The following is a 110,836-nucleotide window of genomic DNA, read 5'->3' on the forward strand; positions in this document are numbered from 1 at the left end:
TTTTTCAACCGGTTCAGGCTGTTACAACCCCACTCATTCCTTGTGCGGTGCCGGTTGTTGTTGGGTAAGGCAGTGGATGTTACCGCCCCCCAGTAACAGTTCGCGGCCCGGCACCATCACCACTTCGTGCTGCGGGAACAGTGCCTGCAAAATCTCTTTCGCCGGACCGTCCAGCGGGTCGTCAAAACTCGGCGCGATAATGCCGCCGTTGACGATCAGGAAGTTCACGTAGGAACCGGCCAGACGGACAGTCGGATTACGCTCCTGAGTCCCGTCTACCGGATCCACCCCGGCGCACTCTTCCTCGGTCGCATACAGCGGCCCCGGAATCGGCATCTTGTGCACCGTGAATGGGCGACCTTTGCCATCGGTGCTGCTTTCCAGCACCTTCATCGCCGCCTGGCAGCGCGGGTAGTTCGGGTCCTGCGGGTCATCGGTCCAGGCCAGCAACACTTCACCCGGACGGACGTAGCAGCAGAAGTTATCCACATGGCCATCGGTTTCGTCGTTAAACAGACCGTCCGGCAGCCAGATGATTTTATCCACAGCCAGATGGGCGCTGAGCACTGCTTCAATTTCTGCACGGTTCATGTGCGGGTTGCGATTGCGGTTGAGCAGGCATTCTTCGGTGGTGATCAGGGTGCCTTCGCCATCGACGTGGATCGAACCGCCTTCGAGCACGAAGCCCTCGGTGCGATAGCGCTGGCTGCGCTCGATCTCAAGGATCTTGCCGCCGACCTGCGAGTCGCGATTCCACGGCGAATACAGACCGCCGTCGAAACCGCCCCATGAGTTGAAGTCCCAATTCACACCACGGACTTCGCCACTGTTATTGATGACGAACGTGGGGCCGGTGTCGCGAACCCAGGCGTCATCGCTGGACATCTCGACCACACGAATATTGGGTACGTCGAGACGGGCGCGGGCGTTCTCGTACTGGCCGGCGGAGACCGCCACGGTCACCGGTTCGAAACGGGCGATGGCCTTGGCCACGGCCACGTGCGCGGCTTGCGCGGGTTTGCCGCCCAGGCGCCAGTTGTCCGGGCGCTCGGGCCAGATCATCCAGGTCTGGGTTTGTGGCGCCCACTCGGCGGGCATGTAGAAGCCATCGGCGCGCGGGGTGCTGTTTAAAGTGGTCATGCGATCAGGACTCCAGGGAACCGTCGAGGGTTTTGATCGCATTGTATAGGTTCGGGCGACGATCACGGAATGAACCCCACGCGCTGCGAATGTGCTCCAGTTCGTCGAGGTCGAAGCTGTGAACCAGCACGCCTTCTTCGGTCTTGTCGAGTTCCTGGACTTTCTCGCCGAACTGGTTGGCGATGAACGACGAGCCGTAGAACGTGATGTCGTAGCCGTCCTGTTCTTCGTTGCCGATACGGTTGCTGGCGATCAGCGGCATCAGGTTGGCACCGGCATGGCCTTGTTGCACGCGTTGCCAGTGGTCACGGGAGGAAATGGTCTTGTCGTGCGGCTCGCTGCCGATGGCGGTCGGGTAGAACAATATTTCCGCGCCCAACAACGCCATGCTGCGGGCGCATTCCGGGAACCACTGGTCCCAGCAGATGCCCACGCCGATTTTTGCGTAACGGGTGTTCCAGACTTTGAAGCCGGTATCGCCCGGGTTGAAGTAATACTTTTCGTGGTAGCCAGGGCCGTCGGGGATGTGGCTTTTACGATAAATCCCGAGGTTGCTGCCGTCGGCATCGATGATCGCAATGCTGTTGAAACGCGCGCGGCCAGCCAGCTCATAGAAGCTGATCGGCAGCACCACTTGCAGTTCCTTGGCGACTTTCTGGAAATGCTTGATGGCGACGTTGTCTTCGACCGTCGTGGCCAGTTGCAGGTAATCCGCGTTCGGCTTCTGGCAGAAGTACGGCGCCTCGAACAGTTCCTGGATGAGGATGATCTGCGCGCCTTTGGCCGCGGCCTCACGGACCAGCCTTTCAGCGGTCTCGAGGTTGGCTTCAAGGTCCCAGGAACAGGCCATCTGGGTGGCGGCGACGGTAACAATGCGGCTCATGAATCATCTCCGGGGAAAGTGCTTAACGTTGGCAGTGACGACTTTATAGCCGATAAATATCGGCTTTAAAAGCAATCAATCTTCCATCCGTCTAATTTTACGCACTTAAACCCGATAACAATCGAACTAACACATCACCCCTGTAGGAGCGAGCCGGCTCCCACAGGGGATAGGTGTTTACAGGCCTTCGGCGAGCACCTTCGAGAGCATATCCACGAAGAAATCCACACTCCGGCGCGAGGTGACCATCGGCGGCTTGATCTTGAGCACGTTCAGGTAATCCCCCGTCGGCTGCATGAAAATCCCCAACTCCCGCAACCGATCACACAGCGCCGCCGTTTCTTCAGTCGCCGGTTCCAGGGTTTGGCGATTTCGGACCAACTCCACACCCAGATAGAAACCGGAACCATGCACCGCGCCCACCAGCGGATGAATATCAATCAGCGCTTCAAGCCGCTCCTTGAAATACCCGCCCACCACCTGAGCGTTTTCCCAGAGCTTTTCTTCTTCCATCACATCCAGCACCGCCATACCGATCTGGCAACTGACCGGGCTGCCACCCGCCGACGAGAAGAAGTAACCCTCGGCCTCCAGTGCTTCGGCGATTTCCCGGCGGGTGATCACCGCGCCCAGCGGCTGGCCGTTGCCCATGCCTTTGGCCATGGTGATGATGTCCGGCACCACGCCCTGCTCTTCGAAACCCCAGAAAAAATGGCCCATGCGCCCGTAACCGACCTGCACTTCATCGGCGATACACACGCCACCCTGCGCACGAACCAGCGCGTAAACCTGTTTCAGATAACCCGGCGGCAGCGAAATCCCGCCGGCATTGCCGTACACCGGCTCGCAGATGAAACCGGCCAACTGGCGTTTCTGTTCAGCGATTTTCGCCAAGTTGTGTTCAACGCTGCGCACGTAGTCCGGTGCGCTGTCGAGGCCACGGAATTCGCCGCGATAGATATTCGGCGCAGTTACTGGATGCACCCAATCGGGACGGCTGCTCAAGGCTTTCGGGTTGTCAGCAATCGAGGTCGAAACCGCGTCCGCGCCCACCGTCCAGCCGTGATAAGCCTCCAGCACGCTGACCATGTCCCGACCGCCGCTGTAGGCCCATGCCAGACGAATCGCCAGGTCATTGGCCTCGCTGCCGCTGTTGACCAGGAACACCCGATCCATGCCTTCCGGCGACAACTTCAGCAAGCGCTCGGAAAACTCGGCGACCGCCGCATAGTTGAAACGCGAGTTGGTGTTGAGCAATGACCACTGACGACTGGCCACCGCGGCCATGCGCGGATGACCGTGACCCAGCACCGCAACGTTGTTGAGCATGTCGAGGTAGGAGCGGCCCTGCATGTCGATCAGGTGATTGCGCCAGCCGCGCTCGATGCGCGGCGGGTCAACGTAATAGTGCTTCTGGGTGCGCGCGAAACTGGCGTCGCGGCGCGCCAGCAATGTCTGCGAATCGAGTTCCGCTTCAGCATCGCAGGCCAGCCCCAGCAATGCCGCCGGTGACGGGCACAACGCTTGCCAAGCCAATGCGCGAGACGGTGTGCAAAACAACGGCACATCAAACGAAGCGCCTCGGCACAATTGCACAATCAACGGCCCGCTGACCGCACCCAGCACCTGGCCTTTGACCAGCGCCGCACCGATATGCAACGACGGCGTCACGCCCCAAAGCCGCACGCTCAGTTGTGGACCGTCCAGTTGCAGCACACCCGCCGCCGGCTGATGAAGCACACCGGCAAAAGGCGACTCGACCGCCGTGCCGTCTGGCACGCGCAACTCCACGTGCAACGGGCACGTTTCGGGCTCAGCGGCGCTGTCCGGCCGGGTACGGGATAACCGATATTGACCATAACGGCTGGCCGCCAGCCCATGCGCCGCCGCAGCCTCGCTCAGCAAACGCTGATCGACGCCGTCCTGCTCCCAGTTACCCGCCTCGAAATGCGGGCTCAGCACGCCCAGGTCAATCAAGGCAAATTCACGCCCCACAAGGCTCGGCAGCAACGGCGCAAAACCTTCGCTGCCAATGCTCGGCAGCGTCTGGCCGACCGACGTCAGGATCGCCGCTTCCATCAATTCCAGCGGCACCGACGTGGCAACGCGGAAGATCTCCCACTCATGGGTCAGGTTATCGCGGCTGTATTCATTTCCGGGATCAATGCTGACCTGCTGCTCGCCACTGAGCACCAGCACCGCCGCCCGCGCGACGATCAACGGCCAGAGTGCCAGCAGTTCTTCGTGGGTTAGCGGATTGACCGCGTGATAAGCCTGGACCGCCGGCAAGATATAGAACGGATCGCCATCGGCGTGGTGCAGCAACGCCGCGCAGGTGACCGACAGATCGGTAATACGCCAGGTACGGATCAAGTCGCCGAAATCGATCACGCCCTGCAACTGCCACTCGCGTTGCGAGTCCCGCTGCCAGACCACGTTGTCGTCGGTAATGTCCATGTGAATCGCCTGCACCGGCAGTTTATCCACCAGCGGCTGCAAATGACGCTCGGCTCGTTCGGCCGCTTCAGCAATCAACCGGCGTTGCGCGTCATCCTTGATCACCGGCAGCAAATGACTGATCAACGCATTGGCGTGGCGGGCGTCCCACTGCAGCGTGCGTTCAAGGCCCGGATGCTCGAAGGCGGCCAGCGCCAGGTCCATCTCGCCGCAGAGCCGACCGAAACCGGCCACCACGGCACCGGGCAGATGATCTAAGTGCGTCAGTGACTGGCCTTCGATGTAATCGAGCAGGCGCACGTGCACGGCCTGACCACCGACTTCCAGCGTGAGCAGATCAGCGCCGTTTTTTGCAGGGATCACTCGCGGCACGTGCACGCCGGAGTGTTCACCCAACTGCTTGAGCCCGGCATGCTGGGCTTGCAGTTCCAGCGCCGAATAGTCGCCACGGCAGATTTTCAGGACGAAACGCCCCCGATCGCTGTCGACCCGGAAGTTGAGGTCCTGCTGGCTGCCCAGAGCGTGCAACCTGCCACTCAGCCCGTAATGCCCCTCGAGCAGCTCTAGCGCTTGCTCCGCAGACACTTGCGGGCTGGGCAAACTGGCGCGGTGAATCAACGTGGCGAGCGGCATACAACGACCCCTGAAATTTTATTAGGCGCTTATATCGCCACTGCTTGAGGCGATACGCAACCCCTCTCCAGACCAGCCGATCAATACCTCGCTGTCACATGAGAGTCGTCACCCCTCGCACCGGCCGGCACTTTGCGCAAGAATGTCGGCCATCAACGCCCATTGCTGGAGAAAGGACATGAATGTAGTCACCACCGACCTGCCCGGTGTTCTGATCATCGAACCCAAGGTATTTGGTGACGAGCGTGGCTTTTTCTATGAAAGCTTCAACGCCCGTGCTTTCGAAGAAGCGACTGGCCGGGCCACACAGTTTGTTCAGGACAACCATTCCCGCTCGCGTAAAGGTGTACTGCGCGGCCTGCATTACCAACTGGAAAACGCCCAGGGTAAATTGGTGCGCGTCACCACCGGTGAAGTGCTTGATGTGGCGGTGGACATACGTCGCAGCTCGCCGCATTTCGGCAAATGGGTCGCCGTGCGCCTTTCCGCCGACAACCATCGCCAACTCTGGATCCCGGAAGGTTTCGCTCACGGGTTTGTGGTGCTGAGTGATGTTGCCGAGTTTCTTTACAAAACAACCGACTATTACACCCCGTCGGCGGAGCGCAGCATTCGTTGGGATGACCCGGACCTGGCCATTGACTGGCAGCTGGAGGAAGCTCCGCAACTGTCCGGCAAGGATCAGGCCGCTGCATTCTTCAAGGACGCTGACGTCTTTTCCTGAATGCCTGTCTGAAACTTCGTTTGCAGGAACGACTTGACCCAAGGTGCGCAGACTGCGCCTTCAAGCCTAGGCATAATGCGCCTGTACCCACAGGCGCCCGATGCTCATGACTCCGACCCTCCCCCGCAGACCCCGCTGGCGCAGCCTCGCACTGCTTGCGCTGTGCCTGGCGCCGTTGCTGTGGCCGCTGGAGCATCTGGCCGAGCGTTATTACCGCAGCGAGCTGGCCGGGCAGAACCGCCAGACCCTCGACCTTTACGTCGCCAACTTGCTGGGCACACTGCATCGTTATGAAGTGTTGCCACAGATTCTCGGCGATCTTCCAGCCCTGCGCGCGGTACTCGGGGCGCCGGACGACAGCGTCACCCAAGGCAATGCCAATCGCCTGCTGAAGAACATCAGCGCCCAGACCGGCGCCGAAGTCATGTACCTGATGGACACCACCGGCAAGACTCTCGCAGCGTCGAACTGGGACAAGCACGACAGTTTTGTCGGGCGCAATTTTTCCTTCCGGCCGTATTTCAGCGAAGCCATGGCCGGACGGCTCGGGCGCTTTTTCGGTTTGGGGACAACCTCGGCCAAACGCGGCTATTTCTTCGCCGCCGCCGTGCGCAATGGCGAGAAAGTCATTGGCGTGCTGGTGGTCAAGGTCGACCTGGACCACACCGAAAGCCTCTGGGGTAAAACCCCGGAACAGCTGCTGCTGACCGACCATAACGGCGTGGTCATCCTCACGTCGCGGCCCGAGTGGCGATTCCGCTCGACCCGGCCTTTGAGCGAAGAAGAACGCAAAGCGATCACCGCGATTCAACCGTACCCGACCCGCGACCCGAAACCGTTGAGGCTCAACCCCAACGCCTGGCTGACCCAAACCCAGCAGATCGCCGAAACCGGCTGGAACGTCAGCATTCTCGCCCCGCGCACCCTGATCGATCGCCCGGTGCGTACGGTCGTCGCCATCGGCGGTGCGACGTTACTGGTGTTGATGCTGCTGCTCGGCCTGATGATGCAGCGTCGCCGCCATTACCTCGACCGCATCGCCTTCGAGGCCAAGGCCCGACGCGAACTGGAAGGCCGGGTCGCCGAACGGACCAGCGACCTCGAAGGCCTCAACCGTCGATTGAAACAGGAAGTGCTGGAGCGCGAACACGCCCAGCAGGAACTGGTGCGCGCCCAGGACGACCTGGTGCAGGCCGGCAAGTTGTCGGCGCTGGGGACCATGTCGGCGAGCATCAGCCACGAATTGAATCAACCGCTCGCGGCCATTCGCAGCTACGCGGAAAACGCCGAAGTGCTGCTCGATCATCAGCGCACCGACGACGCTCGCGGCAACCTTAAATTGATCAGCGAACTGACTGGACGCATGGCGTCGATCATCGCTCATCTGCGCGCCTTCGCCCGGCGCGATCGGCATGCGCCGGAAAGTGTCGCCCTGCAACCGGCGCTGGACGACGCGCTGGCATTGCTGGCCAAACGTCGGCGCAGCATGGAGGTCGAACTGATTCGCGATTTGCCGGCGGCCACGCTCTGGGTCGAGGCCGGGGAAACCCGTCTGCGCCAGGTGCTCGGCAACCTGCTGGCCAACGCACTCGACGCGCTGACCGAAAAAGGCCCGCCGCGTAAACTTTGGTTGAGTGCCCAATCCACTGCGGACGGCGTCACCCTGTACATTCGCGACAACGGCCCCGGCTTTTGCATGGAAGCCCTTGGTCGCGCCAGCGAGCCCTTCTACACCACCAAGACCCGCACCCAGGGGCTTGGCCTGGGGCTGGCGATCTGCGAAACCCTGATGCGCGCCTTCGGGGGTGAACTGTCGTTCGCCAACCACAAGGAAGGCGGCGCCCTGATTACCCTGAAGCTGCGCGCAGGCGCACCGGGTGTGAGCCTGCAACCGTCCGAGGACCGAAGTGCATGACCATCGATAACCGTGTCCAGGTCGTGCTGATCGACGACGATCCCCATCTGCGTCAGGCCTTGAGCCAGACGCTGGACCTGGCGGGCCTGAAAATCCTGCCACTGGCCGAAGCCAAGGGCCTGGCCGGGCAACTGGAGCGCGACTGGCCGGGCGTGGTGGTCAGCGACATCCGCATGCCGGGCATGGACGGTCTCGAACTGCTGACCGAACTGCATGCCCAGGACCCGGAGCTGCCGGTGCTGCTGATCACCGGCCACGGCGATGTGCCGCTGGCCGTCCAGGCGATGCGTGCCGGGGCGTATGACTTCCTGGAAAAACCTTTCGCCAGCGACGCGCTGCTCGACAGCGTGCGCCGCGCGCTGGCTTTGCGCCGGTTGGTGCTGGACAACCGCAGCCTGCGTCTGGCCTTGAGCGATCGTAATGAACTGAGCACAAGACTGGTCGGGCAATCGGCGCCTATGCTGCGCTTGCGCGAGCAGATTGGCGCGTTGGCGGCGACCAAGGCCGACGTGCTGATCCTCGGCGAAACCGGTGCCGGCAAAGAAGTCGTGGCCCGGGCGCTGCACGATTTGTCGAGCCGCCGTAACGGCCCGTTCGTGGCGATCAACGCCGGGGCATTGGCCGAATCGGTGGTGGAAAGCGAGCTGTTCGGTCACGAGCCCGGCGCGTTCACCGGCGCGCAAAAGCGCCGCATCGGCAAGTTTGAATTCGCCAACGGCGGCACCTTGTTCCTCGATGAAATCGAAAGCATGAGCCTGGACGTGCAGGTGAAACTGCTGCGCTTGCTGCAAGAGCGCGTGGTCGAGCGCCTGGGCGGCAATCAGTTGATCCCGCTGGACATCCGCATCATCGCCGCGACCAAGGAAGACCTGCGCCAGTCCGCCGATCAGGGGCGCTTCCGTGCCGACTTGTATTACCGCCTGAACGTTGCGCCGCTGCGCATTCCGCCGCTGCGTGAACGCGGCGAAGATGCGCTGATGCTGTTCCAGCATTTCGCCGACGAAGCCAGCGCCCGCCACGGTTTACCGCCCCATGAACTGCAACCGGGGCAACGCGCCCTGTTGCTGCGCCACACCTGGCCGGGCAACGTGCGGGAACTGCAAAATGCCGCCGAACGCTTTGCCTTGGGCCTGGAACTGGCCCTGGACAACAACACGCCGCAAGGCGCCGCCGGCATGACGGTCGAAGTGGTCAGCGGCGGTCTCAGCGAGCAGGTGGAAAACTTCGAGAAATCGTTGATTGCCGCCGAGCTTGCGCGCTCTCACAGCTCGGTACGCAGCCTCGCCGAAGCCCTCGGCATTCCGCGCAAGACTCTGCACGACAAGCTGCGCAAGCACGGCCTGAACTTCGCCGACGGTGGCGCCAGCAGTAACGCCGACGAACTCGATTGAGCTACCGTCCAATCATCATCTTCAAACAAGAGACCCGTGAATGAGCCGCGAAAGTCGTCAACTGGAATCAGTCCTCCATCACGATATTCCGCTGACGCGGGACATGGGCCTCAAAGTGCTCGACTGGCACGACCAGCAACTGCGCCTGCACTTGCCGCTGGACGCCAACGTCAATCACAAAAGCACCATGTTCGGCGGCAGCCTGTATTGCGGCGCAGTGCTGGCCGGTTGGGGCTGGCTGCATTTGCGGTTGCGTGAAGAAGGGGTTGAAGGCGGGCACATCGTGATTCACGAGGGGCACATCACTTATCCGCTGCCGGTGACCATGGACGCGATCGCGATTTGTCAGGCACCGAGTGCGGTGGTGTGGAAGAAGTTTCTGGCGACGTATCAGCGATACGGACGGGCGCGGCTGGCGTTGCATTCGCGGATCGTCAATGCCGATAACGATGACGATGCAGTGAGGTTTACCGGGCAGTACGTCCTGCACCGCTAAATCTCAGGGCCGATGCAAAACCTGTGGCGAGGGAGCTTGCTCCCGCTCGGCTGCGCAGCAGTCGTATTCCGGCAACAAGGATTGACTGATGTTTCGCGGTGGCTGGTGTTGGGGCCGCTTCGCAGCCCCGCGGGAGCAAGCTCCCTCGCCACAAATTCAAGTAAAACTCAGGAACGGGCCAGTTCCAGCAGTTTTTCGCGCCACGCAGCCTTCGCCGGCAGCGCCAAAAAGAACTCATTCAACAACGATTCCCGCGCCGGATAACAAAACGGCGCACCGCTCAAATCCAGCACTTCACCGCCCGCCCCTTCCAGCACACCTTGCGCCGCTGCGGTGTCCCACTGCGAAGTCGGTGCCAGGCGCGGGTAACAATCTGCTGCGCCTTCCGCCAACAAACAAAATTTCAGCGAACTGCCGATATTCGCCAGTTGCAGCTCGCCCAGACTGGCGCTCAACCCGGCCAGCAAGCGTTCCTGTTCGGGACTTGAATGCCGACGGCTGGCGACCACGGTGAACGCCTCGCCCGGAGCCGGGACATTGCGAACTTCAATCGGCAGCACCTCGGCACCTTTATCACCCCGCCACGCGCCCAAACCGGCACCACCGACATAAAATCGCCCGTTGGTCGGCATCGACACCACGCCAAACACCACTCGGCCTTGCTCGATCAGCGCGATGTTGACGGTGAATTCTTCGCTGCCTGAGATGAACTCCTTGGTCCCGTCCAATGGATCGACCAGCCACCAACGCTGCCAGCCCGCACGCACGCTCTGGGGAATGTTGGCGTCCTCTTCGGACAACACCGGAATGCTCGGGTCCAGCGCGGTCAGACCGTCCAGAATCAGATGATGAGCAGCCAGGTCTGCGGCGGTTACCGGAGAATCGTCAGCCTTGGCGGTCACCGCCGTGCCGATGCGCCAGAACGGCAGAATCGCTTCGCCAGCCTTCAACGCCAGTTCAACCACCGGCGCCATCAACGGATGCGGGAAATTCATGGCAGGAACACCCCACGCTGAGTCAGCAGGTCACGGGCCAGATACAGCGCCGCCAAGGCACGGCCCTCAGTGAATCGCGGGTTCTGCGCCAGGGCCGACAACTCGCGCAGGTTGATCTTCTCTACGCCCATCGGCTCGGGCTCGTCGCCCTCAAGGCGCTCTTCGTACAGATCGGTGGCCAGCACCACCTGGATCTTTTGGCTCATGTAGCCGGGGGACAACGACAACTCGGTCAGGTGCTCCAGCTGCCGCGCGCCAAACCCGGCCTCTTCCTTGAGCTCGCGCTCGGCCGCCGCCAGCACGTCCTCGCCCGGCTCGATCAAGCCCTTGGGCAACGACAACTCATAGGCATCGGTGCCGCCACAATACTCTTCGACCAGCACGGCGTGATCCGAGTCGAGCATCGCCACGATCATCACCGCGCCATACCCGGCGCCTTTGCCGACCAAACGCTCGTAGGTGCGCTCCACGCCATTGGAAAAGCGCAGCTTCAGCTCCTCGACGCAGAACAAACGGCTGGTGGCGACGATCTCGCGGGCGAGTACGGTGGGTTTCTGGCGCATGAAAGGCTCCTTGGCGTAAGCGGGTTACTATACCCGGCCTATCCTGATTGTTGACCTCGGATATCTTTATTACCGCTGGAGAAGTTTTTTATGTCCCTGCTGCCCTGGCGCGACATCGACACCGTTCTGCTGGATATGGACGGCACGCTGCTGGACCTGCACTACGACAACCATTTCTGGATGGAACACCTGCCTCAGCGTTACGCCGAGTTGCACGGGGTAAGCCGGGCCATGGCCGAGATGGAATTGCAGCCGCTGTTCGAACGCAACGCCGGCCAGTTGCAGTGGTATTGCCTGGATTTCTGGAGCGCCGAGCTGAAGCTGTCGGTGCGTGAACTGAAGTTGGAAACCGCCCACCTGATCGCCCTGCGGCCCGATGCGGATACGTTTCTCGCGGCGATCAAACAGGCGGGCAAGCGCGTGGTGATGATCACCAATGCGCACCGTGATTCGCTGTCATTGAAGCTGGAAAGGATTGAACTGGCGCCGTACTTCGAGCGGTTGATCAGCTCGCATGACTACGGTTTTCCCAAGGAAAATCCGCAATTCTGGGAAGCGTTGCAGGCGGACATCGGTTTCGATCCGGCGCGCAGTCTGTTTATCGACGATACGTTACCGATCCTGCGCAGTGCACGCAGTTTTGGCGTGGCGCATCTGTTGGCGGTGAGTGAGCCGGACAGTCGCAAGGGGCCAAAGGACACGGCGGAGTTTGCGGCGGTCGGGGATTATCGGGAGCTTATTGCCGGGCTTTAGACCGAGGCGCCTGCATCGCGAGCAGGCTCGCTCCCACACTAGATCTTCGGTGAACCGACACGTTGTGCGCGACGAAGATCAAATGTGGGAGCGAGCCTGCTCGCGATTGCGGTCTTAAGGCTTACTCAGGAATCCGCAACGACTGCCCCGGATAGATCTTGTTCGGATCCTTGAGCATCGGTTTGTTGGCTTCGAAGATCTTCTGATACTTGTTCGGATCGCCATACACACGTTTGGAGATGGCACTCAGCGTGTCGCCCTTCTCAACCGTGACAAACTTCGCCGGTGTGGCCACCGGTCCGGTCACGGTGATCTGGTCATCCACGCCGCTGATACCCGCCACGTTACCCAGAGCAAGAAGGATCTTTTCCTTCTCTTCCTGGCTGGCGGCTTCGCCAGTGGCGATGATTTTTTCGCCCTCGACTTTCACCTGAATCTTGGAAGTGTCTATCCCGGTCAGGGCGTCCTTGACGTGCTTGGTCAACGCCTCGCTGTTGGCTTCGGCCTTGTCCGGCGTCAGCGCATCGAGAATTTTTTCACCCGCTTCTTTTAGAAAACTGAAAAGGCTCATCGTTTGCTCTCCTTGGGTTTTAGGTTCCAGACGCAAAAGCCTAGACCAAGCTGGTAACCCCCGGTTCCAACCCGACCAATGACGTTGATCCGGCACAAGCGCTAGAATCCCGACCTTCCCGCGCCCTGGAGCGAAGATGGACATCAAGCAGCTGAAATTCCTCATCGCCCTCGACGAAACCCGGCACTTCGGCCAGGCCGCAGCGCGCTGTCATATCACCCAGCCGACCCTGTCCATGCGCCTGCGCAGCCTCGAAGAAGAGCTCGACCTGCCGCTGGTCAATCGCGGCCAGCGCTTCGAAGGCTTTACCGCGCCGGGCGAGCGCGTATTGGCGTGGGCGCGCACGGTGCTGGCGGCCTACGACGGCTTGCAGGCCGAGGCTGCCGCCTGTCGCGGCAATCTGGTCGGCACACTCAGGCTGGGCGTCGTACCGCTGTCGAGCTTCGATCCGCTGCCATTGATGCAACGTCTGCATGCCGAGCACCCGAATCTGCGCTTTGAACTCTCGGCGCTGAGTTCCGAGCAAATCCTCGAACAACTGGCGAACAATCGCCTGGACCTCGGCGTTTCGTATCTCGAACGCCTGGACGGTGAGCGCTTTGACTCCCTGGCCTTCAGCGAAACCCACATGGGCCTGCTCTACGATCAGCGCTTCTTCAGCTTCGGCGAGGCGCCGTTGAGTTGGGAGTCCTTGATCGAACTGCCCTTGGGCATGCTCACCAGCGGCATGCACTTTCGCCAGTCCATCGACCACAACTTCCACAGCCGCGGCCTGACGCCACAACCGCTGTTGCAAACCGATGCCGTGCACCAATTGTTACAAGCGGTGCACGGTGGCCTCTGCTGCGCGGTGATGCCATTGGACGGCGGCCTGGAAAATCTGACCGATCACTTGCGCCTGCAACCCATCGAAAACGCCAGGACCCTTGCCCGGCTTGGGCTGATCATGCGCCGCAGCGCCCCGCGATCGGCATTGGCAGAAGCGTGCTTTGCGATTTATCAGCAATCGCTGACGGCCTCTTGATCGACGTCATCTATCAGCGCATCAGTAATAGCGATTAGACGTGACAACTTGACGCGCATAGGCTTAAAGCTGACTAAACCGTCGGTGATGCCTCATGAACACCAAGCGCCCTGTCTGCGCGGCGCCAGCCCTCGAAACGCCCGCGCCCGCTGCGAGTCAGACGTACAGTTACAGCGACCTTCAATACACCGAATCGGCCAGCACAGCGCTGGCCGAAGAAGTCGCGTTGGCGATCGCTTATAACGGCATCAGCCAGGCAGTGATGTTGGTAACGCCGACGGATCTGGAAGACTTCATCGTCGGTTTCAGCCTCGGTAGCGGCATCATCGAAGACGCGTCCGACATCTATGACTTGCAACTCAGCGGCTCTGGCTCGGAGCAATACGCGCAAGTGACCATCGCCAACCGCGCGTTCTGGAACCTCAAGCAACAGCGTCGGCAAATGGCCGGCACCAGCGGCTGCGGGCTCTGCGGAGTGGAAGCGGTCGAGCAGGCATTGCCGGACCTTAAGGTGCTGCCCGGCGCGCCGTTGCCGCCCTCAGAATGGCTCGAAGGCTTGCGCCAGCGCATCGGTGCGTTTCAGCCGCTTGGCCAGTACTCCGGCGCGGTGCATGCGGCGGTGTTCATGAACGGTCAGGGCGAATTGCTCCTGGGCCGCGAAGACATCGGCCGGCATAACGCACTCGACAAGCTGATTGGCGGGTTGATCCGCCAGAAGATCCCGACTGAAGGCGGCCTGGCGATTGTCACCAGCCGTTGCAGCCTCGAATTGATCCAGAAAGTGTTGCGCGCAGGCATCCAGACCCTCGTCAGCCTGTCGTCGCCTACGGGCCTTGCCGTGCAATGGGCCCGTCGCCACAACCTCAATCTCATCCATCTGCCCCAGAAGAATGCGCCCCGGGTCTACAGCCCGGCATTGGAGAATCAAGCGTGAGTCAACATCGTCAAGCCGACCAGAAACCCGTCCCTCGCTACAAGCCCTACAAAGGCCCGGCCGGTGGCTGGGGCGCGCTGGCCAGCGTTGCCCGGGCCTGGTTGACCAGTGACAACGCGCTGAAAAACCTGCGCATGATGCTCAAGACCAACAAGAATGGCGGGTTCGACTGCCCAGGTTGCGCCTGGGGGGATTCCAACGAAGCCGGCATGGTGGCGTTCTGCGAGAACGGCGCCAAAGCGGTGAACTGGGAGGCAACCAAACGGCGTGTCGACGGTGCGTTCTTTGCCAAACACAGCGTCAGTTCGTTGCTGGAACAAAGTGACTACTGGCTGGAATATCAAGGTCGCCTGACCGAGCCTCTCAGCTATGACGCCGAAACCGATCGCTACAAGCCGATCAGCTGGGAAGCTGCGTTCGCCTTGATCGCCAAACATTTGCAGGGCCTGTCGAGCCCGAATCAGGCCGAGTTCTACACCTCGGGCCGCGCCAGCAACGAAGCGGCTTACCTCTATCAATTGTTCGTGCGTACCTTCGGCACCAATAATTTCCCTGACTGCTCGAACATGTGCCACGAGGCCAGCGGTGTGGCATTGGCGCAAAGTGTCGGCGTCGGCAAAGGCACCGTGACCTTCGACGACTTCGAACACGCCGATGCGATTTTTGTCTGGGGACAGAACCCGGGCACCAACCATCCGCGGATGCTCGAACCGTTGCGCGAAGCGGTGAAACGCGGCGCGCAGGTTGTGTGCGTCAACCCGCTGAAAGAGCGTGGCCTGGAACGCTTCCAGCATCCGCAGCACCCGATCGAAATGCTCACCAACGGCGACAAGCCGACCAACACCGCTTACTTCCGCCCGGCCTTGGGTGGCGACATGGCCCTGCTGCGCGGCATGGCGAAATTCCTGCTGCACTGGGAGCGCGAAGCGCAGCAGACCGGCCAGCCTTCGGTGTTCGATCACGACTTCCTCAATGAACACAGCGTCAACGTGCTGGAATACCTGGGCGCCATCGACGACACGCCGTGGGCGCAGATCGTCGAGCAGTCCGGCCTGACACTCGTGGAAATCGAGCAAGCGGCGCGCATGTATGTCAGAGGCAAAAACGTGATCATGTGCTGGGCGATGGGGATCACCCAACATCGCCATTCGGTAGCGACCATTCAGGAAATCGCCAACCTGATGCTGCTGCGCGGCAACATTGGCCGACCCGGCGCCGGCCTGTGCCCGGTGCGTGGCCACAGCAATGTGCAGGGCGACCGGACGATGGGCATCAACGAGCGTCCGCCGGTGGCGTTTCTCGATTCCCTCGAGCGGCGCTTCCAGTTCAAGGTGCCGCGTGAAAACGGGCATAACGTGGTCGAGGCGATTCACGCGATGGCCGACGGTCGCGCGAAAGTCTTCATCGGTCTGGGTGGTAACTTCGCCCAGGCCACCCCGGACAGCTCGCGCACCTTCCAGGCCCTGAGCAATTGCGACCTGACCGTGCAGATCAGCACCAAGCTCAACCGCAGCCATCTGGCACACGGTAAAGACGCGCTGATCCTGCCGTGCCTGGGCCGTACCGACATCGACATCCAGACTGAAGGTCCGCAAGCGGTCACCGTCGAAGATTCGTTCAGCATGGTCCACGCTTCCAACGGCCAGTTGCAGGCTCTGTCGAATCAGATGCGCTCGGAGCCTTGGATTATCGCTGGCATCGCTGCCGCCACCCTGGGCAGCAAACCGGTGGACTGGAACTGGCTGGTGGCCGATTACAGCCGCATCCGCGATCTGATCGCCGATACCATTCCGGGCTTTCGCGACTTCAACGAGAAGATCAAGAATCCGGGCGGTTTCTACCTCGGCAACAGCGCCGGTGCGCGCAAGTGGAACACCCCGTCCGGCCGCGCCAATTTCCGGGCAAACGTCCTGCCAAAAGACCTGGTACACGAACGCACCCGTGCCACGGGGGTGTTGCCGGATCTGATCATGCAGTCGATGCGTTCTCACGATCAGTACAACACCACAATTTACGGGTTGGATGACCGTTATCGTGGCGTGAAGGGTCAGCGGGATGTGTTGTTCGTCAATGAAGCCGACATCATTCGCCTGGGCTTCAAGCCTGGGCAAAAGGCTGACATCGTTTCGATCTGGGATGATGGGCGTGAGCGACGGGTGAAGGGCTTTACGCTGCTGGCGTTTGATATTCCTGCGGGGCAGGCGGCGGCTTACTATCCGGAAGTAAACCCGCTGGTGCCGCTGGAAAGCACTGGCGATGGCAGCCATACGCCGACGTCGAAGTTTGTGGCGATCCGGCTGGAAATGGCGAGTGAGACCGGGTTGATTTTGGCCAAGTCGGCTTGATGCATACAACCACCATTGTGGCGAGGGAGCTTGCTCCCGCTCGGGCGCAGCAGCCGCAAATCTGGCAACCCAATCTGGCCGATAGATTGGGTTCGCTGTTTTTTGGGGCCGCTCCGCGCCCCAGCGGGAGCAAGCTCCCTCGCCACAGGACAATCTCGCCTGCCAATTGAGCTGAAGGCAACTTTCCAATCGCCCACAAAAAAGGCCGTTTTTTCACAAAAACGGCCTGTCCGAAGTAGCTAAAGACCGGCGAAAAACACTTAAGTTCCGCCCAAAAAACAGCAACTTATAGAAATGTGCTCAAGTCGTGTTACTCGTCGGATTTCGATTGTCACGACCATGACACAGCCTCAGGATCGCGCCGTCATCCCCTTGAGGTTCCTCTATGAAGTTCTCCTCGATTCTCTTGTTGTCCCTTGGCCTGGTCAGTGGCTTCGCTTCTGCCGGAGGCACCACCGAAGCAGGTGTGGGCGGCGCATTGGGCGGGGTTCTTGGCTCGGTCGTCGGTCAGTCGCTAGGCGGCAACACAGGTTCCACCATTGGCGCGGCCCTGGGCGGCGCGGGTGGTAGCGCAGTCGGTGCAGACAAACGCAGCCGTGGCGAAGCCGCCATTGGCGGTGCGTTGGGCGCAGCAGGCGGTAACGTGGTCGGCCGCAGCATGGGCGGCACCACCGGCAGTCTGATCGGCTCCGCAGCAGGCGGCGGCGCCGGTGGCGCGCTGGGTAACTACATGGGCAACAAGAGCGATGAGGACGACGATGATCGTCGTGGCGATCGTCGCTACCGTGGCGACCACCATGATCGTGGTCACCACTATGGGCATCGCAAGCATCATCACAAGAAGCATTATCGCCGTCACTGAAGCCAGCAAGGCTTCGCAGACAGCAGATCAAAAAATCGCAGCCCGAGGGCTGCGATTTTTTTTGTCCGTCAAACCACCAGGCGTTCCATTGCACCGCGCAACCGGGCAGGAATCGCCACCGGTTGATTCGACGCCCGATCTACAAACACATGCACGAAGCGCCCCGCCGCGCAGGCCTCGTCCTCCCCGTCCTTGAACACCGCCAGCTCGTACTGCACCGAACTGTTGCCCAACTTACCTACCCGCAGACCGATCTCGATCCGGTCCGGAAAGGCGATGGATGCAAAGTAATCACATGACGAACTCACCACAAAACCCACCACCTCGCCGTCATGGATATCCAGGCCACCGACCTCGATCAGGTAAGTGTTCACCGCCGTGTCGAAAAAGCTGTAGTAAGTGACGTTGTTGACATGACCGTAAGCGTCGTTGTCGTGCCAGCGAGTGGTGATGGGCTGGAAGTGGGGGTAGTCGGTGCGTTGGGGCATCGGGTTGGACATCAGTGTCGATTCCTGGAGTTGGTTTGCCAGTCTAAGGCGAATACCGCGTTGTATTCATCGCGAACAGGCTCACTCCCACATTTGAACTTCTGTGAACACAGCATTTGTGGACGATCCGAGCTCCCTTGTGGAAGCGAGCCTGCTCGCGAAAGCGCCGGCACAGGCGCCGCATCAATCACCTGTCAGAAAAGCCCTTACCCGCCGCCTCCAGCTCGCCAATCAAGCGCGCCGGTTTCCAGTGATCGCCCTGACGGGTCTCCAGCGCCATCAATCGCTGATGAATATCCGCCAGTCCTTGCTGATCCGCCCACGCCATCGGCCCGCCCTTGTCCGCCGGGAAACCATAACCGTTGAGGTACACCAGATCGATGTCGTGCGCCGACCCCGCAATCCCTTCCTGAAGGATCTTCGCCCCTTCGTTGACCAATGCCAACAGACAGCGCTCGAGGATTTCCTCAGGGCTGATCTCGCGACGCTGGAACCCAAGCCCTTCGCTGACGTTTAGCACCAGTGCATCAACTTCCGGATCATGCTCAGCCTGGCGACTTCCCGGCTCGTAGTGGTAATAGCCGTTGCCGCTCTTTTGACCAAAACGACCCCGTTCGCACAGACGGTTATCCACCTGAACCTCGGGCGCATCCTGCCCTGTGCCCGCCAGTTCCCGAGCCCGCCATCCCAGGTCGACGCCAACCACGTCGTACATGCGGAACGGCCCCATGGCAAAACCGAATCCTTGCAGCGCCGCATCCACCTGATAGGGGTAGGCGCCCTCCAGCAACATCTTGCGCGCTTCCAGTACGTAGGTATTGAGCATGCGGTTGCCGATGAAACCCTCGCAGTTGCCCGCCACCACGCTGACCTTGCCCATGCGCTTGCCCAGTTCCAGCGCCGCATCGAGCACAGCGGGCGACGTCTGCGCGCCACGAACGATTTCCAGCAGTTTCATGATGTGAGCCGGGCTGAAGAAATGCAGACCCAATACTTGAGTCGGACGGTGAGTTGCCGCCGCAATTGCGTCGATATCCAGCGCTGAAGTGTTGCTGGCCAGGATGGCGTCAGGTTTAAGCAATCCGTCCAGTTCGCGGAAAATCTTTTGCTTGAGCTCAAGGTTTTCGTAGACCGCTTCGATCACCAGATCAACCTCGCGGATCGCCGCATAATCAGCCGCCGCCGTGACCCGCGCGATGCGCGCGTCCGCCTCGGCCTGATCGATCCGGCCCTGTCGCACATTGTGCGCGTAGGTGTCCGCCACGGTGGCCAGGGCCTGTTCCAGCATCTGCGGGTTGTTATCGACCCACTGCACCGGAACGCCGGCATTGGCCAGGCACATGACAATGCCACGGCCCATGGTGCCCGCGCCGATCACGGCGGCGCGCTGAATGTTGAACGGTGTCTGGCTCATGGTTGTTCTCTTGTTGGCGATCCAAAGACAGCCTTCACCATAGTCAGCCGCCGGGCATTTTTGAAATTTATTCCTGTGATGAGCAACATTCAGCGGATGGATCTACCCCAGCCAGACACTGGAAATCCCTGTAGGAGCGAGCCTGCTCGCGATGGCGGATTGTCAGCCAACGTCGTTTTGAATGTACTCACGCTGTCGCCAGCAGGCTAGCTCCCACAGGGGGCACAGTTCAGTCTGCGAGATGTTGTTCAGCCCACGCCCGCACCTCGGCGTACGGATAATTCTCCAGCGCCGCAAATCCCGGAATTGAACGCGCCTTCAGCTTGGTAAACAGCGGCACGCTGATCCCGCACAGAAACAGGGTCACCCGCTCAGCCGACGGGACATTGCCGGTGTGCTGTTCATGCCTGTGGATAAAATCACCGCACAGCGCTTCAAAGCTTTTATCCATAAGCGCCGGTAATTCCGGCGGTGTTGGCAGCCGCGCCACGTGTCCATGACACACCGAACAATGCCCGCATCGGCGCGGCGCGTTTTCGTCGCCGAAGTACTCGGCCAGGCGATAACCCAGGCAACGATCGGTGGCAAACAGGTCGAGCATGGCGTGAATCCGCCCGATCTCGGTGCGCTCATGTTGGGTGAAGTAAGCATGCAGTTCGGCGCTCAGTGCCTGGCTGTCGACATTCGTCTGCAGCAGACTGTAGACCTCGGTCATCTGCTTGCTTTCCAGTTCGACCCAGCCTTTCTCCTGGAAATAATCCAGCGCCTTGACGACCCGGTTGCGCTCGGCCTGATGCTGTTCATAGAGCGCGTCGAAATTCACCGTGGCCCAGGTCCGCGCTCGACTGGAGGTCTGGATGATTGCCGCGACAAAGTCTTTACGCTCTCCCTCGAAACGGGACAGCAAGGCTTCCGGCTCTTGCAAATACTTGAAGCGGTACTCGGCGTAATAGGCGTAACGCGGAGCGATCAAACCACGTAGCTCGAGTTGCACCAGCAAGGTCTTGAGTGGCAGCTGGCGAATGTTGCTCTGGTCCGACAAGGGCCCCAACAGAAACTCCCACTGCCCCTCCGGCGCAGCAGCTTGCATCTCATCGAGCACACAGCGAATGCCATCCAGCTCGGGCGTGTCGCCGTAGACGAAGTTTTCCAGCACGTTAAGGCTGTCGCGATTCGCCAGCACCAGGCAATCCGATGACTGCCCGTCACGCCCGGCACGGCCGATTTCCTGGCTATAGTTTTCGATGGACTTGGGCAGGTCGAAATGCACGACGTTACGAATATCGCTCTTGTCGATACCCATCCCGAAAGCAATGGTGGCAACGATGCAATTGGACTGCCCGCCCATGAAACGTTTTTGAATGGCTTCCCGTTGTTCGTGGGGTAAACCGGCGTGATAGGCCTCGGCCTGAATGCCATTGCGCCCCAGATGTTCGGCGATGTGCTCAGCGGTTTTTTGCAGCGTGACGTAGACGATGCTCGGCTGACCGGGACGTTCGCTCATCCACTCGACCAGACGTCGGCGCTTGTCCTGACCGCGTACCGGCTCGACCAGCAGATTCAGGTTCGGCCTGTAAAAACCCGTGGTCACCACGTCTTCCGGCGCAATGCCGAATTTGGCCTCCATGTCCGCGATCACTTTGGGCGTTGCAGTGGCCGTCAGCAGCAGCGCCTGCGGAATGTTGAACTGGCGTTGGTAGTCGGGAAGCTTGAGGTAGTCGGGGCGGAAATTGTGGCCCCACTCCGAGATGCAGTGCGCCTCGTCCACCGCCAGCAGCGAGATCGGCACCTGCTGCAGGAAATTGCGGAAGCGCTCGTTCTTCAGTCGCTCCACAGAGATCATCAAAATCTTCAGTTCGCCGGACTTGGCCCGGGCCATCACATCGCTTGCGTCATCGCGGCTCTGGGCCGAATCAATACTGCCCGCCGCAATGCCGTGGCGTTGCAGGAAGGCCAACTGATCCTGCATCAACGCCAGCAGCGGCGAGACCACCAGCGTCAGGTGCGGCAGCAACAAAGCCGGTAATTGATAGCAAAGAGACTTGCCTGAGCCGGTGGGAAAAATCGCCGCCGCCGAGCGCCCGGCCAACACCGCGCTGACCGCCGCCTCCTGTCCGGGCCGAAACTGTGGATAACCGAAAACCTGTTCCAGGGTGTTGTGCATAAGCTGTCACTCCGTTGACCGCTGCGAAGCCCAAAGCCTAGCCGGCAAACGCAGCGAGTCGAGAAAAGGTCGGGAACCAAAACGATACGGGATGATACAGCCTCGCTCCAGGGTCCTTCGCCACAGGATGAAACAAACGAAACACTTTGTTCCTCGCGCAGCCCTTGGATCTGACGCTAAGGTCTTCTCGCACACTCCACGTCCGCGCACTTCACATCACGGCAGGACGCCTGATGAGCGCGGCATTTGAATAAGGAACGACCATGCCTCAAAAATCGGTTTTCGCGATCGCCCTGATCCTGACTTCCCTGCTGCTGAACGGCTGCGACAGGATTCCCGAAGAACCACCATTGCTCGCTACGTGTGACACCCTGGAATGCGCAGCCCATCAAGCCTGGCGAACATCCTGACGACTATGTCGTGAGTGGCTACGGCGCCATCACCGCCACTCGCAGTTGCTCGTTCAATATCTGCTCCTGAAACACCCGGCTCTTGCTCGCCCAAACCGCATGAGCCGGGCTGATTTCGCCCGTGAACGCGGCCGCCAACTGACGCAAATCGGCGACGCTTCGCACGCGGGGGCAGAAGGGTTCGCCGTCGCAGTTCTGACTGGCGCTGCGGTAGGTGGTCAGTAACCGATCCCACAGACCGTCACGCACTTGCCTGACCGACTTGAGCTTCACATCCTGCACGCCCAGTCGCTGTTTCAGACTTTGTTCGTCGAGCCTTTCGCTCGCCAGCAGCGCTTTGCCGAACATCAACACTTCGGCGCGGGAGGCGGTGTCCACGCCCGCCTGGCTTGTCAGCGCATCCGGCCAACCGGTGCGATCCGTATTGGCGAGGATCATCGAGTTACCCGTATCAGCTGCGCCCGTCAAACGACAAACACCCGCCCACAGCAACAAAATCGAGGCCATACGTAGCCATTGCATACTTAATTCCCTTTAAGCGATAAGCAGACGTTTTTTAACGTCCTACAGATTCTGGCGCGCACCATACAGAGGATTGGTGCGTTGCGCCTGACAAAGCCGTAGGAAATTCGAACACTAGGGGAATTGCTGAAAAAAGCCTCGGGGTATACGTAGGCAAAAAGCCACAACACAGGTAAATCCCCTACAAACACTGTCCATTTGCGCTGTATTGCGACGCCTGTATCAGCGCCTCTATAGTTTGCCGCGCCGCTGAATACAGGAGTGACCTCATGCAAGACCGCTATCGCCCGCTCAAAACCAGCTACAGCGAAACGCCCGTGTTGGTCATTGATACCGCCGCCAGCACCCGCGCCGTCCTCGACGCCGCTCACCAACGCCTGAGCGCTGCCAGCGACCTGCTCGAAACACTTTACTGCCTGTGCTTCAAGCAGGCTGATGTGAAAGATATTCCTCATATAGTGAATGCACTTTATTTATTAACGCAGGATGGCTGCGAACTTCTCGCTGTTGCGAGACAGCGAATATAACGTCGAACGCAACAATATATAACTCAAAAAGTATCGATACAACTAATCACTTCATTACTCAAATAACAAGCACTAGTCTGCAGGCTCTTACACAAACTCAAGAGCACTACAATGACTACATTAACTATTTTCTTCTGCGGCACCGGTTCGACGAAGTACGACAATCAGAACCTGACTTACTGGAACGGTGAACTGGTCTCGACACTGGCTTCCCATCATGTTGGTCGCGAATTTGTCGACTGGATCGTTATTGACGGCCCTGGCACCAGCAATCTGCAAGCTGACGAACTGTTCACCCAATCCAAGGACTACGGCCTGAGCGGCACACTGTTCGGCAAGGGCTGGGAAGAGAACGTCAAACACGCAATCAACATCATTAAAGGCAAGTGTGACTGGGAGCGTGAAAAGCTGACGGAGTCCGAATACAACCGCCTCAAGGCTGCCGGAATCCCCATTGAAGATGTAATCGTCGAAGGTTCCTGGATGTGGCGCAAATACAACTACGGCGATCGTACCGTGACCCAACAGAAGTTGCAGGAGCAACTCATAAAGATATTCCGCAAGGACGGCATTATCCCAACCAACGTCAACCTGGTCGGCTGGAGCCGCGGCGGTATTAGTTGCCATATGTTGGCAAATGCCATGTTCAGGGACGGCGCACTGAAGAACATTCCGGTCAATATCTTTGCCATCGACCCGGTACCGGGCATCGGCAACTTTCAAGAAGACAAAGTCAAACTGAATGCCAACGTAAAAGAATACGTTGGCTTCTACGCCCGGGACGAGCGCTCCAAAGGCTTCAGCTGCGTCATCCCGCAAACCGCCACCGGCACCCGAACCCACATCTACCCGATGCCCGGCCGCCACGGAACGTTGGTCGGCAACGCCGCAGTCGATGGTGTCAGCGGCCCTAAAACGCTGGTCGAACCCGGCCTGATCGTCCGCCACTTTGCCGAAGTGTGCCTGAAACGCTGGGGCGTTCCGCTGGAAAAAACTTCCCACCTGACCCCGACCGACCTGCAAAACCACCACAACGCCATGGCCAGCGCCGCCGCTAAATACAAAGCGATGGAAAAATTCTCCTACACCTATTTCACCGAACTGGACCAAGGCGAGCGCTACGTTTCGCTCGGCAGCAACGGGGTCAAGTTCTCGGCAGTGAAAGGCACGATCTATGCGCCGGCGACTGGGTTGACCACTGGCCTGCAGGATGTGGCGGCTTATCGGCATATTGGTTAAGTGACGGGGGTGGGGTCGTCAGCTCAATTGCAAATAATCAGAGGTGAAACCGATGAAGGAAAAAGCGACATGCAAATGCTGTGAGGCTCCCATCGACGATGCTGCCTACGAGGCGTGGTTCATCCGGCAGGTTCAGGCCAGCATCGATGATCCACGACCGAGCATTTCTGATGAGGACGCAAGGAAGCTGATGGCGGAAAAGCGCGAGAAAATACGTCGCGGAATAATCCTATAGAAAGGGCCTATCCGAGGTTCGGCCCGTTCCTACAAGCGGGGACTCTTTGTCTTCTATCGCTGCCTTGTGGCTCGTATCTATAGTCGTGACTGTCGCTGCTAACTCAGCGAATCGGGCTTGGTCACCCGAATTAGATCTACGCACGCACCCGTTGTATGCTGCCGGCGCTTTTGCGTCAGCACGCTTTATGGCGGCTGTGTTTGGGACGTCTTCGGACGTGCCGGGTTTGCGTGTGATCTCACCGGTTGACCAACCCGAACACAGTCCGCCTCCCATCGCTTGGTCACGATGGCGGCGGTTCCTACTGATGCATTTGAGATCAAACGAAATGAATAAATTTAATACGTCCACAAACGATCGTTACCTACCGCTGCAAACCAACCTAACCGATTCCCCGCCCCTGATCATCGACACAGAGGCCAACCCCTAGGACATCCTCGAAGCCGCCCTCCAGCGCATCCGAGCATCCAGTGACCTTCTCAAAACTCTGCACTGTGTTTGCTTCAAACACGGCGACGTCGAAGATATCCCCCACATCACCCACGCGCTCTTCCTCTTAGCCCAAGACGGCTGCGACCTGCTCCAAGTCGCCCAACAACGAATGATGCACTGGAAAGCACCTGCCTGACGCCGAGTGAAGATCTTTCCCACGCTCTGCGTGGGAATACCTCTACGGACGCTCCGCGTTCGGCTCTTGGAACATCGAAAGCAATCATCGAACTCCGGAGATAACCATGAGCAAATTTTTCGATGAGCTAATGGAAAGCGTGCAGCAGATGAACGAAATCATAAGCGGAGAGCGTGAGCCTTCCCGCGAATTCCATGCTGATGCGTTGCCAGTCAAAGAATCCCGGGATCAATCGGATACCTGTGTGGAAGCGATCAACAGATCCTCCCTTCCACCCAAGCCAGACGCCCAATAAGATCCGCGCAAGCCCAACTGGACACCTCCACCATGAACCTCGCCCCCAACTTCCCCGATGACCACACCATGCACCTGCTCATGCAGTTGCTGCACGAAGAACTCGGCCTGCCCGAACGCAAAACCATCAGCCTCACCACCTCGATCAACTTCGACCTGGGCTGCAATGGCGCTGATGCGCGGCATTTGATGGAAGCGCTGGAAGAACAGTTCGGGATCAACCTCGTGGACTACGACGCCTATCGCTACTTCCACCCACAAGGCTACGATGTGTTCCTCAAACGCAGAGCCAAGGGACGCGCCGAAAAACTGCCGCTGACCATTCAAATGCTCTACCAGGCCATCAAGGCCCAACGCTGGGACACTCAGACGCTGGAAAGCCTCTAACGTCCGCAGCGCACACCTATAAGGACATAGCGTGGACGTATTGATGGGTTTGCTCGCCGCCTTGCTTTGGGGCGGCACTGATTTTCTGGTGGGATTGAACGCCCGCGCGGTCGGCGTTAAACGGGCTGTCTATTTCGGTCAGGCATTGGGCTTCAGCATCATGAGCCTGTTACTGATCGCCTTTCCTGCCTTCATTCTCAAATCAATGTCGGCATCGCTCGATGTCTGGCTGATCGGCATTGTCGCCGCAGTGTTGACCGTGTCCGGAGCCCTGGCCTTGTCCAAGGCGTTCGCCCTCGGAAAGGCTTCGATCGTCGCGCCGTTGGTGACTTCCTATGGCGTGGTCACCACGTTGCTGTCCTGGGCGGGCGGCGAGCAGATCAGCCTGGTCCAACTGCTGTGCATCGCGCTGTGCGTGATCGGGGTCATCCTGTCCAGCATCCACTCTGACTCGAAACTTCCACACACCACTCAGGCCAGCAGTTCGATTGCCTATGCATGATTGGCAGCTGTTTTTTATGGCACCAGTTTTTGGCTGCAAGGCCGCTTCGTTCTTCCGGTGCTGGGTCCGGTGACGATGCTTTGGCTTGCGTATCTGATCGGGCTGATCGTGTTGGTTGTCATGGTGTTGAAGATCAAGGATGGCTTGAAAATCCCACCGTTGAAAAACTGCATGACGTTAACAGGCGCCAGCCTGATGAACCTCGGTGGGTTCTCTTCATTTGCCTGGGGCGCGGTGGCGGGTTCGGTTTCCGTGGTGACAGTGATCAGCACACTGTCCGGCGGCATTGCGGCGATCCTGGGGTACGTATTCTTCAAGGAGAGGTTGGCAAAAATACAGGTGCTTGGCGTGGTTTTGGTGTTAGTCGGAGCGTTCGTTTTACACCTGAAAACCTGAAGCGAACGCCCACAAAAAAGCCGCCCTCAAAGGGCGGCTTTTTCATTCGCTGAATCCAAGCCTTACAGCTTAGGACCCGCAGCCTTGATCGCGTCGCTCACTTCAAACTTCTTGAAGTTCTCAACAAACAACCCGGCCAATGCCTTGGCCGCTTCATCATAAGCAGCCTTGTCAGCCCAGGTGTTACGTGGGTTCAACAGGCCAGTTTCTACGCCCGGCACAGCCAATGGCACGTCGAGGTTGATGGTGTCGAGGTGCTCGGTTTCAGCACCGATCAACGCGCCGCTCTGGATCGCTGCAATCACGCCACGGGTGGTCGGGATGTTGAAGCGCTTGCCAACACCGTAGCCGCCGCCGGTCCAGCCGGTGTTGACCAGGTAAACCTTGGAGCCGAAGCCGCGGATGCGTTTGATCAGCAGTTCTGCGTATTCGCCAGCCGGACGCGGGAAGAACGGTGCGCCGAAGCAGGTGGAGAAGGTCGACTTGATGCCGCTGCCGGAACCCATTTCGGTCGAGCCCACCAGAGCGGTGTAGCCGGACAGGAAGTGGTAGGCCGCTTGTTCTTCGCTGAGGATCGAGACTGGCGGCAGTACGCCGGTCAGGTCGCAGGTCAGGAAGATCACCGCGTTTGGCTCGCCACCGAGGTTCTTCTCGGAACGCTTGGCAACGTGTTCCAGCGGGTAGGCCGCGCGGCTGTTCTGGGTCAGGCTGACATCAGCGTAGTCGGCGTGCTTGGCGTCGTCGATGACAACGTTTTCCAGCACAGCGCCGTGCTTGATGGCTTTCCAGATGACCGGCTCGTTCTTCTCGGACAAGTCGATGCACTTGGCGTAGCAGCCGCCTTCGATGTTGAAGACAACGCCTTCGCCCCAGCCGTGTTCGTCGTCACCGATCAGGTAACGGCTTTCGTCGGCGGACAGGGTGGTTTTACCAGTACCGGACAGACCGAAGAACAGGGTCACATCGCCCGCTTCGCCGATGTTGGCGGCGCAGTGCATTGGAAGCACGTCAGAGGCCGGCAGCAGGTAGTTCTGCACCGAGAACATGGCTTTCTTCATTTCACCGGCGTAGCGCATGCCGGCGATCAGCACTTTCTTCTGTGCGAAGTTGAGGATCACGCAACCATCGGAGTTGGTGCCGTCACGCTCTGGAACGCATTCGAAGTTGGCGACGTTGAGCACTTGCCACTCATCACGGCCAGCCGGGTTGTACTGGGCCGGGTTGATGAACAGGCAACGACCGAACAGGTTCTGCCAGGCAGTCTGGGTGGTCATTTTCACGGCCAGGTAGTGATCGGCAGATGCACCTACATGAACGTGGGAAACGAAATGCTCTTGCGCATTGTTGAACGCTTCAACGCGGTCCCACAGGGCATCGAACTTGTCGGCCGGGAACTTGCGGTTGATCGGGCCCCAGGCGATGGAAGCCGAAGTGGATGGCTCGTCAACGATGAAACGATCGACTGGCGAGCGGCCGGTGCGGTGACCGGTGCGAACAACCAGCGCGCCGGTATCGGCAAGCTCGCCCTCACCGCGACTCAGAGCTTCTTTTACCAGATCATCAACACTCAGATCGGTGTACACGGCGTTATTGGCTTGCGTCATGAGATTCCCCGTCGGCCAGTGGCCGAGTGTGCTCCAAACGTTTTGTAGTAGAAAGTCGTGCACTACTACCGCGACAAAAAGTGGGCCGGATTATGCCAGAAAAGCCCAAAAAGAGTAGGGCCCTCCCGTCAGAACGGCGTTATTCCGGCGCTATCCAGTGAATTTACCTGCGCTGAACCGTTTTAGTGTCGGGTATCTGACGGCGTATCCACACCCGCGCCCGCGAACAATTGGGAGATATCAGCCGCATCAAACAGGTAACGCTGGTTGCAGAATTGGCAATCGATCTCGATATTGCCACCGTGCTCGATGACCAGCGCTTGCGCGTCTTCCATACCCAAACTGACCAGAGCATTGCCCGAACGTTCTCGGGAGCAGCTGCAACGGAAACGTAATTTTTGCACGTCGAACAAACGCACCTGCTCTTCATGGTAGAGGCGATGAAGCACGGTTTCGTTGTCCAGGCTCAGCAATTCGTCGGCGGTCAGCGTACTGCCCAGCGCGGTGATGTGCTGCCAACTGGCGTCGCGTTCTTCTTCGTCTTTCAAGCGGTCGGCAGGCAGTTGCTGCAACAACATGCCACGGGCGCGACGGCCATCGGCGTACAGCCAGAAACGGGTGCCAACCTGCTGCGACATCACGAAGTAATTAGTGAAGCACTCCGACAGGGTTTCGCCATCCAGATCGACAATGCCTTGGTAACGCTGACCTTGCGTGGGGTCGATGGTCAGTGCCAGCACGCCATTGGGCATCAGGTCGGCGAGTGTCGCGTCGGGGGCAATCTGGTCGGCTTCGTAACGAGCCAGGCCACGGATTTCACGCTCACTGGAGCATTCGATCATCAGCAGCGGAATCGGGCCCTCGGAACGGGCCTGAAGAATCAGCAAGCCATCGAACTTCAAGGTGCCGACCAGCAACGACGCGGCCGCCATCAGCTCGCCGAGCAATTGCGCGACCGGTTCCGGGTATGAATGTTTGGCGAGGACTTCGGCGTAACTCCGTTCCAACGAAACCAGCTCGCCGCGGGTGTCGCTGTCATCAAAGATGAAGCGTTGGGTGTAGTCGGTATCCGGTAGATCGGTCATAGGTCTGGGTTCTGAAGTAAATGACAAATGGTTACAAAACGTGAAAATTGCGCCATTGCAAACACCATTTGGTGTGCGGGATGTTCAGCCATGGCTGGCATTTTATGAACAATCCGGGTTTGTTCCAAGCCAGGTGGAACCTGTGTCGGTTGGCTCTGTACGATTTTGTGCCTTTGACGCGGCTGGCCTTCTGGTTATGGCCTACGGGTCAGATGCTGTGTGTGATTTTCGACGAGTGGCTACTTCACCTGCTGAATGCGCCGCTGGCCGACAACACGATATGGCTACGCATTTGGGCGATTGCAAGTCTGCGCCGTTCGATGTGGAGGTTTCGCGGATGAGAGAGGTGCGCAGCGGCTGATTCTGTGGTGCTGCCGGCGAGTGCTGCGCACTCGATCGCGAGCGGGGGCTCACTCCCACAAAGGTGCGCAATACCTGTGGGAGCGTGGCTTGCCCGCGAAAGCGTCAGCCCGAACGACACAGAAGCAACAGCCTCACTCGTCGTTGCTACTGCCGCGAAACTTGAACAAATCCCGCCGCTGTTTCTTGCTCGGCTTGCCATCGGTGCTCACACCCAGCGCGCCGGCCTTGCGCATGGCCGCGGCCGCTTCGCGCTTGGCGACGCTGGCATCGGTTTCCGCATACAACGTCTGAGCTTCTGGCGCACCACGGCGCACAATCGATAGCGCCTGAACCACCACCGTGCGCTCCTCGAACCCGGTACGAATCTGAAACTCGTCGCCGACCCTCGGCTCCTTGCCCGGTTTGCAGCGCTCACCCCGGCAATGCACCTTGCCGCTTTCAATCGCCGCCTTGGCCAAGGCACGTGTTTTATAAAAACGCGCGGCCCACAACCACTTATCGAGACGGACCTTGTCGTCCTCTTCCTGTTTTTGTGCCATATGAATTCCTCTTTCCGCCTGTAGTCGGAACTGTACTACCGTTTCTGTCGGGCGCAAGAACCCGGCCCTCCGGATAGACTGTGATCTTGGCCGGCTCACCGGCATGGAGTGATCGAGTGACTATATTCCCGTCTTCATTAACCTCGCCGAAGGGCGGTTGCCAGGGCTGTCAGCAAAGCGAGCCGCTGGGCTTCGATTTTTCTTTTGCCTACCAACCGATCGTGGATCTGCGCGATCGGTCAATTTTTGCTCATGAAGCGTTGGTACGCGGTGTTGCCGGGGAAGGTGCGCTGTCCGTGCTTGACCAGGTCACCGAGGAGAATCGCTACCGTTTCGACCAGCTCTGCCGGACGCGAGCCATTGAGGGTGCGGCCAATCTAAACATGCAGACACACTTGTCCATCAACTTCATGCCCAACGCCGTGTACCGCCCGGAGCTGTGCATCCGCAGTACCCTGGAGGCCGCGAAAAAACATAACTTTCCGATCAATCGTCTGATTTTTGAAACCCTGGAAAGCCAGCACGTAGATAACTATCGCCATTTGACTAATATTCTGCGTGAATACCGCGAATTCGGCTTCAAGACCGCCATCGATGATTTCGGCGCGGGCTACTCGGGGCTCAATCTGCTGGCTGATTTCCAACCGGACCTGATCAAACTCGACATGGCACTGATCCGCGATGTCGATCGCGACCGTGTTCGTCAGGCTATCGTGCGAGGGGTTGTCACAATGTGTGCGGAGTTGGACGTTACAGTCATTGCCGAAGGCATCGAAAGCGCCGGAGAACGGGATTTCCTGGCGGACTGTGGAATATTTCTGATGCAGGGTTACTGGTTCGCCAAGCCCGCATTCAAAGCGTTGGCCCAGGTAACGCCTGAGGCCTGGACGCGTTAATCGCCGGTTTTTTCCTATTGAAGACATTTGACCATTTGACCGTTATCGGTCTGCGCGAGTGGGTGGCGCTCCCGGATCTGGGAGTCGCGGGCCTGCGCGCAAAAATCGACACCGGCGCCAGCACCTCAAGCTTGCATGCCACCGACATCGAGCCGTTCGAGCGAGACGGTGAAAGCTGGGTGCGCTTCACCGCGCACCTGGGCACGGTGGTGCAGCTGCGTCATCGACGTTGCGAGGCGCCATTGGTAACGCGCAAAACCATTAAAAGCTCCAACGGTCATGCGCAGATGCGCTATGTGGTCAGCACTACACTGGCCCTGGGTGATCGGGTATGGCGGGTCGAATTCACCCTCGCCTGCCGCAAGTCCATGCGTTATCGCCTGTTACTCGGTTCCAAAGCCCTGATTGACGGCCAGCTGGTGGTCAATCCGGGCATCAAGTACGTACAAGACAAGCCGGTGTTCCCGGTATCTACCTCCTCCACAGGTGTTGCATGAAGATCGCTGTGCTGTCGCGGAACCCGCGTCTGTATTCCACTCGTCGTCTGGTCGAAGCCGGTACCGAGCGTGGCCATGAAATGGTGGTGATCGACACCCTGCGCGCCTATATGAACATTGCCAGCCACAAGCCGCAGATCCACTACCGCGGCAAGCCGCTGGAAGGTTTCGATGCGGTGATCCCGCGGATCGGTGCGTCTGTGACGTTTTATGGCTGCGCGGTGTTGCGCCAGTTCGAAATGATGGGGGTTTTTCCCCTCAATGAATCGGTGGCCATTGCCCGTTCGCGGGACAAGCTGCGCTCGCTGCAATTGCTCTCGCGCCGGGGAATCGGCTTGCCGGTGACCGGGTTTGCGCACTCCCCGGATGACATTCCCGACCTGATCGACATGGTCAACGGCGCACCGCTGGTGATCAAGGTGCTGGAAGGCACTCAGGGCATCGGTGTGGTGTTGTGCGAAACGGCGACGGCGGCAGAATCGGTGATTGAAGCCTTCATGGGCCTGAAGCAGAACATCATGGTTCAGGAATACATCAAGGAAGCCGGTGGCGCGGACATTCGCTGCTTCGTGGTCGGCGACAAGGTGATCGCGGCGATGAAGCGCCAGGCCAAGCCCGGGGAATTCCGCTCCAACCTGCATCGCGGCGGCAGCGCCAGCCTGATCAAGATCACCCCGGAAGAACGCATGACGGCGTTGCGTGCGGCGAAGGTCATGGGTCTGGCGGTGGCGGGCGTGGATATCCTGCGCTCCAATCACGGGCCGCTGGTGATGGAAGTGAACTCGTCGCCGGGGCTGGAAGGGATCGAGACCACCACCGGGAAGAACGTGGCGGGGATCATCATTGAGCATCTTGAGAAGAATGGCGGGCCGAATATGACTCGGACCAAGGGGAAAGGTTGAGGCCTTGAGGGTGAGGGGTGTCAGCTAAATCCACCCCTCACCCTAACCCTCCCGAAACGTCGGACCGCCCCACAGGGTAGAGGGGACTGACCGAGGTGGCTTTCGCTATACATCGACCTGAAATTCCGAGTCGAACTCAGGTTTGAAAAGCATGGAGATCTGCTCCCTTTCCCCCTCTCCCCTGTGGGGCGGTCCGACGTTTCGGGAGGGTTGGGGTGAGGGGTGGATTTTGGCTACACCGCGTCTCTAGGCAACATCAACCCAAGCGGCAACCGCACCCTCGCTTCCAGCCCGCCACCGGACCGGTTACGCAGCTCAACATTGCCGCCATGCATCGAAGCAATCCGCTTCACGATGGCCAATCCAAGTCCTGTCCCCTTCCCGCCCCGGGCACGATCACCTCGAGTGAACGGGTTAAAGATCGCTTCCAGTTCAGAGGGATCAATCCCCGCCCCACGGTCCATGACGCTCAACACCACATACGGCGCGCTGGTATCGCCAGACACATAAGCCGCCACCTCGACCCCGCTACCGGCATGATGCAAGGCGTTGCCGATCAAATTGTTCAGCAACCGCTTCATCGACACCCGACGCAGGGGAAACGGCTGGATCGGTTCCAGGCGCAGCCGCACTTTTTCTTCGTTCTGGTTGTACGGCGCAGCGACCTCACGCACCAGGTCGCTCAGGTCCACTTCCTCGACAGACTCGTCACGACCATCACGGATAAACGCCAGGAACTGGTCAAGAATCGCGTCCATGTCTTCGATGTCGCGCACCATGTCGTCCGTCAGGTCGCTGTGGTCGCCCATCAATTCCAGGGACAACCGCAACCGGGTCAACGGCGTACGCAAGTCGTGTGACACCCCGGCCAGCATCAGCTCGCGCTCGCGACCGGCCTGCTCGACGTCTTCAGCCATCTGGTTGAAGGCGCGGTATACCTCGGTCATCTCGCTCGGCGTGTCGCTGATCGGCAGGCGCACGCTCCGCCCCTGGCCGAGTTGCCTTGCGGCGTAGACCAGACGTTTCAACGGTTGATTGAGCTGGCTTACGAAGATCCATGCCGAGGCAGTAGACAGCAGGCCGATCGCGAGGAACCAGCCGAGTACGTTCCAGATTTTCTGGCCGCGCAATGGATGGGGATAGAGCGGAACTTTCAACCAGCCATCGCCCAGGCTAGGCGCACGAACCCACAGGGCCGGCGGTGAGTGCATGCGTAATCGCACTTCGGTGTCGGCACCCAATTCAGCCTGCATCTGCCGCTGATAGATCTCGCTGTAGGGCCAGTGTTGCTCGCCCTCCGGCACACCCGCGCCCACGACCCGGATCAGGGTCGCGGCATCAGCGATTTTTTCACGGTTTTCTTCATCGGCAGCCCAATAGGCACGCAGCGTCAGGGCGACGCCGTGGCTGTATTGGCGATCCACCAGTACGTCTTCGTTCATCAACAGATAAACCAGGGTCAGCGCCTTGGAGAACAGGACAACGATCAGCACCAGCCACAGGGTGCGGGAGAAGAAACTCTGGGGGAACCAAACGGGGGTTTTCATGGATAACCGCTACACACTTGCAGGAGCGAGCGATGCTCGCATATTGCGGATCGCGAGTCTGCGGACAATCGTCCGCCAGACCCGCTCCTACAAATCGCCGATCACTTGGTGGCGGCGCCATCCGGAACGAACACGTAACCCACGCCCCAGACTGTCTGGATGTAGCGCGGCTTGGATGGATCAGGTTCGATCATCCGGCGCAAACGGGAGATCTGCACGTCGATGGAACGCTCCAGGGCATCCCATTCGCGGCCACGGGCCAGGTTCATCAGCTTGTCGCGGGTCAGTGGCTGACGCGCGTTCATGACCAAGGCCTTGAGCACCGCGAACTCACCGGTGGTGAGCATGTGCACCTCGTCCCCGCGCTTGAGTTCGCGGGTGGCCAGGGACAGTTCGTAGTCACCGAAGGTCACGCTTTCGTCTTCGCTGCCCGGTGCGCCCGGCACAGGTGTCGACTGACGGCGCAGGACCGCTTTGACACGGGCCATCAACTCATCGGGGTTGAACGGCTTGGCCAGGTAATCATCGGCGCCCAGCTCCAGGCCCTTGATGCGGCTCAGCTCATCGCCCTTGGCGGTCAGCATGATGATCGGGATCTGATTGTTCGCCGTGCGCAGTCGGCGGCAGGCGGTCAGACCGTCTTCGCCGGGCAGCATCAGGTCGAGGACGACCAGGTTGAACACTTCACGCGCCAGCAGGCGATCCATTTGTTCAGTGTTCGGTACGGCGCGGGCGCGGTAGCCCTTGCTGACGAAAAAACGCTCCAGCAGGCTGCTCAGCCCTGGATCGTCGTCAACAATAAGAATTTTTTCGCCTTCAGCATTGTTTGCAGTGCTGCTCATTAGATGCTCCTTTGATCTCGGCGCGCATTATGGCGTAGCTGCCGTTATACGCACCGTGTGCATTGTTAGCAGATTTTTCCTTCACCGCCAGAAATCCGGCCCTCGCGCTACCGCCTGCGATGCCCCTGAATGATAGAACGCTGGTTATAATGCGCGGCCTTTTGTGTCAGGCAACGTCTGATCATGGCTGCAGGTGGCCGCTTTTTATTTTCATGGTGCCGGCAGTCATTGTTCGATTTCACGGGTCAACGGGATACCTGTTGATCCAGGTAGCGGCGCACGCCAGGCCGCTCAACCAGACTCGCCGAGCCTTTATCCCTGCGCCCGCGAGCCTGCTTTCACAATTTGTCAGGTGGTTTTATGGACAGCATCAACAGCCGCATCGCCGAGGAACTCGGTGTACGCCCACAACAGGTCGAAGCGGCCGTCGCGCTACTCGATGAAGGCTCTACCGTTCCCTTCATCGCCCGTTACCGGAAAGAAGTGACCGGCAGCCTCGATGACATCCAGTTGCGTCATCTGGAAGAGCGTCTGCGCTACCTGCGAGAACTCGACGAACGGCGCATCAGCATCCTTGCCAGCATTGAAGAGCAAGGCAAGCTGACCCCTCAACTCGAACGCGACATCAAGCTCGCCGACACCAAGACCCGTCTCGAAGACTTGTACTTGCCGTACAAACAGAAGCGCCGCACCAAGGGCCAGATCGCCCTGGAAGCCGGCCTCGGCGAGCTGGCCGACGGCCTGTTCAACGACCCGAGCCTGACGCCGGACGCCGAAGCCGCACGCTTCATCAACGCCGAAAAAGGCGTGGCCGATGTGAAGGCCGCCCTCGAAGGCGCCAAGTACATCCTGATGGAACGCTTCGCCGAAGACGCCGGTTTGCTGGATAAACTGCGTAGCTACCTCAAGCAGGAAGCGACCCTCAGTGCCCGCGTCATTGCCGGCAAGGAAGAAGAAGGCGCCAAGTTCCGCGACTACTTCGAACACGACGAACCGCTGAAAAGCATGCCGTCGCACCGCGCGCTGGCGATTTTCCGTGGCCGCAACGAAGGCATTCTGAGTTCAGCGCTGAAAGTCGGCGACGAACTGCCGGGCACCATGCACCCGTGCGAAGGCATGATCGGCCAGCAATTCGGCATCCAGAACCAGAACCGCGCCGCCGACAAATGGCTGGGCGAAGTGGTGCGCTGGACCTGGAAGGTCAAGCTCTACACCCACCTCGAAACTGACCTGCTGGGCGAATTGCGCGATGGCGCAGAGACCGAAGCGATCAACGTATTCGCGCACAACCTGCACGACTTGCTCCTGTCGGCTCCGGCCGGCCCGCGCGCCACGCTGGGTCTTGACCCGGGCCTGCGCACAGGTTGCAAGGTCGCCGTGGTCGATTCCACCGGCAAGCTGTTGGATCACGCCACGGTTTACCCGCACGTGCCGCACAACAAGTGGGACCAGACCATCGCGATTCTCGCCGCCCTGTGCGCTAAGCATTCGGTGGACCTGATCGCCATCGGCAACGGCACTGCCAGCCGTGAAACCGACAAGCTCGCTGCTGAGCTGATCAAAAAATATCCAGCGATGAAAATGACCAAGGTCATGGTCTCCGAGGCCGGCGCATCGGTTTATTCCGCCTCGGAACTGGCTTCCAAGGAATTCCCGGACCTTGACGTGTCGATCCGTGGCGCGGTGTCGATTGCCCGTCGCCTGCAGGATCCATTGGCCGAGCTGGTGAAGATCGATCCGAAATCCATCGGTGTCGGTCAGTACCAGCACGACGTGTCGCAGCTGAAACTGGCGCGCGGTCTGGACGCTGTGGTCGAGGACTGCGTGAACGCCGTGGGCGTGGACGTGAACACTGCCTCCGTGGCGCTGCTGGCCCGCATCTCCGGCCTCAACGCGACCTTGGCGCAGAACATCGTCAGCCACCGCGATGAGCACGGCGCGTTCAAAACCCGCGCGGCACTGAAGAAAGTCGCGCGTCTGGGCGAAAAAACCTTCGAACAGGCCGCCGGTTTCCTGCGCGTCATGAACGGCGACAACCCGCTGGATTCGTCGGCGGTTCACCCGGAAGCCTATCCGCTGGTCCAGCGCATTGCCGCTGAAACGGACCGCGACATTCGTTCGCTGATCGGCGACGCCAGCTTCCTCAAGCGTCTTGATCCGAAGAAGTACACCGACGAGACGTTCGGTCTGCCAACGGTCACCGACATTCTGCAAGAACTGGAAAAACCTGGCCGCGACCCGCGTCCGGAGTTCAAGACTGCCGAATTCCAGGAAGGCGTCGAAGACCTCAAGGACCTGCAACTGGGCATGATCCTCGAAGGCGTCGTCACCAACGTAACCAACTTCGGTGCGTTCGTTGATATCGGCGTGCATCAGGACGGTTTGGTGCATATCTCCGCGCTTTCGGAGAAGTTCATCAAGGATCCGCGTGAAGCGGTGAAGGCCGGGGACGTGGTGAAAGTGAAGGTCATGGAAGTCGACATCCCGCGCAAACGCGTGGGCCTGTCGATGCGCATGAGCGACACGCCTGGCGAGAAAATCGACGGTGCACGTGGCGCACGCCCTGGGTCGGCTCCACGCCAGTCGCAGAACACCGCACCGCGTAAAGAAACCACGGCGGCGGCCCCGGCCAACAACGCCATGGCTTCGCTGTTCGCCAACGCCAAGCAGTTGAAGAAACGCTGATGGACATCCCCGCCGGCCTGACCGAAAGCGCTTTTTTCAAGTTGCTGGGCTGTCGCTTGCACAGCCTGGAAACCGGGGTGGCGCAAGTCGCCCTGGCGCTTGAGCCAGAACTGCGCAATCGCGGCGGCAAGCTGCACGGCGGGGCCTTGTTCAGTCTGGTGGACATTGCCATGGGGCTGGCCTGTTCGAGCACCCACGGCTTTGACCAGCAGAGCGCGACCATCGAATGCAAGATCAACTACATTCGCGCCGTTTCAGACGGTGAAGTGATGTGCACGGCACGGGTGATTCACCCGGGCCGGCGCACGTTGGTGGTCGAAGCTGACGTGATGCAAGGCGACAAACTCGTCGTAAAAGCACAAGGCACGTTCGCTGTCCTGTAGCTAGCCGTCATCGATTTGAGTTAATTTCAGCGCAGCGAAACCTGTGGGAGCGAGCCTGCTCGCGATTGCGGGGTGCCAGACGACTTAAACGTTGACTGACACTCCCTAATCGCGAGCAGGCTCGCTCCCACAGGGATTGTGCAGTTCATTACTGACCGGCATGGCTTGCGCGGTTGCAAAAACCAGGCGAAAACGCCAGTTTTAACTTCACCCTTGTAGACCGTCTTGCCCACCCCCATATTGGGGCGACTGACGCGTGAAGGAATCCAACTTGAGCGAACTTCTCAACCGCCGCCTGGCTCTGCTCGGCGAGCGCGCTAACCTCTCTCTGCTCGAACAGTGCCTTCACGGCATCGAACGTGAATGCCTGCGCGTGACCGGCGAAGGTCGCCTGGCGCAAACGCCGCACCCGGAAGAATTGGGTTCCGCGCTGACCAATGAACAAATCACCACCGACTATTCCGAGTCGCTGCTGGAATTCATTACCCCGGCCCTGCCAGACCCGGCCGATACGCTGGCGAGCCTGGACAAGATTCACCGTTTTGCCTACAGCAAGCTCGGCAACGAGTTTCTGTGGAGTCCATCGATGCCGTGCCCGTTGCCGGCCGAGGAAGACATCCCGATCGCCTATTACGGCACGTCCAACATCGGTCAGCTCAAGTACGTCTACCGCAAGGGCCTGGCCCTGCGTTACGGCAAGACCATGCAGTGCATCGCCGGGATTCACTACAACTTTTCCCTGCCGGAAAAGCTCTGGCCGCTGCTCAGAGAGACTGAAGGCTTTGTCGGCACCGACCGCGACTATCAGTCGTCGGCCTACATCGCGCTGATCCGCAACTTCCGTCGCTACAGTTGGCTGCTGATGTACCTGTTCGGCGCCTCGCCAGCGCTGGACGCCGGTTTCCTGCGCGGTCGTTCGCACCAGTTGGAACAACTGGACCCGGACACCTTGTACCTGCCGTACGCCACCAGCCTGCGCATGAGCGACCTGGGTTACCAGAGCAACGCCCAGGCCGGCCTGACCCCGTGCTACAACGATCTGGCCAGCTACACCGACAGCCTGCGCAAAGCGGTCGCCACGCCGTATGCGCCGTACGTCGAAATCGGCACGCATCAGGACGGTGAGTGGGTTCAGCTCAACACCAACATCCTGCAGATCGAAAACGAGTACTACTCCAACATCCGCCCGAAACGCGTGACCTATACCGGCGAACGGCCGATCCAGGCGCTGGTGGCTCGCGGCATTCAGTACGTCGAAGTGCGCTGCCTGGACATCAACCCCTTCCTGCCGATGGGCATCGACCTGCCGGAGTCGCGCTTCCTCGACGCGTTCCTCCTGTATTGCGCGCTGAATGACAGCCCGCTGCTGACCAATACCTCGTGCAGCAATGCGACGTCGAACTTCCTCAGCGTGGTCAAGGAAGGTCGTCGTCCAGGCCTGCAATTGCAGCGCGACGGTCAGCCGGTCGACCTGAAGGAATGGGCCGCCGAGCTGCTGGAAAAAATAGCTCCGATCGCCGCGCTCCTTGATCAAAGCCACGGCGACGATGCCCACAGCAAGGCATTGGACGCGCAGCTGGCCAAGGTCAGGGACCCGTCCCTGACGCCATCAGCCCAAGTGCTGGCGGCGATGGCTGAGCACAAGGAGAGCTTTGCCCAGTTCTCCCTGCGTCAGAGCCAGGCGCATGCGGAGTTTTTCCGCAGTGAGCCGTTGAGCGGTGAAGACCAGGCGAAGTTTGAAGCACGCGCGCGGTCTTCGCTGGCTGAGCAAGTGGAGCTGGAGCAGAACGAAGTCGGCGATTTCGACGTGTTTGTCGGGTCGTATCAGGCGAGCATTCTGGCGATCAGCAACTAACCTCAAATCCACCCCTCCCTAACCCTCTCCCCAGGGGGAGAGGGGACTGACCGAGGTGTCTCACGTCATACATCGACCTGAAAGCCCGAGTCGAACTCGGGGTTTGAAAAGCATGAAGATCGGCCCCCTTTCCCCTCTCCCCTGTGGGGAGAGGGCTGGGGTGAGGAGGCGATCCACCTGACTGCACACAATCGCAAAATCTCCCTACCCTCTCACCCATCCCTTAGAATTTTCCGCTCATAAGCTCATTCGAAAAAGTTATTTATTTTCGGATTCTTAGATCATTTAGTCTCCTTTTCACGCCGACTCTCGATCGCCTGACAAGGAGCTTCACAATGAAACTGAATTTCCCTCTTCGCCTCCTGGCGGCCGCGTCTCTGGCTGCGGCGAGTTTCCTGGCCCAAGCGGCTGACGTCACCGTCGCCTACCAGACCACCGTTGACCCGGCGAAAGTCGCCCAGGCCGACGGCGCCTACGAAAAAGCCACCAACGCCAAGATCGACTGGCGAAAATTTGACAACGGCGCCGACATCATCGCCGCCATTGCGTCCGGCGACGTGCAGATTGGCTACCTCGGTTCCAGCCCTCTGACAGCAGCGATCACCCGCAAAGTCCCGGTCGAAACCTTCCTGATTGCCACGCAGATCGGTGCCGCCGAAGCCTTGGTCGCCCGCGACGGCTCCGGGATCAAAACCCCACAAGACCTGATCGGCAAGAAAATCGCCGTGCCGTTCGTTTCCACCGGCCACTACAGCCTGCTGGCCGCGCTGAAACACTGGAACATCGATCCATCGAAAGTCACCGTGCTCAACCTCGCGCCACCCGCCATCATCGCTGCGTGGAAACGCGGTGACATCGACGCCACTTACGTGTGGGACCCAGCCCTCGGTGTTGCCAAGGAAAATGGCAAAGTGCTGATCACCTCCGGCGAACTGGCCAAGTTCGGTGCGCCGACCTTCGATGCCTGGATCGTGCGTAAAGACTTCGCCGAGAAGCACCCGGAAATCGTCACCGCGTTCGCCAAAGTGACCCTCGATGCCTACGCCGATTACCGCAAAGACCCGAAAGCCTGGCTCGCCAACCAGTCCAACGTCGACAAGCTGGTGAAACTCTCCGGCGCCAAGGCCAGCGACATTCCATTGCTGCTGCAAGGCAACGTCTTCCCACTGGCGGCTGATCAGGTGATCACCCTCGGCGCACCGACGACCAAGGCCATTACCGACACCGCCGCGTTCCTCAAGGAACAAGGCAAGGTCGAGGCCGTACTGCCGGATTACGCACCGTACGTCAGCGCCAAGTACATCACCAACTGATCGGGAGTTAACCGCAATGGCTTTGCTACAGCTGGAGCGCATCAGCGCACAGTACCCCGGCAGCCCGGAACCGGTACTGGCGGATATTTCCCTGAGCCTTGGGGCCCAGCAATTGCTGGTCGCCCTCGGCCCGTCCGGCAGTGGCAAGACTTCGCTGTTGAACCTGATTGCCGGTTTCGTCGAGCCCAGCGCCGGGCGCATTACCCTTGATGGCGTGCCGGTCAAAGGCCCCAGCGCCGAACGCGGCGTGGTGTTTCAGGACGACGCCCTGCTGCCTTGGCAGGACGTATTGGCCAACGTCGGTTTCGGCCTGGAACTGGCCGGTGTTTCCCGGGAAAAACGCGAAATCCGTGCTCGGGAAATGCTCGCGCTGGTAGACCTTTCAGGTTTTGAAAATCGCCGCATCTGGCAGCTCTCGGGCGGCCAGAAACAGCGTGTCGGACTGGCCCGGGCCCTCGCCGCCGACCCTCGCGTGTTGCTGATGGATGAACCTTTCGGCGCCCTCGACGCCTTCACCCGCGAACAGATGCAGGAGCTGCTGCTGCAAGTCTGGCAGCGCACCGCCAAACCGGTTTTCCTGATTACCCACGACATCGAAGAAGCGGTGTTCCTCGCCACGGATCTGATTCTGCTGGCGCCGAACCCCGGGCAGATCGTCGAGCGCCTGAGCCTGGAATTCGGCCAGCGATACGCGGCCGGCGAGTCGGCACGCTCGATCAAGTCCGACCCGCGCTTCATCGAAACCCGCGAACACGTGCTCGCCAAAGTATTTTCCCAACGCAGCACCGCCCAGCGGCAGGAGCGCGCATGAGCAGCTATGAAATTCCCGCCGTTGCGGTGAAACCCGGTTCGACAGTCATTCCGGTCCGTCGCAGTTTGAGCACTCGGTGGATCAGCGTGCTGACGCTGCTCGCGCTGGTATTCATTTGGTGGGGCGTTACGGCCACTGGAATGATCGAACCGCTGTTCCTGCCGCCACCGTCTGCCGTGCTGCAAAAAGGCTGGTTGCTGGTGACCACTGGCTACATGGATTCAACGTTGTGGCAGCACTTGGGCGCCAGCCTCAGCCGTATCGGTCTGGGCCTCGGTTTCGCGGTGCTGACCGCCGTGCCCGTCGGCATCGCCATCGGCCACAACCGCATCGCGCGCGGCATTCTCGATCCGCTGATCGAGTTCTACCGGCCGATTCCACCGCTGGCTTACCTGCCGCTGATCGTGATCTGGTGCGGCATCGGTGAGTTGTCGAAAGTCTTGCTGATCTACCTCGCGATTTTCGCCCCGATTGCCATCGCCACCGCGACCGGCGTGCGCACGGTCGACCCGGCCAAGTTGCGTGCCGCCCAATCGCTGGGCGCGACTCGGGCGCAGCTGATTCGCCATGTGATTCTGCCGAGTGCGTTGCCGGACATTTTGACCGGTGTGCGCATCGGCCTCGGCGTGGGGTGGTCGACGCTGGTTGCTGCCGAACTGATTGCCGCCACCAGTGGCTTGGGTTTCATGGTGCAGTCGGCCGCGCAGTTCCTGGTCACCGATGTGGTGGTGCTGGGGATTCTGGTCATTGCACTGATCGCCTTCGCCATGGAAATGGGCCTGCGCGCTCTGCAACGCAAACTGGTGCCGTGGCACGGCCAGGCTCACTAAAGATTTGTCATTGACCATGCCGACAGCTCGGCACCCCGGATTGAAGAGAAAGTCCATGAGTAACCTGACCATCGTCCCCCTCAGCTCGGCCCTCGGCGCGCAAATCAGCGGCATCGACGTGAGCCAGCCGCTGAACCTGGAACAACGTGACACCATCGAGCAGGCGTTGCTCAAGCATCAAGTGCTGTTCTTCCGCGACCAGCCGATCACGCCACAGCAGCAGGCACGCTTCGCCGCGAATTTTGGCGATCTGCACATCCATCCGATCTACCCGAATGTGCCGGAACAACCGGAAGTGCTGATCCTCGACACCGCCGTCACCGACGTGCGCGACAACGCGATCTGGCACACCGACGTAACCTTCCTGCCGACCCCAGCCATGGGCGCGGTGCTGAGTGCCAAGCTGTTGCCGGAATTTGGCGGCGATACGCTGTGGGCCAGCGGCATTGCGGCGTATGAAGCGCTTTCGGCGCCGATGAAAAATTTGCTCGAAGGGCTGACGGCGACTCACGATTTCACCCGCTCCTTTCCGCTGGAACGTTATGGCAACACGCCTGAAGCCCTGGCCCAGTGGGAAGAAGCGCGCCGGAAGAATCCGCCGTTGTCGCATCCGGTGATCCGCACGCATCCGGTGAGCGGGCGTCGGTCGTTGTTCGTCAATGAAGGCTTCACGTCGAAGATCAATGAGCTGTCGGAGACCGAGAGTGAAGCGATTCTCAAATTTCTGTTTGCTCACGCAACGCGGCCGGAATTCACCATTCGCTGGCGTTGGCAGAAGGATGACGTGGCGTTCTGGGATAACCGCGTGACACAGCATTACGCCGTGGATGACTATCGGCCGGCGCGGCGGGTGATGCAGCGGGCTACGGTGTTGGGGGATGTGCCGTTTTTCCGGTGAGACCTTGAGCCCAAGGTGATATCCGGATTGACGCCACCACTCGTCTGGATAGCTGTATAAAAAACCAGCTCACCCTTCCATAACGAATAAAAATGAAGTAAAAATCCGCTTACCGAATAGTGAGTGGTGAAACGCATGGTCACAAAAGAAGAAATTCAAGGCTTCATTCGTGCGCAGGTAGATAAAGAGTTTTTTGAGGAACTTGGCGTCCTGATTCCTCAAACCTTCCAAAAAGCTTCGAAAGTGGCGCAGGACCTCCTGATTAATACTCCTCAGGAAGATCTACGGGGGCATTTACGCCACTCACTCGCTCAGGAAGCCTTGGCAGGTATGATTCGCTGGAATCCGCTCATCAAATCAACCGACCCCAAAGGGCACAATTACGTCCTATTGGAACTGGGAAAGCTGCGCATTACATCTGTCGTTCTGCCTTGGCAAAAAGAGGTTCGCGCTGCAAAACACCGCAGCGAACTGAAAACGCTGAACGAATCATTAGCGTCCACTCAAATGGATTGGATCGATGGACTATCCCACACTGTTTCCGAACAGTTGATCCATGCACTTGTCGTAGTCCATGCACCACCGCCACGTTCCGCAGATCAATCAGAGCCTGTAGCGATTGTTATGGCCGTACCTTATTTCAACGGTAAGGGTTTCCATATGGATTGCACGTTCGATGAGCTTCTTCAGAGCTACTCTGATAACCAAGCTATTGATCAGAAACCGATTGAATTGGTGAAATTGCGAGATAAGATGCGCCGCGCGGAAGAAATCGAAGACCAAACTGATGATGAGCAAAATTCCAAGAGGTGAACCATGAGAACTGGAGTCGCGGGCTTTCAGTCCGAGCGTCTCAAACAGTTACGGCTCACGTGTGGTATCACCCAGACCGCCTTGGCCGAAATGGTGGGACGCGCCTCTGGAAATATTTCTAAATGGGAGAACGGGCTTCAGGTTCCTGAAGCCGATGCTTTCCAGCGGTTATGCGAGGTCTTTGGCGTCAGTGAAAACTGGCTGCTCGAGGAGCAAATCGTAACAAGTGAAAACACGCCGTTTTTCTTCCGCTCGCAGGTGAGTGCTACCGCTAATGCAAGAGAAATAGCGGAGGTACGCTTGGAGTGGCTTCAAGACATCTCCTACAAGCTTCAGGAAAGCCTTGAATTCGTCGCTGTTAATGTTCCTCATCTTGAAGAAAGCAATTGCCTTCTGATTTCTGACGAAGAAATCGAAAGAATGGCTAGCGAATGTCGTCAAGCATGGGGGCTAGGAATTGCTCCCATACCCAATGTCGTTCATGTTCTGGAGAATGCCGGTATCGTCTGCACTCGAACCACGCTCGGCCATCTGAAAATGGATGGTGTATCAAATTGGTATGAGTTGGATCAGCGACCTTATGTACTCCTTGTCGCAGACAAGGCGAACGGCATACGGAATCGATTCGATGCGGCCCATGAGCTTGGACATATTGTTCTCCATCGGCATATTTCCAAGGAACAATACGAATCGAATTACGCACTGCTTGAATCACAGGCACATCGATTTGCAAGCGCATTCCTGATGCCAGCAGAAAGCTTCCTGAGGGAGATTCGGTGGCCTACGCTGGATACCTTGCTAGCACTGAAACCACGCTGGAAGGTCTCCGTGGCAGCGATGGTTCGTAGATGTCTAGACCTAGAGATAATCAACGACACTACGACAACAAGATTGTGGAAAGCCAGGTCAGCAAGAGGCTGGGTCAAGGGTGAGCCCATGGATGGGGATTTCGACTTTGAAAGACCACAGTTAATTGCTCGAGGCGTGAAAATGCTCGTGGAAAACAAGGTACTTTCCCGATCTCAAGTCAGGCAGCTACTGGGACTACCTCTGCCGATTCTTGAAAGCCTATGTAGCCTGGACAAGGGTTACTTTACCCTCCCAGATCAATCACAGGTGATCGACATGCAGCTAAGAAAGAGATCTGCGAAGGATACGTTTTTTAACGAAACTGCAGAGATACTCGGCTTCCCAAGCAAAAAATAACGACCGCGTCTCCCCCTCAATGTAAATCATGCATCCCTTCCCCTACGAGGGGATGCTTGATTCAGTCTAAACACTCGATCGAATTTACTCAGCGGTCGAAGGCTTCTCCCAAAGATTGATCCCGCCCTCCTGGGCAAACCGGTCAATCTCCGCCAGTTCCTCCGCGCTAAAGCTCAAGTTCTTCAACGCCCCGACGTTCTCGATAATCTGCTCCGGCCGGCTCGCACCGATCAACGCCGAGGTCACGCGAGGGTCGCGCAGCGTCCACGCCAACGCCAGTTGCGCCAGGCTCTGACCGCGACGCTTGGCGATTTCGTTGAGCCCACGCACATGGGCGATGTTGGCTTCGGACAGATGAGATTCCTGCAACGAACCACCGCCCGGACGATTGACCCGCGCATCTTTCGGAATGCCATTGAGGTATTTGTCGGTCAACAAACCTTGCGCCAACGGCGTGAACGCAATGACGCCGGTGCCTAGTTCGTCGGTGACATCCAGCAGATCCTTTTCAACCCAGCGATTGAGCAGGTTGTACGCCGGTTGGTGAATCAGCAACGGCACTTTCCACTCTTTCAACAGCGCCGCCATCTCACGGGTTTTCACCCCGGAATACGACGAGATACCGATGTACAACGCCTTGCCCTGCTGCACGGCGGTGGCCAGCGCACTGGCGGTTTCTTCCAGCGGCGTGTCCGGGTCGAAGCGATGGGAATAAAAGATGTCCACGTAGTCCAGGCCCAAACGCTGCAGGCTCTGGTCGAGGCTGGCCAACACGTATTTACGCGAACCACCACCCTGACCGTAAGGCCCGGGCCACATGTCCCAACCAGCCTTGCTCGAGATAATCAACTCGTCGCGGTACTGCTTGAAGTCCTCACGCAGCAAACGACCGAAGTTGATTTCGGCGCTTCCGTAGGGCGGGCCATAGTTGTTGGCCAGGTCAAAGTGGTTGATGCCCAGGTCGAACGCGGTACGCAACAGCGAGCGCTGAGTGTCGATCGGCGTGCTGTCGCCGAAGTTGTGCCACAGCCCCAGGGACAGCGCCGGCAACACCAGACCGCTGCGGCCTACGCGGCGGTAAGGGATAGAGTCGTAGCGGTTTTCGGCAGCGGTGTAAGTCATCGAATCCTCTCTTGTCTGTCTTGAAGTTGGCATCGACTGCTTCGCGAGTTGCCCAGCATACGCCCAGACAAACGCCGATAAACCTCCGACTCGAGAAAATGCTGAAACGTTTCACAGATTTTTAATCCTTCAACGTTTAAGCCGACAACTCACGTAGCGCGGCAGCGGCCAAAAAGCCTGACCTTGAACTGTAGCGCTGGTCCCGCCTGACCGTTTGATCGATACGCTCAAGCAACTGCTCCGGCAATGTGGCATTGAAACGCACTGACTTGCCAAAGTACGGCGTTATATCGAACTCGACCACACCCCACACGCCACCAGCGTAATCGGGGTTATCAAGGTGAGCATCGATCTCGCGTATTTGCGGCAGTGGATCGCCATCGGCGACCAGGCCTTCGTAGTGCAGTGACAACGCCTCTTTTACGTTTTCAAATGCCTGCGCCACAGTTGCGCCTGCGGAGAAGCAACCCGGTACGTCCGGGATAATCACTCCGTAGTCTGAGTCGGCATCCTTGTGCAGAACGACCGGGAATTTCATTTCGGTGAGTCCTTCCTGTGATGTAGCCCCTTCAAGGCTCTCGTTTCCGATCTCGGGCCTCATTTCAGACCCGCCTGTTTCAATATGCTGTTGATCGTTCCTTTTGGAAGATCCGAGTCAGGGTGTTTTATCGTCACCCTTCCAGGCTTGCCCGGATGTTTGTACTGATGGTGGCTGCCTTTCACGGCCACCAGATACCAACCATCCTCCTCGATCATCCTGATCATTTCTCGACTTCGCATCACCTTCGTCCTTGTGGGCAGCTTCTGCTGTGCACATTACGCGACGAACGTCTTTTTTATACACACCATACACACTCTGATAAATACTAGCGGTTCTGGCGCAATCGGATTTTGCTCCCGGACCAGCGGCTACTGTGCCCCCGCAAACACTTCCCCCAACCAATCCACAAACACCCGAACCCGTGGCGACATGTGTCGGTTGTGGGGATACAGCACCGAAACCGGCATCGGCGGGGGTGGCGTGTCGATCAGGACTTCCTGCACCAGGCCTTGGGAAATCTGCGTTTCCATCCGGTAATGCGGACACTGGATCAGGCCGAGCCCGGCTATCGCCGATGCCGCGTAAATTTCCGCACCGAACACTGAAACCGCGCCATCAATGGCGACTTCTTTGAGCTCGCCATCGACCACGAATTCGAAGGGGAACAACTTCGCGGTGGTGCGCGAGACGTAGTTCACCGCCCGGTGGTGTTTGAGGTCTTCAAGGTTTTTCGGTTCGCCGTATTTGCGCAGGTACGCGGGGCTGGCGCAGGTGATCTGGCGCAGGTTGGCGATGCGTTTTCCGATCAGTGCCGAATCGCTCAAGGTGCCGGCGCGCAGTACGCAGTCGACGCCTTCTGCGATCAAGTCGACAAAACGGTCGGACTCGCTGATGGACAGTTCGATGTCCGGGTAACGCGCCATCAATTGTGGCAATGCCGGGATTACAAAGTGCTTCGCCAGGGTGCCATGCAAATCGACGCGCAACCGGCCTTTGGGTGCGCAGCCGCGAAACGCCAGTTCGGCTTCTTCCAGTTCTGCCAGCAAGTGCACACAACGCTGGTAATAGGCCTCGCCGTCCAGCGTCGGGCGTACTTTTCGTGTGCTGCGTTCCAGTAGTCGCGTACCGAGCCATGCTTCGAATTGATTCAGGGTATGGGTCAGCGTCGCGCGCGGCAGATTCAGGTCTTCGGCGGCCAGCGTGAAACTGCTGCGCTCGTAGATTCGCACGAAGACCTTCATCGCTTTGACTTGATCCACGACGTTGCTCCTGAAACTCGATTGTTGGCGATTATTGAACAGTCAAGGCAACTCTCGTGCATTTATTGACCTTAGTAAACATGTGAATCTGCCTTCAACCCCAGCAAACACCCTCAAAGGAATCACCGCCATGACTGCTCAAACTTCCAAAGTTGCCATCGTGACCGGCGCCTCCCGCGGCATCGGCGCGGTGATCGCCAGACAACTGGCCAGCGAAGGTTTCGCCGTAGCCATCAACTACGCCAGCAGCGCCACCGAAGCCTCGAAACTGGTTGTTGAACTGCGTCAGGCTGGCCATCAAGCCATAGCGGTCAAAGCCGACGTGGCCAACGCTGACGACGTGCGCCGGATGTTCGACGAGACTGAAACGCAACTGGGCAAGGTCGATGTGCTGATCAACAACGCCGGCATTCTTAAAGTGATGCCGCTGGCGCAACACACCGATGAGCTGTTCGAACAGACCTTCAACATCCATGCGCGCGGCACTTTCAACACCTTGCGTGAAGCAGCAACGCGCTTGAATAACGGCGGGCGAATCGTCAACTTCTCGAGCAGCACCGTCGGCCTCAACCTGCCGGGCTACGCGGTGTACATCGCCAGCAAAGCGGCAGTGGAGTCGCTGACTCAGGTGTTTGCCAGGGAAATGCGCGGTCGCAACATCACCGTCAACGCTGTGGCACCGGGGCCGGTGGCAACCGAGTTGTTTTTGCACGGCAAGAGCGAAGAACAGATCCAGAACTTCGCCAAGATGCCTCCGCTGGAACGTCTGGGTCAGCCGGAGGATATTGCTCGTGTGGTGTCGTTTTTGGTTGGGCCGGATTCGGCTTGGGTCAATGGACAGATTCTGCGGGCTAATGGTGGGCTGGTTTAACTATGCTCAACTTGAGACCGCAGTGACCCCAAATCGCGAGCAGGCTCGCTCCCACAGGGGAACATCTTTGAACACAAATTTTGTGAGCAGCCGGGATCAATGTGGGAGCGGGCTTGCCCGCGAAGGCGGTCTTGAGGGCAGCACACATCTAAAGGGCGGAACGCACCATGCACACCACGATCATCATCACCTTCGGCCTGATCCTGCTGGCGCTGATGCTGTTCATCGGCGAGAAAATCGGCTTCAGCCGCCAGACCCTGGCCTACAGTTTTGTGGTTCTGTGGCTGGCCCTGACGCTGATCAACGGCGCGGTCGGCATGGTGCATGCCGGTCAGCCGTTGAGCACGGAACTGGTGGTTGGCAGCGCCGTGTTCGGTGTACCGGTAGCGGCGATGGTGCTGTTCATGGTCCTGAGCACCGAAACGTGAACAGCACAGCCGCGGCGATCAACGCACCAAGTGCAAGAACTGCAAATGCCGTTCGTACTGATCAAGGATGTCGTTGATGATCTGCTCCTTGGTGTAACCCACCAGATCGTAGTCCTGACTGCCCTCGCTCAAATGCACTTCCGCCCGGTAATAACGACGGTTGTTGAGTTCCTTGGAACCCATGCCGCCACGGGCAAATGACGGCGTGAAGTAGCCACGCATCTGCACCTGATAGATAAACGGATGCTCCTCACCGTGACCGATCTCCAGGCTGACGTTGTCGTTGGCCGGGTCCGGCTGCGTGACCACGTTCAAACCCTTCTCGACGAACACCGCCGAGACTTCTTCGATCGCCGGGCGCACCGTCGTATCGAGGAAGCGGTACACCTCATCGCGAGACGGGAAATGCACGGCCTGGGTCAAGCGTTGACGCCAGCCACCTCGTCGAGAGCCGGACACCGGCGCCAGGGAATGCAGCTGCGCGATCTGCTTCTGCGATTCCAGATAGAACGCCTTGTGCAGCCCCCACATCATCAGCAGCAAGATCATGGAGAACGGCAACGAGGTCAGCACCACCGCTGATTTCAGCGCATCGATGCTGCCGGAGAACAGCAGCGCACTGGTCACCAGCGCGGTCATCGCGCCCCAGAACACCCGCAGCCATTTCGGCCCGTCTTCATCCGGGTTGCCGCCCTTGGCGGACAGCGTCGACAGCACCACGGTGCCGGAGTCGGCAGACGTCACGAAGAACACGAAGCTGATGAACACCGTCACCGCAATGACGGTTTTGCTCCACGGGTAAGTTTCCAGCAGCAGGTAAAGGGTCATCGACGGGTTGTCGATGGCCGACATACCGAGTGCGGTCATGCCGTGGTTGAGCACCTGGTCGATGGCGCTGTTGCCGAAGATCGACATCCACGCAAGGGTGAAACCGAGCGGAATCAGCAACACGCCGAAGACGAATTCGCGGATGGTCCGGCCACGGGAAATCCGCGCGATGAACAAGCCCACGAACGGCGACCATGCGATCCACCACGCCCAATAGAACACCGTCCAGCCGCCCAGCCAGTCGCTAGGCTTGTCATAGGCGTAGAGGTCGAAACTCTTCATCGGCAACGCGCCGAGGTAGTCGCCGATGTTCTGGATCAGGGTGTTGAGCAGGTGCTGCGTGGGACCGGCAAACAACACGAACAGCAGCAGCGCACAGGCCAGCAGCATGTTGATGTCGGACATCACGCGCACGCCCTTGTCGACGCCGGACACTGCAACGAGGATCGCCGCGCCCATCATCAGCGTGATCAGGCCGACCTGAATCCACTGGGTGTGAGCGATGCCGAACAGGTAGTCCAGACCCGAGTTGAGGTGCAACACCCCGAAGCCCATGTCGGCGCCGAGGCCGAACACGGTGGCGATGATGCCGAAGCCGTCCACCGCGTAACCGATCGGGCCGTTGATGCGCTTGCCGATCAGCGGGTAGAGCGCCGAGCGCAAGGCCAGCGGCAGGTTATGTCGATAAGCAAAGTAAGCCAGCGCCATACCGACAAAGGCGAATACGCCCCAGCCGTGCAGGCCCCAGTGCAGAAACAGAATCTGCATCGCCTGACGCGCCGCATCCGCCGTGCCGGCCTCGCCTTGGGGCGGTTGCGCCAAATGGGTCAGCGGTTCGGACACGCAAAAGAAGAACAGCGTAATGCTGATCCCGGCGGCGAACAGCATGCCGGCCCAGGACAGGTAGCTGAATTCGGGCTCGTCGTGGTCGGCACCGAGCTTGATCTTGCCGTAGCCGGACAAGGCGGTGACCACCACGAAGACCAGATACAGCGTCATCGCGAGCATGTAATACCAGCCGACCGTATTGGCCGCCCAGTTTTGCGCTTCCAGCAGCCAGGCGCCGGCCTGTTCAGGCATGGCGATGACGACGATGCCGAACAGCAGAATGAACGTCGCGGCGAAGTAAAACACCGGCGGATTCATGCGGACCTGGCCGCTTGGAGGGAGGGACGATGCACTCATGAAAGGTGCACCTCGAAGGGGTGAAACAGGTCAATCGGTAACGGACTCGGCAAGGCAAGCCTCCTGTTGTGAACGGGCAGCAAACCGGCGGTTTAACTTGAATGAGCGTTCAAGTTAAACATGAATAGGGTGCTAAGGACTAATCGCAGGGCTCGGCGGTACCCTGTGGCGAGGGAGCTTGCTCCCGTTGTGCCGCGCAGCGGCACCCGGTTGTTTGCAAAGATACGGCTGCTTCGCACCCGAGCGGGAGCAAGTTCCCTCGCCACAAAATCTGGTGCCTTTACGCTAGCTCAAGGATGGGTATGACGGGGGATTTGGAGAATTCGTTCAGAGGGAAATTAGCTGGATGCCAGTATTTGGTTCGGCTTGAAACCAATCGCGAGCAGGCTCGCTCCCACAGGGATAAGTGTCGTCCACAAAACAGTGGTCCAACACCCATCCACTGTGGGAGCGAGCCTGCTCGCGATGAGGCCAGTTCAGTCAGCCGAGATTTCGGGATTTATTTTTGCGTCCCATCATCATGCTGCAAATTAGCCTGCGTCAGGTTGCACCCAGCCGGCACACTGCGGGTCAGCCAGACATTGCCGCCAATGGTCGAACCCTTGCCGATGGTGATCCGTCCCAAAATCGTCGCGCCGGCATAGATCACCACATCATCCTCAACAATCGGATGCCGTGGATGGCCCTTCTGCAACTGCCCGTCCTCATCCGACGGGAAGCGCTTGGCGCCCAGCGTCACGGCCTGATAAATCCGCACACGCTCACCAATGATCGCCGTCTCGCCGATCACCACACCCGTCCCGTGATCGATGAAGAAGCTGCGACCGATCTGCGCCCCTGGATGAATGTCGATACCGGTGGCCGAGTGGGCGATTTCCGCGCTGATCCGTGCCAGCAGCGGCAGACCCGCGCGGTACAAATGGTGTGCCAGGCGATGGTGAATCACCGCCAGAATGCCGGGATAGCACAGCAACACTTCATCGACGCTACGGGCCGCCGGGTCGCCGTGGTAGGCCGCCAGCACATCGGTGTCCAGCAAGCTGCGCAGCCCCGGCAGGGCGAGGGCGAAGTCCTGAATGATCGCAATGGTCTTGGCCTCGACTTCGGTGTCGGCCTCGGCGCTGTGGCGAGCGGCGTAACGCAGTTCGAGTCGCGCCTGCGCCAGCAACGCGTTCAGCGCGACATCCAGCGTGTGGCCGACGTAGAAGTCTTCACTCTCCTCACGCAAATCCACCGGCCCCAGACGCATCGGAAACAGGGCACCGCACAGCGCCTCAAGAATCTCCGCCATGGCCGCTCGGGAAGGCAACTCTCGACCGCCCTGCTCGCCGCTGGCGCGGCCGTTCTGTGCACGCCACTGATCGCGTGCCGTACGCAGTTGGCTGACGATGGTCTGCAATTGCCAATGGCTGGAACGCTCGCTCACGGTAAAAACTCCTCACGGGCGGCCGGACTGTCTGGCCGCGCTATCGGCGATTACTTTACGGCAAGGTCCGGAAGCCGAATTAAGAACCAATTGTGCTGTGTTCAGCACTTTTGGATATATGCGATTGGCGGTTGCCCACGCATATTGGCGTGCCTATAGTCCTGACATCTCCCTTGGCCAGTACGGACCCATGATCAAACAACAGCTTGCCCGCTTTAACCGCCTCGACCTCCTCGGCCACCCTACTGCACTTGAAAAACTCGAACGCCTGTCGACCTGGCTCGGCCGCGATGTGTACGTCAAACGCGATGACCTGACACCGCTGGCCATGGGCGGCAACAAGCTGCGCAAACTTGAATACCTGGCGGCCGATGCCTTGGCCCAGGGCGCCGACACACTGATTACCGCTGGCGCGCTTCAGTCCAACCACGTGCGTCAGACCGCGGCCATTGCCGCCAAACTTGGCCTGAGCTGCGTCGCACTGCTGGAAAACCCCTTGGGCACCGACGACGCCAACTATCTCGGCAACGGCAATCGGCTGCTGCTGGATCTGTTCGATGCCAAAGTCGAGCTGGTGGAGAACCTCGACAACGCCGACGAGCAACTGCAAGCCCTGGCCGATCGTCTACGCAACAACGGAAAGAAGCCGTATCTGGTGCCGATTGGCGGCTCTAATGCACTGGGCGCCTTGGGTTATGTGCGCGCCGGGCTGGAACTGGCGGAACAGATCAAGGACACCGGCCTGGAATTTGCCGCTGTGGTCCTCGCCTCGGGCAGCGCCGGGACCCACAGTGGCCTGGCGCTGGCACTGAGTGAAGTACTGCCGGATTTGCCAGTGATCGGTGTCACGGTTTCCCGTAGCGATGAAGATCAGCGCCCGAAAGTCCAGGGCCTGGCCGAGCGCACGGCCGAGTTGCTGGGCGTGAACCTGCCGGTGAGTTTCAAAGTCGAGTTGTGGGACGAGTATTTTGGCCCACGCTATGGCGAGCCGAATGCCGGGACGCTGGCGGCGGTGAAGCTGGTGGCGAGTCAGGAAGGGTTGTTGCTGGATCCGGTTTACACCGGTAAAGCCATGGCCGGGTTGCTTGATGGCATTGGGCGTCAGCGCTTCAACGACGGCCCGATCATCTTCCTGCACACCGGTGGGGCGCCGGCGTTGTTTGCCTACAAAGACTTTCTGTAGTGATCGTTCTGTGGCGAGGGAGCTTGCTCCCGCTGGGGTGCGCAGCGCCCCCAGGATCTGCACGAACGGTTTCTCAGTTGTTCCGCGGAGACTGCGATTGCGACTGCTGCGCAGCCGAGCGGGAGCAAGCTCCCTCGCCAAAGGGTATTGCATCAGCCTGATATTCTATAAAAGAATAAAAAACACAATATTTATTATTTTCCTATCTAAAAGCACCATCATATAGTCACGCCGCAGGCGAATTTGCAGCGAGACGCATACGCTGCTTTAGGGCAGGATATTGCAGTCGTCCAAATCCCGATTTTGCCAACATTCCTAAAAGCGTCTTCATAAGAAAACACAGGGGCTTGTCATGAATTTTTCCGCACTACGTCGAAATCTGCTGGTCGGTTCGCTTGGCCTGGCGCTGAGCGCCGGTCTGCTGGGGCAAGCGGTTGCCGGTGAGCAGCTGCAAAAAATCAAGAACGCGGGCGTGATCAACGTCGGTCTGGAAGGCACTTACCCACCGTTCAGCTTCGTCGACGCCGACGGCAAACTGGCCGGCTTCGAAGTCGAGTTCTCCGAAGCCCTGGCCAAAGAGCTGGGCGTGAAGGTCAAACTGCAACCGACCAAATGGGACGGCATCCTCGCGGCGCTGGAATCCAAGCGTCTGGACGCAGTGATCAACCAGGTGACCATCTCCGAAGAGCGCAAGAAGAAGTATGACTTCTCCGAGCCGTACACCGTTTCCGGGATTCAGGCGCTGGTTCTGACCAAGAACAAAGACACCATCAAGACCGCCGCCGATCTGGACGGCAAGAAAGTCGGCGTAGGCCTGGGCACCAACTACGAACAATGGCTCAAGGACAATCAGCCTAAAGCCATTATCAAAACCTATGACGATGATCCGACCAAGTTCCAGGATCTGCGTGTCGGCCGCATCGACGCCATTCTGATCGATCGCCTCGCCGCACTGGAATACGCCAAGAAGGCCAAGGACACTGTCGCCGCCGGCGAAGCGTTCTCCCGTCAGGAAGCCGGTATTGCCCTGCGCAAAGGCGAGCCTGAGTTGCTGGCTGCGGTGAACAAAGCCATCGACAAGCTGCGTGCCGACGGTACGCTGAAAAAGCTTTCGGAAAAATACTTCAGCGCTGACGTCACCCAATAATGGAAGAAGCTTTCCAACTCGCACTGGACTCCCTGCCTTTCCTGCTCAAGGGGGCCTACTACACGGTCATCTTGAGCCTGGGCGGGATGTTCTTCGGCCTCATGCTGGGCTTCGGCCTGGCACTGATGCGCCTGTCGCGCTTCAAGCTGGTGAGCTGGATCGCCCGCATCTACGTGTCGTTCTTTCGCGGCACGCCGTTGCTGGTGCAACTGTTCGTGATCTATTACGGCTTGCCGCAATTGGGCATGGAACTCGATCCGCTGCCGGCGGCCCTGATCGGCTTCTCGCTGAACATGGCCGCTTACGCGTGTGAAATCCTGCGTTCCGCGATCAGCTCCATCGAGCGCGGTCAGTGGGAAGCTGCCGCCAGCATCGGCATGACCCGTGCGCAGACCCTGCGTCGGGCCATCATCCCGCAAGCGATGCGCACCGCATTGCCGCCGCTGGGTAACAGCTTCATTTCGCTGGTCAAGGACACCGCGCTGGCCGCCACCATCCAGGTGCCGGAGCTGTTCCGCCAGGCGCAGCTGATCACAGCACGCACCTTCGAAGTGTTCACCATGTACCTTGCCGCCGCGCTGATCTACTGGATTCTGGCCACGGTGCTCTCGCACCTGCAGAACAAGTTGGAAGAGCGGGTCAATCGGCACGACCAGGAGTCCTGACCCAATGATTGTCGTGGAAAAACTGACAAAGCAGTTCAAGGGTCAAGTGGTGCTCAACGGCATCGATCTGGAAGTGAAGGAAGGCGAGGTGGTGGCGATTATCGGGCCTAGCGGCTCGGGTAAAACCACCTTCCTGCGATGCCTGAATTTTCTCGAAGAACCCACGAGCGGCCGGATCAAGGTCGGTGACATCGAGATCGATGGCAGCCGCCCGTTGAACCAGCAGCAGAGCCTGGTGCGGCGCTTGCGTCAGCACGTCGGCTTCGTGTTCCAGAACTTCAACCTGTTCCCTCATCGCACCGCCCTGGAAAACGTCATCGAAGGCCCGATCATCGTGAAGAAGATCCCGCACGCCGACGCCGTTGCCCTGGGTAAAAAGCTCTTGGCCAGGGTTGGCCTGGCGGGCAAGGAAGACGCGTATCCGCGACGCCTTTCCGGTGGTCAGCAACAGCGAGTGGCGATTGCCCGTGCGCTGGCGATGGAACCGGAAGTGATCCTGTTCGATGAACCTACCTCAGCGCTCGATCCGGAGCTGGTGGGTGAAGTGCTGGCGACCATCCGCAGCCTGGCCGAGGAGAAGCGCACCATGGTCATCGTCACCCACGAAATGGGCTTTGCCCGGGACGTGGCCAACCGTGTGGTGTTTTTCGACAAAGGTGTGATCGTCGAGCAAGGCGAAGCCAAGGCGCTGTTTGCCAATCCGAAAGAAGAGCGCACGAAGCAGTTTCTCAGCAAGTTTCTGAATAACGCCAACCACTGATACTGCATCATTACTTGTCAACTTCCATGGATGGAAGTGACAACTAACCCCGCCGTCTGACTCTCTCATTGTCGCTTCGAACAATAGATTAGTTTCTTTAACCGCATGCGGTACATATATATGTCCTGCAACAGATTCGACTCGCCTGAAATTCGCCGAATCCAACGCCATCCCCCAGCACACGGTCGCCGCCGCACATGCCTGAAAATCGACAAATACGTGGCCAAATTCGACAGAGCGGTGCGGCTTCTTAACTTCAAGATGTAGGATCTTTCTGAATAACACTGAATACACTACTTAACTAACCATCCCTATTGACACCTATTCAAGCGCACTCTTATCTAGTCGCCAGCAGGCGCCAGCCATCGTTCCAGGTCATTATTTAAACTTGCAAATAGTGAACAACTTTGTTGCTCGGTAATACACGCCTTTCGATCTTTCAGAAACGGACTTCGCTGCAAGGCTTCAAGGAGAAACCCATGAAAAGCATCTCGAATAAATCCGGACTTGCGGCCCCTACCCTGGCGCAGTCTCACAAGAGCAGCATCAATGTCACTTCGGCGGCCCATCTGCTGGTCGACGTGGCTCCCTACCCCGGCATGGACGAAGGCGACCTGATCGAACTGTTCTGGGACAACTGCTACGTCGCCTCGCGCGTCCTCGCGGCCGATGATGTCGGCGAAGTCGCCAGCCTGCGTGTGCCGCAAAGCTTTATCGCCAATGGCTCTTCCTGCATTCACTACCGCGTCATGCAGGTCGGACAAGGACCGGCGCTGTCACTCGCCACTCGGGTGCAGATCAAGCTCGATTGCCCGGGCGGCCAGCCGCTCACGCTGTGTGGTCACGAAAACGAGCACCTGGCAGCGGTCGGCATCCCGGAAACCATTCGCCGTCAGGGTGTCAATCCGAACCAGATCAAGCGGGGTGTGCCGTTGACCATCGAGCCATACCTGAACATGGCCGTCGACGATGAAATTACCCTGCGCTGGGGTGATGTGCGCATGGACTTGCCACCACTCAAGGCTGATGAGGTGGGCCAGCCGATTCAAGTCTGGGTGCCACCGGCGATCATTCTCGAAGCCGGCGAAGACCTTCGGTTGGAAGTGACCTACTGCATCCTCGACCGCGTGGGCAACAACTCCGGCTGGGCACCACCGCGCAGGTTGAAGATCGGTTGCGCCAATCCCTACCTGAAAGTGCCGTTCAAAGAGGAATTGAAAGCCGCCGAACCGCGCAAGAAGTGAAAGCACCGCCGCCCACTGTGGGAGCGAGCCGGCTCCGGGCGGCGTTCCGACGATAGCTGACTGTCAGCCAACAATGAAGTCGACTGAAGCACCGCAATCGCGAGCAGGCTCGCTCCCACAGGGCTTCGCCAGCGGCGACAAGCGCAAGTGTTGCTGCATAAACAACTGTTGCACCACGAACAGACGCCCTTCTATGCATATTCCCAAAAGTTAGTTTATTAATTTTTTACACGCGATTAGGGTATATAGACCGGACCACCGGACATTCTTGTTTTTATCGCGCCGCAACCATCGCGGCGACCCATGAGATGTGAGGTAGGTATGGTCCGGAACACAATCACCCCAGTGCAGATCGCCAGGGCATTGCGTGCAGCCAAGGAGCGGCACTGATGTCCAGTCTGGCAGATGCAATCGTCCAGAGTGATCTGGACATCGCCCCGTTGTTGTTGCCCGCGCAGGTCTTGCGCAACGACGCACAAGCCATCAAGGCGGCCCATGAGCTGGCGCAAGTCGCCCGCCTGCAAGCCGCCAAACGTGACCGCCAGCGCAAGCTGCCGTGGTCGGAAATCGAACAGTTCACCCGCAGCGGATTGGGCAGCATTTCCATCCCGCGCGAGTACGGCGGCCCGCAGGTTTCGTTCGTCACCCTCGCCGAGGTCTTCGCGATCATTTCCGCGGCGGACCCGGCACTGGGACAGATCCCGCAGAACCAGTTCGGCATCCTCAACCTGGTGCTCGGCAGCGCCACCGAGGCGCAGAAAAAACAGCTGTTCAAAAGCGTGCTCGAAGGCTGGCGCATCGGCAATGCCGGGCCGGAACGCGGCACCAAAAACACCCTCGAACTCAAGGCACGCATCACCGCTGACGGTGACGGTTTTGTCATCAGCGGGCAGAAGTTTTACTCCACTGGCGCGCTGTTTGCCCATTGGGTGGCGGTCAAGGCGCTGAACGACGACGGCAAGCAAGTGTTGGCCTTCGTCCGTCGCGGCACGCCGGGCCTGCGCATCGTTGATGACTGGTCCGGCTTCGGTCAGCGCACCACCGCCAGCGGCACGATTTTGCTCAACAATGTGCGCGTCGACGCCGAGCTGGTGGTAGACAACTGGAAGATCAACGACAGCCCAAACATCCAGGGCGCCGTGTCGCAACTGATTCAAGCGGCCATCGACGCCGGCATCGCCCGAGGCGCCATCGATGACGCCATCGAGTTCGTGAAAACCCGTGCCCGGCCGTGGATCGACGCCAAGGTCGAACGGGCTAGCGATGACCTTTACGTCATCGCCGATATCGGCAAGTTGAAAATCGAACTGCACGCCGCCGAAGCGCTGCTGCGCAAGGCCGGGCAAGTGCTCGATCAGGTCAACGCCGCGCCACTCACGGCCGAGTCCGCCGCACGCGCCTCGATTGCCGTGGCCGAAGCGAAAGTGCTGACCACCGAAATCTCGCTGCTCGCCAGCGAAAAGCTCTTCGAACTGGCCGGCAGCCGCGCCACCCTCGCCGAATTCAACCTCGACCGCCACTGGCGCAACGCCCGTGTGCACACGCTGCACGATCCGGTGCGCTGGAAGTATCACGCGGTCGGCACCTATCACTTGAACGGCACGCTGCCCGCTCGCCACTCCTGGATCTAACGACCAGAACACTTTTGACCAGATCTCTGGAGAAACACATGACTCTTTCTCACCACGTCGCGGTCATAACCAGCGATGAGCAAGCCCTGATCGTCGCCAGTGACCTGGCCGACGACTTCAAACGCGACAGCGCCCTGCGCGACCGCGAACGTCGCCTGCCGCACCCGGAGCTGGAAGTGTTTTCCCGCTCGGGGCTCTGGGGCATCAGCGTGCCCAAGGAATACGGCGGCGCCGGTGTTTCCAACGTGACCCTGGCCAAGGTGATCGCACTGATTGCCCAGGCTGACGGCTCGCTCGGACAGATCCCGCAAAACCATTTCTACGCCCTCGAAGTGCTGCGCGTGAACGGCAGCGAAGAGCAGAAAAAACGCCTGTACGCCGAAGTGCTGGCCGGCCAACGCTTCGGCAATGCCTTGGCGGAACTGGGCACCAAAACCGCCCACGACCGTGCCACCAGCCTGACACGCGACGTTGACGGCTATCGCATCAACGGTCGCAAGTTCTACGCGACCGGCGCGATCTACGCGCAACGCATTCCGACCTCGGTCGTGGATGAAAACGGCGTGCAGCAATTGGCGTTCGTCCCCCACAACAGCAAAGGCCTGACCGTCATCGACGACTGGAGCGGCTTCGGCCAGCGCACCACCGGCAGCGGTTCGGTGGTGTTCGAAGACGTCTACGTCGCCGCCGAAGACGTGATCCCGTTTCAAAGTGCCTTCGAACGCCCGACCACGGTCGGCCCGCTGGCGCAGATTCTTCACGCCGCCATCGACACCGGCATCGCCCGCGCCGCTTACGAAGATGCACTGCACTTCGTGCGCACCAAAACCCGGCCGTGGATCGACGCCACCCATGAAAAAGCCACTGACGACCCGCTGACCCTCAAGAGCTTCGGCCACCTGAGCATTCGCCTGCACGCCGCCGAAGCCTTGCTGGAGCGCTCCGGCGAATTCCTCGACAAGGCCCAGGCCAACCCCAACGCCGAGACGGTCGCCGCGGCCTCGATTGCCGTCGCCGAAGCCCGCGCCATCAGCACCGACATTTCCCTCGCTGCCGGCAGCACGCTGTTTGAACTGGCCGGCAGCCAGGCGACGCTGATCGAACACGGCCTCGATCGCCACTGGCGCAACGCACGGGTTCACACGCTGCATGACCCGGTGCGCTGGAAATATCACGCCGTCGGCAATTACTACCTCAACGATGAAAACCCTCCGTTGCGAGGGACCATCTAATGACCGAGGCGAAAAAGAAGATCCTGCTCAACGCGTTCAACATGAACTGCATCGGGCACATCAACCATGGCCTGTGGACGCATCCACGGGACACCTCCACCCAGTACAAAACCCTCGAATACTGGACCGAACTGGCGCAGTTACTGGAACGCGGGTTGTTCGACGGCTTGTTCATCGCGGACATCGTCGGGGTGTACGACGTTTACCAAAACTCGGTCGACGTACCGCTGAAAGAGTCGATCCAGCTGCCGGTCAACGATCCGCTGTTGCTGGTTTCGGCCATGGCGGCGGTGACGAAAAACCTCGGCTTCGGCCTGACCGCCAACCTGACGTACGAACCGCCGTATCTGTTCGCTCGACGCATGTCGACGCTCGATCACTTGAGTCGCGGCCGGGTTGGCTGGAACATCGTCACCGGCTACCTCGACAGCGCCGCCAAAGCCATGGGCCTGAGCGAACAGGTGGAACACGACCGTCGATACGACCAGGCCGATGAGTATCTGGAAGTGCTCTACAAACTCTGGGAAGGCAGTTGGGAAGACGGCGCGGTGCTGAATGACCCGCAGCAACGGATCTACGCCTTACCTGCGAAAGTGCACAAGGTCGAGCACAAGGGCGAGTTCTATCAGGTCGAGGGTTATCACCTCTGCGAGCCGTCACCGCAGCGCACGCCGGTGCTGTTCCAGGCCGGCAGTTCCGATCGCGGCTTGCTGTTCGCCGGACGTCACGCCGAGTGCGTGTTCATCAGCGGGCAGAACAAACCGTCGACAAAGGTTCAGGTGGACAAGGTCCGCGCCAGCGCTGTTGAAGCCGGGCGCAATCCCGAAGACATCAAGGTGTTCATGGGGCTGAACGTGATTGTCGGCGCCACCGAAGAGCTTGCCTGGAAGAAGCACGCCGAGTACCTCAGTTACGCCAGCGCTGAAGCAGGCGTGGCACATTTCTCGGCGTCGACCGGGATCGATTTCTCCGAATACGAGATCGACGAACCGATCCAGTACGTGAAGAGCAACGCGATCCAGTCGGCCACCAAGAACCTGCAGAACAACGACTGGACCCGACGCAAATTGCTCGAGCAGCACGCCCTCGGTGGCCGCTACATCACGGTGGTCGGTTCACCTGAACAAGTGGCGGATGAACTGGAATCGTGGATCGCCGAGACCGGGCTGGATGGCTTCAACCTGACGCGCATTGTCACGCCGGAAAGCTATGTGGACTTCATCGACTTGGTGATTCCGGAGTTGCAGCGGCGTGGGTCGTACAAGACGGCTTATGACGACGGCAGCCTGCGGGAAAAGCTGTTTCACGGTGAGGCGCATTTGCCTGAGCAACACACGGGCTCCGCGTTTCGCCGCTAAAAGCATCGCCAGCAAGCCGGCTCCTACAAGGACAACGCATTCCCCTGTAGGAGCTGGCTTGCTGGCGATGAGGCCCTGACAAACACTCCAAATTTATGCCCTGACTGGAAAAAACCTCATGAAAAAGAACTCCCTCTCCCACCCAGTCAAAGCACTGGCCCTGGCCCTCGGCCTCTTCAGCTCCATCACCTTCGCCGCCGACGCGCCGTTGAAAGTCGGCACCACCGCCGCCTTCGCCATCCCGCTGGAAGCCGCCGTCGAAGAAGCCAAAAAACAAGGCCTGCAAGTCGACCTGGTGGAGTTCAGCGACTGGATCGCCCCCAACGTCAGCCTCGCGGCCGGCGACATCGACGTGAACTACTTCCAGCACGTCCCGTTCCTGGAAAACGCCAAGGCCGCCGCCGGTTTTGACCTGGTGCCGTTCGCGCCGGGGATCATCAACAATGTCGGCCTCTACTCGAAGAAATACAAAAGCTTCGACGAACTGCCCGAAGGCGCCAGCGTCGCCATCGCCAACGACCCGATCAACAGCGGTCGCGGCCTGCAACTGCTGGCCAAGGCCGGTTTGATCACGCTCAAACCGGGTGTCGGCTACAAGGCCACCGAAGAAGACATCATCGCCAACCCGAAGAAAATCAAAATCCTCCAGGTTGAAGCCGTGCAACTGGTGCGCGCTTATGACGACGCCGATCTGGTCCAGGGCTACCCGGCCTACATTCGTCTGTCGAAGACTTTCGATGCCGGTTCGGCATTGCTGTTTGATGGCCTCGATCACAAGGAATACGTGATCCAGTTCGTGATCCAGCCAAAAAGCAAAACCGACCCGCGCCTGATCAAGTTCGTCGATATCTACCAGCACTCGCCGGCCGTTCGTGCAGCGCTGGATAAAGCCCACGGCAAGCTCTATCAAGCCGGCTGGGAAAGCTGAGGATGACGGCCGCGATCCAACGGCGACTGGAAATTCCAGAGCCACATAAAGCCGAACAAAAGGAGCTGCACCCGGAGCTCAGCCGTGCCCACGTGCGCTTCGTCGGTCTGGGTAAAACCTACACCGGCCAGCAAGGTCCGGTGGCGGCGTTGCACGGCATCGACCTGGCGATCCAGCGCGGTGAAGTGTTCGGCATCATCGGTCGCAGCGGTGCCGGCAAGTCGTCGCTGATCCGCACCATCAACCGTCTCGAACAACCGAGCACCGGCCGGGTGCTGATCGATCAAGTGGACATCGGCGAGTTCGATGAAGATCGCCTGGTCGCGCTGCGCCGACGGATCGGCATGATCTTCCAGCACTTCAACCTGATGTCGGCCAAGACCGTTTGGCAAAACGTCGAGTTGCCGCTGAAAGTCGCCGGTGTACCCAAGGAAAAACGCGAACAGAAAGTCCGCGAACTGCTGGAGCTGGTGGGCCTGCAAGGCAAGCACAAGGCTTATCCGGCGCAGTTGTCCGGCGGGCAGAAACAACGCGTCGGCATCGCCCGCGCACTGGTGCACGACCCGGAAATCCTGCTGTGCGACGAAGCTACTTCGGCGCTGGACCCGGAGACCACGCAATCGATCCTCGGCCTGCTGCGCGAGATCAATCAGCGCCTGGGTTTGACCATTGTGCTGATCACCCACGAGATGGCGGTGATTCGCGATATCTGTGATCGGGTCGTGGTGCTGGAACACGGGCAAATCGTCGAACAAGGGCCGGTGTGGGAAGTATTCGGCAACCCGCAGCATGAGGTCAGCAAGACCTTGCTCGCGCCGCTGCAACACGCGCTACCGGAGGAACTGCAAAGCCGTTTGCGCCCGCAACCACAGTCCTCGGACGCGGCGGTGGTGTTGCGTTTGCAATTCACCGGCAGCGCCACGGACGAACCGGATCTGGCTGCACTTTTCAGCGCCCTCGGTGGCCGCGTGCGGTTGCTGCAAGGTGGCGTGGAACGGATTCAGGGCCATGCGCTGGGACAACTGCTGCTGGCAGTGACCGGCTCGGCGCTCGACGCTGAAGAATTGCGTCAACGGGCCGGTAACTGGGCGCAACAGGCGGAGGTAGTGGGTTATGTGGTTTGATCGCTTGCTGCAAGGTTTCATCGACACGTTCTTGATGGTCGGCGTGTCGTCGCTGATTGCGCTGCTGGCGGGCATTCCGTTGGCGGTGATTCTGGTCACCAGTTCCAAGGGCGGCATCTACGAGGCACCGGCGCTGAACCGCGCACTGGGCGCCTTCGTCAACCTGTTCCGCTCGATCCCGTTTCTGATTCTGATGGTGGCGCTGATTCCGTTTACCCGGTTGATCGTCGGCACCACGTACGGTGTCTGGGCCGCCGTGGTGCCGCTGACGATTGCGGCCACGCCGTTTTTTGCGCGCATTGCCGAAGTCAGCTTGCGCGAGGTGGATCATGGATTGATCGAAGCCGCGCAAGCGATGGGGTGCCGGCGCTGGCACATCGTCTGGCATGTGCTGTTGCCTGAGGCGCTGCCGGGGATTGTCGGTGGTTTCACGATTACGTTGGTGACCATGATCAACTCGTCTGCCATGGCCGGGGCGATTGGCGCGGGCGGATTGGGGGACATTGCGTATCGGTATGGGTATCAGCGGTTTGATAGCCAGATTATGTTGACGGTGATTGTGTTGCTGGTGGTGTTGGTGGCGGTGATTCAGTTGGGCGGGGATCGGTTGGCTCGCGCACTCAACAAGCGCTGAATGCGGTGCGGCTGAAGGGCTTTTGTGGCGAGGGGGTTTACCCCCGTTGGGCTGCGAAGCAGCCCCCAAAGCCATTCAAAGAGGTGTGTCAGGCAAATCAGGTCGGCAGGTTTTGGGGCTGCTGCGCAGCCCAACGGGGGTAAACCCCCTCGCCACAAAGGCGTCATCGGCACAGGCAATTTCCCTCGCTGTGGAGGGAACATTTCCCACAGGAAAATCAGTGTGCTTACAGCCCTGTTCCCTTTCATTTGCAGGACATTTCCTAGATCATTCCGCTCGCTTGCGCCGGTGGATTCTCGTGGCTAGTCTCCGTCCGTCACTGCTCATCAGTGATCGGGTTTAGTCGCCCGGACCGGACGCATAGCGCCACCCACTCTCAGGCATTTCCTTTGCCTGAAATCTATGGTGGCTGTGCGTAGGGCACCTTCGGGTGCGCCGGTTCCCGGTGTCCGGTCGACTAACCTGCGTGCAGCCGCCACCCCTAATTCGTTTAGTCGCGAGATCGGTTGGCTCCAACTAATCACCGGAGTTTTACCAATGAAAAGATCTGTCCCCGATCCACCTCCCGAGACAACCACCGAAGGCAAACCCGCCGACGATCCGCCAAGAGAGCGTTCCGCGCTTTACCGCGCCATCGATTTCTACCTCACCGGAGAACAGCCTTCAGCACCCGATGAACTGCGGTTCTACAACGTCAGCGAAGACGTGAGTTTCGAAGACACCCAACTCTATGTCGCGGACCTGCTGCGTTGCGCTTCGGTCACGGCGTATCAATGCGGCGATCACCTGAAAGGGGCGGACAGAGCCATGGTGTTTTCTGTCTGGCATTTGCTGGAGATTGCCAAAGCCATGGTTGATCGTTCCATTGATTGTTTGGGGATGAAGCAGGGCTGAGTCATCGGTGGTCAGTGATACCGCCATCGCGAGCAGGCTCGCTCCCACAGTTGATCTTCAGTGAACACAATTTGTGTGTACGCCGGAGATCCAATGTGGGAGCGAGCCTGCTCGCGATTGGCTGCGCAGCAGCCACCGGCCTCATGGCGTATATTCGGCAAATCCCCATTGCCTGTGCAGCCGACCATGAAACAAACCCCCGACGACCTCGAGCAGATCACCTCCACCACCCTGGGCCATTACAACTCGGTGGCCGAAGGTTTTCGCGAGGGCACTCGCGATCACGATGTCAGCCAGAACATCGACGCCCTGCTGCGGCATATTCAGGGCGAAGCGCCGTTCGATATTCTCGATTTTGGTTGTGGGCCGGGGCGTGACTTGCAGACGTTCACGCGCATGGGCCACACCGCTGTCGGGCTGGATGGGTCAGAGAAGTTTGCGCAGATGGCGCGTGAAGACAGTGGTTGCGAGGTGTGGCAGCAGGACTTTCTGAAGCTGGATCTGCCGAATGAACGCTTCGACGGGATTTTTGCCAATGCGGTGCTGTTTCATATCCCGCGTCAGGAATTGCCTCGGGTGTTGAAGGAGTTGCGCGGGGCGTTGAAGCCGGGTGGTGTGTTGTTCAGCTCTAATCCGCGTGGTGAGAATCAGGAAGGCTGGAATGGGCCGCGGTATGGGGCTTATCACGATCTGGCGGCGTGGCAGCAATTGCTGACTGGGGCGGGGTTTGTGGAGTTGGAGCATTACTACCGGCCGGCGGGGCTGCCGCGGGAGCAGCAGCCTTGGTTGGCGAGTGTGTGGCGTCGGGCGTGATTGTGGGGGTGTGTCAATGAGATCCACCCCTCACCCCAACCCTCCCGAAACGTCGGACCGCCCCAAAGGGGCGAGGGGGAAAGGGAGCAGATCTTCAAGCTTTTCAAAACCTGAGTTCAACTCAATTTCCCCGGGCGCAAAATTTCTCAGGAACACCTCGGTCAGTCCCCTCTACCCCCTGGGGAGAGGGTTAGGGTGGGTCTCAAGCCGATCACCTTTCTTCGGCTCGCGGATTTTGTACCAGGCGACGTAAAGCGCCGGCAAAAACAGCAGCGTCAGCAACGTCGCAATAATGATCCCGCCAATCATCGCGTACGCCATCGGCCCCCAGAACACTTCTCGGGCAATCGGGATCATCCCCAGACTGGCCGCCGCAGCCGTCAGCAGAATTGGCCGGCGCCGATGCTCCGTGGCCTGCGCCACGGCATCCCACGGTGCAAGGCCCTCTTTCTCCAGGGCATCAATCTGCGTCACCAGAATCACCGAGTTGCGGATGATGATGCCGATCAGCGCCAGAATCCCCAGGATCGCCACAAAGCCCATCGGCGTACCTGTCGGGATCAGCGCCAGCACCACACCAATCAGCCCGAGCGGCGCGACGCTGGCCACCAGGAACAGCTTCTGCACGCTGTGCAGCTGGATCATGAGGAAGGTCGCCATGAGGAACAGCATCAACGGCACCACCTTGGCAATCGGCCCCTGGGCCTTGCCGCTTTCCTCCACCGTGCCGCCCGTGGCGACCGAGTAACCCACCGGCAAACCGGCAGCGAATTTATCGATGTCAGGCTTGAGCTGTTTCACCAGATCGGTCGGCTGAATCTCGTCGCGCACCGCCGCCTTGATCGTGATGGTCGGCTTGCGGTCACGGCGCCAGACCAGCGGCTGCTCGAGTTCGTAGCGCACCGTGGCGAACGCCAGCAGCGGAATCGACGTGCCGCCCGGCGTCACGATCTGCAAGTTCTGCAGGGTTTCCGGCGTGCCGCGCTCCGCGTCCACCGCGCGGCCCACCACGTTGATCAGGTAGATATCGTCATCGACCTGAGTCACCGGCGAGCCGACGACGATGCTGTTCATCAGGTTGGCCACGTCTTCCGACGACAGCCCCAGTTGGCGCGCCTTGTCCTGTGCAATGTCGATGCGCAGGACCTTGCCCGGTTCGTTCCAGTCGTAAATGATCTCGCCGATGTGCGAGTTCTTGTCCAGTTCGGTGGCCAGCGCAATGGCGTGCTTGCGCACCTGATCGATGTCCTTGCCGCTGACCCGGTACTGAATCGGGCGACCTACCGGCGGGCCCATTTCCAGCGCCTGGACGTAGCTGCCGATACCGACGAAATCTTTGCGCAGCCGCTCGCGCAAGCGCTGGCTGAGGACGTTACGCGACTCAAGGCCTTTGCTGACGATCACCAATTGCGCGTAGTACGGGTTCTGCAATTGCTGGTCGAGAGGCAGGTAGAAACGGATCGCACCCTCGCCGATGTAAGTGCTCCAGCGCACGATGTCCGGATCGTCTTTGAGCGTCGCTTCAAGCTTGTCCACCGCCTTGCGGGTTTCGGCAATCGAGGCGTTTTGCGGCAGGTTGAGGTCGACGAGGATTTCCGGGCGGTCCGAAGACGGGAAGAACTGGTTCTGCACGAACTGCATGGAAAACACCGACGCCACGAACAGCGCAATTGTGATGCCGATGGCCCACCAACGATTGCGCATCGCCCAGAACATGCCGTAATTGAACGCCCGGCCGATACGGCCCGGCTCGGCGTCATGGGGCTTCACCTTGGCACTGAGGATGTGCACACCGATCACCGGAGCGAACAACACGGCGACAATCCACGACACCAGCATCGCCACGGCGATCACCGCAAACAACGTAAAGGTGTACTCGCCTGCCGAACTGGCGTTCAACCCGATGGGCACGAAACCAGCCACCGTCACCAACGTACCGGTAAGCATCGGGAAGGCGGTCGAGGTGTAGGCAAACGTCGCCGCCTGCTCCTTGGTCTCGCCCATTTCCAGGCGCGTGACCATCATCTCGACGGTAATCATTGCGTCGTCCACCAGCAGGCCGAGGGCGATGATCAGCGCGCCGAGGGAAATCCGCTGCATGGTGATGCCGCTGTATTCCATGAAGATGAAAACCATCGCCAGCACCAGCGGGATCGAGCACGCGACCACCAACCCGGCGCGCACACCGAGGCTGACGAAGCTGACGATGAGCACGATCACCACCGCTTCGAACAAGGCACTGGTGAAGCCGCCGACGGCTTTTTCCACCACTTGGGCCTGGTCGGACACCGTGTACACACCGACGCCCACCGGCAAGTCTGCGGTCAGGTCGGTCATGCGCTGATGCAACGCCTTGCCGAACTCCTGGATGTTGCCGCCCTTCTTCATGGCGATGGCGAGGCCGATGCCCGGATGGCCGTTGTAGCGGAATTCCGGTGTCGCCGGGTCAACATAGCCACGGCTGATCTCGGCGATGTCGGCCAAACGGTAAAAGCGATCATTGAGCCGCAGGTTGACGTTGGCCAGGTCTTTCTCGGAAGCGAACTGCCCCGAAGTGCGCACCGAGATGCGCTCCGGTCCGGCCTCGATCACCCCGGCCGGGGTCACCGCGTTCTGGGTTTGCAGGCTTTGCACCACCTGGCGCTGATCAATGCCCAGCGCCGCCAGTTTGCGGGTGGAGAAATTCAGGTAGAGGACCTCGTCCTGCTCACCGACCATCTCGACCTTGCCCAGCCCCGGCACCTCACGGATTTGGGCGCGGACTTGTTCCACGTAGTCGCGCAACTGGCGCATCGACAAACCGTCGGCGGTAAAGGCGTAGACCGAACCGAACACATCACCGAATTCGTCGTTGAACCCCGGCCCTTGCAGGCCTTGGGGGAAGTCGCCGCGAATGTCGTTGATCTTCTTGCGCACCTGGTACCAGATTTCCGGGATGTCCTTGGCACTGGTGGTGTCGCGCAGGTTGACGAACACTGTCGATTCACCGGGCCGCGTATAGCTTTTCACGTAGTCGAGGGAGTCGAGTTCCTCGAGCTTTTTCTCGATGCGGTCAGTGACCTGCTTGAGGGTTTCTTCCTGGGTCGCGCCCGGCCAGCGGGTCTGGATGACCATGGTCTTGATGGTGAACGACGGGTCTTCCTCGCGGCCCAGGTTCATGTACGAGAACACGCCCATCAGCAGCGCGACGAACATCAAATACCAGACAAACGACTGATGCTTGAGGGCCCATTCGGATAAGTTGAAACTCCCTTTCATTGTGGACTGTCCTCATCGATTTTCACTTTTTGCCCGGGTTTCAGGCTGTGCACACCGGCGCTGACCACCCGCTCACCGGACTTCACGCCACTGGCCAGGATCATCGTTGAATCCGTGCGGCTGACCAGGCTGACGTCTCGTGGCGCAACGGTCTGGGTCTGCGCATCAATGACCCAGATGCGGGTTTTGCCATCAACCTCCTGTAGCGCACTCAAGGGCAGTTCAATGCGCGGTTTGATCGCAGAGCTGAGGGTGACGCTGATCGCGGTGCCCAGGCGAAAACCGGGCGGTGTGTCGGTCAGGGTCAAGCGGGCTCGACGGGTGCGGGTCGCACTTTGGGCCTGAGGTTCGATTTCACGAACGGTGGCGGTGGTGGTTATTCTCGGGTCCAGTTGGGCCGCGACTTGAAACACGACGTCGGTTGGCAGCTGGTCGACCAAAGTGTCCGGCAAGTCGATCACGGCTTCCTTGATGTCTGGCTGCGCCAGGGTCACCACCTGCTGGCCGGCGGTGACAACTTGCCCGGCTTCGGCATTCCACGCAGTCACCACGGCTTTATGGTCGGCGCGCAGTTCGACGTAATTGAGTTGGTCCTTGGCTTGATCGACCGCCGCCTGCGCTTGATCGAGGGACGCCTGGGTGGTTTTAAGGTCAGTCTGCGCGATGTCGAGTTGCGCCTGGGCGCCGACGCCGCGATCGAACAACTCCTTTTGGCGTCGGGCATTGGCCTGGGCGTTGATCAGTTGCGCCTGGACGCTGGCCAGATTGCCCTGGGCGGAACGTAACTGGTTCTGCTGATCGGTGGGGTCGAGCGTGGCGAGTAAGGCGCCCTTTTCGACTTCGGCACCGACATCGACGCTACGGCTGGCGATGCGCCCCGGCACACGGAATCCGGTATTGCTTTCATAGCGGGCCTGGATGCTGCCGGCGAAGCGGCCGAGATTTTCCTCATCCAGCGCCTGGACCTTGACCGACAGCACCGGGCGCACCGGCTCTGGCGGTGGTTCTTTTTCCGAGCAGGCCACCAGCATTACCGCGGTGCACACCAGTAACAGACGCTTCATGGCTGGGCTTCCACTGCTAAATCCTTGTAGGTGTTTTCGGCGATTTCGACTTTCACACCGGGGTGCAGCAACTGGCCACCCGCGATGACGACTTTTTCGCCACCCTGCAGACCGGCGCTGATGATCACTTTGCCGATCAGGTAGCGACCAACCGTGATGGTGTGCAGTTGCGCCTTGCCTTCACCGTCCACCAGCCATACCGCCGGATCGCTGAGGTTTTTGGTCAGCGCCGACCACGGCAATTCCACGGCGGATTTGCCCGGCGTCTTCGCCGTGGCGCTCACCACCGAGCCCAATTGCATGCCTTCCGGCAGACCGTCAAGGGTGACTTTGACTTGCACGGTGCCGGTCTGCGCGGACACGGCCGGGGTGACTTCCCGCACGGTGCCGGTGGTTTTGATCGCCGGGTTGTCGAGCAGGCTGACCACGACGGTTTTATCCTCCGGCGCCTCGGTCAGCAGCGCTTCGTAGACGTTGAACACCGCGTCACGCTCACCGTCACGGGCCAGGCTGAAAATCGGCACCGTCGCCTGCACCACCTGGCCGACCTCGGCCTGTCGTGCAGTAATCACCCCCGGAGCATCGGCAATCAGCGCGGTGTAGCGCAGTTGATCGCGGGCGTTGGCCAGTTGCGCCTGAGCGGCGGTCAACGCGCTCTGACTGCTGCGCAAGGCAGCTTGGGCGGAATCGTATTCACTTTGGCTGGTGTAGCCCTTGGGCAGGAGTTTTTGCTGGCGAACGAACGCGGCGGCGGTCTGTTTGACCCGGGCCTGCTCGGCGACAACCTGGGCCTGGGCCGAGTCGACGTTGGTCTGCAAGTCCTTGGGATCGAGCCTGGCCAGCACTTGCTTGGCCGACACCCGGTCACCGACATCGACCATGCGCTGAATGATCTTGCCGCCCACGCGGAACGACAATTCAGTCTGGACCCGGGCCTGAACGTCGCCGGTGAGCGTCACCGACGCGGCGTAATCCGCGGGTTTGACCTCCTGCACGAACACCCGGGGACGGTCCTTCTCGACCTGGGGTTTATCGCCACAGGCACTCAGCAGGGCAACGAGGCTCAGGCCAACCACTGTTTTCAATCCGGGACCAGCCATGCAGACTCCTTTGCGTTGTACGGACGTGCCAATGGCGATACGACTGTGAGCTTAGAACAGGGTTCCGCGGGTGCACAGGTTTACTACACCCCCTTCGCCAATAGGCTTACCTGTGGCGAGGGAGCTTGCTCCCGCTCGGCTGCGCAGCAGACGCAAAATCTTCTTTCCGTTTTGCCTGATACACCTTTGGATGGCTTTGGGGCCGCTTCGCAGCCCAACGTCGGAACGCCGCCCGGAACAAGCTCGCTCGCCACAAAAGCTCGCTAGTGAGATCACGGTGTTTGCGACAATAAGGCAAACTTGCCAACTACGCAGCAGGAAGCGCTTATGCTCAAAACCCTCGCGGTGGCCAATTACCGCTCGATCAATAAATTGGTGATTCCGCTGGGCCGGCTGAACCTGATCACCGGCCCCAACGGCAGCGGCAAATCCAACCTCTACCGCGCGTTGCGGCTGCTGGCGGAAACCGCTCAGGGCGGCGTCGTCAATGCGTTGGCCCGCGAGGGAGGGCTGGATTCGACATTCTGGGCCGGGCCGGAAACCATCACCCGGCGCATGCGCAATGGCGAAGTCCCGATTGAGGCGACCGTGCGCCACGGCGTCAAACGCCTGCGCCTGGGGTTTGCCGGTGAGGATTTCAGTTATTCGATCGCACTGGGCTTGCCGGAGCCGAGCCTGTCCGAGTTCTCTCTAGACCCGGAGATCAAAAAGGAATGCATCTGGAACGGTCCGTTGTATCGCCCGGCCAGTCTCATGGTGGAACGCAACGGCCCGATGATCCGCGCCCGGGTCGACCGCGACTGGGACGTGCTGGCCCAGCACACGCCGAGTTTCGACAGCCTGTTCGATCAGGTCGGCAATTTCCGCACCTCGCCGGAAGTCATGCAATTGCGTGAGTTCATCCGTCGCTGGCGCTTCTACGATCACTTTCGCAGCGATGCCGATGCCCCGGTGCGCCAACCGCAACTGGGCACCCGCACACCGGTGTTGCATCACGATGGTCGCGACCTCGCCGCCGCGTTGCAGACGATTCGTGAAATCGGCGATCCCGAGGCGCTGCAGTCTGCGATCAGCGACGCGTTCCCCGGTGCGCGATTGAACATCGCGCCGTTACAGGGCGGGCGGTTTGCAATTGAGTTTTTCCAGGAAGGATTGCTGCGGCCGTTGTCGGCAGCCGAGTTGTCGGACGGGACATTGCGTTATTTGCTGCTGGTGGCGGCACTGCTGACGCCTCGGCCGCCGACGCTGATGGTGTTGAACGAGCCGGAAACCAGTCTGCACCCGGACCTGCTGCCGGCGTTGGCGCGGCTGATTATCCGGGCGTCGGAGCAATGTCAGGTGTGGGTGGTGTCCCATGCGCGGCGGTTGATCTCGGCGTTGCAGAAAGATCCGGAATGCAATTGCATTGTGCTGGAGAAGAACCTGGGCCAGACCGGGATTGTCGGGCAGCGGTCGCTGGATGAGCCGGCGTGGCATTGGCCGGATTAAGCGGCGCTTGAACCACCGCTATCGCGAGCAGGCTCGCTCCCACAGTTGACCGAGTTGTCCCGACGGACACGGTCTAATGTGGGAGCGAGCCTGCTCGCGATGAGGGCCCAAAGATCACCGCAAAGGTTGAAGACTCAACCCTGCCACTTCCCACCCTCGACAATCACGCTCTCAGGCTTGGCGTCATCACTCAGCTCTTTACGCACATATTGGTCATACAGCTTGAGCAAATACTTCTCCTCGCCCAGCTTCGCCAATTCAGCATTCACCCAATCGCGCAGTTCGATATTGCCCTTCTTCACCGCCGGCGCAATCGGTGCTTCGGCGCCCAGCGTCTGGCTCAGCACACGGTAGCCAGGGTTCTGCTTGGCCCAGCTGAACAGCACCAGATTGTCCTGTGCATACGCATCGCCACGCCCGTTGGCCAGGGCTTGCAGCGATTCGGAGTTTTTCTCGAACTTCAGCAGTTTCCAGTCCGGGTGATTCTTGGTCAGCCAGATGTCGGCTGTTGTGCCCGTGGTCACGATGGTGGTGCGAGTCGCCAGGTCATCGAGGTTTTTCACCGTGCTGGCTTGCGGGACCAGTGCCTGTACCGCGACCTTGAGGTTCGGGTTGGTGAATTCCACCGCTTCCTTGCGCTCCGGGGTCACCGTCATGTTGGCCAGGATCAGGTCGACCTTGTCGCTTTGCAGGAACGGAATCCGGCTGGCCGGTTCCACCGCGACGAACTCGACCTTGTTCTCATCGCCCAATAAGTCCTTGGCAAATTGACGGCCGATGTCGGTATCGAAACCCACATAACGCCCGGCCTCATTGACGAAACCAAACGGCGGTTTGTCAGTGAAGACGCCAACGATCAGCTTGTCCCGCGCCTTGATCTTTTCCAGGTAGCTGGCGGTGGCCGCAGGCTTGGCGGGTTCTTCGGTTTTGTTGCAACCGGCCAGCAACGCGAGGCCGAGCAGCGGGAGTAGCAGCAGTGAAGTCTTGGCAGTTTTCATAGCGGTTCCAGTTCCTTTGTTTGAGTCGTTTTGGGTAAAGCGGCAACGTAGGAGAACTTCTCCAGGAACTGCTGCGCTCGTGCGGTTTGCGGGTTCGTAAAGAAAATCTCGGGAGGGTTTTGTTCGAGGATTCGCCCGGCATCCATGAACACAATTCGGTCCGCCACGGCGCGGGCAAAGGCCATTTCGTGGGTGACGATCAGCAGGGTCATGCCCTCGCGGGCCAGGCCCTGGATGACTTCCAGCACCTCCTTGACCATTTCCGGATCAAGGGCGGCGGTGACTTCGTCGAAGAGCATGACTTTGGGGTTCATGCACAGCGAACGGACGATGGCGATGCGTTGCTGCTGGCCGCCGGAGAGCTGACGCGGGAAGGCGTCGCGCTTGTCCAGCAAGCCCACGCGCGCCAGCAGGGTTTCAGCCTGGTCGCGGGCTTCCCGGGGGTCGCGTTTCTGCACTTTGACCGGGCCGAGCAGCAGGTTGTCGAGCACGCTCATGTGCGGGAACAGGTGATAACTCTGGAACACCATGCCGATCTGCTGGCGCACTTCACGCCAGTCGGTGCCCTTGCTCAGCAGCTCGCGGCCGGCAAAGTTCAGGCTGCCGCTGTGCGCGACTTCCAGGCCGTTGAGGCAGCGCAGCAAGGTGCTTTTGCCACAGCCGCTGGGGCCGAGGATGACGATCACTTCGCCTGACTTCACGTGCAGGTCGATGCCGTCCAGCACTTGTTGCTCGCCGAAAAACTTGTTGAAACCCTTGAACTCGATCAATGCGCTCATGCTTGCGTCCAGCGCCGCTCCAGCACGCGCGAGGCGGCCGACAGCGGGTAGCAAATGAAAAAGAAAAACAGGAACAGCGCGCCGTAGATCAGCACGGATTCGTAGGTGCGCTCGATGATTTGCTGGCCGACCTTGATCACGTCCACCACACCGATCAGCACCGCCAGGGAGCTGGTCTTGATGATGCGCGTGTAGACGTTGATGGTCGGCGGCGTCATGCGTTTCAGCGCCTGGGGCAGCAGCACGTAGCCGTAGAGTTGCGGGCCGTCCAGGCCAATCGACAACCCGGCTTCACGCTGCCCGCTGGGTAACGAATGCAACGCGCCACGCACCACTTCGCCGACTTCGCTGGCGCCCCACAGCGACAGCACCAGCACCGCGCACCAGAAGCTCGGAATGCTCAGGCCGAAAAAAATCGGCAGGCCAAAAAACAGCAGGTACAACCAGACCAGTACCGGGATCGCCCGGAACAATTCCAGGTAGACCCGCAGGATCGCGTTCAACCATTTCGAATTCAGCGTGCGCAACACGCCGTAGAACACGCCGCCAACGGTGCTGATGGCGATGCTCAGAAAGGAGATCGACAAGGTTTGCGCCGCGCCCTTGCCCAATTGCGGCAACGACACCCAGAGCAATTCAAGACCCGAACTGGCCATGCTGGAGCCTCCTTTCCAGACGGCTGAGCAGCAGCGACAGCGGCAAGAACAACAGCACGCAAATCAGCGTCAGCACGGCGAGCATTTCGTAGGTTTTGTAGTAGAGCGCGATGTAGCTTTTGGTGGTGTAGAGGATCTCCGGCACCGCCACCGCCGAGACCACGGTGGTTTCCTTGAGCAGGAAGATGAAATTGGCGAACAGCGACGGCAGGCTGAGAATCCCGGCTTGCGGCAGGATCACGTAGCGCAGTAATTGCCCGTGGGACAAACCGATGGAGCGGCCGGATTCGAGTTGCGCCTGAGGCACCGCATCGACGCCGGCGCGCAGCACTTCGGTCAGGTAAGCGCCGCCGAGAAAGGTCATGGTGATGATCGCTGCGGCGAACCCCGAGACCTTGATACCCAGTGCCGGTAAGGCGAAATACACGAAGAACAGCTGAATGAGCAGCGGGGTGTTGCGCGCCAGCTCGACGTAGAGCCCGACCAGCCGTTGCAGGTAGGGCGTGCGAAACACCAGAATCGTCGCGTTGATCAGCGCCACCAGCAGCGAGGTGCCGATGGCGATAAAGCCGACCTGCAGCGTCACGCCCACGGCTTTGAGAAACGCCGGGAGGGTGCTGAGGATAAAAGCGTAATCGAAGTTCATTGAACATCCTGGACGTCGCAGGGGTAAGCGACGGTGGTGCAGTCCATGGGCAGTGGCTAACTGCCCTGCAAGCACAGACTTTAAAGGTATAAAAAGAAGAATTTAAATACCGTTAAAGCATATTGATATCACGCAAAAAACTATCCTGCGGATTTGCCGCGGCGAAGGAAGACGACTATTTTCCTTGCAGCTGTAGGAGGGATCTTTTTTTCAAAAAGACCCTCCAAGGACGCACAGCTTTTGGCCAGACTCCCCCGGCCGAATCATCACAAGGAAGAGAAAAATGGCTGACGTGAAAGTGCCAAAGCGGTTGGACCCGCAGGAAATCTTGAAATTGTTGGTCGCGTTGCGCCGGGCGCTGGAGGCCAGGGTGGCCTGAGTACGCTGCTGCTTTTGTGGCGAGGGAGCTTGCTCCCGTTCGACTGTGCAGCAGTCGCAAAACCAGTCAAAGCGCTGTACCTGAAGAAACGTATGTTCAGGTTTTCAGGGTCGCTTCGCAACCCAGCGGGACGGTGCGGCGATCCGACAAGCTCCCTCGCCACAGGTTTTCGAACGCAAAAAAACGCCGACGCTTTACTAGCCGTCGGCGTTCGAAACCTTGAAGGGGTTTACCTCGCGAATCAGAACGCCGGCAGTACCGCGCCGCTGTACTTCTTCTCGATGAATGCTTTCACTTCCGGGCTGGTCAAGGCTTTGGCCAGCTTCTGGATTGCGTCGCTGTTCTTGTTGTCCTCACGGGCCACCAGGAAGTTGACGTAAGGCGAATCCGCGCCTTCGATCACCAAGGCATCCTTGGTCGGGTTCAACTTGGCTTCCAGCGCGTAGTTGGTGTTGATCATGTCCAGGTCAACTTCTTTCAGAACGCGTGGCAGCATGGCCGATTCCAGTTCCTTGAACTTGAAGTTGTGCGGGTTCTTGGCGATGTCTTTCGGCGTGGCCAAGGCGTTTTTCGGGTCTTTCAGCTCGATCAGACCTGCCTTCTGCAACAGGATCAACGCACGGCCGCTGTTGCTGCCTTCGTTCGGAATGGCGATGGTCGCGCCGTCAGGCAGTTCTGCCAGCGACTTGTACTTGCTCGAGTAGCCGCCGAACGGTTCAACGTGAACACCTTGAACGGTCACCAGGTATTTGGCTTTGTCGTCCTTGTATTTGCCTGCGTTGAAGCTGTCCAGGTAAGGCTTGGTCTGGAAGTAGTTGGCGTCCAGACGCTTTTCGCCCACCTGAACGTTGGGCTGAACGTAATCGGTGAACACTTTGATTTCCAGGTCCACGCCTTCTTTGGCGAGGGTTGGCTTGATCAGTTCGAGAATCTCGGCGTGTGGAACAGGGGTCGCCGCCACCACCAGTTTCTCGCCAGCCTGGGCCAGGCCCGCAGTCAGGGCAGCCGCCAGTGCGGTGAACAACAGAACCTTTTTCATGCAGTGTCCTTATCGAAAATCACAGTCGTCATTGACGACGGCTAATTAGTACGTGTGCCAGTGAAGTGCTATCGCTGGCGTGAAGCGGACAATACCGGGATTTTTTATTCCCGAACAATATCTTTTATTCACTTTCATATTCCATTTTGTTCATACAGCTCTAGTCCGAAGGGTTACAGCGTTCGGCTCAAGCTATCGAGCAAATCCTTGAGCGCTGAACGCTCGTCAGCCGTGCCATTTTTGCTCACTTGCGCGACCTGCTGCTCAATCTGCACCAACGACACAGGCACTTCAGGCAGATTCAAATGCTCCGGCAAAATCTCGTCACCGGTGCTGACCAGCAACGCGAAGTGAATGACGTTTTCCAGCTCCCGGGTGTTGCCCGGCCAAGTGTGCCGCTCCAGCACCAGCTGCGCAGCCTCGCTGATCAGCGGCACCGGCAGGTCGAGGCGTTGGCTGTAGATGCCGAGGAAATATTCGGACAGCGAAAGAATATCGCCGACCCGCTCGCGCAACGCCGGCAGTTCGAGCTGGCCTTCGCTGAGGTAGTGATAAAGCCGTTCATGGAATTTCCCCGCTGCCACCGCTTGCGCCAGATCGATGCTGGTGGCGGCGACGAGGCGCACGTCCACCGGGCTCGGCTGAGGCGCGCCAACGCGGGTGACTTCGTGGTTTTCCAGGGCAGCGAGCAATTTGATCTGGATCGGCAGCGGCAAGTCGCCGATCTCATCCAGATAGAGCGTTCCACCGTTGGCCGAACCGAACCAGCCCGCGCGGCTGCTGGCCGCACCGCTGTAACTGCCGGCGGCATAGCCGAACAGTTCGGCGTCGGCATAGGTCGGGCTGATAGCGCCGCAATTGACCGAGACGAATAAACCGCCGCGATCACTCGCGCGATGGATGTGCCGCGCGAGCAATTCCTTGCCGCTGCCGGTCTCACCGCGGATCAATACCGAGATCGAACGCGGTGCCAGTTGCTCCAATTCCTGACGCAACTGCCGGGAGCGTGGATCGACAAACACCAGCGCCTTGGCGCGAATGCTGAGGGGGCTTTTTTCGGCGTCGGGGAAGGTCAGCAGTGGCTGACCGAAGGCTTCAAAACTCATGGCAGACTCCCGCCCAAAACCGCCGGGAGACGGGTAGGCGTTTTTAAAAAAGAAAAGGGTTCAAGCGCGTCGCAGGGCGTGGTGTTCCATTCGGTTTTGCAGGCGGTAGAGATAGGCAAAACCCTGCTCCCAGCGCTGGTGTCCGGACTTCACGTTGATATGCCCGGCACCCGACAGAATCCCCGCCTCGGCGCCCCAGTTGCGGGCCAGTTCAAGGGCTCGCGGCGCACTCACGGCGCTGTCGTTGTCGGAGCTGACGACCTGGCTCGGGAAGGGCAACAAATGGCTCGGGATCGGTGCGAAGTTACGCAGCGCCGGCGAGCACGCCGGGCGCTCGACGTCCGCGGGTGCGACCAGCAAGGCACCGCGAACCTGACGCAAAAAATGCAGCGGCGCTGTGGCGGCCCAATGGGCAACGGTAATGCAACCCAGACTGTGCGCAATCAAGATCACCGGCGTACTGTCGGCTGCAATCGCCTCGGCTAACGCCGCAACCCAGTCTTCACGACGCGGCGTCAGCCAGTCGGCCTGCTCCACGCGCGCGCTGTTCGGCAGACTGTTCTGCCAGTGGCTTTGCCAATGATCTTCCGGCGATCCTTGCCAGCCCGGCACAATCAGGTAGCGAATTGATTCGTTGCGCATGGGGGGAACTCTCCTGCTGCGTGTCTGTTCCTGAACGAGTATAGGGAGGAGAGTTATATTCGTTAAGGAATAAGAAGCTATTTATTAAGACCCATATCGAATAATAAACAAATCCCCTGTGGGAGCGAGTCTGCTCGCGATAGCGGTGTGTCAGTCACCATCAATTTCGGACGTGACGACGCCATCGCGAGCAGGCTCGCTCCTACAAGGGGTCTTGTGTTTGGCCCGGAATAAAAAAAGGGCCGCACCCTGCCAAGGAGACGGCCCCGGAAATCGTAAATCTGTTAACGCGCGGTAATCACCGACAATTTGGTAATCCCTGCCCGCTCAATCGAAGCCATCGCCCGCGCCACTTCGCCGTAATTCACCCCATCATCAGCCTGCAATTGCACGCGTACTTGCGGGTCCTTGGCCTTCGCCGACTTCAGGTTGAACTCAAGTAAATCCGGCTGAATTTCATCCTTGTTGATAAACAGTTTTCCGGCGCCATCGATGCTCACCACCAGCGGGTCTTTCTGCTCCACCGGCGCCACGGCCTCGGTCTTGGGCAGGTTGATCGGAATCGCGTTAGTCAGCAGCGGCGCGGTGACGATAAACACCACCAGCAACACCAGCATCACATCCACCAGTGGCGTCACGTTGATCTCGCTCAGTACCTCGTCACTATCTTGCGTGGAGAAGGCCATGTCAGGACGCCTCCTTCACTTTTTGCGTGGTGCCCTGAGCGGCGACTTTGTGTGCCGTCGGGTGGATCAACACGCGGAACGAACTCTTTTGCGCCAGGCTGTAGAAGTCATGGGCGAAGTCATCCAGGTCCGCTGCCGTCAGTTTCAAGCGACGCAAAAAGTAGTTGTAAACCAGCACCGCCGGCACCGCGACGGCAATCCCTACACCGGTAGCCACCAGCGCCGCACCAATTGGCCCGGCGACGGTTTCAAGACTGGCCGAGCCCGCTGCGCTGATGCCTTTCAACGCTTCCATGATTCCCCACACCGTGCCGAACAAACCAATGAACGGCGAGGTGCTGCCAATGCTCGCAACGACCGCCAACCCGGTTTCCAGTGAGCGCCGTTCGCGAACAATCTGTTGGCGCAACGCCCGCTCAAGGCGGTCCTGATGATTGATCGCCTGACTCAAATCGGTTGCCTGAGGCGCCTCACCCACCTGAATCGCTGCATAACCGGCCTGTGCCACCCGGGCCGCTGCACCGGGCTGGGTCTCGCTCAACTCCGCCGCCGACTCGAGACTCGAAGCGGCCCAGAACTGTTTGTGAAACTTGCGATCCTGCGCTTTGAGGCGACCAAACTGCACGCCCTTGAGCAAGGCCAAACCCCAGGTGGCGACGGAAAAAACCACCAGCAGCCAGATCACCGCGCTTTCGATGGACTCAAGTGGAGATGCCAATAACGTCATGGTGAATTCCTCGTGTAAACATTTCGCGCAATAAAGGTTTCGGTTTAATGAATCTTGAAATCGATGGGCACGCTGACCCAGCCGTCCTGGGCGACATCACCCTGCTTGGCCGGCACAAAACTCCAACGTTTCACGGCGCTTAAGGCCGCGTCGTCCAGCGCTTCGCGGCCGCTGCTTTTCTGGATCTGGATTTCTCCGGGCTTGCCGTTGGCGAGTACGTGCACCCGTAGCAACACCGTGCCTTCCCAACCGCGACGCTGGGCCAGGGACGGGTATTCCGGCGCCGGGTTCTTCAAGTACGCGGCGTTGGCCGAAGCCGGGGTCACCGGTGCGGGCGCGGGTAGCGCCGGGGCCGCGACCGGCGCTGCAGGTTGCGGCGGTGCCGGCGGTTGCTCGACAGCTTTGGGGGCCGGTTTCGGTATCGGTTTGGCTACTGGCCTGGGTTTGGGAATCGGTTTCGGTGGCGGCGGTTTCACGGCCAGCTCGTCTTGCACCGGAGGCGGCGGTTCGACAACCGGTTGAACCGGCCGCGGTGGTGGCGGCTCGACCACGGGCGGTGCCGGGCGCGAAAACTCGATAGTCATCGGAGGAATTTCCGGTGGCACGATCGGCAACACCTTGGTCGGCTGCTGATTGACCCAATAGATCACCGCGCCGTGCACCAGCAGCGCCAGCACACCCAGCAGGATCGCCTCGCGCCGGCTCAAGATGCCCTTGGGCGCACGCTGCAAACGCAACTGGCCCAAGGGCACACGGTGCGGTCGGCCGAGGTCGACCAACTCACCGCTCGGTGCCTGGCGCCAAAGCACCTCATACGCACTGGCGACGGTGTGGACATTGCCCATTGTTTAACTCCCTGCGGTCTCTTTGCGAATAACCCGAAACGCCGTGCCTGACATCCCCCGCAAAACGTGTCGATGGATGAATCATTGGTGCAGACGCTTATCTCTGAAAGTAATCTTTAAAGTTAGGGTTAGATCAAAAACGAATATTTAAAAAGACCAGTCCGCTGCACGCCCTGTCCTGTAAGGGCTCCAGGACCAAGCCAGAAAATGCATGCTTTCCAGGCATTGAAAATATTCGCCGCAAGCATGCTTTTCGGGATCGCCACTAGAAGTCATAACGACCGGTCACGCCCAGCGTCCTCGGGGTCCCAAGCAAGCCTTCATAGCCGCCATTCCCACCGGTCCACAGCGTCGTGTAATAGGTCTTGTCGAAGGCGTTTTTCAGCCACAGCGAGACGTCCCACTGCCCCTGATTGAAGTCACCACGCAGACCTGTGGATAAGTTGACCACCGCATAACTCGGAATCTGGCCGTAGTCGGAATCCTCCACCGTACCCACCGCTTTGGAACGGAAGGCGTAGCTGGCGGTGACGTATTCTTCGAAGCCGTTACTCAGGTTCCACTTGTATTCACCGTTGGCGTTGCCGATCCATTTCGAGGCGCCGACCACTTGGTGGCCGCTCAGATCGCAAGACGCCGGAGCCCCTGGCGCGAGACTGACTTCGGGCGGGCATGGCGCATCTTTGTACGAGAGGTAGCTGACGTCGTTGTAGGAGCCGTTGATGTTCAACGTCAGGCCGCGCAACGGGATCAGCGTGCTTTCGAATTCCACGCCCCGTGAGCGCACGGAGCCGGCGTTGGTCAGGTATTGCACGCGGTTGACGTCATCGTAGGCGTTGGTCTGGTAAGCGTTGACCTGGGTCCAGAAGACGTTGGCGTTGAGTTGCAGGCGACGGTCCCACAGCGTGCTTTTGAAACCGAGTTCGGCATTGTTGGCGCGCTCGGTACCGATCAGCAGCGAGTCGGCGCCCGCAGTCGGAGCCGAGCCGACACTGAGATTGACCCCGCCGGATTTCTCGCCGTGGGACAACGTGGCATAACCGAGCAAGTCATCGGTGAAGCGGTAGCTGAGGTTCAACAGTCCGGAAGGGCTTGAGCTGTACTGATTCAAATCGCCGGAGTCATACGCCCCGGTGCGCCCGCGTCGTGCCGTGGCCGCCGCGCCCGTCACCGCCGCACCACCCTGCGGCGCATCACGGGTGACCCAGGCATTTTTCTCTTCGTAGGTGCCGCGCACGCCGGCGGTGAAATCCAGACGTTCGGTGAGGTGCCAGGTGCCTTGGGCGAACAGCGCGAAGCTGTTGGTTTCGATATGGCCGTGACCGACGCTGTCGACATTGGCCAGCGCGCCGCGCGGGGTGCCGTTCCAGATGTCCGCTTGCGGGCCGTAATAGGCGAAGGATTTGTTGTCCAGGTCGGAGCCGAAGTAGTAAGCGCCGAGCACATAGTCGAAGAATTCGCCCTTGGGCGATGCGAGACGGAATTCCTGCGAATACTGCTTATCTTCTACCGAAACGCCAGCGTTAAAAGTCGCCGGGACGTTCAAGCCATCGTCGTTGCGCGGGGTGAAATTCCACCAGCGGTAGGAACTGACAGACGTCAGGGTAAAGTCGTTCGGCAACGTCCAGTTGGCCTCCACCGACGTGCCGCCCTGATGCACGGTGACGTGCTGGTCATTGTCCAGATTCACCTTGCGATGCGTGCCGTTGACCAGCGTCGCACCGGCCGCATTGGCCCGTGACTGATAAAGGTTGACGCCATTGATGGTCGGCCCGGTGTTGTACAACACGCGGGTGCCGGCGCTGGAATCCTCTTCGTTATAGTCGCCGATCCAGCGCAGGCTGAATGACTCGTTCGGCTTGAACAACAACTGCCCACGGAAGCCTTCGCGCGAGCCGCCATTCAACTCATGGCCGTTGAATTCGTTTTTGATGTCGCCGTCGCTGCGGGTGCGGTAGGCGGAAAAACGTCCGGCGAGCTCATCGTTCAACGGGCCGGAAATCGTGCCCTTGGTCTGGAAGTAACCGTCCTCGCCCACCGAGGTTTCGATGCTGCGCTCAGGCGTAAACGTTGGTGCGCGGGTGCTGATGTTGATCACGCCGGCGGTGGTGTTTTTGCCGAACAACGTGCCTTGCGGACCGCGCAGCACTTCGAGCTGCTCGATGTCCATCAGGTCGAACACCGCCATGCCCGGGCGGCCGAGGTAAACGTTGTCGATGTATAACCCGACGCTGCCTTCCAGGCCATCGCTCGCCGGGTTGTTGCCGAGGCCGCGGATCGACACGCTCGACTGGCGCGCATGCATGTAGGCGACGTTGACGCTGGGCACCAGTTGCTGCAGATCCTGGATGCGGTAGACCTTTTGCGTTTCCAGCACCTGGCCGCTGATCACGCTCATCGGCGTCGGCACATCCTGTGAACTTTCTTCACGGCGGCGGGTGGTGACGGTCACGGTTTCCAGCTGCGAACTGTCGGCCGCGGTTTTGCCTGTGGGAGCCGCTTCGGGGGTCGCAGTATCCGCTGCATAAGCCTGGGCGCTGCCCGCCAGCAACAGGGCCAGGGGCAGGTGTTTGAGCCGTCTAGGCGATAGGGGTGAAGCAAGGGTCAACGGGCTCATTAAGCGGCTCCTGGTCAAAAAACGCACAGCGACTTTTCAGCCCTGCATATTCTTTAAAGTTATTTATTTATGTTTTTACAAAGATTTACTGCATAAGAGATTGCCTTTATAAGGAGTCGACCTAATGCATATCCAATGCATTTCCCCGATATTTTTTATGTGAAAAATGCATATCGATTTGCGTCAACTCCGTCACTTCATCGCCCTCGCCGAACAGCGCAGCTTTGTCGCGGGCGCCATGGCCGTGAACCTGTCGCAATCGGCGTTCAGCCGCAGCATCCAGGCGCTGGAACACAGCGTCGGGTGCCAGTTGGTGGATCGCGGACGCAAGGACCTGGCGCCGACCAAACAAGGCCAGGTGTTGCTCGAACATGCGCGGCGGCTGGTCAGCGGCGCGCAGCAGATGGCCAACGAGATCAGCCAGTTCAACGGTCTGGAAGCGGGCGAGTTGCGCTTCGGGTGCGGGCCGGCGCCGGCGGCGGGATTGATTCCGCGAGCCATCGGTAGCTTCATCGGGCGCTACCCGAAAGCGCGGGTGCAGTTTCAGGTGGATGACTGGCAGAGCCTGAGCAAACGACTACTCAGCGAAGAGTTCGAATTCTTCGTCGCCGACACCCGCCAGTTCGAGGCGGATCCGGATTACCTGACCCAGCGTTTGCGCCCGCGCAAATGGCACTTCTGCTGCCGTGCGGGGCATCCGTTGGCTGGTCGCGAGAGCGTCAGCGCGCAAGAGTTGATGAGCTATCCGATGGCGGTGACCATCCGCCCGCCGAACCTGCGCAAAGTCATCGTCGACTTGAGCGGCCGGCCGGATTTCACACCCAATGTGGAATGTGAAAACAGCTACAGCTTGCTGAGTGTGGTGATGCGTTCGGATGCGATTGGCATCGTTGGCGCCTATTCAGATGCGTTGCACAACGCCAAGGGTGAGTTGGTGTGTTTGAAGATCGATGGGCTGGCGGATGATCTGGAGGAGATGTACACCCGCTATGGCATTGTCAGCCGCGCGGGGTATCGGTTATCGCCGTTGGCCGAGGCGATGATTGCGCAGATCAAGGAGGTGGATGCGCAGGATGAGGAGGTGTGTTCGCTGGAGAATCTGGCTGTCTGAGCTACCGCTATCGCGAGCAGGCTCGCTCCCACATTTGATCTCCGGTGTTCACAGGCCCCCTGTGGGAGCGAGCCTGCTCGCGATAGCGGTTTCCCGGTCACCGATGCAACTACTGCATAAAAACCATTCCCCAAATGCACTTGCCCCAACCCCACCCCACCAGCGAAAACCCTCGCCTGTCTTCCGATCGGTGAACCCCATGCCCAACACTCCAAAACCTGTGCGCAACGTGCTGTACATCATGTGCGATCAACTGCGCCGCGATTACCTGTCCTGCTACGGCCACCCCCATCTGCACACGCCGAACATTGATCGCCTGGCCGCTGCCGGCGTGCGCTTCAATCGCGCCTACACCCAAGGCACGATCTGCGGGCCGTCGCGCATGTCGGCCTACACCGGGCGTTACGTCAGCAGCCATCAAGTGGCGTGGAACGCCGTGCCGTTGCCACTGGAAGAATTGACCCTCGGCGATTACCTTCGGCCTCACGGTATTCGCACCGCGCTGGTCGGCAAGACCCACGCCACGCCCAATCTGGATGCCTTGCAACGACTGGCGATCGACCCGCTCGGCGAGCAGGCCGAAATGCTCAACGAAGTCGGATTCGAAGCGTACTTTCGCCACGACGGAATCTTTCCCGATGACCCGCTGTTCGACGACAAACGCGAGTCAGCGCCCTACACCCATTACCTGCGCGACCTCGGTTTCGAAGGCCGCAACCCGTGGCACGACTGGGCCAACGCCGCCGAAGGTGAACAGGGCGAAATACTCAGTGGCTGGCACATGCGCAATGCTCATTTGCCGGCCCGCGTCCCGGAGCAGCATTCAGAAACTGCCTACACCACCAACCGCGCCATCGATTTCATCTCCGGGCAAGGCGAACAACCGTGGTGCCTGCACCTGTCGTACATCAAACCCCATTGGCCCTACATCGCCCCGGCGCCGTATCACGCGCTGTACGGCGCTTCGCACGTGGTTGAGCCCATCCGTGCAGCGCTTGGCGAAGAAAGCGATCACCCGGTGTACAACGCGTTTCGTCAGCATGAAGAAAGCCTGAATTTCTCCCGCGATGAAGTGCGCCTGAACGTTATTCCGACCTACATGGGCCTGATCAAACAGGTCGACGATCAGCTTGGGCGGTTGTTCGATTTTCTTGAGAGCAGCGGCCGTTGGGACGACACGTTGATTGTTTTTACCAGCGATCACGGCGACTTCCTCGGCGACCATTACCTGGGCGAGAAAGAGTTTCTGCTGGAACCGGCGGTGGGCGTTCCGTTGATTGTTCGCGATCCTCGCGTGGAGGCCGATGTCACGCGTGGCTCAGTGGACGACCGACTGGTGGAAACCATCGATGCACTGCCGACGTTTCTTGAAGCACTTGGTTTGCCAAGCGCCGACCATCGACTTGAGGGGCGCTCGCTGATTCCCCTGCTGCACGGTGTGGAAACCGACTGGCGCCGCTATGCGATCAGCGAATACGACTACGCATTCCAGGCCCCGGCGCGGGAGCGACTGGCGCAGCCGATTGACCGTTGCCGCATGACCATGGTTCGCAGCGAGCGCTGGAAATACCTGGCATATGACGGGTTTAGGCCGCAGCTGTTTGACCTGCTGAATGATCCGCAGGAGTTGCGGGATTTGGGGGCGGATCCGGCGTATGCCTCGGTGCGCGAGGAACATGCGGGGTATTTGTTTGAGTGGGTGCGGGGGTTGAAACGGCGGACGACCATTAGCCATCAAGAAATTGATTTACGTGGGCAGCGGTTTCGTTATGGCGAGCCTGAAATCGAGAAAGTGGTGCAGATCGGCGTGTGGTGAAAAGCATCGCTGGCAGGCCAGCTCCCACAGTTAATGGTATTGATCACAAAGGATGTGAACGACACGCAACCCTGTGGGAGCTGGCCTGCCAGCGATAGCGTCAGATCAAACGCCGCCAATATCCGGCCCTTTCACCGTCTGACTCCGCTGCCCCGCCACCCCGACCGGCACTTCACCCTTCAACGTCACACGCCGCACCACGCGATCCTGAACCCCATAATCATCCACCGCGTAATGCTGGGTCGAACGGTTATCCCAGATCGCCACATCCCCAGCCTGCCAGCGCCAACGCACAGTATTTTCCAACCGCGTGACATGGCTTTGCAGCAAGCCAAACAAGTGCGCCGAATCCGCCTGGGAATAACCCTTGATGCGCTTGACGAAATGCCCCAGCAACAAGCTCTTTTCGCCGCTGATGGGGTGCACACGCACCACCGGATGCTCGGTTTCGTAAACGGTCGAGGTGAAGATCTTGCGGTAGCGCTCCAGCTTCTCCGCCGATACGTCCGGCTTGGCGCCGGCGTAGTCATATTCGTTGCTGTGTACTGCCACGAGTTTGTCCGCCAATTCACGCAGCTCAGGCGCCAGCTCGTTGTACGCGGTCGCGGTGTTGGCCCAGACCGTATCGCCACCAAAGGCCGGCGCCACCACGGAACGCAGGATCGAGGCTTTCGGGTAGGCCTCGACGAAGGTCACGTCGGTGTGCCAGGAGTTGGCGCGCTGACCTTCAGCGCCGTCCAGTTCCAGCAGGTAACGGGTGCCGTCACGCACCGGCACGGTCGGGTGCGCCACGGGTTCACCGAGCAAGTGAGCGAAGGCTTCCTGGCGTTGATCGTCGAGCTGAGTCTGCTCGCGGAAGAAGATCACTTTGTATTGCACCAGTGCCTGTTGGATGGCTTCGACGGTGCTGGCGTCCAGCTCACCGGAGAGGTGAACGCCACGAATCTCGGCGCCGATCCGACCGGCCACCGGATGGATTTCAAGCGCGTGAACAGCGGGTTTTACAGCTAAAGCGGCATTGCTCATGGGTAGACCCTCGATCGGACTGCTGACGGTTGAGCGGCAGCGAAACAACGCTCTATCTATATTCACTTTAGATCTAATAGATAAACGAATGCTTCGTTGACGGAATAAGAGCTTGCATTTAAAACCTCAAGCAACCCTCGTCGCAAATGCCTTCGAGCTATTTTTAGGATGCCGGGAAAGCATATGGATCTTCGTCAGCTGCGCTACTTCATCGCCCTCAACGAACACCGCAGTTTCGTCCGCGCGGCCGACGCCATGGGCATCACGCAACCGGCGTTCAGCCGCAGTATCCAGGGGCTTGAGCAAGAGTTCGGCTGCGTGCTGGTGGACCGCGGCAACAAGGATTTGCGCCCCACGCCCGAAGGCCAGGTGGTGCTGCAACACGCCCTGACGCTGGTACAGGGCGCGGCGCTGCTCAACGCCGAAGTGACGCAGATGACCAAGCTCGATGCCGGCGAACTGCGCTTCGGTTGCGGGCCGGCACCGGCGGTGAAACTGGTGCCGGATGCGGTGGCGCAATTCATCAACGCGCACCCGAAAGTGCGCACCTGTTTTCAGGTGGATAACTGGGAAAAACTCAGCCGCGCCCTGAGCCGTGAAGAAATCGAATTCTTCATCGCCGACATCCGCCATTTCGAGTCCGACCCGAACTTCCAGACCCAGGCGCTGACACCCAAGCGCGGGGTGTTTTTCTGCCGGCCGGGGCATCCGTTGCTGACCAAGGAAAGCCTGTCGACCAACGACATGTTCGGCTACCCGCTGGCGACCACGTTGATCCCGCCGGGCATTCGCAAATTGCTGGCGAACCTCAGTGGGCGGATGGATTTTTCCTCGACCATCGAGACCGAGCATTTTCCGGCGCTGGTGAAGATCGTGCTGCAATCGAATGCGATTGGCGTGGGGACCGAGGAGGCGTTTGTCGAGGACGTGGCCAAAGGTTCGCTGGTGTTGCTGCACTGGCGGAATTTGCCGCAAAACATCGAAAGCATGAATGCGCGGTGCGGGATTGTGAGTCGCACGGGGTTTCGGTTGTCGCCTGCCGCAAGAGCGATGATTGAAACGTTGGTGGCGGTGGATAAACAGCAGATCACCGTCGCGGTTTGATGGCCTCATCGCGAGCAGGCTCGCTCCCACAGGGGATCTTCGGTGTGACGCAGATCCAATGTAGGAGCGAGCCTGCTCGCGATGGCGTCCGCATAGACGCCCAAGATTTCAGAGTTTTGCCGTCGCCAACTCCGGCGCCACCCAATCACTCACCTTGAACGGCTTGCGAATCAGCTTCTGCTGCGAAGCCAGATCCACCGCATCCTGCAATTTCCCCAGGAACACCGGATCAAGCGTCGACGGAAAAACCTCGCTCAGTTTCTGGTCGCTCAAATCCTGCGTCAGAATCACCGCCGGGTAATTCGCCAGCCCGGACACCAACTGAATGTACGCGTCCTTGTTGCTGTCCTGCGTCAACCACTGCACCGCCTGCTGTTGCGCCTTGAGCAATTTCGCGACCACCTCGGGGTTCTCGTCGACAAACTTCCCGGTTCCCACCAACACCGCCTGAACACTGCCCGCGCCGCCCAGGTCCTTGGTGTTCAGCGGCAATTCGGCCAACCCTTTTGCCTGCAATGCGGTCAACCCGGAACTGCCCCAGGACGCATCGATCTGCTTCGCCGCCAGCGCCGCGACGGCGCCGTTGAAGTCGAGGTTGATGACCTTCACGTCCTTCTCGCTCAAACCCTGGCTGGCCAACGCCGCATCGAAGGACAACTGCGTCGCGGTCCCCCGGAAGATCGCCACGCGTTTGCCTTTGAGGTCTTGCAGCGTCTTGATCCCCGAACCCGGCACCACACCCAGATACTGTTTCACGCCCCGCGCGGTGGCGCTGAGCAGTCGTGTGTCCAGACCGTTCGATTTGCCGATGATGGCCGCCAGATCCCCGAGGTAAGCCAGATCAACTTGCCCGTTGGCAAAGGCCTCATTGATCACCGGCCCCGCGCCCTTGAAGAAACTCCACTGAATCTTGATGCCCTGCTCGGCGAAGGCTTTTTCGAAGATCTGTTGGTCGCGCAACACGTCCACCACACCGCCGCCGCTGTGCTGGGTGCCGGCGCTGAGGTCCGGCACGGCGATTCTGATTTCCTTGAGTTCGGCGGCGTTGACGGTAAAGGCCAGCAAGCCCGCCAGAGCCGGTGCGGTGAACAGGTTGATGACACGTTTGAACGGAAAATTCATGGATGCAGCTCCTTAAGGGCGACGGGCGTTGAGGAGCTGAAAGTAGGCTTAAACAAGACCGGCACTTAAATACTATAAATGCACATTTTTAGATCTTTTCGACCTAAGCCAGCGACGGCGCGGGGCGCGGCCGGGTATGCATAACCAGCATCAAAAATATTCTTCGAATGCATTGGATGCGTGTGGCGTGGAGGCCTTAAATGGCTTGGCTTATCTCTCAATAGCATTGATTTGATTTTTTATAGATCAATTTTGCATAGACCCAGAACCCATGTGGGAGCGAGCCTGCTCGCGATAGCGGTGTAACAGTCGCTGATGATGTCGACTGATCCAACGCCATCGCGAGCAGGCTCGCTCCCACAAAAGGCCAGCCTGTATTGCAACCCGACAACGGAGGCCACCGATGGCCCGTGTTTCCCTTCTCTCGCTGCCATTGGCCGTACCGCCCCTCAAAGACCAGCGCCTTTGGCCGGGTATTAGCCAGCGATTATTGCCCTGGTTGTTGCCGATCAGTTTGTTTGCACTGTGGTGGCTGGCCAGCCGCAACCACTGGATGAGCGAACAGATCCTGCCAGCGCCTTCACTGGTCTGGAGCAGCGCACTGGAATTGTCCCAAGGCGAGTTGTGGAGCCACTTGTGGATCAGCCTGCAACGCTTGTTCTGGGGCTTGCTCGCCGGGATCAGCGTCGGCGCGCTACTGGGCGCAGCGCTGGGTTTCAGTCGGCGCCTGGAAAGGCTGGTGTTCCCGACATTCGCAGGTCTGGCCCAAGTCCCGACACTGGCGTGGATTCCGTTGTTCATGGTGTTTTTCGGCATCGGTGAAGTGCTGAAACTGGTGGTGTTGATCAAGGCCATCGTGGTGCCGGTGACCCTGCACACGCTGGTCGGCGTACGTGATGCACAACCCAAGCTGCGCGAAGCCGCTGCTGTATTGCGCTTGCCGCCACGCCTGTTGATCCGCCGTCTGGTGCTGCCCGCTGCGCTGCCGGCATTCATGGCCGGCGTGCGTCTCGCGCTGGCCGCCGGTTGGACCTCGTTGCTGGCGGTCGAACTGCTCGCCTCCAGTGAAGGCATCGGCTACCTGATGGTCTGGGCAAGGCAGCTGTTCATGCTCGACATCGTGTTTGTCTGCATCGTAGTGATCGGCTTGATTGGCGTGGCGATGGACCGCGTCATCGGCCTGCTGGATAAAAAACTGGTGCACTGGCCGCACCCGGCCACGGCAGAAATACGTCGCGGACCTCGTTACGAAGGCTGGCAACGCCTGCAACCGTGGTTGCTGCCGTTGACGCTGTTGGCGTCATGGCAATTGACGACGGATCAGCAGTGAGTCGACGCGAACATTCTGGTCAGCCCGTTGGCAGTCCTCGAGACCACCTGGAATGGCCTGCTCGACGGCACCTTGATCGGCGGCATGGCGCTGAGTCTGGGACGCACCCTCGGCGGTTTGTTACTGGGCGGCGGTTTCGGGTTTGCCTTGGGTTTGTTGCTCGGACTGTCGCGCACCAGCGAACGAGTTCTGGGGCCGACCCTGGCCTCGATCCGTCAGATCGCGATTTTCGCCTGGGTGCCGCTGCTGACCGCATGGTTCGGCCTGGGTGAACTGGCCAAGTGGGTCTTCGTCGCCCTCGCCGCATTCTTCCCGCTGTTCATCGCCACCCAACGCAGCGTCGCCAACCTCTCGCCGCAACTCAATGAAGCCGCTCAGGTATTGCGCCTGAACCTCGGGCAGCGCCTGCGCCGATTGGTTCTGCCGGGGGCCGCACCGGGGATTTTCGCCGGCCTGCGACTGAGCCTGATTTACGCCTGGCTCGGCACCATCGGTGCTGAATATTTCATGCCGTCCAACGGCGGCATCGGCAGCCAGATGATCGGCGCCCAACAACTGCTGCGCATGGACCTGATCATGGCCGGCATGCTGCTGGTCGGCCTGACCGGCGCCCTGCTCAACCTCATTGGCCAACGCCTGGAAATCCGCGCCACCCGCTGGAGACACGCATGAACGCACCGATTGTCAGCTTCAATCACGTGGGCAAATCCTTCGACGTCGACGGCTTTGAGCTGGAGGCGATTCGCGAATTCAACCTGGAGATCGCCGAGGGTGAATTTGTCGCCATTGTCGGTTCCAGCGGTTGTGGCAAATCCACCTTGCTGCGGCTGCTGGTCGGCCTTGACACACAGTTTCGCGGGCAGATCAGCGTCGATGGCAAAGCCGTCACCGGCATCGGTGGTGAGCGCGGCATTGTCTTTCAGGAACACCGTTTGTTTCCGTGGCTGACGGTCGAAGAAAACATTGGCCTGGGCCTGGTCAACGAGCCGCTGAGCGCCGAGCAAAAACACAAACGCATCGGCGATTTTATCGAGTTGGTAGGCCTTACCGATTTCACCCGGGCTTATCCGCATCAACTCTCCGGCGGCATGGCGCAGCGCGTGGCGATTGCCCGAGGTCTGGTGGCCAGCCCGCGAATCCTGCTGCTTGACGAGCCCTTCGGCGCCCTCGATGCCCTGACCCGCCAGCAGATGCAGGACGAGCTGTTGGCGATCCGTGCGCGGGCAAAAATCACCACGATTCTGGTCACCCATGATGTCGAGGAAGCGATCTTCCTCGCCGACCGCGTGGTGGTGATGGAACCGCGCCCCGGACGGATCAAGCAAGTGGTCGACATCGCCCTGGCGCATCCGCGCCAGCGCAGCAGTTTCGACTTCCACCAATTGCGTGAAGAACTGCTTCACGAACTCACCAGTGACGACCATTACCAACCGACCGTGCCGGTGCAGATCAGTGATCTGCCGCTGTCCTTCATTGCCTGCTGAACAGGAGATTCTTGATGCCGCAACGTCCCAACTTTCTGGTGATCCTGGCCGATGACCTGGGCTTTTCCGATCTCGGCGCGTTCGGCGGCGAAATCGCCACGCCGAACCTCGATGCCCTGGCCAAAAATGGCCTGCGCCTGACCGACTTTCACACCGCGCCCACCTGCTCGCCGACCCGTTCGATGCTGCTCACCGGCACCGACCACCACATTGCCGGCATCGGCACCATGGCCGAAGCGCTGACCCCGGACTTGATCGGCAAACCGGGTTACGAAGGCTATCTGAACGACCGAGTAGTAGCGTTGCCCGAACTGCTGCGCGAGGCCGGTTACCAGACGTTGATGAGCGGCAAGTGGCACCTGGGCCTGACCGCTGAACTGGCGCCTCACGCCCGGGGTTTCGAGCGTTCGTTTTCATTGCTGCCCGGCGCGGCCAACCATTACGGGTTCGAGCCGACTTACGACGAACAGACGCCCCGACTGCTGAAATCGACCCCGGCGCTGTACATCGAGGACGACCAGTTCATCGACAAGTTGCCGAAGGATTTCTATTCCTCCGATGCCTTCGGCGACAAGCTGTTGCAGTACCTCAAGGAGCGCGATCAGACCCGGCCGTTTTTCGCTTACCTGCCATTTTCGGCGCCGCATTGGCCGTTGCAGGCACCGGCCGACGTCGTTGAGAAGTACCGCGGTCGGTATGACGCCGGTCCCGAGGTGCTGCGGCTTGAGCGCCTGGAAAAACTCAAATCCCTGGGGCTGATCGATGCCGATGTGGAACCGCATCCGCTGATCCAGCTCAGCGCGCAGTGGGCGGCATTGAGCGATGAGCAACGGCAGATTTCCGCGCGGGCGATGGAGGTTTACGCGGCGATGGTCGAGCGGATGGACTGGAACATCGGTCGCGTCGTCGATTACTTGCGCAACCAGGGGCAACTGGACAACACCTTCATCCTGTTCATGTCCGATAACGGTGCCGAAGGCGCGTTGCTGGAGGCGTTTCCGAAATTCGGTCCGGAGCTGCTGACCTATCTGAATCAGCATTACGACAACAGCCTGGACAACATCGGTCGCGCCAACTCTTACGTCTGGTATGGGCCGAACTGGGCCCAGACCGCGACCGCACCGTCGCGGCTGTTCAAGGCGTTCACCACCGAAGGCGGGATTCGGGTGCCGGCGCTGGTGCATTACCCGCAGTTGTCGCTGAAGGGAAAGATCAGTCACGGGTTTGGCACAGTGATGGACATCACGCCGACCATCCTCGACCTCGCCGGTGTGCGGCATCCGGGCAAGCAATGGCGGGGCAAGGAAGTGGCCGAGTTGCGCGGGAAATCGTGGCTGGGGTTTCTGTCAGGCGAAACGGCGCAGGTGCATGACGAGCACACGGTGACGGGATGGGAGTTGTTTGGACGGCGGGCGATTCGACAGGGGCAGTGGAAGGCGGTCTACATTCCCGGGCCGGTGGGGCCGGCGACCTGGCAGCTTTATGATCTGGGGAGTGATCCGGGGGAGATTCATGATTTGGCGCTGCTTCAGCCGGAGAAGCTGAGTACCTTGATCGAGCATTGGCAACAGTATGTGGATGAGACCGGGGTGATATTGAGTGAGTCGCCGTTTCAGCCGGATTGATGTTGCCTGAGCTACCGCCATCGCGAGCAGGCTCGCTCCCACATTTGATCTTCAGTGGGCACAAAATCTGTGAACAACCGAGATCTACTGTGGGAGCGAGCCGGCGCCGGGCGGCGTTCCGACGATGAGGCCCTCAGACGCGCACACCCTCTACGGTCTGCCCCTGCACTTCTTCCCCACGCACAAACCGGTTCGCCCGCCCAAACGTCCCGAAATCATTGAACCGCACACCCATCTCGCGCATCACTTTATGCGCCACCGGCACGGTCATCTGGCGGATGTAAAACGGTTCCTTCACCACGAAGTGATGAATCCCGTGGCTGCTGCCGAAGTTGAAGCAGAACGCCTGCATCGGCCACATCCACCAAGGGTTCAGCACCTGGGTTTGCTGAATTACATTGCCCGGTTCCACATCACCGTAGTAGTGCATGTTGGAGCTGACAAAGTGCAGGCAAAACGTGCGCAACACGTTCGGGCCGATGATCACCACCGCCGCAATATCGATCACCTGCATCACCGACAGCGTGGTCGCCGACCATTCAATCGATGCGCCCGACAGATAGGCAATACCATTCGCCGCATGGAAACCGAGGAACACATACCAAGCCCCCCAATGCACCAGCGCCAGCGGCGCGTACACTTTGAGTGCGCGTTTAATGATGCTGATTTTATGAGCCCAGGTCTTGGCCCGCAGCATGCGAATGAACGCCGACATCACGTTGTCGCCGACCATCAGCAACCGCGCGAAACCCCAAGGCTCGCCATTGGTGATAGCGCGTTCTTCCATGTCGGCCTCCGTACCGGACACCTTATGGTGATTGAGGTGCAGATGTCGGCGAATCCACGGATTGATCGTGCTCGGCCGCGCCAGCCACACCAGGCCCATCATCAGGTTATGCGGCACGCGCTGCTTGCGAAAGTACATGCTATGAATCAGGTCGTGTTCCAGCTCGTGGGTCAACGAGGCGAAAAATGCATTGAGCAACAGGCACACCCACCAGGCCATGTGCCCGGTCAGGTAGAGCGCCGCCGAACCGATCATTCCAGCCAGTGCGAAGGCCAGAATGCCCGCGCCCAAGGCGTCCTGATGGTTGAGAATCGGGTAGCGCTTGCGCAGCTCGACGCCTCTGGCCAGCACCACTTCGCGAATATGGGCTGATCGTTGAGCTGCATTCAGTCGCTGGGGACTTGCAGAAGTACCGTCCATGCTTCCATCCTCTGGTTATTGATGTTTGCATCCTGCCTTGTGAACCCTCACAACGCGGTAGCCGTGAACGCCAACCTGTTGACCGGAAGCGCCAATCAGCATGACTGAACCGACCTCCCTCGCCAGCTGGACCCGCGCCCTGCGCAAGCAACTCGATGCGCTGGGCCTCGACAGCACCGCCCTGTGCCAACAGGCGGGGCTCGACCCGCAATTGATGGACGACCCGAACGCCCGTTACCCGTTGTCGGGCACCACGCGCCTGTGGGAAATCGCCGTGCAGGTCAGCGGCGACCCGGCGATCGGCCTGCGGGTGTCGCGCTTTGTCAGCCCGACCACTTTTCATGCCCTCGGTTATGCGCTGGTGGCCAGCGGCAGTCTGCGTGAAGTGTTCGAGCGCATCGTGCGTTATCACCAGGTGGTCAGCGATGCGCTGGAACTGGAACTGACCCGCACCGAGGATCGCTACCGTTTCCGCCTGAAAATCCCCGCTGGCAATCCCGCGCCGGCACTGGAAGCCATCGACGCGTTTGCCGCGATTTACGTGCGCACCTGCCGCAATCGCCTGGGCCGCGAATATGCGCCGATGGCGGTGTACCTGCGTCGCCCCGAACCGGCCGACCCGCATCAATGGCACAAAGTCTTTCGTTCGCCGGTGTATTTCGCCGCCGACGAAGACCGACTGGAATTTGCCCTCGTGGACTTCGACAGCCACCTGGACGACGCCAACCCGGAACTGGCCGAACACAACGAAGCGGTGCTCAAACGCACCCTGGCGCAACTCAAACCGTTGACCTGGGAGCGCAAGGTCCGCGACGCCATTGAAGAGCAACTGCCCGAAGGCGAGCCCAGCGCCGAGCACATCGCCAAGGCCCTGCACCTGAGCTTGCGCAGCCTGCAACGGCACCTGGCGGACGAAGGCTGTCGCTTCGACACGCTGCTCAACGAAAGCCGCGAAAACCTGGCGCTGCTGCACCTGCGCGACCCGCAATGCTCGTTGAGCGAAATCAGTTATTTGTTGGGGTTTGCCGATACCAGCAGCTTCAGCCGCGCGTTCAAACGCTGGACCGGGATGACACCGGGGCAGTTTCGGGATGGGTTGCGGTGACAGATCCGGAAGGTGGGTTGCCTGGTCTGGCCTCATCGCGAGCAAGCTCGCTCCCACAGAGGACCGCGTATCCCTGTGGGATCGTGGCTTGCCCGCGTCCGTTACAACGCCGCAAATCTTTCAGCTTTTGACGAGACTTCGTTCAACACCTGATTTCCACTGATCCATCATCGCTTCGCCAACCTCGGCAAAGCTGCGGTTAGCCCGAATGTAGTGAGTCACCTCGCTCATTGCCACATCCATCCCATGAGCAACCTGTTGCAGCAGTTCATTGCAGCGCCCTTCCGTCAGGTTGCAGGCCGAGCGGCCAAACCGCATCAGCATTTTGTACTTTGGCCATGCTTTTGATCCGCCTAACAGCAATGCCATGCTGTCGGACTTGATATAGACCGACGTCGTGACGATATCGTAGGCCGGAGCAAGGTCGATCTGCGCATCGTTGGCGCAATGTTCGTACAGCACTCCAAAGTTCTTGAGGTGAGCATCGCCATTCTTCACACCGGACGAGAGCGCGACGATCTTGAAAAAAGCTTCAAGCGCCTGGTTGAGTAATGGTGGGGAGATGAATTCTTTGATTTGCTTCGCAGCACCTTCATACGAGCCATCGTACTTGGCCTTCGACGGCCAGGCGTTGAGGACACAGAAATCCTCGAACCCCAAATAACCTTTGTCATTTAGATCGAAGCGTTCGACGACCAGAAATTTGCCCTGCTCGCTGAGTTCAAATGTTGGCACTTTGAGTCCGCAATGCAGCGCGGCACGCATGCAGAAATATTCGTTGGCCGCAAGTTCGGGGTATTCCTCTGCACGAAAGGATTTGACCAGGTGGGTCGCGCCTCGATGGGTCAGTCGGTCGACAGTGGTCGCGCTGTCCCGGACAAGCACTTTCGGCTGCACGCCCGAAACACCCGAATACTGGCCATAGGTTTGCAAAAGATCATCGAACAAACCCTGCGCGCCGTCATGTACCAGTAGATCCGCAAGGCTGGTTTCAGGGGGACGGTCACTCGCATCTTGCGCGTTCGCAATGCCCACTCGTCCAAGCTGGTAAGGGCCGACGATCTCCAGCATCGCGAAATCATCAAACCCGCGGACCGCTTTGCTGAAACGACGAACCAATTCATCGCGCAGAGCGCCCTCGGGCAGGTTCATTTCGAAAATGGGCGGTACACCTTGCTCCCACGTGTAACTCTCAAGGCGCGTAGGCATGGTCAGCGAGACTGCGTTTTCCTCCTGCGCGTTTTCGGCGTAGGTAAAGACTGAATTGCCGCGAGACTGACCACGACCGAGGGCACCGACTGCCGCTCCGGAAACACTGATGTGCAGCCTGTCCTTTTCCTGCTGTTCACTCATGGAAGTTAACCTTCTTCAGAGAGTCCAGAGTTGGACGCTTCGACTGACGGGGTACGGCGGTTAGCTCGTACCCAAAACCGTTCAGGATCGCCTCAACCTTGCGCAGACCGATTTCCGATATGGTGTTGTTCTCGATACCTGAAATCGTGGAACGGCTCATGCCGTACTGCTTTGCCAGTGCATCCTGAGAAAGCTTTCGCTCTTTGCGCAAAGATCGTATGAGTTGGCCAAGGTTTTCCATTGTTTAACCTGCATCGTATACCGTGCGATTTTCCACGAACCGTGGATATGCATTGTATTTAGTGCAGATTCAAGGAGATGTCCAGCTCATTTTTTAACCAGCTTAGAGAAACTACCGCCCCCGATCCCGCCGCAACAACTTACGCACCCGAGCCACCAACTCGCTCACGGCAAACGGCTTGAGCAAGTAATCATCTTCATGCAACTCCAGCCCGCGCAGGCGATCTTCGATGCCATCCTTTGTCGTCAGAAACAGCACCGGCGTATCGCCGAGCTTGCGGATCTGCTGCTGCAACTGCCAGCCGTTGAGCCCCGGCAGCATGACGTCGAGGATGATCAGTTGGTATTCGCCGGACTCGATGAAGCGCCGGCCGTCCATTCCGTTAAGCGCCACGTCGACCGAATAACTCGCCTCGTTCAGGCCGTTGGCCAAGAGTTTGGCGGTCTCCGGTTCGTCTTCTACTAACAGCACACGCATGGCACACCTCGATTGTCGTCATCACAGGCTAGGCGCGTTCGCAGCGGTTGCCCATCACAATATCTCTTTTTTCCCCAATCAAATGTGGGAGCGAGCCTGCTCGCGATTGAGGCCATGTCAGTCGGCATCAACGCCACCTGACACTCCGCTATCGCGAGCAGGCTCGCTCCCACAGGGAATGTGTTCAACACGTCAGATGGTCGCCAGAGCCCGCAACCGCTCGGCATCGACAATCTCGATCTCGCCGTACTTCAAATTCAGAATGCCCTGCCCCTGCAAGTCCTTGAGGATCTGGTTGGTGGTCTGGCGCGACAGCGACAACATCGACGCCAGTTGTTCCTGAGGCAGTTGCAGCACCCGGCGTGGCGGATCGAACTCGCCGTAACCTTCGGCGATCATCAGCAGGCGATGCGCCAGGCGTGCCGGCGCGGGCATCAGGCTCAGTTGTTCGAGGTTGATGAAGGTCAGGCGCAGTTTGTGGCTCATCAGCAGCGCCAGTTGTCGCCAGTACACCGGCTGTTCATCGAGCAACGCCAGCAGCGCCGCCTGCGGGATATGCAACAGCGTGCACTGGCCCACGCCGAAAGCGTCGTGGGTGCGTGGCTGGCCGTCGAACAGACAGATTTCGCCGAACCAATGGGGCGACTCCACGAGGCTCAGCAACGCTTCCTTGCCCTGCTCGCTGACCGCGCCGATGCGCACCGAACCTTCGAGCACCGCATACAACCCGCACGGCGGATCACCGCGCTTGAAGAGCAGTTGCCCCGTCGACAACCGTCGCACCCGGGCCACCGCCAGCAGACTATCCTGTAAGGGAACCGGTAAATGACTGAACCACTGCCCCGACTCCAGGCGCGAACGCCAGACCTGCATGTCCATTTAATCTCCGGGAGATTGTCGCCTGCCTGACAGAGCGAAAGGTGAACCCGAGGCATGATCAATCACCCTACAGGAGGAATAACAATGAAAAGCCTCGTTGACCATCTCAGTCAATACGCCGCTTACCACCGCGACCCGCGCAACATTGCCAGCCACTTTATCGGGATTCCGCTGATTGTGGTGGCCGTGGCGGTATTGCTGTCGCGGCCGCAATGGGTTGGCGGCTGGATTTCGCCGGCGATGCTGGTGGCACTGGCCTCGGCGTGGTTTTACCTGCGTCTGGAGGTGCGGCTCGGGGTGTTGATGACCGTGTTGCTGGGGCTGTGCGTTTGGGCGGGCCAGGTGCTGGCGCAGCAAAGTACGCTGGTGTGGCTAACGAGCGGGATAGGGATGTTTGTAGTGGGCTGGGCGATTCAGTTTGTCGGTCATCATTACGAAGGGCGCAAACCGGCGTTTGTCGATGATGTGACGGGATTGATTGTCGGGCCGTTGTTTGTGGTGGTTGAGCTGGCGTTTTTGCTGGGGATGCGGCGGGATTTGAAAGAGCAGATTGAGGCGCGGGTGGGCGGTGTGCGGATCAATCCGAATCGCGCTGCTGCGTAGGACACCATCGCGGGCAAGCCCGCTCCCACAGGGGATTTGTGAACACCGCAGACACTGTAGGAGCCGGCTTGCTGGCGATCAATGACACCGCGGCGTGTCAGACACGCCGCTATCGCCAGCAAGCCGGCTCCTACTGAGTCAGATGTTCGCTAGTTTCTGCCAGACCTTCGGTTTGAAGAACAATGTCTCGCCCTTCGCCAGGCCGATCAGGCTGTCGTGATCCTTTACCACTTCAGCTTCGATCAACTCGCTTTGTCCTTCGACCTTCAACGTCACTCGAGTCGTCGCGCCCAACGGACGGATATCGCGCACTTCCGCCGCGTGATGGTCTTCCAGCTCATGCCGCGACAGCGACACTTCGTGCGGGCGGAACAGCACGTGGTTGTCCTCACCCAGATGCAGGCGGTTCGAATCGCCGAGGAAGTGATAAACGAAATCGCTGGCCGGGTTTTCGTAGACATCGCCCGGTGAACCGATCTGTTCGATCACGCCTTTGTTCATCACCACGATACGGTCGGCGACTTCCATGGCCTCTTCCTGGTCGTGGGTCACGAATACCGAAGTCAGGTTGATGTCTTCGTGCAACCGCGCCAGCCAGCGACGCAGTTCCTTACGGACCTTGGCGTCGAGGGCACCAAACGGTTCGTCGAGCAGCAGGACTTTCGGCTCAACCGCCAGGGCTCGGGCCAACGCGATTCGCTGACGCTGACCACCGGAAAGCTGTTCCGGGTAGCGATCCGACAGCCAATCCAGTTGCACCATGTTCAGCAGTTCATGAACCTTCACCGCGATCTGGCTTTCGCTCGGGCGCTGGTTTTTCGGTTTCATGCGCAGGCCGAACGCGACATTGTCGAACACCGTCATGTGGCGGAACAGCGCGTAGTGCTGGAACACGAAACCGACGTTGCGATCACGCACGTCATGGCCGGAAACGTCTTCACCGTGGAATACGATGTTGCCCTTATCCGGGGTTTCCAGGCCGGCGATGATCCGCAGCAGCGTGGTTTTACCGCACCCCGACGGGCCGAGCAGCGCCACGAGCTCGCCGCTTTGAATGTCCAGGCTGATGTCATTCAGCGCCTTGAACGCATTGAAATTCTTGCTGACGTTACGCACTTCGATCGACATGAATTATTCCTCCGCGGCGCTGGCGCGCAGGCGGTTAATACGGTTTTCGCTCCACTGCTTAAGCAGCAGGATGAAGAGCGCCATGATCAGCAACAGGCTCGCTACCGCGAACGCGGCCACGTGGTTGTATTCGTTGTAGAGGATCTCGACGTGCAGCGGCAAGGTGTTGGTCACCCCGCGAATGTGCCCGGAAACCACCGACACCGCACCGAATTCACCCATCGCCCGCGCGGTACACAGCACCACGCCGTAGATCAGGCCCCATTTGATATTGGGAACGGTGACGTGCCAGAACATCTGCCAGCCATTGGCTCCGAGCAAGCGCGCGGCCTCTTCTTCCTGAGTGCCTTGTTCCTGCATCAGCGGAATCAGTTCACGCGCCACGAACGGTACGGTGACGAAAATCGTCGCCAACACGATGCCCGGCAAGGCGAAGACGATCTGGATGTCGTGATCCTGCAACCACGGCCCGAACAGTCCCTGGGCACCGAACATCAGCACGTAGACCAGACCGGCGATCACCGGCGAGACCGAGAACGGCAGGTCGATCAGCGTCACCAAAATGCTTTTACCGCGGAACGAGTATTTGCTCACGCACCACGCCGCGCTGACACCGAACACGAGGTTCAGCGGGACCGAAATCAACACGGCGATAACCGTGAGTTTCAGCGCCGACAGCGCGTCGGGTTCAAGGATCGCGGTGAAGAACGAACCCAGACCATTCTTCAAACCCTGGGACACCACGATCACTAGCGGCAGCAACAGGAAAAGGGCAAATACCAGCCAGCCAAGACCGATCAGGATTCGCCGTGAACTGGCACTGCCACGGCGGGCAGCGTTCGAGGAAGCAGCAGCAATAGATGATTGGGACATTTCTGCGCCTCCTTATGGGGTTTCAATACGGCGTTGCAGCAAATTGATCAGCAGCAACAGGACGAAGGAAACCACCAGCATCAGTACGCCGATGGACGTGGCGCCGGTGTAATCGTACTGGTCGAGCTTAACCATGATCAGCAACGGCAGGATCTCGGTTTTCATCGGCATGTTGCCTGCGATGAAAATCACCGAACCGTACTCGCCGACCCCGCGGGCAAAGGCCAACGCGAAACCGGTCAACCAGGCAGGCAGCAGCGCGGGCACCAGAATATGGCGGAAAACCTGCAAGGGCTTGGCCCCCAGGCACGCCGCCGCCTCTTCCACTTCGCGGGGGATATCGGCCAATACTGGCTGTACCGTACGTACTACGAATGGAAGCGTCACAAAAGTGAGGGCAAGCGTGATGCCGAGGGGGGTATAAGCGATCTTGAAACCCAAGTCCGCAGCAAACTGACCCACCCAACCATTAGGCGCGTACAGCGCAGTCAGCGCGATACCGGCCACGGCAGTGGGCAATGCGAACGGCAGATCGATCATCGCGTCGATGATCTTGCGCCCGGGGAAGCTATAGCGCACCAGCACCCACGCCAGCAGCGTGCCGATGATGCCGTTGATGATCGCGGCATAGAGCGCGGTGCCGAAGCTCAGCTTCAATGCCGCCAGCACCCGTGGCGCCGAGATAATCGCCCAGAACTGATCCCAGGTGAGTTGAGCGGCATGCACGAACATCGCCGCCAGTGGAATGAGCACAATCAGGCTGAGGTACACCAAGGTGTAGCCCAGCGTCAGCCCGAAGCCGGGTATGACGGGGGAGATACGACGCGACATAAAAGTCCTTGGTTGAGAACGCGCAAAGCCCCGAATGTAAATCCGGGGCTCGTTGATGGCTATTTAAAATTACTGCGCCTGATAGATCTGGTCGAACACACCGCCGTCGTTGAAGAATTTCGGCTGAGCGGTTTTCCAGCCGCCGAAGTCCTTGTCGATAGTCACCAGGTCCAGCGTCGGGAACTGCTTGCTGTACTTGGCGGCCACATCCTTGTCACGTGGACGATAGAAGTTTTTCGCCGCAATTTCCTGGCCGGCCGGGCTGTACAGGTGCTTGAGGTACGCTTCGGCGATCTGCTCGTTGCCTTTCTTCTCGGCGTTTTTGTCGACTACCGCAACAGGAGGCTCGGCAAGAATCGACAGCGAAGGCACGACGATTTCGAACTTGTCAGCGCCGCCATCTTCTTTCAGCGCCAGGAAGGCTTCGTTTTCCCAGGCCAGCAACACATCGCCCTGACCGTTGTTGACGAAGGTGATGGTCGAACCGCGAGCGCCGGTGTCCAGGACCGGAACGTGTTTGAACAGGGTCTGCACGTATTCCTTGGCCTTGGCTTCGTCACCACCGTTGGCTTTCAGGCCGTAGGCCCAGGCCGCGAGGAAGTTCCAGCGCGCACCGCCGGAGGTTTTCGGGTTCGGCGTGATCACCGAGACGTCATTCTTGACCAGGTCGCCCCAGTCCTTGATGCCTTTAGGGTTGCCCTTGCGCACCAGGAACACGATGGTCGAGGTGTAAGGCGTGCTCGCCTCGGGAAGACGCTTCTGCCAGTCAGCAGGCAGGGTCTTGCCGAGTTTGGCGATTTCGTCGATGTCACCGGCCAGGGCCAGGGTCACCACGTCGGCCCGCAGGCCATCGATCACGGCCCGGCCTTGTTTGCCCGAACCACCGTGAGACTGCTGGATTTTCACATTGTCGCCAGCGTGGTCCTTCTTCCAGAAGTTCACGAACTCAGCGTTGTAATCCTGGTACAGCTCGCGAGTCGGGTCATACGACACGTTAAGCAGCTCGTAATCCTTGGCAACCGCGGAACCCGCAAAAAGGGCACTGGCCAACGCGGCCAAAGCGAAATGACGAATCGACGACATGGTGAAAGCTCCTGGAATTCTTGGTGTGTTGGCTTTTTTTATGGGGTGCTGAAATCGGATTGCCGGATTATTTAGCTCGGTTTGTTGCTCGGGTTCTGCAAACGGAATTTCTCTTTGCGTTCGATCTGGACCACCTGGGCGTTATGCACGGTGATTTCCACGGCGCCAAAACGCAGGTCGCGCAATGCGCTCTGGATCTCACGCAAGATGGTTGCTTCGTCTTGACCGTCAACGCTACGTAGGGATGCGCTCATGGTGCTGCTCCTTCAACTGAGAGATTGCCTGGCAGTGCGGCACTGCTTGCGGCGTGAGAGCAATAGTAGAGACGCGCGGATATTCTTAAAAAGACTATTTAAGAATGTTTATATAACCAAATGAAATTATCTGCCGGGACATAGGTTTGCGGCAGATTCCGGTTTTTGAAAGTGGCTCAAAACCCTGTGGAGAGGGAGCTTGCTCCCGTTCGAGGGCGAAGCACTCGCCGTCGGGACTGCTGCGCAATTCAGCGCAAGCAAGCTTCCTCGCCACAAAAAACCGTGGCTGGCTTAGCGGATTTCCGGCGTACGCATCCAATCCAGCTGCTCGGCCGGAACCGGTCGCCCGAACCAGTAGCCCTGCCCCAGATCGCAATCCTGTTCGAGCAGGAATCGAGCCTGCTCGACCTGCTCGATCCCTTCGGCATGCACTTGCATCCCCATGCTTTGCGCCAGCGCGATAATCACTCGCACGATCGCCGCGTCATCCTCGTCCCACGGCAAACCGGCGACAAAACCCTGATCGATCTTGAGCTTCTGCACCGGCAGACGCTTGAGTCGCAGCAGCGACGAATAGCCTGTGCCGAAGTCATCGATGGCCAGCCGTACACCCAACTCACGCAGGCGATGCATTTGCTCCAACGCCACTTCAGGGTCTTCCATCACCGCGCTTTCGGTGACTTCCAGCTCCAGACAGGCCGGGTCCAACCCGGTCTCGTGCAGCACCTGAGCCACCTGTTGATAGAGCTCACGGCGCGCAAACAACCGCGATGAAACATTCACCGCAACGAATGACAATGCCACGCCGGCGGCCTGCCACCGGCACATCTGCTGGCAGGCCTGGCGCATGACCCACGCATCGATCTCGGCAATCAGCCCGATACGCTCGGCGATGGGGATGAACTCTGCCGGCGACACCAACCCGCGCTGCGGATGCTGCCAACGTACCAGCGCCTCGATACCGATCAGACGGCAGGTCCTGAGGTCGTGCACAGGTTGGTAATGCACCCGTAATTCCTGCTTTTCCAGGGCGCGGCGCAGCTCGAATCCGATCTCTACCCGTTGCTGGGCATGTGCGGTCAGTTCTTCGGTGTACAGGGCATAGCCGTCGCGGCCGGCGCTCTTGGCCTTGAACAGCGCCGAATCGGCGTTGCGCAACAATTGCTCGGCGCTCAAGGCATCGCCGGGGAACAGGCTGATGCCGATGCTGGCGTTGATAAAAAGCCGATGCCCCTCGATAGGCAGCGGCTCGCGTAAGCCATCGATGATCCGCTGCGCCAGCGCCCCGGCTTGCACTAAATGCGGACAGTTTTCGGCGAGTACCGCGAATTCGTCACCGCCCAACCGCGCCAGCGTGATACCCGGGCCGAACATGGCGTTCAAACGCTCGGCCACGGCTTTAAGCAGTTGGTCGCCGACCGTGTGCCCGAGGCTGTCGTTGATCATCTTGAAGTGATCCAGATCGATCAGCAGCAATGCGCAGCCGCGCTTGTGGAGATGCGCCGACGCCAGGGCCTGCTCGGCACGGTCGGTGAACAGCAACCGGTTTGGCAGCGTGGTCAACGGATCGTGGTGGGCCAGGTACTTGAGTTGATGTTCCGAGTTTTTGATCGCGCTGATATCAGAAAACACAGCAACGTATTGGCTGATCTGCCTTTCGTCGTCGCGAATGATCCGGATGGTCTGCCATTGCGGATAGATTTCGCCACTTTTGCGACGGTTCCAGATTTCTCCACTCCATTCGCCCGTACTGTCCAGCGTGGCGAACATCGCCTGATAGAACGCCGGCGGATGATGCCCCGACTTGAACAGGTTCGGCCGCTGCCCCAACACTTCCTCGCGCTGGTAGCCGGTGATTTCCATGAAGGCACGGTTCACATGGACGATCAGCCCTTCGCTGTCAGTGACCAGCACGCCTTCACGAGTGCAATCGAACACCGCGGCCGCCTGGCGCAAACGCTCCCGGTCTTCACTGCGCTCGCGCAGCCTGGCGCCGGTCCCCAGACGCTGGAACAATTGCGCTCGGGCGATGATGACCAGACCGGCACTGAGCGTGACCCAGACGTAACCGTTGATCAGTTGCCACCGTAGTAACTCAGCGGAGTTATCGAAGAAACTGTTCAATAAGTAGCCGCTAAACTGTAGCCAGAGTGCAGAAAGCAGCAGGTAAAGCAGCGCTGCACGCAAGGCATCGCGATAGGTGGCAGACATTCGGCCGTCCATGTCCCTACAAAATGGTTGGGATTATAGGTTAAAGAAACATCCAGCCACTCTTATCTGAAAGGGCGACTGGTTTTATCTGTGGGCTTAGTGATAATGCAACGGCTGTTTTTTTCTTTATCGAGGGCCCTATAGCCTATGTGGTACGAAGGTTTTCTCGGCTTGTCGCCCTGGTCACTGGTGGCAGTCACCCTGCTGATGACCCACGTGACGATTGTTGGCGTCACGGTCTATCTGCATCGTTATTCAGCCCATCGCTCGCTTGAGCTTAATGCCGGCCTGAAACATTTTTTCCGCTTCTGGCTGTGGTTGACCACGGCGCAGAACACCCGCGAGTGGACCGCTATCCACCGTAAGCATCACGCCAAATGCGAAACCGTCGATGACCCGCACAGCCCGGTCATCAAGGGCCTGTCCACCGTTCTGCGCAAAGGTGCCGAGCTGTACCGCGCCGAAGCGGAAAACCCGGAGACCCTGCGCATCTATGGCAAGAACTGCCCCGAAGACTGGATCGAGCGCAATCTCTATAGCCGCTTCCCGTTGCTGGGCGTGGGGATCATGGCAGTCATCGACCTGCTGCTGTTCGGCACCATCGGCATCACCATCTGGGCCATACAGATGATGTGGATCCCGGTGTGGGCCGCCGGCGTGGTCAATGGCCTGGGCCATGCCATCGGTTACCGCAACTTCGAATGCCGCGACGCGGCGACCAATCTGGTGCCTTGGGGCATCCTGATCGGCGGCGAAGAACTGCACAACAACCATCACACCTACCCGAACTCGGCCAAATTGTCGGTGAAGAAGTGGGAGTTCGACCTCGGTTGGGCCTGGATCCAGGTCTTCAGTTTCTTCCGCCTGGCCAAAGTCCAGCGGGTTGCACCGATCGCCCACCGCGTCGAAGGCAAAGGCAGCCTGGACATGGACACCGCCATGGCGATCCTCAACAACCGCTTCCAGATCATGGCCCAATACCGCAAATTGGTGATCGCGCCACTGGTCAAGCAAGAGCTGGAAAAGGTCGATCACTCGGTCCGTCATCAGTTTCACCGGGCCAAGCGCCTGCTTTCGCGGGAAACCAGCCTGCTGGACGATAAACACCACTTGCGCATCCAGACCATGCTCGAACACAGCCAGGCGCTGAAGGTAATTTACGAGAAACGCCTGGCCTTGCAGCAGATCTGGGTCAAGACCAGCTCAAATGGTCACGACATGCTCGCGGCCATCAAGGATTGGGTTCACGAAGCCGAAGCCAGCGGGATTCAATCCCTGCGCGACTTCGCCGACCAGCTGAAAACCTACTCCCTGCGCCCTGCTGCTGTCTGACCGGCTTACCCGTGGCAATGGGGTTTGTCTGTGGCGAGGGGATTCATCGGAATGCCGCATCACCCCGTTCGGCTGCGCAGCAGTCGCCAGACCTGACGACGCGTTTTAACTAAAAAAACGCGTCGCCGATACCGCCCGGCGGGAGCAAGCACCCGCACCCCTTGGGCCGGGAACCAATCTCCAAATCCCCTATCTCAAAGACACTTCGCCACCCGGCGGGCTTTGCTGCAGCCGCTTTCGAAACTCAAGCGGCGCACGCCCTTTGAGATTTGTCCCGATGGTTCCCAAAACCCCTCAAGACTCAACCCCTCCTCAGTGGCCGGACGCCGCTCAAACCCTGATGGCACTCATGCATGCCCAAGGCGAAGTGGCACGCCTGAGCGAACGCGAACAGCTGTTCAGCTCCCTGCTGGTAAGCGTCAACGCGGTGCTTTGGGCATTCAATTGGGAAACCCGTCAGGTGCTCTACGTCAGCCCGGCCTATGAGCGGATTTTTGGTCGTTCCGCAGGCCTTTTGCTGTCCGACTACAACGAGTGGCGCGACAGCATTTACCCCGATGACCTGGAATACGCCGAGCGCAGTCTGGCCGAAGTCCTGGTCAAAGGCGCCGTTGAAGACCGTGAGTACCGCATTCTCGCCGCCGATGGCCAGGTGCGCTGGCTCAGCGACAAATGCTTCATCAATCGCCAGGCTGAGCCGGGGCAACCGGTGATCATCGTCGGTATTGCCGAAGACATCACCGAAAAGAAACAAATGGAGGCCGAACTGCAACGCCTGGCGACTACCGACGTGCTGACCCAAAGCAGCAATCGCCGACACTTCTTCGAATGTGCCCAGCGCGAGTTTGCACAAGCACGCAAACAAGGCGCGCCGATGGCGTTCCTGTTGCTGGACATCGATGACTTCAAAGTGGTCAACGACACCTATGGCCATCAAGCGGGCGACAACGTACTGCAACGAATCGCCGAGAGCGGTCGTGCCGCCTTACGCCGGGGGGACTTTTTCGGACGGATCGGTGGCGAGGAATTCGCCGCGGTGTTCCCCGGCTGCGCACCCGACATGGCCATGCAAGTTGCTGAACGCCTGCAACGGCAGATTCAGCAATTGAGCTTCAGCCATGACGACCAGACGTTCGGCATCACCGTCAGCCAGGGTTTGACCAGCCTGACTGCGGAGGACGATACCCTGGACAGCGTGTTCGCCCGCGCAGACGCCGCGATGTATGAAGCCAAGCGCCAGGGAAAAAACCGCATCATCTCCGGCTGAACCCAACCCCAAATTCAACACAAAACCCCTGTGGGAGCGAGCCTGCTCGCGATAGCGGTGTAACAGTCGCTGGTGATGTCGACTGATCCACCGCTATCGCGAGCAGGCTC

Annotated in this window: 98 protein-coding genes and 5 pseudogenes; 55 read left to right on the forward strand and 48 right to left on the reverse strand. The window is 59.4% G+C overall.

Annotation, left to right across the window (positions count from 1 at the left end; translation table 11 throughout):
- Positions 1–33 precede the first annotated feature (33 nt).
- From aguA to ACRC4F_RS24075, 3 genes are all read right to left on the reverse strand, one after another.
- Positions 34–1,140: an agmatine deiminase gene (gene aguA, locus ACRC4F_RS24065; RefSeq protein WP_438661601.1), complete on the reverse strand. Its 1,107-nt coding sequence runs from the start codon at positions 1,138–1,140 to the stop codon at positions 34–36.
- A gap of 4 nt (positions 1,141–1,144) precedes the next feature.
- Positions 1,145–2,023 (reverse strand): N-carbamoylputrescine amidase, encoded by an 879-nt coding sequence (gene aguB, locus ACRC4F_RS24070; RefSeq protein ID WP_438661602.1) that lies wholly within the window; start codon positions 2,021–2,023, stop codon positions 1,145–1,147.
- Positions 2,024–2,200: 177 nt separating this feature from the next.
- On the reverse strand, positions 2,201–5,113 hold the full coding sequence (locus ACRC4F_RS24075; protein ID WP_438661603.1) for an aminotransferase: 2,913 nt from the start codon (positions 5,111–5,113) through the stop codon (positions 2,201–2,203).
- A gap of 178 nt (positions 5,114–5,291) precedes the next feature.
- Between ACRC4F_RS24075 and rfbC the strand changes: the two genes are divergently transcribed.
- The 4 genes from rfbC (at position 5,292) to ACRC4F_RS24095 (ending at position 9,639) form a co-directional block, all read left to right on the forward strand.
- Positions 5,292–5,837 carry a dTDP-4-dehydrorhamnose 3,5-epimerase gene (gene rfbC / locus ACRC4F_RS24080; protein WP_438661604.1) on the forward strand — a complete coding sequence of 182 codons (546 nt, stop codon included), beginning with the start codon at positions 5,292–5,294 and terminating at the stop codon, positions 5,835–5,837.
- Between the two features lie 106 nt (positions 5,838–5,943).
- Positions 5,944–7,752, forward strand: a complete 1,809-nt coding sequence (locus tag ACRC4F_RS24085) for a sensor histidine kinase (protein WP_438661605.1) — start codon at positions 5,944–5,946, stop codon at positions 7,750–7,752.
- Positions 7,749–9,143, forward strand: coding sequence for a sigma-54-dependent transcriptional regulator (locus ACRC4F_RS24090; protein ID WP_438661606.1), 1,395 nt, complete (start codon positions 7,749–7,751; stop codon positions 9,141–9,143). Before ACRC4F_RS24085 ends, ACRC4F_RS24090 begins: the two co-directional genes overlap by 4 nt.
- Before the next feature lie 40 nt (positions 9,144–9,183).
- A complete protein-coding gene (locus ACRC4F_RS24095) occupies positions 9,184–9,639 on the forward strand; it encodes a YiiD C-terminal domain-containing protein (RefSeq protein ID WP_438661607.1) in 456 nt (151 codons plus the stop codon).
- Positions 9,640–9,806: 167 nt separating this feature from the next.
- Here the strand turns inward: ACRC4F_RS24095 and cysQ are convergent, their stop codons facing one another.
- Positions 9,807–10,634, reverse strand: coding sequence for a 3'(2'),5'-bisphosphate nucleotidase CysQ (gene cysQ, locus ACRC4F_RS24100; RefSeq protein ID WP_438661608.1), 828 nt, complete (start codon positions 10,632–10,634; stop codon positions 9,807–9,809).
- Complete coding sequence (gene nudE / locus ACRC4F_RS24105) at positions 10,631–11,197, reverse strand: ADP compounds hydrolase NudE (RefSeq protein WP_438661609.1); 567 nt, start codon at positions 11,195–11,197, stop codon at positions 10,631–10,633. Before nudE ends, cysQ begins: the two co-directional genes overlap by 4 nt.
- A 90-nt stretch (positions 11,198–11,287) precedes the next feature.
- On the opposite strand from nudE, the gene yrfG reads away from it, so the two are divergent.
- Positions 11,288–11,950: a GMP/IMP nucleotidase gene (gene yrfG / locus ACRC4F_RS24110; RefSeq protein WP_131063290.1), complete on the forward strand. Its 663-nt coding sequence runs from the start codon at positions 11,288–11,290 to the stop codon at positions 11,948–11,950.
- Between the two features lie 121 nt (positions 11,951–12,071).
- Here yrfG and lysM read toward each other — a convergent pair whose 3' ends face one another.
- Positions 12,072–12,521, reverse strand: coding sequence for a peptidoglycan-binding protein LysM (gene lysM / locus ACRC4F_RS24115; protein ID WP_438661610.1), 450 nt, complete (start codon positions 12,519–12,521; stop codon positions 12,072–12,074).
- A gap of 136 nt (positions 12,522–12,657) precedes the next feature.
- On the opposite strand from lysM, the gene ACRC4F_RS24120 reads away from it, so the two are divergent.
- From ACRC4F_RS24120 to ACRC4F_RS24135, 4 genes are all read left to right on the forward strand, one after another.
- The gene (locus tag ACRC4F_RS24120) at positions 12,658–13,545 is read left to right on the forward strand and encodes a LysR family transcriptional regulator (RefSeq protein WP_438661611.1); all 888 of its coding nucleotides are present in this window, start codon (positions 12,658–12,660) and stop codon (positions 13,543–13,545) included.
- A gap of 94 nt (positions 13,546–13,639) precedes the next feature.
- Positions 13,640–14,479, forward strand: coding sequence for a formate dehydrogenase accessory sulfurtransferase FdhD (fdhD, locus tag ACRC4F_RS24125; RefSeq protein WP_438661612.1), 840 nt, complete (start codon positions 13,640–13,642; stop codon positions 14,477–14,479).
- Entirely contained in the window at positions 14,476–16,824 is a 2,349-nt protein-coding gene (locus tag ACRC4F_RS24130) for an FdhF/YdeP family oxidoreductase (protein WP_438661613.1), read from the forward strand. Before fdhD ends, ACRC4F_RS24130 begins: the two co-directional genes overlap by 4 nt.
- Before the next feature lie 385 nt (positions 16,825–17,209).
- Positions 17,210–17,686, forward strand: a complete 477-nt coding sequence (locus ACRC4F_RS24135; RefSeq protein ID WP_438661614.1) for a glycine zipper domain-containing protein — start codon at positions 17,210–17,212, stop codon at positions 17,684–17,686.
- A gap of 68 nt (positions 17,687–17,754) precedes the next feature.
- Here ACRC4F_RS24135 and ACRC4F_RS24140 read toward each other — a convergent pair whose 3' ends face one another.
- The 4 genes from ACRC4F_RS24140 to ACRC4F_RS24155 form a co-directional block, all read right to left on the reverse strand.
- On the reverse strand, positions 17,755–18,186 hold the full coding sequence (locus ACRC4F_RS24140; protein ID WP_438661615.1) for an acyl-CoA thioesterase: 432 nt from the start codon (positions 18,184–18,186) through the stop codon (positions 17,755–17,757).
- A 175-nt stretch (positions 18,187–18,361) separates the two neighbouring features.
- Positions 18,362–19,588: a 3-hydroxyacyl-CoA dehydrogenase NAD-binding domain-containing protein gene (locus ACRC4F_RS24145; protein WP_438661616.1), complete on the reverse strand. Its 1,227-nt coding sequence runs from the start codon at positions 19,586–19,588 to the stop codon at positions 18,362–18,364.
- A gap of 229 nt (positions 19,589–19,817) precedes the next feature.
- Positions 19,818–21,752, reverse strand: a complete 1,935-nt coding sequence (locus ACRC4F_RS24150) for a RecQ family ATP-dependent DNA helicase (protein ID WP_438661617.1) — start codon at positions 21,750–21,752, stop codon at positions 19,818–19,820.
- A gap of 428 nt (positions 21,753–22,180) precedes the next feature.
- The gene (locus ACRC4F_RS24155; RefSeq protein WP_438661618.1) at positions 22,181–22,684 is read right to left on the reverse strand and encodes a polysaccharide deacetylase; all 504 of its coding nucleotides are present in this window, start codon (positions 22,682–22,684) and stop codon (positions 22,181–22,183) included.
- A gap of 269 nt (positions 22,685–22,953) precedes the next feature.
- Between ACRC4F_RS24155 and ACRC4F_RS24160 the strand changes: the two genes are divergently transcribed.
- From ACRC4F_RS24160 to ACRC4F_RS24190, 7 genes and pseudogenes are all read left to right on the forward strand, one after another.
- Complete coding sequence (locus ACRC4F_RS24160; RefSeq protein ID WP_438661619.1) at positions 22,954–23,211, forward strand: hypothetical protein; 258 nt, start codon at positions 22,954–22,956, stop codon at positions 23,209–23,211.
- 111 nt (positions 23,212–23,322) lie between these two features.
- Positions 23,323–24,450 (forward strand): hypothetical protein, encoded by a 1,128-nt coding sequence (locus tag ACRC4F_RS24165; protein ID WP_438661620.1) that lies wholly within the window; start codon positions 23,323–23,325, stop codon positions 24,448–24,450.
- A gap of 52 nt (positions 24,451–24,502) precedes the next feature.
- On the forward strand, positions 24,503–24,685 hold the full coding sequence (locus ACRC4F_RS24170) for an antitoxin PaaA2 family protein (protein WP_438661621.1): 183 nt from the start codon (positions 24,503–24,505) through the stop codon (positions 24,683–24,685).
- 328 nt (positions 24,686–25,013) lie between these two features.
- Positions 25,014–25,313: pseudogene (locus ACRC4F_RS24175) on the forward strand (hypothetical protein).
- Between the two features lie 106 nt (positions 25,314–25,419).
- A pseudogene (locus tag ACRC4F_RS24180) lies at positions 25,420–25,539 on the forward strand (transcriptional regulator); the annotation flags it as partial.
- A gap of 101 nt (positions 25,540–25,640) precedes the next feature.
- Positions 25,641–25,994 (forward strand): DUF1493 family protein, encoded by a 354-nt coding sequence (locus ACRC4F_RS24185; RefSeq protein WP_438661622.1) that lies wholly within the window; start codon positions 25,641–25,643, stop codon positions 25,992–25,994.
- A 43-nt stretch (positions 25,995–26,037) separates the two neighbouring features.
- Positions 26,038–26,892, forward strand: a pseudogene (locus tag ACRC4F_RS24190) (EamA family transporter).
- A gap of 62 nt (positions 26,893–26,954) precedes the next feature.
- Here the strand turns inward: ACRC4F_RS24190 and ACRC4F_RS24195 are convergent.
- Positions 26,955–28,496 (reverse strand): phosphoenolpyruvate carboxykinase, encoded by a 1,542-nt coding sequence (locus ACRC4F_RS24195; RefSeq protein ID WP_438661623.1) that lies wholly within the window; start codon positions 28,494–28,496, stop codon positions 26,955–26,957.
- Positions 28,497–28,678: 182 nt separating this feature from the next.
- Entirely contained in the window at positions 28,679–29,581 is a 903-nt protein-coding gene (gene hslO / locus ACRC4F_RS24200) for an Hsp33 family molecular chaperone HslO (RefSeq protein WP_438661624.1), read from the reverse strand.
- 104 nt (positions 29,582–29,685) lie between these two features.
- Here hslO and ACRC4F_RS24205 point away from each other — a divergent pair.
- Positions 29,686–29,895, forward strand: a pseudogene (locus ACRC4F_RS24205) (phosphatase PAP2 family protein); the annotation flags it as partial.
- A 180-nt stretch (positions 29,896–30,075) separates the two neighbouring features.
- On the opposite strand, the gene ACRC4F_RS24210 reads toward ACRC4F_RS24205, so the two are convergent.
- Positions 30,076–30,483 (reverse strand): RNA-binding S4 domain-containing protein, encoded by a 408-nt coding sequence (locus tag ACRC4F_RS24210; RefSeq protein ID WP_438661625.1) that lies wholly within the window; start codon positions 30,481–30,483, stop codon positions 30,076–30,078.
- Positions 30,484–30,599: 116 nt separating this feature from the next.
- On the opposite strand from ACRC4F_RS24210, the gene ACRC4F_RS24215 reads away from it, so the two are divergent.
- The 3 genes from ACRC4F_RS24215 to rimK all read left to right on the forward strand — a co-directional run bounded on the left by ACRC4F_RS24215 (position 30,600) and on the right by rimK (position 32,778).
- A complete protein-coding gene (locus ACRC4F_RS24215; RefSeq protein ID WP_438661687.1) occupies positions 30,600–31,379 on the forward strand; it encodes a S6 modification regulatory phosphodiesterase RimA in 780 nt (259 codons plus the stop codon).
- A 77-nt stretch (positions 31,380–31,456) separates the two neighbouring features.
- Complete coding sequence (locus ACRC4F_RS24220) at positions 31,457–31,876, forward strand: retropepsin-like aspartic endopeptidase RimB (RefSeq protein ID WP_229801818.1); 420 nt, start codon at positions 31,457–31,459, stop codon at positions 31,874–31,876.
- The gene (gene rimK, locus ACRC4F_RS24225; protein WP_007949201.1) at positions 31,873–32,778 is read left to right on the forward strand and encodes a 30S ribosomal protein S6--L-glutamate ligase; all 906 of its coding nucleotides are present in this window, start codon (positions 31,873–31,875) and stop codon (positions 32,776–32,778) included. The genes ACRC4F_RS24220 and rimK overlap by 4 nt, the downstream gene beginning before the upstream one ends.
- Before the next feature lie 233 nt (positions 32,779–33,011).
- On the opposite strand, the gene ACRC4F_RS24230 is transcribed toward rimK, so the two are convergent.
- Both ACRC4F_RS24230 and ompR read right to left on the reverse strand, forming a co-directional pair.
- Positions 33,012–34,325, reverse strand: coding sequence for an ATP-binding protein (locus ACRC4F_RS24230; protein WP_438661626.1), 1,314 nt, complete (start codon positions 34,323–34,325; stop codon positions 33,012–33,014).
- A gap of 101 nt (positions 34,326–34,426) precedes the next feature.
- Complete coding sequence (gene ompR, locus ACRC4F_RS24235) at positions 34,427–35,167, reverse strand: osmolarity response regulator transcription factor OmpR (protein ID WP_010464774.1); 741 nt, start codon at positions 35,165–35,167, stop codon at positions 34,427–34,429.
- Positions 35,168–35,527: 360 nt separating this feature from the next.
- On the opposite strand from ompR, the gene ACRC4F_RS24240 reads away from it, so the two are divergent.
- The 9 genes from ACRC4F_RS24240 to ACRC4F_RS24280 all read left to right on the forward strand — a co-directional run bounded on the left by ACRC4F_RS24240 (position 35,528) and on the right by ACRC4F_RS24280 (position 45,961).
- Positions 35,528–37,852 (forward strand): Tex family protein, encoded by a 2,325-nt coding sequence (locus ACRC4F_RS24240; protein WP_438661627.1) that lies wholly within the window; start codon positions 35,528–35,530, stop codon positions 37,850–37,852.
- Positions 37,852–38,235, forward strand: a complete 384-nt coding sequence (locus ACRC4F_RS24245; protein ID WP_438661628.1) for a PaaI family thioesterase — start codon at positions 37,852–37,854, stop codon at positions 38,233–38,235. The genes ACRC4F_RS24240 and ACRC4F_RS24245 overlap by 1 nt, the downstream gene beginning before the upstream one ends.
- A 271-nt stretch (positions 38,236–38,506) precedes the next feature.
- Positions 38,507–40,090 carry a glutamate--cysteine ligase gene (gene gshA / locus ACRC4F_RS24250; protein ID WP_438661629.1) on the forward strand — a complete coding sequence of 528 codons (1,584 nt, stop codon included), beginning with the start codon at positions 38,507–38,509 and terminating at the stop codon, positions 40,088–40,090.
- A 335-nt stretch (positions 40,091–40,425) separates the two neighbouring features.
- Entirely contained in the window at positions 40,426–41,403 is a 978-nt protein-coding gene (gene tauA, locus ACRC4F_RS24255; RefSeq protein WP_438661630.1) for a taurine ABC transporter substrate-binding protein, read from the forward strand.
- A 16-nt stretch (positions 41,404–41,419) separates the two neighbouring features.
- Positions 41,420–42,214, forward strand: coding sequence for a taurine ABC transporter ATP-binding subunit (gene tauB, locus ACRC4F_RS24260; protein ID WP_438661631.1), 795 nt, complete (start codon positions 41,420–41,422; stop codon positions 42,212–42,214).
- Positions 42,211–43,044 (forward strand): taurine ABC transporter permease TauC, encoded by an 834-nt coding sequence (gene tauC / locus ACRC4F_RS24265; RefSeq protein WP_438661632.1) that lies wholly within the window; start codon positions 42,211–42,213, stop codon positions 43,042–43,044. Before tauB ends, tauC begins: the two co-directional genes overlap by 4 nt.
- 55 nt (positions 43,045–43,099) lie before the next feature.
- Positions 43,100–43,942, forward strand: a complete 843-nt coding sequence (tauD, locus tag ACRC4F_RS24270; RefSeq protein ID WP_438661633.1) for a taurine dioxygenase — start codon at positions 43,100–43,102, stop codon at positions 43,940–43,942.
- Positions 43,943–44,077: 135 nt separating this feature from the next.
- Positions 44,078–44,755: a hypothetical protein gene (locus ACRC4F_RS24275; protein ID WP_438661634.1), complete on the forward strand. Its 678-nt coding sequence runs from the start codon at positions 44,078–44,080 to the stop codon at positions 44,753–44,755.
- 3 nt (positions 44,756–44,758) lie between these two features.
- Complete coding sequence (locus ACRC4F_RS24280; RefSeq protein ID WP_438661635.1) at positions 44,759–45,961, forward strand: helix-turn-helix domain-containing protein; 1,203 nt, start codon at positions 44,759–44,761, stop codon at positions 45,959–45,961.
- An 84-nt stretch (positions 45,962–46,045) separates the two neighbouring features.
- Here the strand turns inward: ACRC4F_RS24280 and mgrA are convergent, their stop codons facing one another.
- The 4 genes from mgrA to ACRC4F_RS24300 form a co-directional block, all read right to left on the reverse strand.
- On the reverse strand, positions 46,046–47,083 hold the full coding sequence (gene mgrA, locus ACRC4F_RS24285; protein WP_102593420.1) for an L-glyceraldehyde 3-phosphate reductase: 1,038 nt from the start codon (positions 47,081–47,083) through the stop codon (positions 46,046–46,048).
- 136 nt (positions 47,084–47,219) lie between these two features.
- Positions 47,220–47,684 carry a type II toxin-antitoxin system HicB family antitoxin gene (locus ACRC4F_RS24290; RefSeq protein WP_438661636.1) on the reverse strand — a complete coding sequence of 155 codons (465 nt, stop codon included), beginning with the start codon at positions 47,682–47,684 and terminating at the stop codon, positions 47,220–47,222.
- Entirely contained in the window at positions 47,681–47,863 is a 183-nt protein-coding gene (locus ACRC4F_RS24295; RefSeq protein WP_065261145.1) for a type II toxin-antitoxin system HicA family toxin, read from the reverse strand. Before ACRC4F_RS24295 ends, ACRC4F_RS24290 begins: the two co-directional genes overlap by 4 nt.
- A 129-nt stretch (positions 47,864–47,992) precedes the next feature.
- Positions 47,993–48,883, reverse strand: coding sequence for a LysR family transcriptional regulator (locus ACRC4F_RS24300; RefSeq protein WP_438661637.1), 891 nt, complete (start codon positions 48,881–48,883; stop codon positions 47,993–47,995).
- 130 nt (positions 48,884–49,013) lie between these two features.
- Here ACRC4F_RS24300 and ACRC4F_RS24305 point away from each other — a divergent pair, with 130 nt between their 5' ends.
- Both ACRC4F_RS24305 and ACRC4F_RS24310 read left to right on the forward strand, forming a co-directional pair.
- Complete coding sequence (locus ACRC4F_RS24305) at positions 49,014–49,754, forward strand: SDR family oxidoreductase (RefSeq protein WP_438661638.1); 741 nt, start codon at positions 49,014–49,016, stop codon at positions 49,752–49,754.
- Between the two features lie 167 nt (positions 49,755–49,921).
- Complete coding sequence (locus ACRC4F_RS24310) at positions 49,922–50,182, forward strand: hypothetical protein (protein ID WP_109627310.1); 261 nt, start codon at positions 49,922–49,924, stop codon at positions 50,180–50,182.
- A gap of 18 nt (positions 50,183–50,200) precedes the next feature.
- Here ACRC4F_RS24310 and betT read toward each other — a convergent pair whose 3' ends face one another.
- Together betT and epsC are read right to left on the reverse strand one after the other, a co-directional pair.
- A complete protein-coding gene (gene betT / locus ACRC4F_RS24315; protein ID WP_438661688.1) occupies positions 50,201–52,156 on the reverse strand; it encodes a choline transporter BetT in 1,956 nt (651 codons plus the stop codon).
- Between the two features lie 538 nt (positions 52,157–52,694).
- A complete protein-coding gene (gene epsC, locus ACRC4F_RS24320) occupies positions 52,695–53,621 on the reverse strand; it encodes a serine O-acetyltransferase EpsC (protein ID WP_438661639.1) in 927 nt (308 codons plus the stop codon).
- A 190-nt stretch (positions 53,622–53,811) separates the two neighbouring features.
- Between epsC and ACRC4F_RS24325 the strand changes: the two genes are divergently transcribed.
- From ACRC4F_RS24325 to ACRC4F_RS24385, 13 genes are all read left to right on the forward strand, one after another.
- The gene (locus ACRC4F_RS24325; RefSeq protein ID WP_438661640.1) at positions 53,812–54,804 is read left to right on the forward strand and encodes a D-cysteine desulfhydrase; all 993 of its coding nucleotides are present in this window, start codon (positions 53,812–53,814) and stop codon (positions 54,802–54,804) included.
- Between the two features lie 352 nt (positions 54,805–55,156).
- Positions 55,157–55,951 (forward strand): cystine ABC transporter substrate-binding protein, encoded by a 795-nt coding sequence (gene tcyJ / locus ACRC4F_RS24330; RefSeq protein WP_438661641.1) that lies wholly within the window; start codon positions 55,157–55,159, stop codon positions 55,949–55,951.
- The gene (tcyL, locus tag ACRC4F_RS24335; protein WP_010464804.1) at positions 55,951–56,616 is read left to right on the forward strand and encodes a cystine ABC transporter permease; all 666 of its coding nucleotides are present in this window, start codon (positions 55,951–55,953) and stop codon (positions 56,614–56,616) included. Before tcyJ ends, tcyL begins: the two co-directional genes overlap by 1 nt.
- 4 nt (positions 56,617–56,620) lie before the next feature.
- Positions 56,621–57,376: an L-cystine ABC transporter ATP-binding protein TcyN gene (tcyN, locus tag ACRC4F_RS24340; RefSeq protein WP_438661642.1), complete on the forward strand. Its 756-nt coding sequence runs from the start codon at positions 56,621–56,623 to the stop codon at positions 57,374–57,376.
- A 479-nt stretch (positions 57,377–57,855) separates the two neighbouring features.
- Complete coding sequence (locus ACRC4F_RS24345) at positions 57,856–58,620, forward strand: hypothetical protein (RefSeq protein ID WP_438661643.1); 765 nt, start codon at positions 57,856–57,858, stop codon at positions 58,618–58,620.
- Positions 58,621–59,009: 389 nt separating this feature from the next.
- Positions 59,010–60,251 carry an SfnB family sulfur acquisition oxidoreductase gene (locus ACRC4F_RS24350; RefSeq protein WP_438661644.1) on the forward strand — a complete coding sequence of 414 codons (1,242 nt, stop codon included), beginning with the start codon at positions 59,010–59,012 and terminating at the stop codon, positions 60,249–60,251.
- Positions 60,252–60,289: 38 nt separating this feature from the next.
- The gene (locus ACRC4F_RS24355) at positions 60,290–61,483 is read left to right on the forward strand and encodes an SfnB family sulfur acquisition oxidoreductase (protein WP_438661645.1); all 1,194 of its coding nucleotides are present in this window, start codon (positions 60,290–60,292) and stop codon (positions 61,481–61,483) included.
- A complete protein-coding gene (locus ACRC4F_RS24360; protein ID WP_438661646.1) occupies positions 61,483–62,841 on the forward strand; it encodes an LLM class flavin-dependent oxidoreductase in 1,359 nt (452 codons plus the stop codon). Before ACRC4F_RS24355 ends, ACRC4F_RS24360 begins: the two co-directional genes overlap by 1 nt.
- A 118-nt stretch (positions 62,842–62,959) precedes the next feature.
- Positions 62,960–63,769, forward strand: coding sequence for a MetQ/NlpA family ABC transporter substrate-binding protein (locus tag ACRC4F_RS24365; protein WP_438661647.1), 810 nt, complete (start codon positions 62,960–62,962; stop codon positions 63,767–63,769).
- A gap of 2 nt (positions 63,770–63,771) precedes the next feature.
- Positions 63,772–64,893 carry a methionine ABC transporter ATP-binding protein gene (locus ACRC4F_RS24370; protein ID WP_438661648.1) on the forward strand — a complete coding sequence of 374 codons (1,122 nt, stop codon included), beginning with the start codon at positions 63,772–63,774 and terminating at the stop codon, positions 64,891–64,893.
- Complete coding sequence (locus ACRC4F_RS24375; RefSeq protein WP_438661649.1) at positions 64,883–65,527, forward strand: methionine ABC transporter permease; 645 nt, start codon at positions 64,883–64,885, stop codon at positions 65,525–65,527. The genes ACRC4F_RS24370 and ACRC4F_RS24375 overlap by 11 nt, the downstream gene beginning before the upstream one ends.
- A 537-nt stretch (positions 65,528–66,064) precedes the next feature.
- Entirely contained in the window at positions 66,065–66,421 is a 357-nt protein-coding gene (locus tag ACRC4F_RS24380) for a DUF6124 family protein (protein WP_438661650.1), read from the forward strand.
- A gap of 186 nt (positions 66,422–66,607) precedes the next feature.
- Positions 66,608–67,234, forward strand: coding sequence for a class I SAM-dependent methyltransferase (locus ACRC4F_RS24385; protein ID WP_438661651.1), 627 nt, complete (start codon positions 66,608–66,610; stop codon positions 67,232–67,234).
- Positions 67,235–67,405: 171 nt separating this feature from the next.
- Here the strand turns inward: ACRC4F_RS24385 and ACRC4F_RS24390 are convergent, their stop codons facing one another.
- From ACRC4F_RS24390 to ACRC4F_RS24400, 3 genes are read right to left on the reverse strand one after another with little or no spacing between them, the layout of a single operon-like run.
- A complete protein-coding gene (locus tag ACRC4F_RS24390) occupies positions 67,406–70,492 on the reverse strand; it encodes an efflux RND transporter permease subunit (protein ID WP_438661652.1) in 3,087 nt (1,028 codons plus the stop codon).
- Positions 70,489–71,556, reverse strand: coding sequence for an efflux RND transporter periplasmic adaptor subunit (locus ACRC4F_RS24395; RefSeq protein ID WP_438661653.1), 1,068 nt, complete (start codon positions 71,554–71,556; stop codon positions 70,489–70,491). The genes ACRC4F_RS24390 and ACRC4F_RS24395 overlap by 4 nt, the downstream gene beginning before the upstream one ends.
- Entirely contained in the window at positions 71,553–72,656 is a 1,104-nt protein-coding gene (locus ACRC4F_RS24400; protein WP_438661654.1) for an efflux RND transporter periplasmic adaptor subunit, read from the reverse strand. Before ACRC4F_RS24400 ends, ACRC4F_RS24395 begins: the two co-directional genes overlap by 4 nt.
- Positions 72,657–72,983: 327 nt before the next feature.
- On the opposite strand from ACRC4F_RS24400, the gene ACRC4F_RS24405 reads away from it, so the two are divergent.
- Positions 72,984–74,144 (forward strand): AAA family ATPase, encoded by a 1,161-nt coding sequence (locus ACRC4F_RS24405; protein ID WP_438661655.1) that lies wholly within the window; start codon positions 72,984–72,986, stop codon positions 74,142–74,144.
- 134 nt (positions 74,145–74,278) lie between these two features.
- On the opposite strand, the gene ACRC4F_RS24410 is transcribed toward ACRC4F_RS24405, so the two are convergent.
- From ACRC4F_RS24410 to ACRC4F_RS24460, 11 genes are all read right to left on the reverse strand, one after another.
- The gene (locus ACRC4F_RS24410; protein ID WP_438661656.1) at positions 74,279–75,142 is read right to left on the reverse strand and encodes a transporter substrate-binding domain-containing protein; all 864 of its coding nucleotides are present in this window, start codon (positions 75,140–75,142) and stop codon (positions 74,279–74,281) included.
- Positions 75,139–75,921, reverse strand: coding sequence for an amino acid ABC transporter ATP-binding protein (locus ACRC4F_RS24415; protein ID WP_438661657.1), 783 nt, complete (start codon positions 75,919–75,921; stop codon positions 75,139–75,141). The genes ACRC4F_RS24410 and ACRC4F_RS24415 overlap by 4 nt, the downstream gene beginning before the upstream one ends.
- Entirely contained in the window at positions 75,918–76,577 is a 660-nt protein-coding gene (locus ACRC4F_RS24420) for an amino acid ABC transporter permease (RefSeq protein WP_438661658.1), read from the reverse strand. The genes ACRC4F_RS24415 and ACRC4F_RS24420 overlap by 4 nt, the downstream gene beginning before the upstream one ends.
- Positions 76,558–77,223 carry an amino acid ABC transporter permease gene (locus tag ACRC4F_RS24425; protein ID WP_008148239.1) on the reverse strand — a complete coding sequence of 222 codons (666 nt, stop codon included), beginning with the start codon at positions 77,221–77,223 and terminating at the stop codon, positions 76,558–76,560. Before ACRC4F_RS24425 ends, ACRC4F_RS24420 begins: the two co-directional genes overlap by 20 nt.
- Positions 77,224–77,843: 620 nt before the next feature.
- The gene (locus ACRC4F_RS24430; protein WP_438661659.1) at positions 77,844–78,641 is read right to left on the reverse strand and encodes a MetQ/NlpA family ABC transporter substrate-binding protein; all 798 of its coding nucleotides are present in this window, start codon (positions 78,639–78,641) and stop codon (positions 77,844–77,846) included.
- Between the two features lie 173 nt (positions 78,642–78,814).
- Positions 78,815–79,747, reverse strand: coding sequence for a sigma 54-interacting transcriptional regulator (locus ACRC4F_RS24435; protein ID WP_438661660.1), 933 nt, complete (start codon positions 79,745–79,747; stop codon positions 78,815–78,817).
- 60 nt (positions 79,748–79,807) lie between these two features.
- Complete coding sequence (locus ACRC4F_RS24440; protein ID WP_438661661.1) at positions 79,808–80,389, reverse strand: alpha/beta hydrolase; 582 nt, start codon at positions 80,387–80,389, stop codon at positions 79,808–79,810.
- A 284-nt stretch (positions 80,390–80,673) separates the two neighbouring features.
- Positions 80,674–81,075: an ExbD/TolR family protein gene (locus ACRC4F_RS24445; RefSeq protein ID WP_162441151.1), complete on the reverse strand. Its 402-nt coding sequence runs from the start codon at positions 81,073–81,075 to the stop codon at positions 80,674–80,676.
- Position 81,076: 1 nt separating this feature from the next.
- Positions 81,077–81,802, reverse strand: coding sequence for a MotA/TolQ/ExbB proton channel family protein (locus tag ACRC4F_RS24450; protein ID WP_438661662.1), 726 nt, complete (start codon positions 81,800–81,802; stop codon positions 81,077–81,079).
- A 44-nt stretch (positions 81,803–81,846) separates the two neighbouring features.
- Positions 81,847–82,647 (reverse strand): energy transducer TonB, encoded by an 801-nt coding sequence (locus ACRC4F_RS24455; RefSeq protein WP_438661663.1) that lies wholly within the window; start codon positions 82,645–82,647, stop codon positions 81,847–81,849.
- A 265-nt stretch (positions 82,648–82,912) separates the two neighbouring features.
- The gene (locus ACRC4F_RS24460) at positions 82,913–85,264 is read right to left on the reverse strand and encodes a TonB-dependent receptor (RefSeq protein ID WP_438661664.1); all 2,352 of its coding nucleotides are present in this window, start codon (positions 85,262–85,264) and stop codon (positions 82,913–82,915) included.
- A 166-nt stretch (positions 85,265–85,430) separates the two neighbouring features.
- Between ACRC4F_RS24460 and ACRC4F_RS24465 the strand changes: the two genes are divergently transcribed.
- The gene (locus ACRC4F_RS24465) at positions 85,431–86,375 is read left to right on the forward strand and encodes a LysR family transcriptional regulator (RefSeq protein WP_438661665.1); all 945 of its coding nucleotides are present in this window, start codon (positions 85,431–85,433) and stop codon (positions 86,373–86,375) included.
- A gap of 199 nt (positions 86,376–86,574) precedes the next feature.
- A complete protein-coding gene (locus ACRC4F_RS24470) occupies positions 86,575–88,191 on the forward strand; it encodes an alkaline phosphatase family protein (protein WP_438661666.1) in 1,617 nt (538 codons plus the stop codon).
- Positions 88,192–88,296: 105 nt separating this feature from the next.
- Here the strand turns inward: ACRC4F_RS24470 and ACRC4F_RS24475 are convergent, their stop codons facing one another.
- Positions 88,297–89,217, reverse strand: a complete 921-nt coding sequence (locus tag ACRC4F_RS24475; RefSeq protein ID WP_438661667.1) for a TauD/TfdA dioxygenase family protein — start codon at positions 89,215–89,217, stop codon at positions 88,297–88,299.
- 183 nt (positions 89,218–89,400) lie between these two features.
- Between ACRC4F_RS24475 and ACRC4F_RS24480 the strand changes: the two genes are divergently transcribed.
- Positions 89,401–90,321, forward strand: a complete 921-nt coding sequence (locus ACRC4F_RS24480; RefSeq protein ID WP_438661668.1) for a LysR family transcriptional regulator — start codon at positions 89,401–89,403, stop codon at positions 90,319–90,321.
- A 108-nt stretch (positions 90,322–90,429) separates the two neighbouring features.
- Here ACRC4F_RS24480 and ACRC4F_RS24485 read toward each other — a convergent pair whose 3' ends face one another.
- Positions 90,430–91,443 carry an ABC transporter substrate-binding protein gene (locus ACRC4F_RS24485; RefSeq protein WP_438661669.1) on the reverse strand — a complete coding sequence of 338 codons (1,014 nt, stop codon included), beginning with the start codon at positions 91,441–91,443 and terminating at the stop codon, positions 90,430–90,432.
- 403 nt (positions 91,444–91,846) lie between these two features.
- Here ACRC4F_RS24485 and ACRC4F_RS24490 point away from each other — a divergent pair.
- From ACRC4F_RS24490 to ACRC4F_RS24500, 3 genes and pseudogenes are all read left to right on the forward strand, one after another.
- Positions 91,847–93,445: pseudogene (locus ACRC4F_RS24490) on the forward strand (ABC transporter permease).
- Entirely contained in the window at positions 93,442–94,257 is an 816-nt protein-coding gene (locus ACRC4F_RS24495) for an ABC transporter ATP-binding protein (protein ID WP_438661670.1), read from the forward strand. Before ACRC4F_RS24490 ends, ACRC4F_RS24495 begins: the two are co-directional and overlap by 4 nt.
- A 14-nt stretch (positions 94,258–94,271) precedes the next feature.
- Positions 94,272–95,882 (forward strand): arylsulfatase, encoded by a 1,611-nt coding sequence (locus ACRC4F_RS24500; protein ID WP_438661671.1) that lies wholly within the window; start codon positions 94,272–94,274, stop codon positions 95,880–95,882.
- A 133-nt stretch (positions 95,883–96,015) separates the two neighbouring features.
- Here ACRC4F_RS24500 and ACRC4F_RS24505 read toward each other — a convergent pair whose 3' ends face one another.
- The gene (locus ACRC4F_RS24505; protein WP_438661672.1) at positions 96,016–97,089 is read right to left on the reverse strand and encodes a fatty acid desaturase; all 1,074 of its coding nucleotides are present in this window, start codon (positions 97,087–97,089) and stop codon (positions 96,016–96,018) included.
- A gap of 100 nt (positions 97,090–97,189) precedes the next feature.
- Between ACRC4F_RS24505 and ACRC4F_RS24510 the strand changes: the two genes are divergently transcribed.
- A complete protein-coding gene (locus tag ACRC4F_RS24510; RefSeq protein ID WP_438661673.1) occupies positions 97,190–98,194 on the forward strand; it encodes an AraC family transcriptional regulator in 1,005 nt (334 codons plus the stop codon).
- A 120-nt stretch (positions 98,195–98,314) separates the two neighbouring features.
- On the opposite strand, the gene ACRC4F_RS24515 is transcribed toward ACRC4F_RS24510, so the two are convergent.
- From ACRC4F_RS24515 to ACRC4F_RS24530, 4 genes are all read right to left on the reverse strand, one after another.
- On the reverse strand, positions 98,315–99,547 hold the full coding sequence (locus ACRC4F_RS24515; RefSeq protein WP_438661674.1) for a type II toxin-antitoxin system HipA family toxin: 1,233 nt from the start codon (positions 99,545–99,547) through the stop codon (positions 98,315–98,317).
- Positions 99,540–99,788, reverse strand: a complete 249-nt coding sequence (locus ACRC4F_RS24520) for a helix-turn-helix domain-containing protein (RefSeq protein ID WP_438661675.1) — start codon at positions 99,786–99,788, stop codon at positions 99,540–99,542. Before ACRC4F_RS24520 ends, ACRC4F_RS24515 begins: the two co-directional genes overlap by 8 nt.
- 111 nt (positions 99,789–99,899) lie before the next feature.
- A complete protein-coding gene (locus ACRC4F_RS24525; RefSeq protein WP_438661676.1) occupies positions 99,900–100,265 on the reverse strand; it encodes a response regulator in 366 nt (121 codons plus the stop codon).
- Between the two features lie 192 nt (positions 100,266–100,457).
- Positions 100,458–101,144: a Crp/Fnr family transcriptional regulator gene (locus ACRC4F_RS24530; RefSeq protein ID WP_438661677.1), complete on the reverse strand. Its 687-nt coding sequence runs from the start codon at positions 101,142–101,144 to the stop codon at positions 100,458–100,460.
- A gap of 84 nt (positions 101,145–101,228) precedes the next feature.
- Between ACRC4F_RS24530 and ACRC4F_RS24535 the strand changes: the two genes are divergently transcribed.
- Positions 101,229–101,747, forward strand: a complete 519-nt coding sequence (locus ACRC4F_RS24535; protein ID WP_438661678.1) for a DUF962 domain-containing protein — start codon at positions 101,229–101,231, stop codon at positions 101,745–101,747.
- 138 nt (positions 101,748–101,885) lie between these two features.
- Here ACRC4F_RS24535 and ACRC4F_RS24540 read toward each other — a convergent pair whose 3' ends face one another.
- The 6 genes from ACRC4F_RS24540 to dibA all read right to left on the reverse strand — a co-directional run bounded on the left by ACRC4F_RS24540 (position 101,886) and on the right by dibA (position 108,127).
- Positions 101,886–102,875, reverse strand: a complete 990-nt coding sequence (locus ACRC4F_RS24540; RefSeq protein WP_438661679.1) for a sulfate/molybdate ABC transporter ATP-binding protein — start codon at positions 102,873–102,875, stop codon at positions 101,886–101,888.
- Between the two features lie 3 nt (positions 102,876–102,878).
- Positions 102,879–103,748 carry a sulfate ABC transporter permease subunit CysW gene (gene cysW / locus ACRC4F_RS24545; RefSeq protein ID WP_438661680.1) on the reverse strand — a complete coding sequence of 290 codons (870 nt, stop codon included), beginning with the start codon at positions 103,746–103,748 and terminating at the stop codon, positions 102,879–102,881.
- A 12-nt stretch (positions 103,749–103,760) separates the two neighbouring features.
- Entirely contained in the window at positions 103,761–104,579 is an 819-nt protein-coding gene (gene cysT, locus ACRC4F_RS24550; RefSeq protein ID WP_131060524.1) for a sulfate ABC transporter permease subunit CysT, read from the reverse strand.
- A 69-nt stretch (positions 104,580–104,648) separates the two neighbouring features.
- Complete coding sequence (locus ACRC4F_RS24555; protein WP_438661681.1) at positions 104,649–105,662, reverse strand: sulfate ABC transporter substrate-binding protein; 1,014 nt, start codon at positions 105,660–105,662, stop codon at positions 104,649–104,651.
- Between the two features lie 71 nt (positions 105,663–105,733).
- The gene (gene oscA, locus ACRC4F_RS24560) at positions 105,734–105,916 is read right to left on the reverse strand and encodes a sulfur starvation response protein OscA (protein ID WP_007945260.1); all 183 of its coding nucleotides are present in this window, start codon (positions 105,914–105,916) and stop codon (positions 105,734–105,736) included.
- A 291-nt stretch (positions 105,917–106,207) separates the two neighbouring features.
- Positions 106,208–108,127, reverse strand: coding sequence for a phosphodiesterase DibA (gene dibA, locus ACRC4F_RS24565; RefSeq protein ID WP_438661682.1), 1,920 nt, complete (start codon positions 108,125–108,127; stop codon positions 106,208–106,210).
- A gap of 147 nt (positions 108,128–108,274) precedes the next feature.
- Between dibA and desA the strand changes: the two genes are divergently transcribed.
- Both desA and ACRC4F_RS24575 read left to right on the forward strand, forming a co-directional pair.
- Positions 108,275–109,459 carry a delta-9 fatty acid desaturase DesA gene (gene desA / locus ACRC4F_RS24570; RefSeq protein ID WP_438661683.1) on the forward strand — a complete coding sequence of 395 codons (1,185 nt, stop codon included), beginning with the start codon at positions 108,275–108,277 and terminating at the stop codon, positions 109,457–109,459.
- A gap of 277 nt (positions 109,460–109,736) precedes the next feature.
- Positions 109,737–110,726, forward strand: coding sequence for a GGDEF domain-containing protein (locus ACRC4F_RS24575; protein WP_438661684.1), 990 nt, complete (start codon positions 109,737–109,739; stop codon positions 110,724–110,726).
- Positions 110,727–110,836: the final 110 nt, after the last annotated feature.

It is taken from the genome of Pseudomonas sp. (genome assembly GCF_051660785.1).
Taxonomy (GTDB): domain Bacteria; phylum Pseudomonadota; class Gammaproteobacteria; order Pseudomonadales; family Pseudomonadaceae; genus Aquipseudomonas.

Bases quoted from the DNA above. Each gene is read 5' to 3' on its own strand.
- ACRC4F_RS24500 (WP_438661671.1), top strand. From the start codon at position 94,272: ATGCCGCAACGTCCCAACTTTCTGGTGATCCTGGCCGATGACCTGGGC.
- ACRC4F_RS24355 (WP_438661645.1), top strand. From the start codon at position 60,290: ATGACTCTTTCTCACCACGTCGCGGTCATAACCAGCGATGAGCAAGCC.
- ACRC4F_RS24140 (WP_438661615.1), bottom strand. From the start codon at position 18,186: ATGTCCAACCCGATGCCCCAACGCACCGACTACCCCCACTTCCAGCCC.
- ACRC4F_RS24145 (WP_438661616.1), bottom strand. From the start codon at position 19,588: ATGAGCCAGACACCGTTCAACATTCAGCGCGCCGCCGTGATCGGCGCG.
- tauB (WP_438661631.1), top strand. From the start codon at position 41,420: ATGGCTTTGCTACAGCTGGAGCGCATCAGCGCACAGTACCCCGGCAGC.
- ACRC4F_RS24495 (WP_438661670.1), top strand. From the start codon at position 93,442: ATGAACGCACCGATTGTCAGCTTCAATCACGTGGGCAAATCCTTCGAC.
- ACRC4F_RS24185 (WP_438661622.1), top strand. From the start codon at position 25,641: ATGAACCTCGCCCCCAACTTCCCCGATGACCACACCATGCACCTGCTC.
- ACRC4F_RS24535 (WP_438661678.1), top strand. From the start codon at position 101,229: ATGAAAAGCCTCGTTGACCATCTCAGTCAATACGCCGCTTACCACCGC.
- ACRC4F_RS24445 (WP_162441151.1), bottom strand. From the start codon at position 81,075: ATGGCCTTCTCCACGCAAGATAGTGACGAGGTACTGAGCGAGATCAAC.
- ACRC4F_RS24360 (WP_438661646.1), top strand. From the start codon at position 61,483: ATGACCGAGGCGAAAAAGAAGATCCTGCTCAACGCGTTCAACATGAAC.
- fdhD (WP_438661612.1), top strand. From the start codon at position 13,640: ATGAACACCAAGCGCCCTGTCTGCGCGGCGCCAGCCCTCGAAACGCCC.
- ACRC4F_RS24325 (WP_438661640.1), top strand. From the start codon at position 53,812: ATGATCAAACAACAGCTTGCCCGCTTTAACCGCCTCGACCTCCTCGGC.
- ACRC4F_RS24075 (WP_438661603.1), bottom strand. From the start codon at position 5,113: ATGCCGCTCGCCACGTTGATTCACCGCGCCAGTTTGCCCAGCCCGCAA.
- tcyL (WP_010464804.1), top strand. From the start codon at position 55,951: ATGGAAGAAGCTTTCCAACTCGCACTGGACTCCCTGCCTTTCCTGCTC.
- ACRC4F_RS24520 (WP_438661675.1), bottom strand. From the start codon at position 99,788: ATGGAAAACCTTGGCCAACTCATACGATCTTTGCGCAAAGAGCGAAAG.
- ACRC4F_RS24085 (WP_438661605.1), top strand. From the start codon at position 5,944: ATGACTCCGACCCTCCCCCGCAGACCCCGCTGGCGCAGCCTCGCACTG.
- ACRC4F_RS24530 (WP_438661677.1), bottom strand. From the start codon at position 101,144: ATGGACATGCAGGTCTGGCGTTCGCGCCTGGAGTCGGGGCAGTGGTTC.
- cysW (WP_438661680.1), bottom strand. From the start codon at position 103,748: ATGTCCCAATCATCTATTGCTGCTGCTTCCTCGAACGCTGCCCGCCGT.
- yrfG (WP_131063290.1), top strand. From the start codon at position 11,288: ATGTCCCTGCTGCCCTGGCGCGACATCGACACCGTTCTGCTGGATATG.
- ACRC4F_RS24275 (WP_438661634.1), top strand. From the start codon at position 44,078: ATGGTCACAAAAGAAGAAATTCAAGGCTTCATTCGTGCGCAGGTAGAT.
- ACRC4F_RS24450 (WP_438661662.1), bottom strand. From the start codon at position 81,802: ATGACGTTATTGGCATCTCCACTTGAGTCCATCGAAAGCGCGGTGATC.
- cysT (WP_131060524.1), bottom strand. From the start codon at position 104,579: ATGTCGCGTCGTATCTCCCCCGTCATACCCGGCTTCGGGCTGACGCTG.
- aguB (WP_438661602.1), bottom strand. From the start codon at position 2,023: ATGAGCCGCATTGTTACCGTCGCCGCCACCCAGATGGCCTGTTCCTGG.
- ACRC4F_RS24280 (WP_438661635.1), top strand. From the start codon at position 44,759: ATGAGAACTGGAGTCGCGGGCTTTCAGTCCGAGCGTCTCAAACAGTTA.
- ACRC4F_RS24385 (WP_438661651.1), top strand. From the start codon at position 66,608: ATGAAACAAACCCCCGACGACCTCGAGCAGATCACCTCCACCACCCTG.
- oscA (WP_007945260.1), bottom strand. From the start codon at position 105,916: ATGAGCGCATCCCTACGTAGCGTTGACGGTCAAGACGAAGCAACCATC.
- ACRC4F_RS24370 (WP_438661648.1), top strand. From the start codon at position 63,772: ATGACGGCCGCGATCCAACGGCGACTGGAAATTCCAGAGCCACATAAA.
- ACRC4F_RS24555 (WP_438661681.1), bottom strand. From the start codon at position 105,662: ATGTCGTCGATTCGTCATTTCGCTTTGGCCGCGTTGGCCAGTGCCCTT.
- nudE (WP_438661609.1), bottom strand. From the start codon at position 11,197: ATGCGCCAGAAACCCACCGTACTCGCCCGCGAGATCGTCGCCACCAGC.
- ACRC4F_RS24395 (WP_438661653.1), bottom strand. From the start codon at position 71,556: ATGAAGCGTCTGTTACTGGTGTGCACCGCGGTAATGCTGGTGGCCTGC.
- rfbC (WP_438661604.1), top strand. From the start codon at position 5,292: ATGAATGTAGTCACCACCGACCTGCCCGGTGTTCTGATCATCGAACCC.
- ACRC4F_RS24480 (WP_438661668.1), top strand. From the start codon at position 89,401: ATGGATCTTCGTCAGCTGCGCTACTTCATCGCCCTCAACGAACACCGC.
- ACRC4F_RS24510 (WP_438661673.1), top strand. From the start codon at position 97,190: ATGACTGAACCGACCTCCCTCGCCAGCTGGACCCGCGCCCTGCGCAAG.
- ACRC4F_RS24230 (WP_438661626.1), bottom strand. From the start codon at position 34,325: ATGAAAACCCCCGTTTGGTTCCCCCAGAGTTTCTTCTCCCGCACCCTG.
- ACRC4F_RS24470 (WP_438661666.1), top strand. From the start codon at position 86,575: ATGCCCAACACTCCAAAACCTGTGCGCAACGTGCTGTACATCATGTGC.
- ACRC4F_RS24460 (WP_438661664.1), bottom strand. From the start codon at position 85,264: ATGAGCCCGTTGACCCTTGCTTCACCCCTATCGCCTAGACGGCTCAAA.
- ACRC4F_RS24380 (WP_438661650.1), top strand. From the start codon at position 66,065: ATGAAAAGATCTGTCCCCGATCCACCTCCCGAGACAACCACCGAAGGC.
- ACRC4F_RS24440 (WP_438661661.1), bottom strand. From the start codon at position 80,389: ATGCGCAACGAATCAATTCGCTACCTGATTGTGCCGGGCTGGCAAGGA.
- ACRC4F_RS24390 (WP_438661652.1), bottom strand. From the start codon at position 70,492: ATGAAAGGGAGTTTCAACTTATCCGAATGGGCCCTCAAGCATCAGTCG.
- rimK (WP_007949201.1), top strand. From the start codon at position 31,873: ATGAAGATCGCTGTGCTGTCGCGGAACCCGCGTCTGTATTCCACTCGT.
- ACRC4F_RS24165 (WP_438661620.1), top strand. From the start codon at position 23,323: ATGACTACATTAACTATTTTCTTCTGCGGCACCGGTTCGACGAAGTAC.
- ompR (WP_010464774.1), bottom strand. From the start codon at position 35,167: ATGAGCAGCACTGCAAACAATGCTGAAGGCGAAAAAATTCTTATTGTT.
- aguA (WP_438661601.1), bottom strand. From the start codon at position 1,140: ATGACCACTTTAAACAGCACCCCGCGCGCCGATGGCTTCTACATGCCC.
- ACRC4F_RS24465 (WP_438661665.1), top strand. From the start codon at position 85,431: ATGCATATCGATTTGCGTCAACTCCGTCACTTCATCGCCCTCGCCGAA.
- ACRC4F_RS24290 (WP_438661636.1), bottom strand. From the start codon at position 47,684: ATGAGGCCCGAGATCGGAAACGAGAGCCTTGAAGGGGCTACATCACAG.
- lysM (WP_438661610.1), bottom strand. From the start codon at position 12,521: ATGAGCCTTTTCAGTTTTCTAAAAGAAGCGGGTGAAAAAATTCTCGAT.
- ACRC4F_RS24430 (WP_438661659.1), bottom strand. From the start codon at position 78,641: ATGAAAAAGGTTCTGTTGTTCACCGCACTGGCGGCTGCCCTGACTGCG.
- tauD (WP_438661633.1), top strand. From the start codon at position 43,100: ATGAGTAACCTGACCATCGTCCCCCTCAGCTCGGCCCTCGGCGCGCAA.
- ACRC4F_RS24210 (WP_438661625.1), bottom strand. From the start codon at position 30,483: ATGGCACAAAAACAGGAAGAGGACGACAAGGTCCGTCTCGATAAGTGG.
- ACRC4F_RS24505 (WP_438661672.1), bottom strand. From the start codon at position 97,089: ATGGACGGTACTTCTGCAAGTCCCCAGCGACTGAATGCAGCTCAACGA.
- ACRC4F_RS24135 (WP_438661614.1), top strand. From the start codon at position 17,210: ATGAAGTTCTCCTCGATTCTCTTGTTGTCCCTTGGCCTGGTCAGTGGC.
- ACRC4F_RS24435 (WP_438661660.1), bottom strand. From the start codon at position 79,747: ATGAGTTTTGAAGCCTTCGGTCAGCCACTGCTGACCTTCCCCGACGCC.
- ACRC4F_RS24150 (WP_438661617.1), bottom strand. From the start codon at position 21,752: ATGCACAACACCCTGGAACAGGTTTTCGGTTATCCACAGTTTCGGCCC.
- hslO (WP_438661624.1), bottom strand. From the start codon at position 29,581: ATGACCGATCTACCGGATACCGACTACACCCAACGCTTCATCTTTGAT.
- ACRC4F_RS24415 (WP_438661657.1), bottom strand. From the start codon at position 75,921: ATGAGCGCATTGATCGAGTTCAAGGGTTTCAACAAGTTTTTCGGCGAG.
- betT (WP_438661688.1), bottom strand. From the start codon at position 52,156: ATGAATCCGCCGGTGTTTTACTTCGCCGCGACGTTCATTCTGCTGTTC.
- ACRC4F_RS24515 (WP_438661674.1), bottom strand. From the start codon at position 99,547: ATGAGTGAACAGCAGGAAAAGGACAGGCTGCACATCAGTGTTTCCGGA.
- ACRC4F_RS24375 (WP_438661649.1), top strand. From the start codon at position 64,883: ATGTGGTTTGATCGCTTGCTGCAAGGTTTCATCGACACGTTCTTGATG.
- ACRC4F_RS24155 (WP_438661618.1), bottom strand. From the start codon at position 22,684: ATGCAATGGCTACGTATGGCCTCGATTTTGTTGCTGTGGGCGGGTGTT.
- ACRC4F_RS24405 (WP_438661655.1), top strand. From the start codon at position 72,984: ATGCTCAAAACCCTCGCGGTGGCCAATTACCGCTCGATCAATAAATTG.
- ACRC4F_RS24305 (WP_438661638.1), top strand. From the start codon at position 49,014: ATGACTGCTCAAACTTCCAAAGTTGCCATCGTGACCGGCGCCTCCCGC.
- ACRC4F_RS24295 (WP_065261145.1), bottom strand. From the start codon at position 47,863: ATGCGAAGTCGAGAAATGATCAGGATGATCGAGGAGGATGGTTGGTAT.
- tauA (WP_438661630.1), top strand. From the start codon at position 40,426: ATGAAACTGAATTTCCCTCTTCGCCTCCTGGCGGCCGCGTCTCTGGCT.
- ACRC4F_RS24240 (WP_438661627.1), top strand. From the start codon at position 35,528: ATGGACAGCATCAACAGCCGCATCGCCGAGGAACTCGGTGTACGCCCA.
- mgrA (WP_102593420.1), bottom strand. From the start codon at position 47,083: ATGACTTACACCGCTGCCGAAAACCGCTACGACTCTATCCCTTACCGC.
- ACRC4F_RS24425 (WP_008148239.1), bottom strand. From the start codon at position 77,223: ATGAACTTCGATTACGCTTTTATCCTCAGCACCCTCCCGGCGTTTCTC.
- ACRC4F_RS24345 (WP_438661643.1), top strand. From the start codon at position 57,856: ATGAAAAGCATCTCGAATAAATCCGGACTTGCGGCCCCTACCCTGGCG.
- ACRC4F_RS24090 (WP_438661606.1), top strand. From the start codon at position 7,749: ATGACCATCGATAACCGTGTCCAGGTCGTGCTGATCGACGACGATCCC.
- ACRC4F_RS24350 (WP_438661644.1), top strand. From the start codon at position 59,010: ATGTCCAGTCTGGCAGATGCAATCGTCCAGAGTGATCTGGACATCGCC.
- ACRC4F_RS24400 (WP_438661654.1), bottom strand. From the start codon at position 72,656: ATGGCTGGTCCCGGATTGAAAACAGTGGTTGGCCTGAGCCTCGTTGCC.
- ACRC4F_RS24540 (WP_438661679.1), bottom strand. From the start codon at position 102,875: ATGTCGATCGAAGTGCGTAACGTCAGCAAGAATTTCAATGCGTTCAAG.
- tcyN (WP_438661642.1), top strand. From the start codon at position 56,621: ATGATTGTCGTGGAAAAACTGACAAAGCAGTTCAAGGGTCAAGTGGTG.
- ACRC4F_RS24160 (WP_438661619.1), top strand. From the start codon at position 22,954: ATGCAAGACCGCTATCGCCCGCTCAAAACCAGCTACAGCGAAACGCCC.
- ACRC4F_RS24195 (WP_438661623.1), bottom strand. From the start codon at position 28,496: ATGACGCAAGCCAATAACGCCGTGTACACCGATCTGAGTGTTGATGAT.
- ACRC4F_RS24575 (WP_438661684.1), top strand. From the start codon at position 109,737: ATGGTTCCCAAAACCCCTCAAGACTCAACCCCTCCTCAGTGGCCGGAC.
- cysQ (WP_438661608.1), bottom strand. From the start codon at position 10,634: ATGAATTTCCCGCATCCGTTGATGGCGCCGGTGGTTGAACTGGCGTTG.
- tauC (WP_438661632.1), top strand. From the start codon at position 42,211: ATGAGCAGCTATGAAATTCCCGCCGTTGCGGTGAAACCCGGTTCGACA.
- ACRC4F_RS24245 (WP_438661628.1), top strand. From the start codon at position 37,852: ATGGACATCCCCGCCGGCCTGACCGAAAGCGCTTTTTTCAAGTTGCTG.
- ACRC4F_RS24120 (WP_438661611.1), top strand. From the start codon at position 12,658: ATGGACATCAAGCAGCTGAAATTCCTCATCGCCCTCGACGAAACCCGG.
- ACRC4F_RS24365 (WP_438661647.1), top strand. From the start codon at position 62,960: ATGAAAAAGAACTCCCTCTCCCACCCAGTCAAAGCACTGGCCCTGGCC.
- ACRC4F_RS24525 (WP_438661676.1), bottom strand. From the start codon at position 100,265: ATGCGTGTGCTGTTAGTAGAAGACGAACCGGAGACCGCCAAACTCTTG.
- desA (WP_438661683.1), top strand. From the start codon at position 108,275: ATGTGGTACGAAGGTTTTCTCGGCTTGTCGCCCTGGTCACTGGTGGCA.
- ACRC4F_RS24310 (WP_109627310.1), top strand. From the start codon at position 49,922: ATGCACACCACGATCATCATCACCTTCGGCCTGATCCTGCTGGCGCTG.
- ACRC4F_RS24455 (WP_438661663.1), bottom strand. From the start codon at position 82,647: ATGGGCAATGTCCACACCGTCGCCAGTGCGTATGAGGTGCTTTGGCGC.
- ACRC4F_RS24095 (WP_438661607.1), top strand. From the start codon at position 9,184: ATGAGCCGCGAAAGTCGTCAACTGGAATCAGTCCTCCATCACGATATT.
- ACRC4F_RS24170 (WP_438661621.1), top strand. From the start codon at position 24,503: ATGAAGGAAAAAGCGACATGCAAATGCTGTGAGGCTCCCATCGACGAT.
- ACRC4F_RS24475 (WP_438661667.1), bottom strand. From the start codon at position 89,217: ATGAGCAATGCCGCTTTAGCTGTAAAACCCGCTGTTCACGCGCTTGAA.
- ACRC4F_RS24485 (WP_438661669.1), bottom strand. From the start codon at position 91,443: ATGAATTTTCCGTTCAAACGTGTCATCAACCTGTTCACCGCACCGGCT.
- ACRC4F_RS24420 (WP_438661658.1), bottom strand. From the start codon at position 76,577: ATGGCCAGTTCGGGTCTTGAATTGCTCTGGGTGTCGTTGCCGCAATTG.
- ACRC4F_RS24410 (WP_438661656.1), bottom strand. From the start codon at position 75,142: ATGAAAACTGCCAAGACTTCACTGCTGCTACTCCCGCTGCTCGGCCTC.
- dibA (WP_438661682.1), bottom strand. From the start codon at position 108,127: ATGTCTGCCACCTATCGCGATGCCTTGCGTGCAGCGCTGCTTTACCTG.
- tcyJ (WP_438661641.1), top strand. From the start codon at position 55,157: ATGAATTTTTCCGCACTACGTCGAAATCTGCTGGTCGGTTCGCTTGGC.